Origin of the sequence: Pseudomonas mendocina (genome assembly GCF_003008615.1) — a bacterium.
Lineage (GTDB): Bacteria > Pseudomonadota > Gammaproteobacteria > Pseudomonadales > Pseudomonadaceae > Aquipseudomonas > Aquipseudomonas mendocina_C.
Genome location: NZ_CP027657.1, coordinates 905,701 through 1,016,492, shown reverse-complemented (window position 1 = coordinate 1,016,492; position 110,792 = coordinate 905,701). Strand labels below are relative to the sequence as shown.

The following is a 110,792-nucleotide window of genomic DNA, read 5'->3' as shown; positions in this document are numbered from 1 at the left end:
TGATGTTGATGCGCGCGGCCAGGTGCAACTGACCGAGATCCAGATGCTTGGCCGGAGCCACGTCCAGCGCGTCGGTCACCGCCACGCCTTCGCTGTGGTGCAGCAGGGCGATGGACAGGTAGTCGGTCATGCCCTGCTGGTAGTGCGCCAGCAGCACGTGGCCACCGGTGGACAGGTTGGATTCCTCCATCAGCTTCTGCAGGTGTTCGACGGCCTGGCGGCTGAAGGCGGTGAAATCCTGCTCGCCATCGAGATAGGCCTTGAGCCAGCCGCTGAACGGATAGGCGCCAGACTCTTCGTGGAACAGACCCCAGGCTTTTCCCTGCTTGGCGTTGTAGCTCTCGTTGAGATCGGCCAGCAGGTTTTCCATGGCCTGCGAGCTGCCCAGCTCGCTGTCGCGGGCGTGCAGTACGGCAGGGCTGCCATCGGGCTTCTTGTCGATCAGGTGGACGATGCAGTGGCGGATCGGCATGGCGTTCTCGTGGGCAAATTGAAACAGACGCGCAGTTTACCCGAAGCCGATGGTGGGCGAGTGTTCGGCTGCCATCGCTGCGTTGGAGGCGCTTCAGCGGCGACGATCGCGGCTGAAGCACCTCCCACGTGTTCTGGTCTAGCGTTGTTCCGGCTTCAGCTCCGGCTCCGGCGAACGGCGCTGCTGCAGCATGCGCAGGCGGTTGATCACATAGCGCAGGTGCATGTGCAGTTCGTACAGCTCGTGGGAGTAGGACAGCGGCACCTCCACTGAGGCCAGTTCGTCCTCCAGCTTCTCCAGGCGCTGGATCTCGCTGTCCAGCTCGTCAGGCAAGGAGCCTGCGTGCAGCTTGCGGTCGATCTCGCGCAGGTATTTATACCAGCGGTAGATGCGCGCACGGATGCGCCACTGGTAGATCGGCCCGACCGCCTTGAACAGCGGGATCATCACCACGATCAGCGGGATCAGCAGGATGATGTAGCGGTCGGCCAGCGAGGCGATACGAAACGGCAGGTAGCGCTGCAGGATCGGCAGACCATTGCTGTAGTAATGCTCGGCGTCCTTGTGTAACTCGAAGGTGCGCGGCTCGGCGCTGGGGTAGGCGCCGGCGGCATCGAGCAGATTGCCGTTCTTCATCACTTCGCGGGTGGCGGCGAGAAACAGCGGCACCAGGCCGGGGTTGAAGTCTTCGTTGGCCACCAGCGTGGCCACCGGCGAGAGTGTGACGATATCGCGATCCGGCGCATTTCTGGCCAGGTCGAGCAGGCCTTCGCCAACCCTTACCTGGGTGAAGAAAGGCAGGCGTGCCTCGTAGGCGGCTGCGCGGCGAAAATGCGCCAGGGCGATTTGCGGGTGGGTCGCCAGTTGCTGCACCAGGCTGTTTTCGGCCGGGCCGACGAAGAAACCGGCGTCCAGCTCACCAGCCATCAGGGCCCGTGCGGCTTTGCCACCGCCGATGCTCTGCCAGGTCTCTGGATACTGTTCAGGGGTGATGCCATTGGCACCGAGTACGGCATCGCTGGCGGCGCGGGTGCCGCTGCCTTCGCCGCCAAGTGCCAGACGCAAGGGTTGTAGATCGGCGATGCGGTCGAGGCTGATATCACGCCGGTAGAACAGCCACAGAGGCTCCTGATAGATCGCGCCGAGGCTGTGCAGACGGTCGCGTTCGGCTTCGCTCAGCTGGCGTTCGAGGCCGCTCTGCACCAGGGCGATCTGCACTTCGGGATCATCGGCCAGAAGTTGCTGCAGGTTGTCACGCGAGCCGGAGGTGGGCACCAGCTTCAGGTTGAAACCTTCCTTGGCCAGCTCTTCCCTGAGCTGCTCGGCGAACTGCTGGTAAGCGCCGCCCTGGCTGCCGGTGGCCATGCTGGCACTCATCGTCGGAGGTGGTGGGACGAACTGGAACAAGGCCCAGACCAATCCAGCCACCACGGGGACGATCCACAGGTTGGCCAGGATCATGATTTTCAGGTCGTTCAGTACGCGGCGCATTGGGCATCCTTTCTGCGGTGTCGATTCAAGGATAGAACCCCTGAGCGACGATGGTCACCCCTTGGCTGCGATGCCGCTTGGGTTACGCCGTTTTCGACCGTTACTTACCGGGAAGGTGCAGGCTGCGTCATACCAATGACTGCTGGTTGCACTAGTGGATCGCCCATGTAGGGAGTACTCGGCTTGGACATCCTGAGTCGCTCTACCTCCTGCATCCGTGCAGTCGTCGCGAAGCAGTACGCCGCCACCATCCCATAGCCGGCATCAATGACGGGCTGTTCGCTAGGTCAGCGCCTTGTGCATCACGCGCAAGCGGTCGAGCAACAGCAACGCCCCGAGCAGCGCCACGGCATACAGCGCGTCGCTGCCGAGCATCACCAGCACCAGTGTGCAGAGCACCGCGCTGAGCCCGGCGAGCAAGCGCCAGATACCGCGCAGCAGCACCCAGCCGGCGGCCATGCTGAGCAGATAGATGAGCACGAAGTTGCCGTTGGCGTAGCGGATCAGGTCGTCCACCGACAGGTTCAGCGCGGCCGATAGCACGGCGCACAACGCGCAGATGGCGACCACCAGTATCAGGGCGCGGCCCGGTACGCCGTGGCCGTTGCGCACGGCCAGCGAGGCCGGCAGGCGGCCCTCGTCGGCCAGGCTCCAGATCAGCCGGGCGAAACCCTGCACGTAAACGTTCATCGAGGCGAAGCAGGCCAGGTAGCCGAGCACCGCGACCAGCACGCGCGCTTTCTCGCCCAGTAGCAGCTCGAACAGACGAGGCAGGGCGGTGGTGTCGCTGTGCACGTCGCCATAGGTGGCGAAGCTCAGCACCGCCACCGAGCAGGCCCAGTACACCAGGCCGGCCAGCAGCACGCCGAGCAGCAATGCCAGCGGAAAGTCGCGCTGCGGATTCTTGAATTCCTCGCCCAGGTGGGTGAAGGCCTCGATGCCGACGAAGCACCAGAACATCACGCCCAGCGCGGCCGGCAGCAGGTGCCATTGCTCGCCGAGCGGTGGCAGCAGGGGTTGTGTGCTGTGGGGCAGATCGCCGACCCACCAGATCAGCGCCACGCTGGCGACGATGGCTACTGCGATCAGCCCCTGGAGCACACCCGAGGCCTTGGCCGGTCGTTGGCCGAGCAGCAGCATGGCGACGAGCGTGAGCAGCTGGATCGCCAGCAGCTCGCTGCCATCGAGGTCGAACAGCGCCAACCAGAAGCCGCTGGCGATATGCAGCGCGGCCGGCAGGCCCACCGGCAGCACGGCAAGAAACAGCAGCGCGCTGATGCCCTCCATGCGCAGGCCGAAGGCGCGGCCGATCAGGTGCGGTGCACCGCCCGCATGAGGGAAACGCTTGCCCAACTGGGCGAACGTGAAGGCCACCGGTAGCACCAGGGCGATCAGGATCAGCCAGGCCCAGAGCGACACCTCGCCAGCTGCGGTGGCGGCCAAGGCCGGCACCACGAAGATGCCGGTGCCGAGCAGCGAGGTGCTGAGCAGGGCGATGCCTTGCAGCAGGCCCAGCTCCTTGTTCAAACGACTCATGGGGTATGCTCGTGCTTTTCCAGATGCCGCCATGGTAAGCCGTCGTCCTTGAGCAAGGCGTCGGCTTTCACCGACGAAATGACGGTTTCTCCGTCAACCTGATTGCCACCCCGAGAGCCCCCGTGGACAAGTTCGATCGCCAGATCCTCGCCTTGCTGCGCAGTGATGCGCGCACCTCCGTCAGCCACATCGCCCGTGAGATCAATCTGTCACGTTCCGCCGTCAGCGAGCGCATTCGTCATCTGGAGGAAAGTGGAGTGATCCGCGGGTATCACGCCCAGGTCGCGGAACTCGGTGAGAGTGGCGTGAGGGCGTTTCTGGAGTTGTTCTATCAGGGGCGGCGCTGTGAGGATTATGTCGAGCGCATGCGCGCCTTCCCCGAGGTGCGCCACTGCAACGGCATCAGTGGCGAGACCGACATGCTGGTGCTGATCGAGGCGCCGAGCATGACGCGCCTGAGCGAAGTGCGTGGCGCCATCGAACTGTTCCCCGGCATGCAGAAGGTCAAGACCCACGTGGTGGTCAAGGACTGGACGATGTAGCGTGCTGCCTCACTCGGCTCTGCCGGCCTGTTCGGCGGCTTGCGGGCGCTGCAGTAACAGCAGCGGCAGGCCTGCACCGAGCACCAGCAAGCCGAGCAGCGCGCCGCCGCCGGCGTAGAGCGTGCTGGAATAGAACAGACCCAGGCAGCTCAGGGCGAACAGGATCGGCGTCAGCGGATACAGCGGCACGCTGAATGGCCGCTGCACCCCGGGGTGGAGGCGGCGCAGGCGGATTAGCGACAGCGCGGTGAGGAACATGAACAGCCAGAACACCGGGGCGGTATAGGCCACCATGGTTTCCACGCCGCTCTGGCTCAGCGCGCCGAACAGGATCAGCGGCAGAGTGATCGTGCATTGCAGCAACAGCGCGCGCACCGGCGTTGCCCCTCGCTCGTTCCAGCGTCCGAGAAAGGCCAGTTGCGGTACGTCGCGGCCCAGCGCGTAGTACACCCGCGAGCCGGTGAAGATGGTGGCGTTCAGCGTGCTCAACGCGGTCAGGCAGACGAACAGGGCGAGCAGGGCCTCGGCTTTCGGCCCGGCGACGATGCTCATCAGATCCGCCGCCACGGCATCGGACTGACGCAGCCCTTCCAGGCCGAAGATATCCAGGAATACCAGATTGGCCAGCAGGTAGATGCCGGTCACCAGCGCCGTGCCGAACAGCAGCACGCGGCTCATGTTACGCGCCGGGTTGCGCAGCTCGCCGGACAGATATGCCGCCTCGTTCCAGCCGCCGTAGGTGAGCAGCACGAAGACCATGCCCATGCCGAGCATCGCCGCCAGGTTGCCACTCGCTGGCGCGGCGGGCGTGATTTCCGGCTGCGGTTCAGCCAGCGCCAGCCCGGCTAGGATCACCAGCAGCAGCGCTGCCACTGTCACCACGGTAAAGAACACCTGAGCGCGTCGCGACTCGCGGGTGCCGAGTACGTTGAGCAGCGTCAGTGCCATCACCACCAAGGCTGCATGCCAGGCGCTGCCGTACGGCCCCAGTGGTAGCAGGCGTTGGGCATAATCGCCGTAGATGAAGGCGACCACGGCGATGGCGCCAGTCTGGATCACCGTGCCACGTGCCCAGGCAAACAACAGGCCGACCTGGGCGCCCCACGCCAGGCGCAGGTAATGGTACTCACCGCCCTGATCCGGATGTGCAGCGCCCAACTCGCCGTAGCACAGTGCGCCAATCAGCATCACCAATCCGCCAGCCAGCCACAGTGCCAGGTACAGTTCGGCGCTGCTGGCATGCTGCGCGACCAGGGGCGGCAGGCCGAAGATACCTACACCCACCACGACGCCGACCAGCATGGCCACTCCATCGGTGATCGACAGTCCAACTCGTTGAGAGGACGCCAGCATCGTCATGCTTCAGCTCCTGCGGGCGACCCAGCCCGGTACCGCGCCTTCCGCCGAGATCGCTTCGATGCGGTCGCCGTCGACCTCGCCGATGTACCTCTTGTCACCCAGCGTGAAATGCAGCTCGCTGCCTTTCAGTTGGCCGCTCAGCCCGCCGGCCTGGCCGTCGACACTACCGACCACCTGTTGGAAGCGTTGCTCCAGCTCGACCTGATAGGCCTTGCCGTCGGCTTCGATTGTCCACTGACCTGCGACCTTGGCCGGTACGATCCACAGATACACCGAGGCACCGTTGATGACATCGGCCTGATCCGGCTCCCAATCGCCTAGGTCGAAGGCGTGCGACACCACGCGGGTGCCGGGTTTGAGCGTGTCGAGAATGACCGGGCGCAGGCGCATGTTCACCGTGGAAAGCAGGTACATGGTCAGCACGTCCGCTTCGGAGATGTCCTTCTCGAACAGATCACCCTGCTCGAAGGTAACCCTGTCCGCCACCCCGGCCTGTTCGGCGTTCTCCTGCGCCTCGCTGACGCGCACCGGATTCAGATCGATGCCATAAGCGGCCTTGGCGCCACGCGCCTCCACCGCGGCAATGGCGATACGACCATCACCCGACCCCAGATCGATGAGGTAGTCGTCCGGCCCCACATTGGCGACCTCCAGCATGTGCGCCACGACCGCTTCCGGCGTGGGGACGTAGGGCACATCGAGGTGGAGCGTCTGCGCCTGGGCTGGGTTGATCAGCAGCCCGGCCAGGAAGCCGATAGGCAGCGTGAGTGACGAGAGTGGTCGAACGAATGAAGTGCTCATCGGTGGAGTCTCCTCGCAGGTGGCGATTTTTCTCCGACTGACGAGGTTTGGCGAGGTTCGAAGCGGAACGCAGCAGGATCGGGCAAGAACGCCCCTCAGGCCTTTAATCACCACGCCTGTGGCTGTGTAACCGGATGTGATGCGCGGTGCCTGCGCAGTGGCATTGCCTCCTTGGCGGCGCGCAGGCACTGTAGGCGGGTTTTCCGTCTGGGTAGTCTTTCAATGCGTATCCTGCACACCTCCGACTGGCATCTGGGCCAGCACTTCATGGGCAAAACCCGCCAGGTCGAGCACCAGGCCTTTTGCGCCTGGTTGCTGCAGCAGGTTCATGAGCAGGCGGTGGATGTGCTGCTGATCGCTGGTGATGTCTTCGATACCGGATCGCCACCCAGTTATGCCCGTGAGCAGTACTACCGATTGGTGGTGGAGCTACGCGACGCTGGTTGCGCCCTGGTCGTGCTCGGTGGTAACCACGACTCGCCGGCGATGCTCGGTGAAAGCCGCAGCCTGCTGGCGCAATTGGGCACTCAGGTGGTGCCTGGCGTGGGTGTCGACCTGGCCGAGCAGGTGCTGGTGCTGAATGATCGCGCTGGACTGCCGGGCGCCATCCTCTGTGCCATTCCCTTCATTCGTCCGCGCGATGTCATGGCCAGCCAGCCCGGACAGAGTGCGCAGGACAAGCAGCAGTCGCTGCAGCAGGCCATCGCCGAGCATTACCGAGCGCTATATGACCTGGCGTTGAGCAAGCGTACCGAGTTGGATCAGGCGCTGCCGATCATCGCCACCGGCCACCTCACCACCGTCGGTGCCAGTGCCAGCGAATCGGTGCGCGAGATCTACGTCGGTAGCCTGGAGGCCTTTCCCACCAGCGCCTTCCCGCCTGCCGACTACATCGCCCTGGGCCATATCCACCGCCCGCAGAAGGTCGGCGGCCTGGAGCATATCCGCTACAGCGGCTCGCCCGTCGCGCTGTCCTTCGACGAGGCGCGTCAGCAGAAGGAAGTGTTGCTGCTGGAGTTCGGCGATGCCGCGCTGCAAGCGATCACGCCACTGCCCGTGCCGGTATTCCAGTCCATGGCCAGCCTGCGCGGCTCGCTCAAGGAACTGGCAGTCGCCATCGCCGACATAGCGGCTCAAGGCACGCCCGAGCGCCCTGTGTGGTTGGAGGTGCAAGTCAGCTCCGACGACTACCTGAGCGACCTGCAGAGCCGTATCAACGCCCTGTGCGAAGGGCTCCCCGTGGAGGTGCTGCGTATCCGCCGCGAACGCGGCAACGCGGCGGCGAGCCTGGCCAGCGAAGCACGGGAGACGTTGGACGAGCTGAGCGTGGAGGACGTATTCGCCCGCCGCCTGCAACAGGAGGTCTTGGAAGAAGAGGATGCCCAGCGTTTGCAGGGGTTGTATCGGCAGGTGTTGGAGGCGGTGCAGGGGCAATAGCGACGCGGACGATCCATCGATAGGAGCGCTTATGGCCAAAGTGACACTGAAGGGGTACATCCTGGTACCGGAAAAGGACTTGCAAGAGGTTCGTCGCGAACTGATCAACCATCGGCGCCTGACGCTGGACGAGCCCGGTTGCATAAGCTTCATCGTTACCGAGAATGCCGAGAACCCACTACGCTTCGACGTTTTTGAAGAGTTTGTCGACCGTCAGGCCTTCGCCTTACATCAGGCGCGAGTGCGTGCTTCTCGCTGGGGACAAGTGACCGTCGACGTGACGCGGCATTATGAGATTTTCGAGTAGGTCGAGTGCATAGCCACCGTAGCCCGGATGCAATCCGGGGGATGTCCGTCACAGATACTCTCTGTAAGCCCAGTGGGCTGACTACAACAGCAAAGCCTTGGCCAAGCACGTGTGTAGATCTGCGTCGTAGAAAAAGGAACAGATTTATTTATTGGCACCCTCAACAACTGAAAAATAAATCTGTCCTCTTTTTGTCCCAAAATCGGTAGGCATCAAGCGAGCCCGTCAAATGAAACGACTATTTTCAAACGTCAAACTTCTTGTTGTAGTCAGTTTTCTTTTTGTCCTAGCGTCTGTAACTGCTAGTTTTTGGTCACATCAATGGCATTGGTTTGGACGCTCAGGCGCGATCCTTACTATTGCTGGACTATTGCTCACATTCCGACCTTTAGTACGTATGGGCCTTACCAATTGGCTTAGAAGTCAGTCAACCATTGATGGAGGCAGTTTGGTACCGACAGCAGAAGAACTAGAAGCGGATCATCAAATAGAAATTGACGGTAGTGCATCTAGGCTCGGTGTCAGCATGGCGATAATAGGGACACTTATATGGGCATACGGAGACCTTATTGGAATCTTTCTAGGGTGACGCCTAACAGGTGGTTCAAGTCGCTCGCTCGGGAACGGCTAAAGCCCGCCCCTACCCAACGGCCGCTATCGATCCCTAAATGACTCTTCTCCTCTCATCCTGGGCTCACGCCTGGTCAGATCTTGGCTTACAGCCTCCCTCCGGCCTGTTCGACCAACTCGTCCGTGCCTACGAGGAGCCCCAGCGGCACTATCACTCGTTGCAGCACCTATCCGAATGCCTGGCGCATTTCGAACAGGCGCGGCACCTGGCGCAGCAGCCGGGTGAGGTGGTCATCGCGCTCTGGTTCCATGACGCCATCTACGATGTGCGCGGCAAGGATAACGAGCGCCAGAGCGCGGATTGGGCTATCCGGGTACTTGCGAGTTGCCAGGCCAGTCAGGCGACACTGGATCGTGTCGAGCGACTGATCATGGCCACCCGGCATGACGCGACGCCAAGCGAGGCGGATGAGCAACTGTTGGTGGATATCGACCTGGCCATCCTCGGCGTCACGCCAGAGCGCTTCGCCGAGTATGACGCTCAGGTGCGCGCCGAGTACGCCTGGGTGCCGGGTTTCGTCTACCGTATGAAGCGGCGTAGCGTGCTCAAGGCATTTCTGGCGCGCCCCCGTCTATACGGCACCGATCATTTCAGGGCGCGCTATGAGGCGCAGGCGCGGCATAACTTGGCCGCTGTCCTCTGAAATTGCTGCGGGTATGGCAACGGCCTATGGATGAACTGCGCCCCGAGTTGACGAGTCGAATCTCGCACCCCAACTCATATCGGAGACGTCTGCATGGCAACTATCCGTTTGACCTCGTCCCTGGCTCTTGGCGCACTGCTGCTCAGCGGGTGCGCCAGCAACTCCGGTGGTGATGCCTCCGTCACCGAGCAATGGCTCGGCCGCTGGAATGGGCCGGAGGGCACCTACCTGGAGATCACCGGCACGCCCGCCGATTACCGTCTGACCATCGCCAACCTCGACGGCCCGCGGCGTTTCGTCGGGCGCGCGCAGGGCGAACGGATCGTCTTCGTGCGTGACGGCGTGGTGGAGAGCATCAGCGCCACCGATGGTGAAGCCACCGGCATGAAATGGCTGCTGGACAAGCACAACTGCCTGACCGTGCGCAGCGGTGAGGGCTATTGCCGCAACTGAATCGTTACCTGGATATGCCAGAATGACCGCCTTCAACGGCTTACGACCTGTGCATGAAAATCCTCAGCCTGCGCCTCAAGAACCTCAATTCCCTCAAGGGTGAATGGAAGATCGACTTCGCTGCCGAGCCTTTCGCCGGTAGCGGCCTGTTCGCCATCACCGGGCCGACCGGTGCGGGCAAGACCACCTTGCTCGATGCCATCTGCCTGGCCCTGTATCACCGTACGCCGCGTATGAACACGCTGTCGGCCAACAGCAACGAGCTGATGACCCGGCATACCGCCGACTGTCTGGCCGAGGTCGAGTTCGAGGTGAAGGGGCAGGGCTACCGTGCCTTCTGGAGCCAGCGCCGCGCGCGCGACAAAGTTGATGGTGCACTACAGGCGCCCAAGGTGGAGCTGGCGCGTATCGTGGATGGCGAGATCCTCACCGACAAGATCCGCGAGAAGGAAAGTCTGACAGCCGAGTTGACCGGCCTGGATTTCGAGCGTTTCACCAAGTCCATGCTGCTCGCCCAGGGCGGCTTCGCCGCGTTTCTCGAGGCCAATGCCAACCAGCGTGCCGAGTTGTTGGAGGAGCTGACCGGCACCGAGGTGTACGGGCAGATTTCCCAACAGGTCTATGAGCGCACCAAGGCCGCCGAACAATCTCTCAACCTGCTGAAAAGCCGTGCCCAGGGCATGGAGTTGCTGGACGAGGCGCAGCGCACCGAGCTACAGGCAGAAGCCGAGCGTCTGGCCCTCGACCAGGCACCGCTACACAGTGAGCAACAAGCGTTGCTGGCCGGGCAGCGCTGGCGTGAGGCCTTGCAGCGTGCCGAGCAACAGGCGGCTGCAGCGGCGCAGGGGCTGGAACAGGTGCAGCAGCGTCAGGGCGCAGCGGTCGATGATCTGCAGCGCCTGGCTGCCAGTGAGCCTGCTGCACGGTTGCAGCCATTGCACCTGGCCTGGCAACAGGCGCAGCAGGAGTCTCGGCAGGCTGAGCAAGGGCTGCTCGCACTGCGGCAGAACATGCAGACGTGCGCCGAGCGTGAGCGGCAGGCGCTGTGGCAGGCCAGCCGTCATGCGTCGCACTGGCGTGATGAGCGGCAGGTTGCGCTCGCGCAGTTGCTGCACCAGCACGCAGACGTGCAGGCGCTGCTGACTGAGCGCAGCCAGCATTCGCGCCTGGGCGAGTTGCTCGGGGGCTGGGGCGCGCGGTTCGTGCAGCGGGCACAGGGCGAGCAGGCGCTACAGGCCGCTCAGGCGCGCTTGAGCGAGTCGAGCACGCAGCTTGCAGCGCTGCAGCGCCAGCGTGAGGAACAAGGCGTGCGCCTGGCAGCCATGCAACAGCAGGTGCAGCAGGCACGTGACGCCGAATCTCGGCAGCAGGAAGCCGTGCAAGCGCTGCTGGGCGAAGTAGGGGAAGCTGGCCTGCGCCAGGACTGGCAACGCCTGCAAGCACGCAGCCGAGTGTTCGACCGCTTGCAGCAACTGCTGCAAAGCCGTGAAGCGCTGAGTACGCAACTCGCCGAGTTGCCGCCGCGCCTGGCCGAGTTGCAGCGCAGGCAGGCGGACAAGAATGCAGAGATCAGCACCTTGCGCGAACGCTACAAGGCGCTCAAGCAACAGGTCGCCGACAAGGAAAAATTGCTGGAGCAGGAAAAGCGCATCCAGGATCTGGAAGCCCATCGCGCTCGTTTGCAGCCTGGTGAGGCTTGCCCGCTGTGCGGCTCGCACGAGCATCCGGCGATCACTCAGTACCAGGCGTTAAATGTCTCGGCGACCGAGCAGGCACTGGTGCAGTGTCGCAGCGAGTTGAGCGAGCTGGAGAGTCTGGGCGCCAACCTGCGCGATGAACTGACTCGCCTGGCTGCGCAGATCGAGCAGGTGCAAGCGCAACAGAGCCAGGCCCAGGCGCAATTGCAGCCGCTGGATCAGCAGTGGCAGCAGCAACTGGCCGAGCATGATATCCGCCTGCAGGAAGCCAATGAGCTGGGGCGCTTGCAACAGCAGCACGAGCACGAGCTGGCAGCGCTACAAGCGCGTCTGGAGGCGCTGCAAACCCAGCAAGCCGAATGGCAGCGCCTGCGCGAGCTGCGCGAAAAAGCCGAGCGTGAACAGGCCGAGGCCGAACGGCAGCAGGCGCTGCTGAGCCGTGATCTCGACAACACCCACGCGCGTTTGGCCGAGCAACAGGCTCACTGCAGCCAGCTGCAGGTCGAGCAGACGCAACAGGCCCAGGAGCTGCTGGCCAGCCTGGAGGGATTCGCCAGTGAGCTGCCTGTCGATGGGGAGCGTTGGTTGGCGCAGCAGAAGGCGGCTTGGCAGGGCTGGCAGGAGGCGCAAGCACGCGAGCAGCAACTGCACGAGCGCCTACGCGAGGCGCAGCGGCAACTGGACGAGGCCCAGGTGCAAGCCGAGCAATGGCAGCAGCGCTGGCAGGAAACCGGCGCGCAGAATTTGGCCGAGCTGGCACCCGCAGTGAATCCACAGCAGGCCTTGCACGAGGCGGTCGAACGGCTGGCCGCTACGCAGCGCGAACGCGATGGCCTGGCTGGCAGCGAACAGGCCCAGGTCGCGTTGCAGGCACGCCTGCAGGCGCTCCAGGCTGAATGTCTCCAGGCCTGGCAGCAGGCGCTGGCGAGCAGTCCTTTTACCGATCAGGCGGCATTCGAGGCTGCTGTGCTGGCCGACGACGAACGTCAGCGGCTGATGCAGCTCAAGGCCGACCTCGAGCGTGCTCACACCCAGGCCACCACCTTGCTGGCCGCGGCTCAGGCCGAGGTGCAGCGCTTGCAGGCCGAGCCGCAGACCGCCTTGAGCCTGGAGGCGTTGGCTGAACAGATTCAGGCCGTGCAGGAGCGTCTGCGCACGCTGAGCGAGCGTCAGGGTGAGCTGCGCGCGCAGTTGCAGGCCGACGAGGCGCGGCGTAGCAGCCAGCAGGCGTTGTTCCTCGAGATCGCCACGCAAGAGGGCGAGCAGCGCTTGTGGCAGCAGCTCAACGGCCTGATCGGCTCGGCCGACGGCGCCAAGTTCCGCAAGTTCGCCCAGGGCCTGACCCTCGATCACCTTATCCACCTGGCCAACCGCCAACTGACGCGCCTGCATGGGCGCTATCAACTGGCGCGCAAGAGCAGCGGTGAACTGGAACTGGAGGTGCGCGACACCTGGCAGGCCGATGTGGCGCGCGACTGCCGCACGCTGTCTGGCGGTGAGAGTTTTCTGGTCAGCCTGGCGCTGGCTCTGGCGCTGTCCGACCTGGTCAGCCACAAGACCAGTATCGACTCGCTGTTCCTCGACGAGGGCTTCGGCACTCTGGACGGCGAAACCCTGGAAGTGGCGCTGGATGCGCTGGACAACCTCAATGCCAGCGGCAAGACCATCGGTGTGATCAGTCACGTCGAGGCGATGAAGGAACGAATTCCCGTGCAACTGCGGGTGCACAAGGGCGTCGGCCTGGGTTACAGCCGGCTCGACGCGCGTTTTGCGGTGAAGGAAGGAGCATGACCATGCTGATGCAAGCGAAGGACTCCACCCTGCTGGTGATCGATCTGCAGGAGCGGCTGTTGCCAGCCATTGATGGCGGTGCAGCAGTGGTCGAACAGGCCACCTGGCTGGTACGCCTGGCGCAGCGGCTCGATGTGCCGGTGATCGCCACTGAGCAATACCCCAAGGGGCTGGGCGTTACCGGCGCCGAGCTGCGTGAGTTGCTGCCGGCCGAGGGGCTGCGCGAAAAGATTCACTTCTCGGCGACCGCTGGCGCCGGGTTGTTCGATCTGCCGGGTGGTGAACGCCGGCAGTTCATCGTCTGCGGCACGGAAACCCATGTCTGCGTACTGCAAACCGTACTGGGGTTACTGGCGGCCGGGCGCGAGGTGTTCGTGGTGGACGAGGCCGTAGGCTCGCGCCGGCCGCGCGACAAGGCACTGGGTCTGGCCCGCATGGAGCGCGCTGGGGCGGTGATCGTCTCGCGTGAGATGGTCGCTTTCGAGTGGCTGGAGCAGGCCGGCACGGATGTATTTCGCGAGGTCAGTCGCAATTTCATCCGCTGAAACTATGGGGTGGCTGGCTGCGGTTCGAGTCGGTAGTGGCCGGCCTGCAGATCGTCGAAGTATTGCTGGTAGCGACCATCCTCGCGAAACCGTTGCAGGCGGGCGTTGAAGCGTTCACGCAGTGCTTCGCTCTGTTCCAGGCGCTTGGGTAGCATCAGGTAGCTGAGGTTGATCAGCAGCGGCGTGGGGTGATGAGTGATGCGTTCGACATCTTCTTTGGCGAACTCGCTGCGCAGGGCTGCGTAACCGACGTTGCGTTCCTGAGGGTAGAGCACCACACGTTCCTTGAGCAGCTTTTCGAAGTTCTGTCGGTCGCTGGAGACGCGTTCGATGCGCACCTTGCCTTCGGCGAGAAAAGCATCGAAGGCCGGCCCGTAGCTGTATTCCAGGCCGCCGCCGAGGGTCATGCCGCTGAGGTCATCGAAGCGCTGCCAGTCGAACGGCTGGCTCTTGAGGTGAAAGAACACGAACTGCTCGTCGAGCAGCGGTTCGCTGAAGACAAATTCCGCCTCACGTTCGTTCTTGTGCATCCAGACTGCGGTAGCGTCATAGCGACCTGCAGCCGCTTCGGCGTAGGCACGTGGCCAGGGTAGAAAACTGAATTCGACGCGGTAGCCTTCCTCGGCCAACAGGTCACGGATCAGATGCGCCACCGGCCCCTGATGCTCGAGCTTTGCGGACAGGTATGGCGGCCATTCACCTGCGCTGACTCGCAGTAAAGGCTTCTCCGTGGCGCTCAATGCAGCGCTAACGAGCAGGCCCATGAACAGAATCGGCAAGCCATGGCGCATCAGTGATCCTCGACAGCAGGGCAGCAGGATGATGGCAATTTAGACGCTTTGCCCGGTCGCTCCCAGTCATCGCCCCGGTTGGTTCGTTGCAAAAGGTTGTTGCAAGCCTAGCGGCTGGCGCTGTGTTGTGGATGCGACGCACATCGCAAGCAAAATCAGGGGAAGATCTTTCCATGGAGCCTGGCTGACCAGCGCTCTTGAATCTGCCTATGCTTAGTCACAGGAATACGGTTGGTAACCTAGGGAGCATGCGGGTCAGTCTGTGCTCTGGCGAGGGAGTTTCGTTTTTTGCACAAAGCGCTGCATTACTGCCTGATCTGGTTGTTCAGCGCTGCCTGTTACGGCGCACAGCCCTCGTTGACCTTCTGTCATGAGGATCAGGACTCCTTTCCCTGGGTGATGACCGACGGCTCAGGGCTCAACAGGGCGATGCTGGGCCTGGTGGAGCAGTCGCTCGGGCTGCAGGTCATCTACGTTTCGGTGCCCTGGAAGCGTTGCCTGGCAGGGTTGGAGCAAGGCCTTTACGACGGCGCCTTCGCGGCCAGTTTCAAGACCGAGCGCCTGCGCATGGGGCATTACCCAACGGATGCCGAGGGCCGGCCAGACGTGCTCAGGCGTCTGCATACCTCGCGCTACACCCTGTATCGCCGAGTGGGGAGCGCCGTGTCCTGGGATGGTCAGCGCTTCGACCAACTCAATGGGCGCGTCGGCTCGCTCAGTGGTTTTTCCATTCGTGATCTGCTGCTGGCGCAAGGTGCGCAGGTCGATGAGTCCAGTCGTGATCCGCTGGCACTGTTGCAGATGCTCATTCATGGCCGTGTCGAGGCGGTGGCACTACAGACTCAACGCGGTGATTTCGTGTTGCAGGGCCATCCGCAGTTGGCACGCCAGATAGAAAAATTGCCGCAATTGCTGGAAGAAAAGCCCTATTACCTGATGCTGTCCGATGCGCTGCTGGTGCGCGATCCGGCATTGGCCGAGAGCATCTGGGCCGAGGTGGCAATTCAGCGAGAGTCGTCGGTCTACCAGGCGCTTGTGGCGGCTTATCTGGCGCGACCCTGAGTGACGATAAAAATATGCAGCGCGCTATTCCCGTCATGCATTCGCATCGCTAGAGTCCGCTGCTTCTTTCGTACATCCGTTCGGGTGGATACCGCATGACCTTCGCTGCCTGGTTGACCATTGGTTTATTCGTCCTGACCTATGTGGGCATGGCGGCCGGTGGCATTCGCGGGCTGCGCATCGACCGCAGCTGGATCGCCTGCTTCGCGGCTGTCGTGCTGCTGGTCAGCGGCGCGCTGAGCATGAATGACGCGGCGCATCATCTCGACCCAGGGGCGTTGTTGCTGCTGCTGGCGTTGATGCTGGTTTCCGCGCAGTTCGACTTCTCTGGTGTATACGCCTGGCTCAATCGCTACCTGACCGAGCACGCCGAGCGGCCCGCGGTGCTGTTGGCGGGTGTGGTGATGCTGGGCGGTTTTCTCTCGGCCATTCTGGTCAACGATATCGTCGCCTTCGCCCTGACCCCGCTGCTCTGCCGCAGCCTACATCTGCGTGGGCTGGAGCCGCGGCCGTTCCTGCTGGCGCTGGCGCTGTCGTGTAATGCCGGCTCCGCTGCCAGCCTGATCGGCAACCCGCAGAACATTCTCATCGGTCAGGCCGGGGGCCTGGATTTCTGGGGCTATGTCGCCGTGGCCGGGCCGCCCGCGCTGGTGGCCATGGCCATCGTCTATGCGGTGATCTGGCTGCAATGGCACCGCCACTGGGGCGAGGCCAGGCCATTGGCCGTGGAGGACACCCCAGTCGAGCACATCTACGGCGCACACAGCTACCTCAAACCATTGTTGGCCAGCCTGGCCTTGCTGGCATTGTTCGCCACGGCCTTGCCGCGCGAGTTGTCGGCATTGCTGGTGGCGGTGCTGGTGATGGTGTCGCGCCGGGTGGACAGTCGCGACTACGTGAACAAGGTGGATTGGAACCTGCTGCTGTTGTTCGTCGGCCTGTTCCTGGTCAGCGGTGCGGCGCTGCAATTGCCGCAGCTGGCGCAAGGCGCCGCCTGGCTGGCCGAGCATGGTTTGCTGCCGCAGGGCGTGTGGTCGCTGGCGGCCTCGTCGCTGGTGGCGGGCAACCTGATCGGCAACGTACCGTTCGTGGTGTTGCTGCTGGGGCTAATGCCGGAGCTGTCCCACTCGGTACTGATCGGCCTGGCGGTGATGTCGACCCTGGCCGGCAACCTGCTGCTGATCGGCAGCGTGGTCAACCTGATCGTTGCCGAAGGCGCGAAGCGCCAGGGTGTCAGCCTTGGTTTCGTCGACTATGCGCGCAGCGGTGTGCCGGTAACGTTGTTGAGTATGACGGTGGCGGGGCTTTGGCTTGGTCTGGGCGGCTGGTTGCCCTGGTAACGGCTGAGGGCGGACTCAGAGCGTAGGGTGGACTCAGGAGCGCCAGCGAACAGTCCGCCGTTGCTACCGGTTACGAGATCGTTGCGGACTGCCTCAGCGCCAACGGTTGTCGCGCCAGGCACTACGCTGCTGCGCATCCTTGAACGTCCAGGCCACCAGGCGGCTCTGCTTCTGTCCCTGAGACATGCCGAGAATCCTCACCTCGACAGCACCGGCCTTGGCCAGCCAGCCTTGCAGCAGTTGCACATTGCTGCTCTTGGACACCAGGCTGCTGAACCACAACACCTGATCAGCCACCTGCGCGCTTTCGCTGGCCATGCGCTTGAGAAATTCTGCCTCACCCCCCGGGCACCAGAGTTCGGCCGCCTGGCCGCCAAAGTTGAGTACCGGTAGCTTGCGCTTGGGGTCGAGCTTGCCGGGGTTGCGCCATTTGCGCGTGCTGCCGCTGCTGGCCTCGGCGGCAGAGGTGTGAAAGGGCGGATTGCACAGGCTCAGGTCGAAGCGCTCATCACTTTGCAGCAGGCCGAGGAAGATGTGCTCGGCATTGGCCTGTTGGCGCAGCTCGATCGCGCCCGCCAACTGCGCGTTGTTCTGCACGATGGCGCGGGCCGAGGCCAGTGCCTCGGCGGCGATGTCCGCACCGACGAAATGCCAGCCGTATTCGCAGCAACCAATCAGCGGATAGATGCAGTTGGCGCCGACGCCGATATCCAGCGCGCGCAGGTTCTCGCCACGGGGAGTCTGCCCGTCATTATCGGTCGCCAGCAGGTCGGCGAGGTTGTGCAGGTAATCGGCACGGCCGGGGATTGGCGGGCACAGATAGCCTTCAGGAATATCCCAGTGCTCGATACCGTAGTACTGACGCAGCAGCGCGCGATTGAACACCTTGACCGCGGCCGGGTTGGCGAAGTCGATGCTGGGTTTGCCGTACGGGTTGGTGATGACGAAGTGTCCCAGCTCGGGGCTGACCTTGATCAGCGCGGGGAAGTCGTAGCGCCCCTGATGACGATTACGCGGATGCAGCTCGCCTTTGTTCGGTGCTGTTTTTACGGCAGCAGGCGCTGGCTTGCGTGGACGTTTTGGCGGCTGGGGCATGGTGGGGATCTGCGGAGTCGGACGCGGGATTTTCCCACGCTTTGCTTGCAGACCGTAACCCACACCAACGCGGGAACGATCTGTGTGGCGCTTAGCGAAACCTGGCCAGTGGCCATAAATCAGGGGGCCTTGTGTTGATCCAGGTCAATGGGGTTCGCTCGCCTGTGCTCGTAGACTGCGCGCCCCATCGATCAGCAGCAAGGAGGCATCATGGCATACCTGGACTGGAGCGACGACCTCGATACCGGCATCAGGGTCATCGATGATCAGCACAAGCGCATCGTCGCGATGATCAATCAGCTGGATGCCGCTCAGCGTGCTGCCAGCCAGGAGCAGGCTGGGGAGGTGATCGACGAACTGATCGACTACACCGTCTCGCACTTCGCCTTCGAGGAGGCGATGATCGAAGAGGCAGGTTACATCTTCACCAAGGCGCACAAGCGGGTGCACGCGTTGTTCATCAAGCGTGTGGAGGATTACCGCGAGCGCTTCAATCGTGGTGAGGACATTGCCGATGAGCTCAAGGGCATGCTGGGACGCTGGTTGTTCAGCCATATCCGCAGCGACGACCGCAATTACGTCGAGGCGGTCAATCAGAACCTGCGCCGGCTGAGCGCCGACGTTTCCGAGGGCGGCTGGTTGCGCCGCGCCGGGCGCCGCTTCTTTCGCGGCGCAGCCTGAGCCTGTTCAGAGTGGGAAAATCAGCGGCACCAGCAGCACGCTGACGATCATCACCAGAATGGTGAAGGGCACGCCAACTCGCACGAAATCGCCAAAGTGGTACTGGCCTGGCCCCAGCACCAGGGTGTTCACCGGTGAGGAAATCGGCGTCATGAACGCTGCCGAGGCCGCCAGTGCAACCGTCAAGGCAAAGGGGTAGGGCGACACGCCCAGCGTCTGCGCCGTGGCGATGGCTACCGGCCCCATCAGCACGGCAGTCGCCGTATTGGAAATGAACAGGCCGATCAGCGCGGTGGCGGCGAACAGGCTGGCGAGAATGGCGTAAGGGCCGGCATCGCCGAGCAGGGCGACCAGGCCATGCACGGCCAGATCGATGCCGCCAGTCTGCTGCAGAGCCTGGGCGAAGGGCAGCATGCCGACGATGAGAATCAGCGTTGGCCAATGGATCGAGCGGTAGGCACTGTCCAGGTCGATGCAACGGAAGGCGCCCATCAGCAGGCAAGCGATCAGCGCGGCGAGCACGTTGGAGACCAGGCCACTGACCATCAGCACGATCATCACGGCCAGACTGAGCAGGGCATAAGGCGCCTTGCGCGCGGCCGGTGCCACTTCATCCACTTCGGCTGGCAGGCTGAGCACCAGGAAATCGCGGCTCAGCCCCTGCAAGCGGCGAATGGCTTTCCACTCACCGGCCACCAACAGGGTATCGGAGGCTTTCAGGCGTTCGTCCACCAGCACGCCTTCCAGCGCCTGGCCGTGGCGACGCAGGCCAACCACGTTGAGCTTGTGCTGGCTGCGAAAGCCCAGTTCCTGAATGGTCTTGCCGATCAGTTGCGACTCCGGCGGCATCGCTACTTCGGCAAGGCCCAGCTCATGGGCGTGCACGCTGTAATAGGAATGCGGCAGCGGCATGGGCTCCAGACCCAGGGTCTGGTAGATGCCCAGCAGGGCGATGGACGGGCTGATCAGATCCACCAGCAGCACGTCGCCGGGCTGCAGTTGGGTATTGCCGGTGGCCATCAGTAGCAGGGTGCGGAACTTGCCCTGGCGCTCCACGGCGATCACGTTGATACCGTACTGACGGCGCAGCTCCAGCTCGTTCAGCGGCTGGTTGGCCAATGGCGAACCACTTTGCAGGCGCAGGCGCCGCTCGCGTTCTTCGAGGTTGTAGGCCTGGGCCAGATCGGTGAGGGTCAGGCGCGGCGCGGCGGCATTGCCCTGCGCATCGCCATGCTGCAGCCAGCGGCGGGTGAGCAGCATGTAGCCGATACCCAGCACGAGGATCGCCAGCCCGACCGGCGTCATGCTGAAGAAGCCGAAGCCCTCCAGGCCGGCGCGACGCAACTCGGCATGAATCACCAGGTTGGGCGCGGTGGCTACCAGGGTGAGCATGCCGCTGATCAACCCGGCGAAGGCCAGCGGCATCATCAGCCGTGCGGGAGAAATGCGCAGGCGCGCAGCGACGCCGAGCACCACGGGAATGAAGATCGCCACGACGCCGGTGGAACTCATCACCGAGCCGAGGCCGGCGGCAGCCAGCATCAGCAGGATCAGCAGCCGGGTTTCGCTGCTGCCAGCCTTCTTCACCAACCAGTCGCCGAGTCGGTAGGCGATGCCGGTGCGTACCAGCGCGGTGCCGATGACGAACAACGCCGCGATCAGTATCACGTTGGGGTCGCTGAAACCGGACAGCGACTGCTGCACGGTAAGCACGCCACTCAACGGCAGGGCGACCAGCACCAGCAGGGCCACCACATCCATGCGTGGTTTGCCGATGATGAAGAGGGTGACGGCGCCGGCGAGTAGCGCCAGCGTCCAGAGCAGATCGGGGTTCATGCGGGCTCCTTGAAAGACCGGGCCAAGGATCTCAGGGATAGCCGAGCGTCGTCTTGATCTGCTGCAGGTTGGCGGCAATCCACTGCCTGTCGATCGGGCCCCAGTCGCGAATCAGGTAGTGCCCAGCATTGTTGCGCTCGCCATCGGCCTGCTGGAACGGGCAATCGATGTCCAGATCGGCCAGCGCTGTGAGCGTGTCCTGAGCGGTACGCCGCGGCATACCGGTCGCCTCCATCAGTGCCGGTACGTTGGTGGCCTGGCCGCTGTCGATCAGCCAGGCAACGTAGAGACGGCGGTAGAAGCTGGTCTTGGTCTTGCTCACATCCATTTGGGCGGTATCCGGCTGTGCAGAAGAATCCGGAGAATACCGTCTGCAAACCGGTTGTGCCATGAGCCGGGCTTGTCGGATGACAAGCCCGTCAGGTTCTCAGGCCAGTTCGCGTAGCGCCAGGTAGCGCTCAGGGGCGCGCCCCTTCAGAAGCAGGGCCGAGATGCTGCCAAGTGCAAAAGCGCAGGCGACACCCAGGCCCATGAGCTTGGCGATATCGTCGGCATCGTCGCCACCGATCAGCATGGGCAGGTTGGCGATAGCAATGGCCAGACAGGCGAGGATGCCGATCAGGCCGCCCAGCGGGGCGATGCGTGTATGCCACAGGCGGGTATCGCTGCCACTGCGCTTGAAGTAGACCAGAACGGCCAGGCTGGTCAGGGCGAGAATCACCATGTAACCGATGGTACCGGCGGTGGCGCCCCAGGCGTAGATCTGCGTGACCGGATCGAGGCCGGCCAGGGTCAGCAGCAGGATGCCGACCAAGGCAAAGGCGCTCTGCAGCAGCGAGGCGATGTAGGGCGAGCCGTGTTGTTCGTGGATGCGTGAGCAGCGCGCCGGAAGTACCGAGTACTTGCCAAGAATGTACTGGTAGCGAACGACGATGTTGTGCAGCGACAGCATGCAGGCGAACAGGCTGGTGATCAGCAGCACCTGGATTACATCGCTGAAGGCTTTGCCGAGGTGCTGTTCGGCCAGGAGCAGGTACATGTCGCCGGGGTGTTCGTTGGCGAAGGCGACGATCTGTTCGACACCGATACCGGCGACTGCGCACCACATCGACAGAACATAGAAGATGCCGACACTGAACACGGCGGTGTAGGTGGCGATGGGAATGGTGCGCTCCGGGTTTCGTGCCTCCTCGCGGTAGATCACCGTGGATTCGAAACCGATGAACGAATAGATCGCGAACAGAATCCCCAGCCCCGGCGAGCCGGAGAGAATGTGTTCGGGCTGGAAGGACTCCAGCGGTAGGCCGGCTATGCCCTTGTCGGCCACGACCAGTAGGTCGATCACCAGTACCACGGCGATTTCCAGGATCAGGGCGACACCGAGAAACTTCGAGCTCATTTCGATACGCCGATAGCCCAGTACACCGATCACGACGATCGCAGCCAGGGTCAGTTGCCACCAGGGAGGCGCAATGCCGAACAGGCTGTCGAGCAGTTCGCTCGAGGCGTAGCCGACGTAGGTGCCGATGGCGAGCATGAACAGCGAGTAGGAAATCATCGCCAGGGTCGCCGCACCGAGGCCGACCACGCGGCCCAGGCCTTTCTGGATGCAGGCATAGAAGGCCCCGGCATTGCCGATATGGCGTGACAGGGCGACGAAGCCGACGGCGAACATGAACATGATCAGCATCGCGGCGAGGGCGTCGAAAGGTGCGGCGGCACCGTTTCCCAGGCCGATCATCAGCGGTGTGTTGGCCACCATCACGGTCAGTGGGGCGGCGGTGGCAACGACCATCATGACGATGGGCACGATGCCCAGGTTGCCACTGAGGGCATGGGGTTTCGCTGCGCTCTGCGCAACGGTCGAGTCATTCATGCTTGCTAGTCCCGTTGTCTGTTCTGTTGTCCCCGCGGCAGGGCGCGCGTGGGCGGGAGAGGTTCGCGCCAGTGGCGCGGCACGCAAGGGGTCACGGCTCAAGGCGTGGCCATGGCGATTGCGGTGACCTCGAGCTGTTGGGCGGGGTGGATCATTCCCTGAATTTCCAGGGTCGTGCTGCTGGGGCGATGCGCACCGACCCAGGGCCCGAGACGGGCGGGGATGACCGCCGAGAGCGCCTGGATATCGGTGGTGTAGAACGTCCAGGTCACCAGATGGCGGCGTTCCAGGCCTTCTGCCTGCAGGCAGCGGTCGAGAATGTCCAGCACGAAGTCCAGTTGCGCGCCGATGTCGCCTTCACCTACCAGTTCCAGGCTTTCTAGGTTGCCACGCAGGGGGGCGATGCCGGACAGGTAGAGCGTATCGCCGGCCCGTACCGACTGGTGGAAGGCAAAGGCCTCGAAGACGTCCTGGCCCAGGTAGCCGATCTCGGGTGTGTTACGCGTGATCATGGCGTGCTCTCCTCAGGCGCTTTCGCTTTGCAGGTTATGGCGGAAGCTGCCGCCGTTGTCCGCGCGCTGCGCATCGACCAGTTCGATGCTCATGGCCACGGGAGCGACGTCGTCACGCAGGGCGGTCAGCGGATCCTCGAAGTCGCGGGTGTAGCCAAGGGCGAAGCAGCCGTACTGGTAGCCCATGACCTTGAGCAGGTCATCGGGCAGGGTCTGGGCGATTTCGCGCGGACAGGACAGGTACTGGTTTTCCTCCTGACGTACCCAGCCCACGGCATAGGTGATGTTGATGGCCTGGCGGATGGCGTCGGAGCGGTTGCTGCCAGCGCCGTGATAGATCTTGCCGGTGTAGAACAGGGCCGAGCCGCGTTTCATCACGGCCGCAATGCTCTGCTCCTCAGTGTATTTCTGCTTGCGTCCGACGAACTGGCTGCCGGGGACGATGCGAGTGGCACCGTTTTCCTCGGTGTAGTCGGTCATGGCCCAGAGCAGGTTGCATTGCACCTGATAGTCGTCAGGGAAGGGGAAGAAGTCCCAGGCCAGTTCGTCCTGGTGCAGCATTTGCGCGGGCGATCCGGGGAAGACGCTGATGATCTGCGTCAGGTGCAGCTGGAAGGTCGAGGCATGTGCCAGGAACAGTTCGGTGGCGCCCAGCACGGAAGGGTGCATGACCAGCTCGCGGGCCGCCGGTGAACGAGCGATGAGCGAGCCGGTGCGCTTGGTCTGATGGCCGATGAAGTTGTCCTTGCCGTAAGCAGTGTCCTGGATATAGGGCGCCATTTCGGCGGCAATGCGATCCATCTGCTCGGCGCTGGCCAGCTCGTCGACGATCACGTAGCCGTGCTCGCGCAGTGACTGGCTGATCTGCTCGGCGGTGGCGGTAGTGGGCAGGCGGTTGAGTGTCATCAGGGTTACCTCGACGGTCGTGGCTAACAGGTCGAGGCGAGAGTAGGCAGCCCGTGAAAACGCAACAATCCATCCGAAGATGGACAAAATTTCGCGATTTCGGTGTTTTTCACGCTCTTGGTGCAATTGCCGTGGCGAAGCTCTGTTGTGGTGCTTGCAGGCTGCTTCACAGGCTTCTGGAGCACCTTTCGGACGCGGCATGTCGATTGCTTGCAGAGGCATGGCATCCACGCCTGTGTTCAACAATCCCGAGAGTGCCTGTCATGAGTACGATGCAAACGGCCAAGGGTGATCTACTGGTCAGGGAGGCCATGCACTTCAGTCGCGATTTTCTTGGCGTCAGTGGCGCCCTGTTCTATTGGGTGGATCGCCGGCGCCAGGAGATGCAGGTGCTCGAGACGCTGGATGTGCCTCCCGGATTTCTCGAACAGTACCGTCGTGGCATGCAGCCGTTCGACCCGATGTGCGTCAGCCGCATGCTGGCGCGACACGACAGCGTTGGCGTACTGAGCATTGCTCGCGAATCGCAGAACCGCGCCGAGATGCGTCACTATCAGGGCTATCTCGATACCTATGGCGTGCTCGATACCGTCGACCTGATGTTCTGGGGTGAACATGCGGCTTTTGGCGGCATCGGTTTTCTGCGAACGCTGGGCGACCCCCCGATCAAGGTCGATACGACAGGCCTGGTGGCATTGCAGCGTCTGCTGCAGGCCAGCTTCAGCGCCCATCCACATGTTCGTCAGCTGCAACTGGAGCAGCGTCTGGATGCCTGCGGCCTGAGCGTGCGTGAAAGGCAGGTCGCCGCGTTGATCGGGGCTGGAGCCTCCAATCGCGAGATCGCCGAGGCGATGAACATCACCCTGGCGACGGCCAAGACCTATGTGGTGCGTATCTTCGAGAAGCTCAACATCGACAGCCGTACCGCGCTGGTGGCGTTCATGGGGCAGCTCAACTGAGCGTTCAGTGAGCCTGGCGTGCCGCGCGGCGACGCAGGGTGCGATGGCGGCTGCCGAAGAAGAGTTGCAGAAAGGGCTCTACCAGCACGGCCGGCAGGATCGGATCGATGGTCAGGTCGTCGACCACCCGAGTGCCGCCATCGACGACTTCGATACGCCGGGCGTGGCGCCAGCGGCGCATGCCGGTCATGGGGGATTGCTCGACGAAGCCGGTGCCGGGCGTCAGCGATTGCAGGGTCAGGTGCGAGGTGCCAATGGGCAGGATGCCGAACAGCCACAGCCAACTGGTGAACAGCGGCTTGCCCGGTTCGAAAGACAGATCCTCGATGTTGCGTATGCCCTTGGGCAGGCTCATCCACAGCCAGGGATGCATCTCGGCACGCAGGCTGCGCACGTCAGTGATCCAGCGCCAGACGCATTCCGGCTCGGCGGGCAGGGTAGAGGTGAAACTCAGGTGCAGGGTCATGGGCGCAGTGAGCGCTGGTGGCTCCGGTTACACCGCCTGCGGGCGGCTGGCAGGGGGTAATCCTGCCAGCCTATGCATCCGAGGTGAAGAGGCGATTGTTCGGAAGGCTTTTGCAGTCGCTTCCCGGCGCCTAACGCAATGGGCATTGAGGGCCAGGACCGTCATGCGTAGGGTGCGCCGTGCGCACCGTGAAAGTGCTGTGCACGTTTCGGTGCGCGCGGCGCACCCTACAAGGGGTTAGCTCAGCAGCAGGGCGTCGTCGGCCAGCTTCTCGCCACGCACCTTCTCGAACATCTGCAGCAGATCCGGCACATCCAGGCCCTTGCGCTGCTCGCCGGATACGTCCAGCACCACCTGGCCCTGGTGCAGCATTACCGTACGGTCACCAACATCCAGCGCCTGGCGCATGCTGTGGGTGACCATCATGGTGGTCAGTTGCTTCTCGGCAACGATGCGTGCGGTCAGTTGCAGGACGAAATCGGCGGTGCGCGGGTCGAGCGCCGCGGTGTGTTCGTCCAGCAGCAGGATGCGCGACGGTTGCAGCGCTGCCATCAGCAGGCTGACCGCCTGGCGCTGGCCGCCGGAAAGCAGGCCGATGCGGTCGCTCAGGCGGTTTTCCAGGCCCAGGCCGAGGGTCGCCAGGCTTTCGCGGAAGCCCTCGCGCATGGAGGCACGCACCGCTCGGCCGAGGCCGCGACGCTGGCCGCGTTGCTGTGCCAGGGCCATGTTCTCTTCGATGGTGAGGTCTTCGCAGGTGCCTGCCATTGGGTCCTGGAACACGCGGGCGACACGCTGGGCGCGGCTCCAGACTGGCAGGCGGGTGACGTCCTGCTCGTCGATCATGATCGTGCCGCTGTCCACCGGCAGATCGCCGGAAACGGCGTTGAGGAAGGTGGACTTGCCAGCGCCGTTGGTGCCGATCACGGTGACGAACTGGCCGCTCGGGATGTCCAGCGACAGGCCCTGCAGTGCGCGGGTTTCAATCGGCGTGCCGGGGTTGAAGGTGATCTTGAGGTTCTGTGCACTGAGCATCAGATGTGCCTCCTGCGAGCCAGGCGTTTCTTCGCCAACGGGATGACCAGAGCGATGACTACCAGCACGGCGGTGACCAGGTTCAGATCCTGCGCCTGCAGACCAATGAAGTCGCTGTTCAGCGCCAGGGCAATGAAGAAGCGATAGACGATGGCGCCGAGGATCACCGCCAGGGTGAGGTAGAACAGGCGGCGTGCCGGCAGGATGCTTTCGCCGACGATCACGGCGGCCAGGCCGATGACGATGGTGCCGATACCCATGGAGATGTCCGCGCCGCCTTGAGTCTGCGCAAACAGCGAGCCGGCCAGCGCCACCAGGGCGTTGGAGATGGCCATGCCGAGGATGACCATGGCGCCGGTGTTGACGCCTTGCGAGCGCGCCATGCGCGGGTTGGAACCGGTGGCGCGGATGGCCAGGCCTTGCTGCGTGGCGAAGTAGCTATCCAGTGCCAGCTTGGCGCCGATCACCACTACCAGCAGGATCAGCGGACGGGCGATGTAGTCGATCAGCCACTCAGGTTGCAGCACGGTGAAGATGGTTGGCTCCATGATCAGCGGGATGTTCGGCCGACCCATGATGCGCAGGTTGATCGAATACAGGGCGATCATCATCAGGATGCTGGCCAGCAGATCCATGATCTTCAGGTGCACGTTGAGCACCGCAGTGACCACGCCTGCCAGCGCGCCGGCGGCGGTGGCGATCAGCGTGGCCAGGAACGGGTCGGTGCCATTGGCGATGAGTACGGCGCAGACCGCGCCGCCCAGAGGAAAACTGCCGTCCACGGTAAGGTCGGGAAAGCGCAGCAAACGGAAGGAAATGAATACGCCAAGCGCCACCAGACTGAAGATCAGGCCGATCTCGAGGGCGCCGAACAGGGAAAACAGGGACATAGGTTTGACCTGGTGGGTGGGTGGAAACTGAGCGGCCGCGACATTGACTGTGCCCACTGACTGTTGCGGTGGGTGGCCTGTCGCGGCGCGTTCAGTTACACCAGTACAGCTTATTCGATGATTTCAGCCGCCGAGTCCAGCAGTTCCTGGCTCAGGGTGACGCCCTGACGCTCTGCAGCCGCCGGGTTGAGGAACAGGCTGAGGTTCTCGCTGGTTTCCGGCTTGATGTCGCCTGGTTTCTCGCCGTTCAGCACGCGCAGCACCATGCGGCCGGTCTGCTTGCCATGCTCGAAGTAGTCCAGACCCAGCGCCGCGATGGCGCCGCGCTTGACGCTGTCGGTGTCGGAGGCGATCAACGGGGTGCGGGTGTCGTTACCGACCTTGACCAGCGACTCATAGGCCGAGACCACGTTGTTGTCGGTGTTGGTGTAGATCACGTCGACCTTGCCGACCAGGCTGCGGGCCGCGGAACCGACGTCGACCGAACGTGGTGCGGCGGCTTCGACCAGGGTCATGCCCATGCTCGGCAGCAGTTCCTTGAGACGGCGAACCACGACAGCCGAGTTGGCTTCGCCGGGGTTGTAGACCATGCCGACGCGCTTGGCGTCCGGCAGTACGCGCTTGATCAACTCCATCTGCTTGTCCAGTTCGAGCAGATCGGAGACGCCGCTGACATTGCTGCCGGAGGCTTCCCAGTTACGTACCAGCTGCGCTTCGACCGGATCGGTGACGGCGCTGAACAGGATCGGCGTGCTCTTGGTCGAGGCGACCAGTGCCTGGGCCGACGGCGTGGCAATGCCGACGATCACGTCTGGACGGTCACCGATGAACTTGCGGGCGATCTGCGCAGCGGTGCCAGTGTTGCCCTGGGCACTCTGGTACTGCCACTTGAGGTTCTCGCCTTCGCGGTAGCCGCCTTCTTCGAGGGCGGCCTTGATGCCGTCGCGCACCGAGTCCAGCGCCGGATGTTCGACGATGGCGGTGACGGCCACAGATTTCGGGTCGGCAGCCTGTGCGGTGGTGCCCAGCGCCAGGGCCAGGGCAGCGACGGACAGCAGTTTGTGCAGTTGCAGCATTCAGAGTTCTCCTGCCGGGCCGGTAGGCCCGGTCATCTGCTCGGCGCCTGCTCTGTGGAGCACTGGCGCCTGGTGCTAACCCCCTTGCCGTTTACGGGTGCGGGAGCCTGTTTGCTTGGCGCGATCAGAGGTTGGCGATCTTCTCGCGTTGTTCCACCAATTTGCCCAGCGCCTGCTCGGCCTCGGCCAACTTGGCGCGTTCCTTTTCCAGCACTTCGGCTGGGGCCTTGGCGACGAAGCCTTCGTTGGCCAGCTTGCCGCCAACGCGCTGCACTTCGCCCTGCAGGCGGGTGATTTCCTTGTCCAGGCGCGCCAGTTCGGCATCCTTGTCGATCAGCCCGGCCATCGGTACCAGCACTTCCATCTCGCCGACCAGGGCCGTGGCGGACATCGGCGCTTCCTCGCCGGCAGCCAGCACACGAACCGATACCAGTTTGGCCAGCTTGCTCAGCAGCGGCTCGAAGTCGGCCAGGCGGCGCAGATCCGCGTCGTTGGCGTTGGCGACGATGATGTCGATGCGCTTGGCCATGGAGATTTTCATCTCGCCACGGATCTGGCGTACGCCGAGCATCAGTTGCTTGACCCACTCGATGTCGCCTTCGGCGGCCGGATCGATGCGGCTTTCATTGGCCACCGGCCAGGCCTGCAACATGATGGTATCGCCGCTGACGCCAGCCTGGCCCTTGATGCGCTGCCAGATTTCTTCGGTGATGAAGGGCATGAACGGGTGCGCCAGACGTAGGATTACTTCCAGCACGCGCACCAGGGTGCGGCGGGTGCCGCGCTGGCGCTCGAGCGGGGCGTTCTCGTCCCACAGTACCGGCTTGACCAGCTCCAGGTACCAGGCGCAGTACTCGTCCCAGATGAACTCGTACAGGGCTTGCGCGGCCAGGTCGAAGCGGAAGGCATCGAGGTGGCGGGTCACGTCCTGCTCGCAGCGCTGCAGGGCGGAGATGATCCAGCGATCGACCGGTGACAGGTCGACGGCTTCGCCATGGATGCCGGTGTCCTGGCCATCGGTGTTCTCGATGACGAAGTTGGCGGCGTTCCACAGCTTATTGCAGAAGTTGCGGTAGCCCTCGACGCGGCCCATGTCGAACTTGATGTCGCGGCCGGTGGAGGCCAGCGCCAGGTTGGTGAAGCGCAGTGCGTCGGTGCCGTAGGCGGCGATGCCTTCGGGGAACTCGGCGCGGGTCTGCTTGGCGATCTTCTCGGCCAGCTTGGGCTGCATCATGCCGCTGGTGCGCTTGGCGACCAGCGATTCGAGGTCGATGCCGTCAACGATGTCCAGCGGGTCGAGCACATTGCCCTTGGACTTGGACATCTTCTGGCCCTGGCCGTCGCGCACCAAGCCGTGCACGTAGACGGTCTTGAACGGAATCTGCCCGGTCAGGTGAGTCGACAGCATGATCATCCGGGCGACCCAGAAGAAGATGATGTCGAAGCCGGTGACCAGCACGTCGGTGGGGTGGAAGGTCTTGAGGAAGTCGGTCTGCTGCGGCCAGCCGAGGGTGGAGAACGTCCACAGGCCGGAGCTGAACCAGGTGTCCAGCACGTCTTCGTCCTGGCGCAGGTTGGCATCGCCGAGGTTGTGCTTGGCGCGAACCTCGGCCTCGTCGCGACCGACGTAGACGTTGCCGGCATCGTCGTACCAGGCCGGAATGCGGTGGCCCCACCACAGCTGACGGCTGATGCACCAGTCCTGGATGTCGCGCATCCAGCTGAAGTACATGTTCTCGTACTGCTTGGGTACGAACTGGATCTCGCCGCTCTCGACAACCGCGATGGCTTTTTCGGCCAGCGGTTTGGTGGAGACGTACCACTGGTCGGTCAGCCACGGCTCGATAACGGTGCCGGAGCGGTCGCCTTTCGGCACTTTCAGGGCGTGGTCGTCGATGCTCCCCAGCAGGCCGGCGGCCTCGAAGGCGGCGACAATCTGCTTGCGCGCGACGAAGCGGTCGAGGCCGGCGTACTCGGCCGGCAGGCTGCCGTCGATCTCACTGTTGACGCTACCGTCGATGTTGAACACCTGAGCTTGAGCCAGCACGGCGGCGTTCTTGTCGAAGATGTTGATCAGCGGCAGGTTGTGGCGTTTGCCGACTTCGTAGTCGTTGAAGTCATGCGCCGGGGTGATCTTCACGCAGCCGGTGCCGAACTCGGGGTCGCAATAGTCGTCGGCGATGATCGGGATGCGGCGGCCCAGCAGCGGCAGTTCGACGAAGGTGCCGATCAGCGCCTTGTAGCGTTCGTCTTCCGGGTGTACGGCCACGGCGCTATCGCCGAGCATGGTTTCCGGACGGGTGGTGGCGACGATCAGGTAGTCCTTGCCGTCAGCGGTCTTGTTACCGTCGGCCAGTGGGTAGCGCAGGTTCCACAGGCTGCCTTTCTCGTCGTGGTTTTCCACTTCGAGGTCGGAAATGGCGGTGTGGAACTTGGTGTCCCAGTTGACCAGGCGCTTGCCGCGGTAGATCAGACCGTCTTCGTGCAGGCGCACGAACGCTTCCTTGACCGCCTCGGACAGACCTTCGTCCATGGTGAAGCGCTCGCGCGACCAGTCAACCGAACTGCCCAGGCGGCGAATCTGGCGGGTGATGGTGCCACCGGATTGTTCTTTCCATTCCCAGACTTTCTCCAGGAATTTCTCGCGGCCCAGGTCGTGGCGACCGATGCCTTCGGCGGCCAGCTGGCGTTCGACCACCATCTGCGTGGCGATGCCCGCGTGGTCAGTGCCCGGCTGCCACAGGGTGTTGCGACCCTGCATGCGGCGGAAGCGGATCAGCGCATCCATGATCGAGTTGTTGAAACCGTGGCCCATGTGCAGGCTGCCGGTGACGTTCGGCGGCGGGATCATGATGGTGTAGGGCTCGCCCGAGCCCTGCGGGGCGAAGTAACCCTTGGCTTCCCAGTTCTGGTACAGGGCAGTTTCAATGGCGTGCGGCTGGTAGGTCTTGTCCATGCGCGGCGGGACCCTTTGACGGCTGATCGGAAAAGCCGGCAAGTATAGCGGGGATAGGGCTGGCGGCGTAAGGGTGAGGGCGCGGCATTCGTAGGGTGCGCCGCGCGCATCAGCGGTTCGGTTGCTTTGGTGCGCCGTACCCTGCGGTCAGGATTTGCGTGGAGGCAGCAGGCGCGGCAGGCGAGCTTCCAAGCGGCGCTTGAGTTCGGCTTCGATCTGCGGCACGAAATCGTCGATCACATCCTGCAATATCAATTGCGCCGCAGCACGCAGTTCTCCATCGAGTTGTTGCAGCTCGCGGGTACTGTCCTGCAGGCGTGGCTGCAGGGTGGCGCGCACGGGGCTCGGCGTCGGCTGGCTGATTGGCGCTGGAGCCGAGACGGGGCTCGGGGGCACGTTGAACGGTGGAGGCGGGCCGGGTGGTGCACTGACGATATCGGACAGCACGGGGATGCTGTCTGGGTCGAGCGAGTCGATCAGCAGCGGCGGCTCGTGGCTGTCCTCGCCCAGCAATTCGCGGATCGACTCCAGGTCGTGCAGCAGCTGAGCAGGTTTTTGCGGAGGTTTGGGGGTGTCCATGGCGGTCGGCACAGCGAGAAGAAGGGCAGGGGTGGCCTGTGTTGTGAGCATCAGCAGGCGCTAAAGTTCGACGCGCTTGGGATCATACCCGCGCTGGCGATAGCTGCGGAAATTCTCGCGACAGGCGTTCAGCAGTTCAGGCTGCTGGTTGACGATTTCGATGACGCGGGCAAACCGCTCGACGTTGGGCGACAGGCTACTGCCCAGATTGATCAAGACACCCTGTTCGGTGCTGGGCACTTCATCGATGCCCACGACCACGGGCGACAGCGGGGCGTCACGGTGCAGGTCATGGGGCACGAAACGCTCAGCCTTGAATTGCCAGAGCATCTCGTCGAGTTCGTCACACTGCGCCTCATCACTGCCACGAACGAACACCGGCATGCCGGCATTCCAGGCCTTCAGGGCCAACTGGCAGGCTGCGCGCAGGCGACCTAGGGCATCGCTGGAGGAGAGGACGTAGAACTCGATTCTGGGCATTGCGATTCCGCGTATGAAAAAGCGCAGCCCGGATGCAATCCGGGACGGTGGCGTCCCAGGATTGCATCCGGGCTGAGGAGTGGTCAGGCCTTGGCGCGATCCAACAGGTACTGGGTCAGCATCGGTACCGGTCGGCCGGTGCCGCCCTTGTCCTTGCCGCCGCTGATCCAGGCGGTGCCGGCGATATCCAGATGCGCCCAGTGGAAGTTCTTGGCGAAGCGCGACAGGAAGCAGCCAGCGGTGATGGTGCCGGCCTTTGGCCCGCCGATATTGGCGATGTCGGCGAATGGGCTGTCCAGTTGTTCCTGGTATTCGTCGTACAGCGGCAGTTGCCAGGCGCGGTCGTCGGCGCTTTCGCCAGCCTTGAGGATCTGCTTGATCAGCGCGTCGTTGTTGCCCATCAGGCCAGAGACATTGCTGCCCAGCGCGACGATGCAGGCGCCGGTGAGGGTGGCAATGTCGATCACCGCCTGCGGCTTGAAGCGTTCGGCGTAGGTCAGGGTGTCGCACAGCACCAGACGGCCTTCGGCGTCGGTGTTGAGGATTTCCACAGTCTGCCCGCTCATGGTGGTGACGATGTCGCCAGGACGGGTCGCACGGCCACTGGGCATGTTCTCGGCGCAGGCCAGCAGGCATACCAGGTTGATCGGCAGTTGCAGCTCCAGCACGGCCTTGAGGGTGCCAAATACGCTGGCAGCGCCGCACATGTCGTACTTCATCTCGTCCATACCGGCTGCCGGCTTGATGCTGATGCCGCCGGTGTCGAAGGTGATGCCTTTGCCGACCAGGGCGAAGGGCTTGTCGTCCTTCTTGCCGCCCTGGTAGTGCATGACGATCATGCGTGGCGGCTGCTCGCTGCCCTGGGCCACGGCGAGGAAGGCGCCGGCGCCGAGCTCCTTGAGTTTCTTCTCGTCGAGGATCTCGATCTTGAGATTCTTGTGCGCCTTGCCCAGGGCCTTGGCCTCTTCGGCCAGGTAGCTGGGGTGGCAGAGGTTCGGTGGCAGGTTGCCCAGGTCTTTGGTGAAGGCCACGCCGCTGGCAATGGCGAGGGCATGCTGCAGGCCGCGCTCGGCATCGGCCTGCTCGGCTTTGTCGATGGCCAGGGTGATTTTCTTCAGGGCGCGCGGATCAGCTTTCTTGCTCTTGAATTGCTCGAACAGGTAGGTGCCATCGGCCAGGGTTTCTACAATCAGGCGGGTCTTGCCGTAGGCGTCGCGACCCTTGACCTTGAGTTCACCCAGGGCCAAGAGTGCGTCACTGCCGCCCAGCCCCTTGAGCACGCCGTGTACGCCTGCAACCAATTTGCGCAGTTGGCGGTCGGATAGGTCGCCTTTGCCGCTACCTACCAACAGTACACGCTCGGCCTTGAGGCCTGGCAGGTTGTGCAGGAGCAGTGTTTGGCCCGCTTTGCCGGCGATATCACCGCGCTTGAGAACGGCCGACAAGGCTCCGCCGCTGGCAGCGTCCACGGCTTTGGCCGCCTCGCCCAGCTTGCGGCCTTCGCCGATGGCGACGACCAGGGTGGCGGTCTTCAGGGTTTCCGGGCGGGTCGTTTTGACGAGGAATTCCATATGAGCTGTCCCCAAGACAAAGAGTCGGGTTTGACGGATAATGGCCGCCATTTTTCGAGGGTCCACCTTAGGGTGGGCCGGCAAGTAGGTGCGGCTAGTTTGAGCGCTCGTGCCTGAGCCTGACAACCCTGGAGCGTCCGGTTTGATCGTCTTCCGTTATCTTTCCCGTGAAGTGCTGGTAACCCTCAGTGCGGTAAGCGCCGTGCTGTTGGTGATTATCATGAGCGGCCGTTTCATCAAGTACCTGGCTCAGGCTGCGCAGGGCGCACTCGATCCGGGCGTACTGTTTTTGATCATGGGCTACCGGATTCCGGGCTTTCTGCAACTGATTCTGCCGCTGGGACTGTTCCTCGGTTTCCTCCTGGCATACGGCCGGCTGTACCTAGATAGCGAAATGACCGTGCTGTCGGCCACTGGCGTCAGCCAGCAGCGGCTGACCGTATACAGCATGGCGCCCGCGTTGATCGTTGCGCTGCTGGTCGGTTGGCTCAGCCTGGGGCTGGCACCGCAAGGCGTGGCCAGCGTGGCGCGCATTCTCAATGAGCAGGATGCCCTGACTGAGCTTGATACCCTGGTGCCAGGGCGCTTCCAGTCGATGAAAGATGGTTCGCGAGTCACCTATTCACAGGAGTTGTCGGCAGATCGCAGTGAGCTGCGCGGCGTGTTCATGTCCGAGAAACGCCTTGCCGCCAGCAGTGGCGCCGAGCGCGGTATCACCGTGCTGGTGGCCGAAAGCGGGCGCCAGGAAATCCAGGCCGATGGCAGTCGCTATCTGATTCTCGAGAACGGCTACCGCTATGACGGCGAGCCGGGCGAGGCTGACTACCGCGCCATTCGTTACGACACCTATGGGGTTCTGTTGCCCAAGCCTGAAGTGGCCATCGAAGCCAGCGAGCGTGAGGCAATGCCGACTCGCGAACTGTTCGGTAGCGACGACCCGCGCATGCAGGCTGAGTTGCAATGGCGTCTGTCGATTCCGTTGCTGGTGTTCGTGGTCACCCTGCTTGCTGTACCGCTGTCCAGGGTCAACCCGCGGCAGGGGCGTTTCCTCAAGCTGTTGCCGGCAATCTTCCTCTATATGACCTACCTGGGTCTGCTGATTGCGGCTCGTGGTGCGCTCGACAAGGGGCGGTTACCCCCAGCACTTGGACTGTGGTGGGTGCATGGCATCTTCCTGGCGATAGGCTTGCTGCTGTTGTACTGGGAGCGCCTGAGCCTGTGGTGGGCCAGCCGTCGTGCGTCGGAGGTGGCCCATGGCTAAGCTGGATCGCTACATCGGCACCCAGGTGTTCTTTGCCATTCTTGCGGTGCTGGGCATCATCCTCGGCCTGGCGCTGCTGTTTGCCTTCATCGACGAACTGGGTGATCTGAACAAGGGCGATTACGGTCTGGGTCAGGCGCTTTGGTACATCCTGCTGACTGCACCGCGCCGCGCCTACGAGATGCTGCCGATGGCAGCGCTGATCGGCTGTCTGATCGGCCTCGGCAGCTTGGCCAGCAACAGCGAGCTGACCATCATGCGTGCTGCGGGCGTCTCCATCGGGCGCATCGTCTGGGCGGTGATGAAGCCCATGCTGGTGCTGATGCTGGTTGGCATCCTGATCGGCGAATACGTCGCGCCCCTCACCGAGAATCAGGCCCAGGCCGACCGCGCTCTGGCACAAGGTGGTGGTGCCGCGCAGAGTTCCAAGCGTGGTATGTGGCATCGTCAGGGGCAGGAATACGTGCATATCAACGCCGTGCAGCCTAATGGCGTTCTGCTCGGGGTGACGCGTTATCGTTTCGATGATGAACGCCGCCTGCAGGTTGCCAGCTTTGCGCGTCGGGCCGAATTCCGTGAAGGGCAGTGGATGCTGCGTAACGTGCAGACCACCTTCCTGCATGAAGACCACTCCGAAGTGGTCAAGCAGCCTGAAGAGCGCTGGGATATCGAACTCAATCCAGAACTGCTCGGCACCGTGGTGATGGAGCCCGAGGCGCTCTCGGTTACCGGGTTGTGGCAGTACATCCATTACCTGAGCGAGCAGGGATTGAACAATGCGCGCTATTGGCTGGCCTTCTGGACCAAGCTGCTGCAGCCGTTGGTGACGGGCGCGCTGGTGTTGATGGCGATTTCCTTCATCTTTGGCCCGTTGCGCTCGGTTACCTTGGGACAGCGAGTGTTCACTGGCGTGCTGGTGGGCTTCGTGTTCCGCATCGCCCAGGATCTGCTCGGGCCTTCCAGCCTGGTATTCGGTTTCTCGCCGTTGCTTGCGGTGCTGGTGCCGGCAGGCATCTGTGCGCTGGCCGGGTTCTGGTTACTGCGTCGAGCGGGCTGATATCGAAGCAATGAAAAAGCCGGCTTTCAGCCGGCTTTTTGTTGTCCGCGATTCTGATTGTGAGCGTCGGGGCTCACTTCTTGTGGATGTTCTTCGGCAACTGCACCACTCGGCTATCGGAGTAGATGTCGTGCCAGGTGCGGTGCTGTTTGTCCCAGAGCATCCAGATGAAACCCAGTCCGGCGAACAGCCATGAGCCGATGGATACGACGAAGCGGAGCAGGGCCTGCCATAGATCGATGGCACTGCCGTCGGCATTCTGGATGCGTAGCCCCCACGCCTGCATGCCCAGCGTCTGGCCGTTGTGCGTCCAGAACTTGGCGAAGAACCCGAAGAGACTCAGCAGAACCAGGCTGGCCAATACCGGATCATTGTCCAGTGCGCCGGCCTCGGCCATTGCCCGTAGCGTATCGCCGCCATGGATCAGGCGCAGAATGCCTTGCTGGTAGATCAGGGTGACCACCATGATCAAGGCTACGCCGAGCAGAAAATCATAAAAGATTGCCGCTAGGCGACGGATCAGCCCTGCCGTGGGAAAGTCTCCCTGCGGGCGTAGCGTGTGTCTTGGCATGACGGGCTCGCTGTGACGATAGAGCGGGCCATTCTAACCGCGACTTTTCTGCATGCATAAAAAAACCCCTGATAGTGATCAGGGGTTCTTCAAAGCAGCGGCGATTAGCCCAGGACTTGAACCTGGTCAGCCTGCATGCCTTTTTGACCTTGCACAGCTACGAAGCTGACTTTCTGGCCTTCTTTCAGGCTCTTGAAGCCGTTGCCTTCGATCGCGCGGAAGTGCACGAACAGATCCGGACCGCTCTCGGGAGTGATAAAACCAAAACCTTTCTCGTCGTTAAACCACTTGACGGTACCGTTCTGACGATTCGACATGTCTTTTTCCTTGAAACTAGAGTTGATGACAGCCTCTATCGCTTATTGTTAGAGGGCTGAGACTGGTTGCAAAGAGTAATAGAAGTCGAGCGGGATGTAGCGGATCTAAATGATCTGCCGCACCTGAGTCACGATTCACAGCGACCCATGCAAACAGTTGGATAACTCTACGCTAACTTTTACGCAATTGCCAACCCCTGCCCGCACCGTCGCCGGCCAGGTATTACGGGGCTTACCGAGGCAACGAGAACCCGCCGCGGCCATAAAGTTGCAACAATCGATCAGGTGGTTCTCGCCGATACGAAAAAAGCCCGCAAGACCAATGTCTTGCGGGCTTTTAATTGTGGTGCCCCGGGGGAGACTCGAACTCCCACTCCTTTCGAAAACGGATTTTGAATCCGCCGCGTCTACCGATTCCGCCACCGGGGCACAATGGCGGCGCAGTATAGGGATCGACCCAGCGTCGGTCAATCGGCGTTGTCTGTTAATGCATCCCTATACCAAACGCCAATGGCACGGCTGGCCGCATCCCGCTTTTATTGCCTCGGTGTTCGGGTGGTTGGCGCTAGAATCGCATCTGTCCTCAGAAATGCCGAGTCCGGTGTTTATATCGGTGGTGTCAGAGTCGTCATGGAGTGGGAGGGGGTGTGCTCAACGTCTTTTGCCGGGCGATCATCGCTATTTTGCTGCTGGCCCCTGCCGCCAAAGCCGGCACCCTGACCTATGCCGTTACTGACGAGAGCTGGGCACCCTACTGGATAGTCGAGGATGGGCGAGTCAGCGGTATTCTGCATGAGTTCATGCTTGCTCTGGACGAGCGATTGCCGGAGGTGTTGCAGGCCAGTCACCCGTTGCCACCGCTGCGTACCCAGAAACTGTTTCGTGAAGGCGTGCTGCAGGTTGAGTGTTGCGTGAGCAAGAGCTGGCGCAGTTCCGCCCCGCAGGTCGAAAGTTCGCTGTGGACGGTGCCCGTGCTGGAAGCGGAAGAGATGCTGATTTTTGCACCCGGTAAGCGCTTTCCGTATCGACGCCTCGAGGATTTGCGTGGTCGTTCCATCGCCACGGTACGGGGTTATGGGTATGCCGGTAGTGAGTATTTTCAGCGTAAAGATGGTGCCGATGTTCGTGCCTTGATCTACCGGGTTGCTCAGGGGCATAGCGAGGCAGGCATTCTGGATCGCTTGGAATGGCGCTACCTGCAGCATGAGAACGCGCAATTACAGGCGCTACCTTGGAATGTGGAGGAGGGGCCGGTAATCAATCGCTCGCAGCTGCGGTTGCGCTTACACCCGGCATTGGCTGGGCGGTTACAAGCGTTCAATACCGCCATAATGGCCTTGCAGCGCGATGGCACCCTGGCGCGTATCGTTGCCCGGTACGCGCCGCAGGCTCACGTGGCCGGGGCAGGGGAAATCCGGTAAGCTTTGCCACCCTGCAGAAATACCCCTCCGAATCATGCGTGTTGCCGATTTTCACTTCGATCTTCCCGAACAGTTGATCGCCCGCCATCCCCTGGCCGAGCGCCGTGCCAGTCGCCTGTTGCAATTGGATGGGCCGAGCGGCGAGCTTCGCCATGGCCAGTTCACCGATCTGCTCGGACAATTGCGTGCCGGCGACCTGATGGTGTTCAACAATACGCGGGTGATTCCGGCGCGCTTGTTCGGGCAAAAGCCGTCGGGCGGCAAGCTGGAAATACTGGTCGAGCGCGTGCTCGATCAATATCGCGTGTTGGCCCACGTGCGTTCCAGCAAATCGCCCAAGCCTGGTTCGCAGATTCTCATCGATGGTGGTGGCGAGGCCGAGATGGTCGCGCGCCACGATGCGCTATTCGAGCTGCGCTTTGCCGAGCCGGTATTGGCGTTGCTCGAACGTGTCGGCCATATGCCTCTGCCTCCTTATATAGATCGCCCCGACGACGAGGCGGATCGTGAGCGCTATCAGACCGTCTATGCCGAGAAAGCCGGTGCGGTGGCCGCTCCTACTGCCGGGCTGCACTTCGATGATGAATTGCTGGCAGCGATTCGTGCCAAGGGCGTGGACACCGCATTCGTGACTCTGCATGTCGGTGCCGGTACCTTCCAGCCTGTACGTGTCGAGCGTATCGAAGATCACCACATGCACAGCGAGTGGCTGGAGGTCGGCCAGGACGTCGTCGATGCCGTGACAGCCTGCCGGGCGCGTGGTGGACGGGTGGTGGCGGTGGGAACCACCAGTGTGCGTTCGCTGGAAACGGCTGCACGCGATGGCGAGTTGAAACCGTTCAGTGGTGATACCGACATCTTCATCTATCCGGGGCGGCCGTTTCATGTGGTCGATGCCCTGGTGACCAACTTTCACCTGCCCGAGTCGACCTTGCTGATGCTGGTGTCGGCCTTTGCCGGTTATTCCGAGACCATGGCGGCCTACCGCGAGGCGGTGGCGCAGGGTTATCGCTTCTTCAGTTACGGTGATGCCATGTTCATCACCCGCAATCCCGCCGCGCGCGGGCCCGAGGTTTGAGCATGTCGCGCACCTGTCGTATGTCCTTCGAATTGCTCGCCACTGACGGCAAGGCCCGCCGTGGCCGTCTGACCTTCCCGCGTGGCGTGGTGGAAACACCGGCCTTCATGCCGGTGGGCACCTATGGCACGGTCAAGGGCATGTTGCCGCGTGATATCGAGGCCATTGGCGCGCAGATCATTCTCGGCAACACTTTCCACCTGTGGCTGCGCCCGGGCATGGAAGTGATCAAGAAACATGGCGACCTGCACGATTTCATGCAGTGGCAGGGACCCATCCTCACCGACTCCGGTGGTTTCCAGGTGTTCAGCCTCGGCGCCATGCGCAAGATCAAGGAGGAGGGCGTGTACTTCGCCTCGCCGGTCGACGGCGCCAAGGTGTTCATGGGGCCGGAGGAGTCGATGCAGGTGCAGCGCGACCTGGGCTCGGACATCGTGATGATCTTCGACGAGTGCACGCCCTATCCGGCCGAGTTCGATGTGGCCAAACGTTCGATGGAGTTGTCGCTGCGCTGGGCCAAACGTTCCAAGGCTGCTCATGGCGAAAGCACGGCAGCGTTGTTCGGCATCGTCCAGGGCGGCATGCATGAAGAGCTGCGTATGCGCTCGCTGGAAGGGCTCTGCGAGATCGGTTTCGACGGCCTGGCCATTGGCGGTCTGTCGGTGGGCGAGCCGAAGGAAGAGATGATCCGCGTGCTGGACTTCCTGCCGCCGCACATGCCTGCCGACAAGCCGCGCTACCTGATGGGCGTGGGCAAACCCGAGGATCTGGTCGAGGGTGTGCGCCGTGGCGTGGACATGTTCGACTGCGTGATGCCGACGCGCAATGCGCGTAACGGCCACCTGTTCGTCGATACCGGTGTGGTCAAGATCCGCAACGCCGTACACAAGCACGACGATTCACCGCTGGATCCGACCTGCGACTGTTACACCTGCAAACACTTCTCCAGGGCTTATCTGCATCACTTGGACAAGTGCGGGGAAATGCTCGGCAGTATGCTCAATACCATCCATAACTTGCGCCATTATCAGCGGGTCATGGCTGGTTTGCGCGAGGCTATCGGACAGGGTAAATTGGCCGACTTCGTCGAATCCTTCTACGCCAAACGCGGTCTTCCCGTGCCGCCGCTGGACTGAATAACTGTCTCTAATTCGAGATTACAACAGGAGTGTTACATGAGCTTTTTCATCCCAGCTGCCTACGCTGACACCGCAGCTGCCGGCCCTGCCGGTAGTGGTTTCGAGTGGATTTTCCTGATCGGCTTTCTGGTCATCTTCTATTTGATGATCTGGCGTCCCCAGGCCAAGCGTGCCAAAGAGCACAAAGGCCTGATCAGCGGCCTGCAGAAGGGCGACGAAGTGGTGACCAGCGGCGGTATCGCCGGCAAAGTGACCAAAGTGACCGATGATTTCATCGTCGTCGAAGTTTCCGACAACGTGGAACTGAAATTCCAGAAGCAGGCTGTTGCAGCCGCCCTGCCCAAGGGCACGCTGAAAGCCATCTGATCTGGCTCTTGGTTTTCTATCGGCGGGGCGCATTTAGCGCCCCGCGTCATAAGCGGGTGGCTTGATTCATGCTCAACAAATACCCCCTGTGGAAATACCTGCTGATTCTGGCCGTTCTGGCCATTGGCCTGGTTTATTCCATTCCCAACCTCTACCCGGACGATCCGGCTGTGCAGATCAGTGGCGCGAGTTCCGCCCTGAGCATCGAGCAGGCCGACCTGGATCGCGCTGCCAAGGCGCTGCAGGACGCGGATATCCAGGTCAAGGAAGCCAGTGTCGACGAGCGTGGTCGTGGTGGCCTGATTCGTCTGACCCGTCAGGATGACCAATTGCCGGCCAAGGACATCGTCCGCCGTGCGTTGGGTGATGACTACGTGGTGGCACTGAACCTCGCGCAAACCACGCCACAATGGTTGCGCAACCTCGGAGCCAGCCCGATGAAGCTGGGCCTCGACCTTTCTGGCGGTGTGCATTTCCTGCTGGAAGTGGATATGGACAAGGCGCTGGATGTGCGCCGCAAGGTTTACGAAGGCGAAATCAAGACGCTGCTGCGCAAGGAACGTGTGCGCTACCGCAGCATGCCGGAGCAGGGTGGTCGCATCCAGCTGGGCTTCGCCGATACCGAGAGTCTGGAGAAGGCGCAGAGCCTGATTCGCAAGGACTTCACCGATTTCGAGCTGAGCACCGTGACGCGCGGTGGTCAGCAGGTACTGCAGTTGGCACTGACCCAGGCGAAGATCAGCGAGATTCGCGAATACTCGATCCGTCAGAACCTGACCACTGTCCGTAACCGTGTCAACGAACTGGGCGTAGCCGAGCCGCTGGTGCAGCGCCAGGGCGCCAACCGCATCGTGGTCGAGCTGCCAGGCGTGCAGGACACCGCCGAAGCCAAGCGCATTCTCGGCAAGACCGCCAACCTCGAATTCCGCCTGCAGGCCGATTTCGATGCCCCGCGTGGCGCTACCGAGAGCTTCGGCTTCCGCGAGGAAGGCCGCCCGCCGGTTCAGCTCGAGCGTGAACTGATCATCACCGGTGACCAAGTCACCGACGCTCAGGCCAGCTTCGACGAGAACGGCCGTCCACAGGTGAACATCCGTCTCGACGGTCACGGTGGCGAGCTGATGAATCGCGCTACGCGCAATAACGTCGGCCGCAGCATGGCGGTTATCTTCATCGAGCAGAAGCCGATCACGCGCTACGAGCGTCAGACCGTCGACGGTGTCGAGCAGGATGTGGCGATTTCTTCCTTCGTCGAAGAGAAGAAGATCATCAGCCTGGCGACTATCCAGTCGGCACTGGGCAGTCAGTTCCGCATCACCGGCCTCAATGGCCAGGGCGAGTCGTCCGAACTGGCGCTGCTGCTTCGCGCTGGTGGTCTGGCTGCGCCGATGTACTTCGCCGAAGAACGCACCATCGGCCCGAGCCTGGGTGCGGAAAACATCACCAAGGGTATCGAGTCGACCGAGTGGGCGATGATCTTCGTGGCCATCTTCATGGTTCTGATCTATCGCTTCTTCGGTGTGCTGGCGACCGTGGCGCTGGCGTTCAACCTGGTGCTGCTGGTGGGGTTGATGTCGGCCATCGGTGCCACGCTGACCTTGCCAGGTATCGCCGGTATCGTGCTGACCCTGGGTATGGCGGTGGACGCCAACGTACTCATCTACTCACGGATACGTGAGGAGCTGGGCAACGGCCTGTCGGTGCAGCGTGCCATTCACGAGGGCTTCGACCGTGCCTACACGGCGATTCTCGACAGTAACCTGACCACATTGCTGGTCGGCGGCATCCTGTTCGCCATGGGCTCCGGGCCGGTCAAGGGCTTCGCGGTGACCATGTCCCTCGGGATCATCACCTCGATGTTCACAGCCATCATGTTTACCCGCGGCATGGTCAACCTGATCTTTGGTGGCCGTGACTTCAAGAAGCTGTGGATCTGAGGCAAGCCATGATCAAGTCAACTATTCGTTTCATGGCGATCCGCAACTTTGCGTTCGCCATCACCGTGCTGCTGACCCTCATCGGTCTCGGTGCGTTGTTTTCCAAGGGGTTGAACTACGGCCTCGATTTCACCGGTGGTACGCTCATCGAGCTGCAGTACGAGCAACCGGCGGATCTCGAGGGAATCAAGCGCGAGTTGGGGCAGGCCGGTTATAACGACGCCATCGTGCAGAGTTTCGGTGCCACCACCGATGTGCTGATCCGTTTGTCCGGTGATGACCCGCAGCTGGGCTCGCAGGTCGCCGATGCGCTGCGCAAGATCGATGTGGATACCCGCTTCGAGCTCAAGCGTGTGGAGTTCGTTGGTCCGCAAGTGGGTGAAGAGCTGCGCGATCAGGGTGGCCTGGCCATGTTGCTGGCGCTCGGCGGCATCCTGCTGTACCTGGCCTTCCGCTTCCAGTGGAAGTTCGGTGTCGGTGCCGTCGCCTCGCTGGCGCATGACGTGGTGATCACGCTGGGTGTGCTGGCATTCTTCCAGGTGCCTTTCGACCTGACCGTGCTGGCTGCGGTGCTGGCGATGATTGGTTACTCGCTCAACGACACCATCATCATCTATGACCGTATTCGCGAAAACTTCCGCATGCTGCGCAAGACCGGCCTGGAGGAGAACATCGATATCTCCGTGACCCAGACGTTGTTGCGTACCATTGCCACCTCGCTTTCCACCTCCTTGGCGCTGGTCGCGCTGCTGGTGTTCGGTGGCGACGTGTTGGCGGCTTTCGCCCTGACCCTGCTGGTCGGTGTTGTGGTTGGTACCTATTCTTCGGTCTACATCGGCGCTACCGTGCTGATCTGGCTGAAGCTGGGCGTGGAGGATCTGATCCCTCCGGCAGTCGAAGCTGAGGCAGACGACGGCCGTCCATAGGGTGTGACGCGCTTCATGAAAGAACGCAAAAGCCGCGGCGAGTCGAACTTGCCGCGGCTTTTTGCTGTCCTAGGCAGGGAGAAGGGCGCGAGTCGCCGAGCCTAGGAGACACAAAAATGAATAAATCACTGTTGGTAGGTGCCGTACTGGGTGCTGTTGGTGTGACCGCTGGTGGTGCTGTCGCCACCTATAGCCTGGTCGATCGCGGCCCGGACTATGCTGAGGTGCTGGCCGTCACTCCGATCAATGAAACCGTGAAAACCCCGCGGGAAGTCTGCAAGGACGTGGCCGTAACCCGTCAGCGTCCGGTGCAGGATCAGCATCAGATCGCGGGTACCGCCATCGGCGCCATCGCTGGTGGTCTGCTGGGTAACCAGGTCGGTGGTGGCACTGGCAAGAAGATCGCCACGGTAGCGGGTGCGGTCGGCGGTGGTTATGCCGGTAACAAGATTCAGGAAGGCATGCAGCAGCGCGACACTTACACCACTACCGAAACCCGCTGCAACACCGTGACCGATACCAGTGAGAAGCTGGTTGGGTACGACGTGAAGTATCAGCTGGGCGAGAAGATCGGCAATGTGCGCATGGATCGCGATCCGGGCAGCCGTATTCCGGTCAACAAGCAAGGTGAACTGGTGCTGGTGCAGCAGGCACAGTAAGAAATACAGAGCAATAAAAAACGCCCCTCGGGGCGTTTTTTATTGGCTGCGATTCGTGCTCAGCGCTTCATCGAGGGAGCCAGGTGTGGCTGGATTGCAGTCAGTACGGCCTTGAAGCATTTGGTGTTGCCGGCAACGATCTGGCCCTTCTCAAGGAATTCGTGGCCGCCAGTGAAGTCGCTGACCAGGCCGCCTGCTTCCTGAATCAGCAGGGCGCCTGCGGCCATGTCCCATTCGGACAGACCGAATTCCCAGAAAGCGTCATAACGGCCGGCTGCGACGTAGGCCAGATCCAGGCTGGCGGCACCGGCGCGGCGTACGCCGGCGGTCTGGCCAACCAGGCTGCGGAACATGCCCAGGTAGTTCTCGAGGTTGTCCAGTTGTTCATTGCGGAACGGGAAGCCGGTGCCCAGCAGTGCGCCGTCCAGGCTCTTGCGGTTGCTGACGCGCAGACGACGACCGTTGAGGGCGGCGCCACGGCCCCGGCTGGCGGTGAATTCTTCCTGGCGAACCGGGTCGAGGACGATGGCGTGCTCGAGGCGGCCGCGGTATTTGCAAGCGATGCTAATGGCGAAATGCGGAACGCCGCGAATGAAGTTGGTGGTGCCGTCCAGCGGATCAATGATCCACTGATAGTCAGCGCCTTCGCCGCTGCCTTCCAGTACGCCGCCTTCCTCGCCGAGGAAGCTGTGGGTCGGGTAAGCCTTGCGGATGGCCTGGACGATCATCAGTTCGGCGGCCTTGTCGACCTCGGTGACGTAGTCCTTGGCATCCTTCTCGTCGACCGAGATGACATCCAGGCGCTCAATGGAGCGAAAGATCATTTCACCGGCGCTGCGGGCGGCGCGCAGGGCGATATTCAGCATGGGCTGCATGGGTGGTTCACCTGGGGCGTTAAAGAAAGCCGGCCATGTTAGCAGAAAACCGTTGCCGATGAAGCGCCGTCTGTACCCCGCATGGCAATCACGCAAGGGCTTGGGTAAGATCGTTGCCCCCTAATCGTTTCTGAGAGTGTCTGCATTGCTGGACAATATTCGCGTCGTTCTGGTGGGCACCAGTCATCCGGGCAATATCGGCGGTGCTGCGCGGGCGATGAAAAACATGGGCTTGTCGCGCTTGGTGCTGGTCGAGCCGGAAGATTTTCCCAGTAGCGATGCAGTTGCTCGCGCATCCGGTGCGACCGATGTGCTGGATGCTGCTCAGGTGGTTGGATCGCTCGAAGAGGCGCTGGTCGGCTGCAATCTGGTGATTGGCACCAGTGCCCGTGATCGGCGTATTCCCTGGCCCTTGCTCGATCCGCGTGAGTGCGGTGTAACCAGTTGCGAGCAGGCGGCTGCGGGTGGTGAGGTGGCGCTGGTTTTCGGTCGTGAATACGCCGGCCTGACCAATGAAGAGCTGCAGCGATGTCAATACCACGTGCATATCCCGTCCAATCCGGATTTCAGTTCGCTGAATCTGGCGGCTGCAGTGCAGGTGCTGGCCTATGAAGTGCGCATGGCCTGGTTGGCTGCTTCGAGCCTGCCAACCAAGGTGGAAAAGCTGGAAGCCACGGCGATGCTCAATTCCCAGGCGGCGACGGCGGATGAGCTGGAATCTTTCTACGGTCATCTGCGGCGCGTGCTGGTGATGATCGGTTTTCTCGATCCACAGAAGCCACGACACCTGATGACTCGCCTGCGTCGTTTGTATGGGCGCAGTGCGGTGAGCAAGTTGGAAATGAATATCCTGCGCGGCATTCTCACCGAGACCGAGAAAGCCGTGCGCGGAGAGCCTCACAAGCAGGGGAAGTCTGATGTTTGAACGCATGCGAGAAGATATCCAGAGCGTATTTCACCGTGACCCGGCGGCGCGCAACGCCTTCGAGGTGGTGACCTGCTATCCGGGTCTGCACGCCATCTGGTTGCATCGTGTGGCGCACGCTCTATGGCGTTCGGGTTGGAAGTGGCTGGCGCGGGTGGTGTCCAATTTCGGTCGCTGGCTGACCGGTATCGAGATTCATCCGGGGGCCAAGATCGGGCGGCGATTCTTCATCGATCACGGTATGGGTATCGTCATCGGTGAGACGGCCGAGATCGGTAACGATGTGACGCTGTACCAGGGCGTGACTCTTGGCGGAACCAGTTGGAACAAGGGCAAACGCCACCCGACGCTGGAGGATGGCGTGGTGGTCGGGGCCGGGGCCAAGGTGCTGGGGCCGTTCACCGTCGGTGCGGGGGCCAAGATCGGCTCCAACGCAGTGGTGACCAAGGCGGTGCCGGCTGGTGCAACGGCGGTGGGTATTCCTGGCAAGATCATCGTCAAGTCAGATGACGAGCAGGAGGCCAAGCGTCAGGCCATGGCCGAGAAGATCGGCTTCGATGCCTATGGTGTCGGGCAGGACATGCCGGATCCGGTTGCGCGCGCCATTGGTCAACTGCTCGACCACCTGCAGGCGGTGGATGGGCGTCTGGAGGATGTGAGCAAGGCGCTGGCGTCGATGGATTGCGACTATCGTGCCAGGGCTCTGCCGGCCTTGCGTGATGAGGACTTCGCCGAGGTCTGCAAGGGTCAGGGCGATAAGCCGGCAGCCTGATGCGTGGCGGGGTGGTCTCTGCTATCATCCCGCCTCCCTTCGCGGTCAATCCTGAGTAAATCAATAGGTCTTATAGTTGACTTAAATACTCGGAAATTGCATACTTCGCCGCAATTCAGTGATTCGTGGTAGAGCCATGCGACTGACCACCAAAGGCCGTTACGCCGTTACCGCCATGCTTGATCTGGCGCTGCACGCGCAGCATGGGCCTGTCTCCCTAGCCGACATTTCAGAGCGACAAGGCATCTCCTTGTCCTATCTGGAGCAGCTGTTCGCCAAGTTGCGCCGTGGCAACCTGGTTTCCAGTGTGCGTGGCCCGGGTGGCGGCTATCAGCTGTCGCGCGATATGGGTGGTATCCAGGTGGCTCAAGTGATCGATGCGGTCAATGAGTCTGTGGATGCCACGCGTTGCCAGGGGCAGGGTGATTGCCACTCTGGCGACACCTGCCTGACTCATCACCTGTGGTGCGATCTCAGTCAGCAAATTCATGAATTCCTCAGTGGCATCAGCCTGGCCGATCTGGTCGCGCGTCGTGAGGTTCAAGAGGTCGCGTTGCGCCAGGATCAGCGCCGCTGCAATGGCAGGACGCCGCGCCTGGATAAGATTGAAGCGTCTGCCATCGAATGAGCAGGGCGTTTGCCTGATAGGAGAAACCCAATGAAATTGCCGATTTATCTCGATTACTCCGCAACCACGCCGGTAGATCCGCGCGTTGCGCAGAAAATGAGCGAGTGCCTGCTGGTCGACGGTAATTTTGGCAACCCGGCGTCGCGCTCCCATGTGTTTGGCTGGAAGGCCGAAGAAGCGGTGGAAAATGCCCGTCGCCAGGTCGCCGAGTTGGTCAATGCCGATCCGCGCGAGATTGTCTGGACCAGTGGTGCCACCGAGTCTGACAACCTTGCTATCAAGGGGGTTGCGCACTTCTACAGCAGCAAAGGCAAGCACATCATCACTTCCAAGATCGAGCACAAGGCGGTGTTGGATACCACCCGCCAGCTTGAGCGCGAAGGCTTCGAAGTAACTTATCTGGAGCCGGGCGAAGACGGTCTGATCACGCCGGCAATGGTTGAGGCTGCGTTGCGCGAGGACACCGTTCTGGTGTCGCTCATGCACGTCAACAACGAAATCGGCACCATCAATGACATCACTGCCATTGGCGAGCTGACCCGTTCGCGCGGCGTGTTGCTGCATGTCGATGCGGCGCAGTCCACCGGCAAGGTGGAAATCGATCTGGAAAAGATGAAGGTCGATCTGATGTCCTTCTCTGCTCACAAGACCTACGGCCCGAAAGGCGTCGGCGCCCTGTACGTACGTCGCAAGCCGCGCGTGCGCCTGGAGGCGCAGACCCATGGTGGTGGTCATGAGCGTGGCATGCGTTCGGGCACCCTGGCGACTCACCAATGCGTCGGCATGGGCGAGGCCTTCCGTATCGCCAAGGAAGAGATGGTCGCGGAAAACCAGCGCATCGCTGCTCTGCGTGATCGTTTCTACCGTCAGCTGGAAGACATGGAAGAGCTGTACGTCAACGGCAGCCTGACTGCTCGTGTGCCGCACAACCTCAACCTGAGTTTCAACTATGTCGAGGGTGAGTCGCTGATCATGGCGCTCAAGGACCTCGCCGTATCGTCCGGCTCGGCCTGCACCTCGGCTTCCCTGGAGCCGTCCTATGTGCTGCGCGCCCTGGGTCGCAACGACGAACTGGCGCACAGCTCGATTCGCTTCACCTTCGGCCGCTTCACCACTGAAGAAGAGGTCGACTACGCCGCTGCCAAGGTTCGTGAGGCCGTGGACAAGCTGCGCGAGTTGTCGCCCCTGTGGGATATGTTCAAAGAAGGTGTCGACCTTTCCACCGTGGAATGGGCAGCACACTAAAAGCTGCCGAGGCGGATCGCTCGGTTTCCAGCGATCCGCCGGAGAGCGGCACCTGATGAGAGAGGAAGTACACCATGGCATACAGTGACAAGGTCATCGACCACTACGAGAATCCGCGCAACGTCGGCAAGATGGATGCCGAGGATCCGGACGTCGGCACCGGCATGGTCGGCGCGCCGGCCTGCGGCGACGTGATGCGCTTGCAGATCAAGGTCAGCGAGAGCGGCGTGATCGAAGACGCCAAGTTCAAGACCTACGGCTGCGGTTCCGCCATCGCTTCCAGCTCCCTCGCTACCGAGTGGATGAAGGGTAAGACCCTGGATGAAGCTGAAAGCATCAAGAACACCCAGCTTGCCGAAGAGCTGGCGTTGCCGCCAGTGAAGATCCACTGCTCTGTGCTCGCCGAGGACGCCATCAAGGCGGCCGTGCGTGACTACAAGCAGAAGAAAGGCTTGCTCTGAAACGAGGTTTGTAATGGCCATCACCATGTCTGAAGCTGCTGCCCGTCACGTGCAACGCTCCCTCGATGGGCGTGGCAAAGGTGCAGGTATTCGTCTTGGCGTGCGTACCACGGGTTGTTCCGGTCTGGCCTACGTGCTCGAGTTCGTTGATGAGCTGGCGGCCGAGGATCAGGTTTTCGAGAGCCATGGCGTCAAGGTGATCATCGATCCCAAGAGCCTGGTGTATCTCGATGGCACTGAGCTGGACTTCGTCAAGGAAGGCCTCAATGAGGGCTTCAAGTTCAACAACCCCAACGTGCGTGGCGAATGCGGCTGCGGTGAGAGCTTCAACGTCTGATGGGTAATCCCTGCCATTTCGCGCTGTTCGACCTGCAGCCAAGTTTTCGCCTCGACCTCGATCAGTTAGCTGCGCGTTACCGCGAGCTGGCGCGCCAGGTGCACCCGGACCGCTTCGCTGACGCCGGTGAACGTGAGCAGCGCGTGGCGCTGGAGCGATCGGCCTGTCTCAACGAGGCCTATCAGGTGTTGAAGGTGCCTTCACAGCGCGCGCGATACTTGCTCGCCCTGCGCGGTCCCGAGCTGCCGTTGGAAGTGACGGTGCAGGATCCGGACTTCCTGCTGCAGCAGATGGAGCTGCGCGAGGAGCTGGAAGAACTGCACGACGATGCCGATCTGGCGGGTGTTGCTGCATTCAAGCGCCGCCTCAAATCTGCGCAGGAGCAGCTCAACGAAAGCTTCGCTGTTTGCTGGGACGATGATGCCCGGCGCGAGGAGGCCGAGCGCCTGATGCGCCGCATGCAGTTCCTCGACAAGCTTTCCCATGAAGTGCGCCAGTTAGAAGAGCGCCTCGACGATTAACCTGTGGGTTGCTCCGGCAGCCCGCCTGATGATTTCAAGACGACCATGGCCTTATTGCAGATCGCCGAGCCAGGACAGAGCCCACAACCTCACCAGCGTCGGCTGGCGGTGGGTATCGACCTGGGTACCACCAATTCTCTGGTCGCTGCAGTGCGTAGCGGGCTGGCTGAGCCGCTCCCTGATGCGGCGGGCAAGGTCATTCTGCCATCGGCAGTTCGCTATCACCCCGATCGTGTTGAGGTGGGCGAGTCCGCCAAGCTGGCGGCTGCCAGCGACCCGTTCAACACAGTGCTGTCGGTCAAGCGTCTGATGGGGCGTGGTATCGCCGATGTGCATCAGCTTGGCGAGCAATTGCCTTATCGCTTCGTCGTTGGCGAGTCGCACATGCCCTTCATCGAGACGGTGCAGGGGGCGAAGAGCCCGGTCGAGGTGTCGGCAGATATTCTCAAGGCGCTGCGTCAGCGCGCCGAGCAGGTTCTGGGTGGCGAACTGGTTGGTGCGGTGATCACCGTGCCGGCGTATTTCGACGATGCCCAGCGTCAGGCCACCAAAGACGCGGCGCGACTTGCCGGCCTGAATGTCCTGCGTTTGCTCAATGAGCCCACGGCAGCAGCTGTCGCCTATGGCCTGGATCAGAAGGCCGAGGGCGTGGTCGCCATCTATGACCTGGGTGGCGGCACATTCGATATTTCCATCCTGCGCCTGACCGGTGGTGTGTTCGAAGTGCTGGCGACCGGTGGCGATAGCGCACTGGGTGGCGATGACTTCGATCATGCCGTGGCGGACTGGATCATCCAGCAGGCCGGTATCTCCAGCGATCTTGATCCGGCTGCTCAGCGTAGCCTGCTGCAGGCCGCCTGTGCCGCCAAGGAGGCACTGACGGCCGCTGATGAGGTCGAGCTGAGCTATGGCGACTGGCGTGGCAGGCTGTCGCGCGAGCAGTTCGAAGCACTGATCGAACCGATGGTCGCGCGCAGCCTCAAGGCTTGCCGGCGCGCCGTACGTGACTCGGGCGTCGAGCTGGACGAAGTGAGCGCGGTGGTCATGGTGGGCGGCTCTACACGTGTGCCGCGCGTGCGTGAGGCCGTGGGTGAATTGTTCGGACGTGCGCCGCTGACCAATATCGATCCGGATCAGGTGGTGGCGATTGGCGCCTCGATTCAGGCCGATACGCTGGCCGGCAATCAGCGTGGCGATGGCGAAGAGTTGCTGCTGCTGGATGTGATACCCCTGTCGCTCGGCCTGGAGACCATGGGCGGGCTGATGGAGAAGGTGATTCCTCGCAACACCACTATCCCGGTGGCGCGCGCGCAGGAGTTCACGACCTACAAGGATGGCCAGACGGCCATGATGATTCACGTGCTGCAGGGCGAGCGCGAGCTGATCGCCGACTGTCGTTCCCTGGCGCGTTTCGAGCTACGCGGCATCCCGCCGATGGTGGCTGGGGCAGCGAAGATTCGCGTGACCTTCCAGGTGGACGCCGATGGCCTGCTTAGTGTGGCGGCCCGTGAACTCGGTTCCGGTGTGGAGGCGAACATTCAGGTCAAGCCGTCCTATGGGCTGACCGATGGCGAAATCGCCCGCATGCTGCAGGATTCCTTCCAGAATGCTGGAGACGATAAGGTTGCGCGGGTTCTGCGTGAGCAGCAGGTCGATGCTCAGCGTCTGATCGAGGCTGTCGAGGCTGCATTGCAGGTCGATGGCGAGCGTTTGCTGGATGCCGAGGAGCGCGAGGTCATCGAGCTGCAAGTGCAGGAGCTGCGTGATTTGCTCGCTGGTAACGATGGACTTGCCATCGAGCGGCAGACCAAGCGCCTGTCGCAGGTCACCGATGCCTTTGCTGCTCGTCGTCTGGACTCCACCGTGAAAGCCGCGCTGGCCGGGCGCAATCTGAATGAGATCGAGGAATAACTGATGCCGCAGGTGATTTTTCTGCCCCACGAGAGATTTTGCCCGGAAGGCCTGGTAGTCGAGGCAGAGCCGGGTATCTCGATTCTTGAGTTGGCGCACGAGCACCATATCGAGATGGAAAGTGCCTGCGGTGGTGTGTGTGCCTGCACCACGTGCCACTGCATCGTCCGTGAAGGTTTCGATTCGTTGAACGAGGCGGATGAGTTGGAAGAGGACTACCTGGACAAGGCGTGGGGCCTCGAAGCTCAATCGCGCCTGGCTTGTCAGGCCATCGTTGGTGAAGAAGACATCACCGTCGAGATTCCGAAATATTCGCTTAACCATGCAGCTGAAGCGCCGCACTGATCAGGAAGTATCATCATGAGCCTGAAATGGGTCGATGTATTGGAAATCGCCATCCAGTTGAGTGAGCAGAAGCCGGATGTCGATCCGCGCTATGTGAATTTCGTCGATCTGCGTAGCTGGGTGCTGGCTCTGCCGGAGTTTTCCGACGACCCGCAGCGTGGTGGTGAGAAGGTGCTCGAGGCGATCCAGGCGGCGTGGATCGAAGAAAACGATTGAGCTCAGGCGCCTCAGGGCGCACGCCCTACGCTTTTGACCGGAACCCGCGTATAATTCGCGGGTTTAATTTTTCGCTTTAACCCATAGTTTCTGGAGCTTCACATGGCCGTTCAACGTACTTTCTCCATCATCAAGCCTGACGCCGTTGCCAAGAACGTCATCGGTGAGATCACCTCCCGTTTCGAAAAGGCCGGCCTGCGTGTCGTAGCTTCGAAGATGGTTCAACTGTCCGAGCGCGAAGCAGCTGGCTTCTACGCCGAGCACAGCGAGCGTGGCTTCTTCAAGGATCTGGTTGCTTTCATGACTTCCGGCCCGGTCATCGTTCAGGTTCTGGAAGGTGAGAACGCCGTTGCCAAGAACCGTGAGCTGATGGGCGCCACCAACCCGAAAGAAGCTGCTGCTGGCACCATTCGCGCCGATTTCGCCGTTTCCATCGACGAGAATGCCGTACACGGGTCGGATTCCGAAGCCTCCGCTGCTCGCGAGATCGCTTACTTCTTCTCCGCTACCGAGCAGTGCGCGCGCATTCGCTAATTACAGCGAATGATGCGAGGGTGAAACCATGACCAATACCACCGGCAAGATCAACCTGCTGGGCCTGACCCAGCCGGAAATGGAAAAGTTCTTCGAGTCCATTGGCGAGAAGCGCTTCCGTGCCGGCCAGGTAATGAAGTGGATTCACCACTTTGGCGTCGATGATTTCGCCGCCATGAGCAACGTTGGCAAGGCCTTGCGCGAGAAGCTCGAGGCCTCTGCCGAGATTCGCGGCCCGGAAGTGGTCAGCGAAAATATTTCCGCCGATGGCACGCGCAAGTGGGTGGTGCGGGTGGCGTCCGGCAGCTGTGTTGAAACCGTATACATCCCGCAGAACGGCCGCGGCACTCTGTGTGTGTCGTCGCAGGCCGGCTGTGCACTGGATTGCAGCTTCTGCTCCACCGGCAAGCAGGGTTTCAACAGCGACCTGACCAGTGCCGAGATCATCGGCCAGGTATGGATCGCCAACAAATCCTTCGGCAGCGTGCCGGCGAAGATCGACCGTGCCATCACCAACGTGGTGATGATGGGCATGGGTGAGCCGTTGCTGAACTTCGACAACGTCGTCTCTGCCATGCAGATCATGATGGACGATCTCGGTTATGGCATTTCCAAGCGCAAGGTGACTTTGTCCACCTCCGGCGTGGTGCCGATGATCGACAAGCTGGCCGATGTGATCGACGTGTCCCTGGCGCTGTCACTGCACGCGCCCAACGACGAACTGCGCAACCAGTTGGTGCCGATCAACAAGAAGTACCCGCTGGAAGTGCTCCTGGCGGCGTGCAAGCGCTACATCTCCAAACTCGGTGAAAAGCGTGTGCTGACCATCGAGTACACCTTGCTCAAGGGCGTCAATGATCAACTCGAGCACGCTGAGCAGATGATCGCACTTCTCGCCGATGTGCCTTGCAAGATCAACCTGATTCCGTTTAATCCATTCCCCTTCTCGGGATACGAGCGGCCGAGCAATAACGCTATTCGCCGCTTCCAGGATCTGTTGCACAAGGCTGGCCATAACGTCACGGTGCGCACGACGCGTGGTGACGATATCGATGCTGCCTGCGGTCAGTTGGTTGGCCAGGTCATGGATCGTACCCGCCGCAGCGAGCGTTATATCGCCGTGCGCCAGCTGGGTAGCGAGGCGCAAGAGCCTGCTGCCGCTGTCAACCGAAATTGAAGAGAGGATGCCTATGACTTTGCGCCCCGCGCTGCTATTGCTCGTCGTCAGTCTGCTCGGTGGTTGCGTGACCACTGGCGATGTCGACCCCATGCGTACGGCGGAAGGGCGTGAAAAGGCGCGTGACTCTTATGTGCAACTGGGGGTCGCGTATATCCAGCAGGGCGACACCCAGCGTGCCAAGGTGCCGCTGAAGAATGCGCTCGATCTGGATCCGTCCAATGCTGACGCCCATGCCGCACTGGCCATGGCCTTCCAGCTGGAAATGGAACCGAAACTGGCCGATGAACATTTTCGCAAGGCACTGTCCCAGCGTCCGAAAGATGCGCGCCTGCTGAACAACTACGGTGGCTTTCTGTTCGAGCAGAAGCGTTATCAGGACGCCATGAATACCTACCTCAAGGCTGCCGAGGACACTCTCTATCCGGAGCGCTCCCGGGTTTTCGAGAACTTGGGGCTGACGGCGTTGCAGTTGAAGCAGCGTGAGCAGGCCAAGGAGTATTTCCAGCGTGCGTTGCGTCTGAGCAGTCGCCAGCCACGTGCATTGCTGGAAATGGCTGTGTTGTCCTACGAGGACAAAGAATACGTGCCGGCTCGCAGTTACTACGACGGTTACAGCGAGATGGCGCCGCAGAATGCTCGCAGCCTGCTGCTTGGCGCGCGCCTGGCCGAGGTCTTCGAAGATCGTGATCGGGCGGCTAGTCTCGGGCTGCAATTGCGACGCCTGTACCCGGCTTCTCAGGAATATCAGCAATACGTTTCGGGGCAAAAATGAAAACGGCACATAGCGAAGTGACACAGCCAATGCCGAACAATCCAGGCGAAAGCCTGCGTCAGGCCCGCGAGATCAAAGGGTGGAGCGTTGCCGAGGTGGCAGTGCAACTCAACCTGACGCCACAGCGTCTAGCCCAAATCGAGGCAGGTGCCTTCGACAAGCTGCCGGGTACGACTTTCGCTCGCGGTTATATCCGTGCTTACGCCAAGTTGCTGGAGCTGGATCAGAATCGCCTGGTGGTGGAGTTCGATCAGTTCACCGGTACCGATTCGGCCGGCAGTAGCGTGCACAGCCTGGGCCGTATCGAAGAGCCGGTACGCTACTCGCAGAGCATTCTGCGCCTGGTGAGCTTCCTGCTGCTGCTGGCGTTGGTCGGCGCCGGTTTTCTCTGGTGGCAGGATCAGGGGCGCCCTGTTGCCAGCCTGGCCGATCTGGGCTTGGAGCATGTGGAAGTGGATGGCGCTGATGGCACTACCCAGGTTCACTCGTTGGCCGAGCCGGAAGATCAGGCCGTGGTCGCTGCCCAGGGTAACGAGCAGAGCAGCCCTCTGTTGCTGTCGATAGAACCGGGCGAGGCGCCGGAAGTTTCCAGTGATGGCCAACAGTCTGCTAGTGAGCCGACTACTGCTGATTCCACTGCTGCTGCCGTGCCAGAAAGCCAGGCAGCACCTGCGCCGACTACTCCTGCTGCAGAACAGGCGCCGGCAACCTCTGCTGTTCAGCCGGCAGCACCTGTTGCGGTCGCTGCTGGACAGGGCGCGCTGAACATCCAATTCACCGCCGATTGCTGGACGCAGGTCACCGATGCCGATGGCAAGGTGCTGCTGAGTGCGCTCAAGCGTAGCGGTGAGCGTATCGAGCTGAGCGGCAAGGCTCCGCTGGAGCTGCGCCTGGGCTTCGCCCGGGGCGCTCAGGTCAGCTACAACGGCGAGAACGTCAACGTTGCACCGCATATGACTGGCGAAACCGCGCGCCTGAAACTGGGGTTGTAAATCATGCATTGCGAATCGCCGATCAAGCGCCGACTGTCGCGCAAGATCTGGGTTGGCTCGGTACCGGTGGGCGGCGATGCGCCGATCGCGGTGCAGAGCATGACCAACACCGACACCAATGATGTCGCCGCTACCGTGGCGCAGATTCGTCGTCTGGAAGATGCTGGCGCCGACATCGTGCGCGTTTCCGTACCGGACATGGATGCTGCCGAAGCTTTCGGGCGGATCAAGCAGCAGGTGCGTGTACCGCTGGTGGCGGATATCCACTTCGATTACCAGATCGCCCTGCGGGTGGCTGAACTGGGCGTCGACTGTCTGCGCATCAACCCCGGCAACATCGGTCGTGAGGATCGCGTCAGGGCGGTGGTCGAGGCCGCGCGCGACAAAGGCATCCCGATCCGCATCGGCGTTAACGCCGGTTCGCTGGAAAAGGATCTGCAGAAGAAATACGGCGAGCCGACTCCCGCGGCACTGGTCGAGTCAGCTCTGCGCCATGTCGAACACCTGGATCGCCTGAATTTTCCCGACTTCAAGGTCAGCGTGAAGGCTTCCGACGTGTTCATGGCGGTGGAGGCCTATCGACTGCTGGCCAAGCAGATCGAGCAACCGCTGCATTTGGGCATCACCGAAGCTGGCGGTTTGCGTTCGGGCACGGTGAAGTCCGCCGTGGGGCTGGGCATGCTGCTGGCCGACGGAATTGGCGATACCATCCGCATCTCGCTGGCCGCTGACCCGGTGGAGGAGATCAAGGTCGGTTTCGACATCCTCAAATCCCTGCGTCTGCGTTCGCGTGGCATCAACTTCATCGCCTGCCCGAGCTGCTCGCGGCAGAACTTCGATGTGGTCAAGACCATGAACGAGCTGGAAAGCCGCGTAGAGGATCTGCTGGTGCCGCTGGACGTTGCCGTGATCGGCTGCGTGGTCAACGGCCCTGGTGAAGCCAAGGAGGCGCATATCGGTCTCACTGGCGGTAGCCCGAACAACCTGGTCTACATCGACGGCAAGCCGGCATCGAAGCTGACCAACGAAAATCTGGTGGATGAGCTGGAGAAGCTCATCCGCGACAAGGCAGCCGAAAAAGCTGCCGCCGATGCCGCTGTGATCGTGCGCGGCTGAATTGCTGCGTTTTAAGGATTCTTTGTGAGCAAGTCTTTGCAAGCCATTCGTGGCATGAACGATATTCTGCCGGAGCAGACTCCTGCCTGGCGCTACCTGGAAAGTACTCTGGTCAGCCTGCTCGATGGCTATGGCTACAAGGAAATCCGTCTGCCCATCGTCGAGTACACCGAGCTGTTCGCCCGCGGTATTGGCGAAGGCACCGACGTGGTCGACAAGGAGATGTACACCTTCCGCGACCGTAACGAAGAATCGCTGACCCTGCGTCCCGAAGGAACCGCCGGCTGCGTGCGTGCCGTGCTCGAGCATGGTTTGTCCGGTGGTGGCCAGGTGCAGAAGCTATGGTACGCCGGTCCGATGTTCCGCTACGAGAAACCGCAGAAGGGGCGTTATCGCCAGTTCCATCAGGTGGGCGTGGAAGCCTTCAACTTGCCGGGGCCTGACGTCGATGCGGAGTTGATCGTGCTCACCTGGCGTCTGTGGAAGCAGCTCGGCCTGTCCGACGCAGTGACCTTGCAGCTCAACAGCCTGGGCTCCAGCGAGGCGCGTGCCGCCTATCGTGACGCTCTGGTGGCCTACCTGCAGGAGCGTTTCGATCAGCTCGACGAAGACAGCCAGCGTCGCCTGACCACCAATCCGCTGCGCATCCTCGATAGCAAGAGCGAGAGCACTCAGGCCGTTCTGGTCGGTGCGCCGGTTCTGGGTGACTATCTGGACGAGGAGTCGCTGCAACACTTCGAAGGGGTCAAGGCGCGCCTGGATGCCGCTGGCATTCGTTACCAGATCAACCAGAAGCTGGTACGTGGCCTGGATTACTACAATCGCACCGTATTCGAGTGGGTCACCGACAAGCTGGGATCGCAAGGTACCGTCTGCGCCGGTGGCCGTTATGACGGCCTGGTCGGGCAGCTCGGTGGCAAGCCGACACCTGGCGTAGGTTTCGCCATGGGGGTGGAGCGTCTGGTACTGCTGCTGGAGACTCTCGAGCTGCTGCCGGCCGAGTTGAACCGCGCCGCCGACATCTACATCTGCGCATTCGGTGAGCCGGCCGAGCTGGCGGCACTGTCGCTGGCCGAGCGGATTCGCGATGCCATTCCCGGCATTCGTCTGCTGGTCAACGCCGGTGCCGGTAGTTTCAAGAGCCAGTTCAAGAAGGCCGACAAGAGTGGCGCACGCTATGCGCTGATTCTGGGGGACGACGAATTGGCAGGGCGCGTGGTAGGTTTCAAACCGCTGCGCGACGACAGTGAACAACAAAGCGTTGCCTGGGATGCTCTGGCCGAGCATCTTGCAGCCTGCCTGGCGCAGGCTTGAGCATCCGAATAGCTTAGGAACAGGGTTAAACATGCAGACCGAAGACGAACAGATCGCGCAACTGAAGGACTGGTGGGAACGCAACGGCAAGCCTTTGCTGGCCGGTGGCGTATTGGCGCTGGTAGCGGTATTCGGCTGGCACGCCTGGCAGAAACATCAGGTCAACCAGTCGCAGGGCGCTTCGATGCTCTATCAGCAGTTGCTGGAAACCGCCCTGGATCCGGCAGGCAAGCCTGATGCGGCCAAGGTTGCGGATCTGGCCGGCAAGCTCAACAGCGAATATGGCGGCAGCCATTACGCTCAGTACGGCAATCTGTTCGTTGCCAAGGTCGCTGTCGAAGCCGAGCGCCTCGATGATGCTGCCGTTGCGTTGCAGGCCGTAGTCGACAAACCGGCCGACGCGACGCTGGGCGAGATGGCCCGTCAGCGTCTGGCTCGCGTACTGGCTGCCCAGGACAAGGCTGACGCCGCGCTGAAACTGCTCGACGGCAAGGTCGAGGACGCTTTCCTCGCCAGCCGTGAAGAACTCAAGGGCGATCTGCTGGTACAGCTGGGTCGCAGCGATGATGCGCATGCCGCCTATCAGAAGGCCAAGGATGCGCTGGCAGACGACGCCGCTGTGGGCGGCCTGCAGATGAAGCTGGACGACCTGGCAAAAGGGGATGCGTGACGTGATGCGTTGGAAGAATGCCGCACTGCTGGCCCTGGCCGTTCTGGCCGTGGGTTGCAGCAGCAATAGCAAGAAGGAACTGCCGCCCGCCGAACTGACCAAGTTCGACGCCGAAGTCGAACTGCGCACCGAGTGGAGCCGCTCCGTCGGTGACGGCCAGGGCGACACCTTCAACATGCTGGTTCCGGCCATTGATGGCGAGGTCATCTATGCCGCCGATGTCGAAGGGCTGGTCATGGCCATGGATCGCACCAGCGGCAAGGTGATCTGGCGCAAGAAGCTCGATATTCCGGTTTCTGGCGCCATTGGCGTTGGTTACGGCCAGGTATTGCTGGGCACGCTCAAGGGTGAAGTGATCGCCTTGGACTCCAGCGATGGCGAAGAACAGTGGCGCTCGCGCGTGACCAGCGAAGTACTGGCCGCGCCTGCCAGCAATGGCGACATCGTCGTGGTGCAAACCCAGGACGACCGTCTGATCGCTTTCGATGCCAGCACTGGTAGCCAGCGCTGGATCGTCGAGAATACTCCGGCCGTGCTGACCCTGCGTGGTACTGGCGCTCCGCTGGTGACCAACCGCCTGGTTGTCGCTGGCCTGTCGAGCGGCAAGGTGGTCGCAGTCGATGCGCAGCGTGGTCTGCCAGTCTGGGAGCAGCGTATCGCCATTCCGCAGGGCCGCTCCGAACTGGAGCGCGTTGTCGACATCGACGGCGGTCTGCTGTTGTCCGGCGGCACCGTCTACGCGGTGAGCTACCAGGGCCGTGTTGCGGCGATGGATCTGGAGTCCGGTCGCGTGCTCTGGCAGCGCGAGGCATCCAGCTCGGTCGGCGTTGCTCAAGGCTTCGGCAACGTCTACGTCAGCATGGCCAGCGGTACCGTCGAAGGTATCGACGAGCGCAGCGCTTCGGCCCTGTGGAGCAACGACTCGATGGCGCGTCGCCAACTGTCGGGCCCGGCGGTGTTCTCCAGCTATGTCGCCGTGGGTGACTTCGAGGGCTATCTGCACCTGCTGAGCCAGGTCGATGGTCGCTTCGTCGGCCGTACCCGCATCGACAGCGACGGACTGCGCGCCCAGCCTCTGGTGGTGGGTGACTGGCTGTACGTCTACGGCAATAGCGGCAAGTTGGTGGCACTGACCATCAAATGAACCGACTATGCTGCATCCAGACCTGAAGTTTGGGTGAAGCATGCGCAACAGATTCCGGCCGCTGCCCCTGCAGCGGCCTTTGCATTTTCTGAATTAACCGAGTGGAGAGCCTGATGGTTCCCGTAATTGCCCTGGTGGGCCGGCCGAATGTCGGCAAGTCCACACTCTTCAATCGCCTGACCCGCAGCCGCGACGCCATCGTCGGCGACCTGTCCGGTCTGACCCGCGACCGCCAGTACGGCGAGGCGAAGTGGCAGGGGCGCACCTATATCGTGATCGACACCGGTGGTATTTCCGGTGACGAGGAAGGCATCGACGCGAAGATGGCCGAGCAGTCGCTGCAGGCCATCGAAGAGGCTGATGCCGTGCTGTTCCTGGTGGACGCGCGCGCAGGCATGACCGCTTCCGACCAGATGATTGGCGAACACCTGCGCCGTCGTAACAAGCAAAGCTTCCTGGTGGTGAACAAGGTCGACAACCTTGACGTCGACTTGGCCCGCGCCGAGTTCAGCCCAATGGGCATGGGCGAGCCACTGGCGATTGCCGGCGCGCATGGCCGTGGTATCACCCAGATGCTCGAGTCCGTACTCGGTACCTTCCCCAAGGATGCCAGCGAGCCGGAGGAGGGCGCTGACGAGGAGGACGTGCAGGAAGGCCAGGAAGCCAAGCGCATTCCAGGGCCGAGCGAGAAGGATGGCATCAAGCTGGCCATCATCGGTCGCCCCAACGTCGGCAAGTCGACCCTGGTCAACCGCATGCTCGGCGAAGAGCGGGTGATCGTCTATGACCAGGCGGGCACCACCCGCGACAGCATCTACATCCCTTTCGAGCGTGACGACGAGAAGTACACCCTGATCGATACCGCCGGCGTGCGCCGCCGCGGCAAGATCTTCGAGGCGGTGGAAAAGTTCTCGGTGGTCAAGACGCTGCAGGCCATTCAGGACTCCAACGTCGTGGTGTTCGTCATGGATGCCCGCGAAGGTGTGGTCGATCATGACCTGAACCTGCTCGGCTTCGTGCTGGAAAGCGGCCGCGCGCTGGTCATCGCCCTGAACAAGTGGGACGGCATGGATCAGGGCCAGAAGGACTATGTGAAGACCGAGTTGGAGCGCCGGCTGTTCTTCGTCGACTTCGCCGATATCCACTTCATCTCGGCACTGCATGGCACCGGCGTGGGCCATCTGTACAAGTCGGTGCAGGCCTCGTTCAAGTCGGCTATCACCCGTTGGCCGACCAGCCGCCTGACGCAGATTCTCGAAGATGCCGTCAGCGATCACGCACCGCCCTTGGTCAATGGCCGTCGCATCAAGCTGCGCTATGCCCACCTCGGTGGTGCCAACCCGCCGTTGATCGTGATCCACGGTAACCAGGTCGATGCCGTACCGCGTGCCTACACCCGCTACCTGGAAAATACCTACCGACGCGTGCTCAAGCTGGTTGGTACGCCGATTCGCATCGAGTACAAGGGCGGCGAGAACCCCTACGAGGGCAACAAGAACACCCTTACGGATCGCCAGGTGAACAAGAAACGCCGCCTGATGAGCCACCACAAGAAGGCCGAGAAAAAGCGCAAGGACAAGCGCAAGTAATATCGGCCTCGCCCTGCCCGGTGGAGTTGCGCTGGGCAGTGCATAAGCTTCTTCCGCCTTTTCATAAGCCGCGCGGGTGCCGCGCGCGCCGTGCTTCGGCTATCCTCGCGGCTTGATTTATCCCCGCAGGAAGTCGCGATGCTCGCCAGCAAACTGCCTAACGTCGGCACCACCATCTTCACCCGCATGTCCCAGCTCGCTGCCGATGTTGGCGCGATCAACCTGTCTCAGGGTTTTCCCGATTTCGACGGCCCGCAGGCGTTGCGCGAGGCGGTAGCGCGTCATGTGCTGGAAGGTCGCAATCAGTATTCGCCGATGACCGGTCTGCCCAGCCTGCGTCAGCAGGTGGCGGCCAAACTGGCGCGCAGTTACGGCGTGCAACGTGACGCCGACAGCGAGATCACCATCACCCCCGGCGCCACCGAGGCGATCTTCTGCGCTGTGCAGGCGTTGATCCGTGCCGGTGATGAAGCCATCGTTCTCGATCCCTGCTACGACAGCTACGAACCTTCGGTGGAGCTTGCAGGCGGGCGTTGCGTGCATGTGCCGCTGGCCTTGCCGGCGTTCGTCATCGACTGGCAGCGTCTGGCCGATGCGATCACGCCGCGCACCCGGCTGATCTTCCTCAATTCGCCACACAACCCGAGTGGGGCACTGATCTCGCGGGCTGACCTGGATCGTCTGGCCGAGCTGATTCGCGGGCGCGATATTCACCTGATCAGCGACGAGGTCTACGAGCACCTGATCTATGACGGTGCCCATCACGCCAGCGTGCTGGCCCATGAGGAGCTGTATCAGCGTGCCTTCGTGGTCAGCTCCTTTGGCAAGACCTACCACGTCACTGGGTGGAAGACCGGTTACGTGGTCGCGCCGCCAGCGCTGACTGCCGAGCTGCGCAAGATTCACCAGTATGTCAATTTCTGTGGTGTTACTCCGTTGCAGCATGGCCTGGCTGATTTCATGGCTGCGCACCCCGAACATGTCGAAGAGCTGCCTGCGTTCTATCAGGTCAAGCGCGACCTGTTCTGTGACCTGCTGGCCGGCTCGCGATTCACCTTCACTCGTGCGCCGGGCACCTATTTCCAACTGGCTGACTATTCGGCTATCCGCCCCGATCTGGACGACGTGGCCATGGCCGAGTGGCTTACCCGTGAGCATGGCGTAGCAGCCATTCCTGTGTCGGTGTTCTATCAGTCGGCGCCACAGGATTTGCGCCTGGTGCGTTTCTGCTTCGCCAAGCGTGAGGAGACCCTGCGCCAGGCCGCCGAAAAACTGTGCATGGTGTGATGGGTAGGGCGGGTGCAACCCGCCTCTGAGGTGTTGGCGGGTTTCACCCGCCCTACGGTGAGCGAGGCCCCAATGAACAACAAATCCGATCTCGAACTGGCACTGATCCAGACCACGCTGGTCTGGCACGATCCGGCCGCCAACCGCGAGCACTTCCAGGCCTTGCTGGAGCAGGCGCGGGGCGCCGATCTGGTGATCCTGCCGGAGATGTTCTCCACCGGTTTTTCCATGGAGTCGGCAGCACTGGCCGAGTCCGAGGATGGCCCCACCAGCAGTTGGCTACGCGAACAGGCGCAGCGCATCGATGCAGTCGTCTGCGGCAGCCTGATCATCCAGGCTGCTGATGGCAGCTACCGCAATCGCCTGCTCTGGGCACGCCCCGACGGTACGTTGGCGCATTACGACAAGCGTCATCTGTTCCGGATGGCCGGTGAGCACAAGCATTACAGCGCTGGCGATGTGCAGGTCGTGCTGGAACTCAAGGGCTGGCGTGTGCGTCCGCTGATCTGCTACGACCTGCGCTTTCCCGTGTGGAGCCGTGATGCTGGCGGTACTGATCTTTTGCTGTATACCGCCAACTGGCCGGGCGCGCGCCGCCTGCACTGGAACCGCCTGCTACCGGCGCGGGCCATCGAGAACCTGTGCTATGTCGCGGCTGTGAACCGTGTCGGTCAGGACGGCAAGGGCCATGGGTATACTGGCGATTCCCAGGTGTTGGATTTCCAGGGTGAGGCGCTGCTGACGGCAGGCGATGGCGATGGCGTGTTCCGTGCCCGGTTGTCCAGCGAGGCGCTGGCGGCTTATCGCGAGCGCTTCCCGGCGTACCTGGATGCCGATGTTTTCACCATGAACTGATCAGGAGCTACATGACATGGACGTACAACAGAGCAATCCCTTCCAGACGCCGCAGGCGGATCTGCAACAGACCACTACCAATCAGGCGCCGCTGTACAGCATCGCTGGCGTCGGCCTGGCGACATTCATCGGTACGCCGCTGGCTGGTGCCTGGCTGCTGGCGCACAACCTGCAGCTGCTCGGCAAGGCGGATCGGGTGGCGATGGTCTGGGGCGTATCCATTGCGCTGCTGCTGGTCACCTTGGTGCTGGCCTTCGTGCTGCCGGAAGAAGTGCCTGCACTGCCTTTCGCCATCGCGCAGCTCATGGCGATGATCATGCTGGCGAAGAACCTGATGGAGGCCGAACTCAAGCAGCACACCGAGGCTGGAGGCATGTACCTCTCGAACTGGCGTGCAGCGGGTATCGGCCTGTTGTTCACTTTGGCCGTGGCCGCATTGATGTTCGCGGTGCTGATGATCTTCGATATCTGAACGCCGTATTCCCGGATGCTGGCTTGAGTCCGGTGGCGATGCTCCGTGTGCACCTGTGTCGATGATCTCGGATCTTCGGTGCGCACGGCGCACCCTATGCAGCTTGCAGCATACGAAAACGCCGGGCATTGCCCGGCGTTTTCATGTGTGGCGCAAGCGAATCAGGCCGCTTGCGACTCGGTCTGGCTCAGCGCACGGTTCAAGGCGCTGAACAGGGCGCGGAAGCTCGCGGTGGTCAGGTTCTCGTCGATGCCGATACCGTGCAGGGCGCGGCCACCGTTGACGCGCAGCTCGATGTAGGCCGCGGCCTTGGCGTTGGCGCCGGCACCAATGGCATGCTCGCTGTAGTCCATGACTTCAACGGCGACCGGCAGGGCAGCGGCCAGGGCTTCCAGCGGGCCCTTGCCAATGCCGCGCCAGTGGTGGCTCTCGCCGGCTTCGACGACTTCCACGTCTACCGCGCTGGTGCCGTTCTCTTCCTGCAGGCGGTGACCTTTCAGGGCATAGGGGCTGCGTGCTTGCAGGTACTCGGTTTCGAGCAGTTGATGGATCTGCGCGGCTGTCATCTCAAGGCCGAGGCGGTCGGTTTCACGCTGTACCACCTGGCTGAACTCGATCTGCATGCGGCGCGGCAGGCTGATGCCATATTCCTGCTCGAGCAGGAAGGTGATGCCGCCCTTGCCGGACTGGCTGTTCACCCGAATCACTGCCTCGTAGTCGCGGCCGATGTCGGCCGGGTCGATCGGCAGGTATGGCACTTCCCACAGGGCGTCTTTCTTCTGCTGGGCGAAGCCCTTGCGGATGGCGTCCTGGTGCGAGCCCGAGAAGGCGGTGTGAACCAGGTCGCCGACGTACGGATGGCGCGGGTGTACCGGAATCTGGTTGCAGTCCTCGACCACTTTGCGCACGGCGTCGATGTCGGAGAAGTCCAGCTCCGGGTCGACGCCCTGGGTGTAGAGGTTCAGTGCCAGGGTTACCAGGCAGACGTTACCGGTGCGCTCGCCGTTGCCGAACAGGCAGCCTTCGACGCGATCGGCGCCGGCCATCACCGCCAGTTCCGAGGCCGCGACGCCAGTGCCACGGTCATTGTGGGTGTGCACGCTGATCAGCACGCTGTCGCGGCGGTCGACGTGGCGGCCGAACCACTCGATCTGGTCGGCGTAGTTGTTCGGCGTGGCGCACTCGATGGTGGCCGGCAGGTTGAGGATCAGCTTGTTCGCCGGGGTCGGCTGGAACACGTCGATCACCGCGTTGCACACCTCGACGGCAAAGTCGATCTCGGTGCTGCTGAACACTTCCGGCGAGTACTCGAAGCCCCACTGGGTTTCCGGCGCGGCGTCGGCCAGGCGCTTGATGGTGGTGCCAGCAGCTACGGCGATGGCTTTGACGCCGGCCTTGTCCTGATTGAAGACGATCTTGCGGAAGCTCGGCGCGCAGGCGTTGTAGTAGTGGACGATGGCCTTCTTGGCGCCTTTGAGCGACTCGAAGGTGCGCTCGATGAGGTCGTCACGGGCCTGGGTCAGTACCTGGATGGTCACGTCGTCCGGGATGTGGCCGCCTTCGATCAACTCGCGGACGAAGTCGAAATCGGTCTGCGAGGCAGACGGGAAGCCCACTTCTATTTCCTTCAGGCCCACGGCGACCAGGCACTTGAAGAAGCGCATCTTCTTCTCGGCATCCATCGGCTCGATCAGCGACTGGTTGCCGTCGCGCAGGTCGGTGGACAACCAGATCGGTGCCTTGTCGATGATCTTGTCCGGCCAGGTGCGATCCGGGATCTGGATCTGGGTGAAGGGGCGGTACTTCTTCGACGGGTCTTTGAGCATGGTCATGAGTCAATCCTGAAAGCGAGGGCCTCTATGGGCCGTGCTGAAAAATAAAAACAGAGAAAAGGTGGGGAATTCGGGGTCGGCAGACCCTAGCGCAGTCGTTGAGAGACCAGGCACAGGTTGGCGTGTTGCCTGAGGATGATGAGGGTCTGCGAGATATTCATGGAGCCAACCCTAACCATTGAGGAAAAAGCTGGCAAGCATGTTGGAAAAATTGGTGAAAAAAAGCGGATTGGATGGTCTGGCGATTTTTTGTTGCTGCCTTTTTCGCTTATTCAACTTTTCATTGCGTAGTGCTGGCGTGCTTGTGAAGGCGGTTGTAAGCCAGCCTGTTGGCGGTGTTCATCGCAACAAGCTGGCTCCTGAAAAGCGGGAATCTGGTTCCCGTTGGCGTCAAGGGGCTGGCTGCAGCGTCGGACGCAGCTCGCGCATGTCCGCACCGCTCGGGTGTTGGAACACGCGCAGGCCGAACTCGGGGAGGATGGCCAGCAGGTGGTCGAAGATATCCGACTGGATGCCTTCATAGGCATTCCAGGCGATGGTGTTGGTGAAGCAGTAGATTTCCAGCGGCAGGCCGTCGGCGGTCGGGCTGAGCTGACGCACCAGCAGGGTCATGTTCTGGTGAATGTTCGGATTGTGCCGCAGGTAGTGTTCGACGTAGGCGCGGAAACTGCCGATGTTGGTGATGCGGCGGGTGTTGACCGCTTCCTTGCCGTGTTCGGCCAGCTTGGTGTTCCAGTCCTGCAGTTCCTGGTCCTTACGGTCGAGGTACTCGTCGAGCAGCATGAAGCGGCGCAGGCGGGCGATTTCCTCGTCGCTGAGGAAATGCACGCTGGTTTGATCCAGATACAGCGCACGCTTGATCCGGCGTCCGCCGGATTCCTGCATGCCGCGCCAGTTCTTGAACGGGTCGGTGATGAAGCGCTTGGTCGGGATGGTGGTGATGGTCTTGTCCCAGTTCTGCACTTTCACCGTGTGCAGGGCGATGTCGATCACATCGCCGTCGGCATTGAGCTGGGGCATTTCCACCCAATCGCCGACACGCACGATATCGCTGGAGGAAATCTGTACGCTGGCCACCAGCGACAGCAGGGTGTCCTGGAAGATCAACATCAGCACCGCAGCCATGGCACCGAGGCCGGACAGCAGGATCAACGGCGAGCGGTCGATCAACGTCGCCACCATGAGGATGGTGGCGATGGCGAAGATGGCGATCTTGATCACCTGCAGGTAGCCTTTGATCGGCTTCAGGTGCGCGTTGGGGCGACGCTGGTAAAGGGTGTTGAGGATGTCCAGCAGGGCGCCGATGGCCAGTGCGATGGTCAGCACGATGAAGGCGCCACAGACGTTCTGCGTCACCGTTACCACGGCTTCCGGCATGCCTGGCACTACGGCCACGCCGGAGGAGAGCACCAGCGCCGGCACGATGTTGGACAGGCGCTTGATGATGCCGCTTTCCTTGATCTGGCCGTGGCGGCCCAGGGCGGTCGCGCCGACCACGCGGTAGATGGCGCGTACCAGAATACGTTTGACGATCCAGTTCGACAGCCAGGCGGCAACGATCAGGGCGAGGGTGGCGGTGAGGGTGAGCAGTTCAGGCTGTTCGTTCAGCCAACCCATCCAGGTGTTGAGCTCATTCGGCATTTCCGACTCCGAAGCAGGCAGTGAGGAAAGGCCGACGCTACAGGGCCGGCCATCTGAGCCGCCGTACCCTAGCAAAAATATGCCGTTAACCCAAACGGCAGGTGTTGCGCGCTACGTCGGTTCAGGGCTTGAACGCGCCGATAAAGATCGCCGGATCGACTCGCGCATCGTTGAGGCTGACGTTCCAGTGCAGGTGAGGGCCGGTGGCGCGACCGGTCGCGCCGACCTTGCCGACATGGCCGCCTCGGGCGATTTCGTCACCCAGCTTCACGTCGATTTCCGATAGGTGGCAGAACATGCTGATCAGCCCCTGGCCGTGGTCGAGGAACACCGTTTTGCCGTTGAAGAAGTAATCGCCGATGAGGATTACCTTGCCGGCCGCCGGCGCCTTGATCGGTGTGCCGCGGTTGGCGGCGAAGTCCAGGCCCGAGTGCGGGTTGCGTTCCTCGCCGTTGAAGAAGCGACGCAAGCCGAATGGGCTGGACAGCGGGCCGTTGACCGGCCTGTCGAACATCAGGTTGCTTGGTTGGCGCGCACTGAACTGCTGGTAGGCGCGGGTCTGCTCTGCCAGTTCGCGTTCGATGCGTTTCAGGTTGGCGGCGTTGGGCGTGACCTGTTGCTGGTTCTTGATGGTGATGCGCTGCTCGGTGTAGTGCTTGGCGCCGACCTGGAAGCTTAGTTTCTGGCCGCCTTCGACCTCTACCTGCTGGCTGCCCGGTTTGACGTTGAGCGGAATACCGACGACGGCGATCCAACGCTGGCCGTCCTCGTGCACGGTGAGCACCGGTTTGCCCTGGTAGCGCACCTTCGGTGCCTGTGCCGGGTTGCCCAGATCGACCACCGCAACACCACCCGGCACCGGTTTGTTCAGCAGGCGGGTGATGAAGCCTTCGGCGTGAGCGGGGATGGCAAGGCATAGGGCCAGCAGGCCGGCGAACAATTGCGTGCGGGTAAGGCTGGACATCGGTTCTCAATCCAGGAGCGACAGCGTCGCCGGTTGTATGTGGTTGTCTTCGACGCGCACGTCCAGCTCGCCTTCGCTCAGGCGCGCCTTGAGGCGTTGGCCCGGCTGGGTCTGCGCGGCGCTGCGCACCGCATGGCCGCGTTCGTCGAGGAGGATGCTGTAGCCACGGCCCAGGGTGGCCAGTGGGCTGACGATCTGCAGTTGCGCGGCCAGTGCACCCAGTTGTTGGCGCTGGCTGCGTAGCTGGCCGTGCATGGCACGTGGCAGGCGCGCGGCCAGGCCGTCGAGGCGCTGGCGCAGCAGCGCCAGGTTGTGCCCCGGATGCTGGGCGGCGAGACGAGCGTCGAGGCGGGCCAGGCGTTCTCGCTGATTGGCGAGTTGCTGGTTGAAGGCGCGGCGCAGGCGCATGTCCAGGTCGTCAAGGCGCTGCGCCTGCTGGCGCAGGCGTTCTCCAGGGTGACGCAGGCGCTTGCTCACGCCGTCCAGGCGCAGGCGTTCGCGGGCCAGACGGCCTTGCATCTGCAGCACCAGGCGCCGCTGCAGGTTGTGCAGGCGTTGCACCAGTTCGCTGCTGTCCGGCGCCAGTAATTCGGCGGCGGCCGAAGGGGTTGGCGCGCGCACGTCAGCGACGAAGTCGGCGATGGACACATCCGTCTCATGACCTACGGCACTGACGATGGGGGTCACACAGGCCGCCACGGCGCGGGCCACGGCTTCCTCGTTGAAGCACCAGAGGTCTTCCAGCGAGCCGCCGCCACGGGCCAGGATCAGCGCGTCGAAACCTTGCGCATCGGCGTGTTGCAGGGCTCGGACGATCTGCGCGGTGGCCTCGCGCCCTTGTACGGCAGTGGGGATCAGGTTCAGCTCCACCTGCGGTGCGCGACGGCGGAAAACGCTGATGATGTCGCGGATCACCGCGCCGGTGGGCGAGGTGACAATACCGATACGTTTCGGATGGGCGGGCAGGGCGATCTTGCGCTCGGTGGCGAACAGCCCCTCGGCGCCGAGCTTCTCCTTCAGTGCCTCGAAGGCCAGGCGCAGTGCGCCGTCACCGGCAGGCTCCACCGCATCGAGAATCAGCTGATAGTCGCCGCGCCCCTCGAACAGCGAGACCTTGCCGCGAACCTTAACCGCCAATCCGTCGCGCAGCGCCTGGCGTACGCGCGCAGCGTTCTGCCGGAACAACGCGCAGCGCACCTGGGCCTGGCTGTCTTTCAGGGTGAAGTAGATGTGGCCGGAGGCCGGGCGGGCGAGGTTGGAGATTTCCCCCTCGACCCAGATGCCGGAGAACACGTCCTCCAGCAGCAGGCGGGCGCGGTTGTTGAGCTGGCTGACGCTGAGCACCTCGCGGTCGAGGTTCAAGCGAGCAAAGGGATCATTGATCATGGGCCGGCATGATAAGCCGAGAGGTGCACGGGCGCGACCCTGCTCAGCTGTCTTCGAGCAGGCGATCAAGCAGCCAGGCCGCCACTGGGCCGAGTTCGCGTTGCCGCGACCAGATGGCGTCCACTGTCACCCGTCGTGGCCAGCCACTGCAGGGTAGTTCATGCAGGCTGCCGAAACTGTAGGTGTCGACCAGTTGCCGTGGCAGCTCGGCCCAACCGAAGCCCAGACGCGCCATTTCCAGCAGCATCAGATAATCCGGCGCGGCCCAGCAGCGTCCGCCGCTGCCGGGCAGATCGTCGGTGTTCGCATCGTCATGGGCGACGCTGCTCAGGCGTAACAGGCGCCAATGCGACAAGTCTTCCTGGCGCACCTGAGCCAGCTGGCTCAGCGGATGATCCTTGGCGACGAACAGGCCGAACTCGCTGCTCATTTCCAGGCGGGCGTGGGCGATATGCGGCGGGTAGGTCGGTTGTGCACCGAGCAGGCCCAGTTGTGCGCGGCCCTGGGTGACCAGATCGAGCACGTCGGCCTGTTCGGCGATCAGGCTTTCGAACTGCAGATCGGGGAAGCGCTGATCCAGCTCCTGCAGGCGTACTTCGTATTGTTTCGGCTGGTAGGCGTCGGACAGCGCCAGGGTCACGCGCGCTTCCTGGCCTCTGGCCAAACCGGCCGCATGTCGCGCCAGGCGGTCACTGGCACACAGGACTTCTTCTGCGTGGGCGAGCAGGCTGGCACCGGCTTCGGTCAGTTGCAGATGGCGGGGGCCGCGTTCGAACAGGGCCACGCCCAGGTCGATTTCTAGGCACGCCACGGCTTCGCTGATGGTCGACTGGCTTTTGCCCAGGCGCCTGGCGGCAGCGCTGAGCGAGCCACAACTGGCCGCTTGGGCGAAAGCTTGAAGCGATTCGGGGGAAATATTCATATCGGTTTTGCCGATGGCTGCTGCTTTTTGGTTGGCTGGTTTTCCGATGATCATAGCCCTCGTCGTCATTTATCACGAGGTTCGTTTCATGACTCAGCCCCTGCCGCGCTCCCTGCGTGAGCGCATTGGTCACTCCCTGGCCTTCGAAGCCATTGCTGTGCTCATCTGCGCGCCGACCATGGCCTGGTTCATGGATAAGCCTTTGCTGCAGCTCGGCGCCTTGACCCTGATGTTCTCCACCGTCGCCATGCTGTGGAACATGCTGTTCAACTACCTGTTCGATCGCGCACAGAGTCGATTGGGCTTCGAACGCGGCCTGTGGGCACGGGTCTGCCATGCGCTGCTGTTCGAGGGTGGCCTGGTCGTCATGCTGGTGCCGTTGGCGGCCTGGTGGCTGTCGATCAGCCTGCTTGAGGCGTTGCTGCTGGATATCGGGCTGATCCTGTTCTTCCTGCCCTACACCATGGCATTCAACTGGATTTACGACGTGCTGCGTGCCCGCTTATTGGCGCGACGTGAGGCCCAGACCAATGCTGCGATCTGTCGCGGGGCTTGATTTGCCGGCGGCAGCGCCTAAGCTGCCGCCCTTTCCTTGCCAGCCGTTCGAGCACCATGACCACGCAACTGATCCTAGTCCCGCAGATTTCCACGCTTCCCGCCCACGAGGAAAAGGCACGGGCCATGCTGCGCTGGTTGGTCAAGCGCGAGATCGTCGAGGCGCTGCCGACCACCTGTGGCCAGGGCGGCAACGGCATGGCCTATGCCATCGGGCCCGGCGCTCGGCGCATCGCCAAGCAACCCGAGTTGCTGCCCTATGGGCAGTCGCACAATGGCCTGGAAATCATTACCCATCGCTGTATCTATATGCCAACGCGTGGTTTTCTCGAGGAGGCGGGCTGCGCCGAATGTCGCAAGGAAGTCGGCGTGCCGTTGTTCGATAGCCTGGAAGTGTGGTGGCCAGGGGAAACCGACAACTTCACCTGCCCGGAATGCGGGCATGAAGATGACATCAATGGCTTCCTGTTCCTGCAGCCGTGCGGTTTTTCCAACCTGGGTTTCATCTTCAACGGTTGGATGGATGCCGGCCTGCGCCCGGCGTTCGTCGAGGAGTTCGGCGAACGCCTGGGCTTTGCAGTGAGGCAGGTGCGGGTCGACGATCCGGCCTGAGTCAGAACTCGACGCTGGCGGAAAGGCGTACCTCGCGCGGCTCGCCGACTGCGACACGCAGATTGCCGCCGCTGGACGGGTAGTAACGCTCGTCGAACAGGTTGCGTACGTTCAGTTGCAGGCGAGTCTTCTCGCCGAGCAATTGGCTGTCCCAACTGATGAAAGCATCGGCCACCGTGTAGCTGTCCAGCCAGAAGTTGTTGCCATTGTCGCCGGCGCGCTCGCCGACATAACGCGCGCCGCCCCCCAGCCGCCACTGACCGAATTGCTGTGGCAGGTTCAGGTGATGGGTGAGGTAGAGGCTGGCGATGTTACGCGCAGCGTTGACCAGCTCGTTGCCTTTGTTGGCCGGGTCATCGAGGATTTCCGTATCGGTGTAGGCGTAGCTGCCGAGCACTTCCCAACGCTCGCTGAGGCGGCCGGTAATATCCAGCTCCACACCACGCGAGCCGACCTTGCCTGCCGCTTCCGAAACGTTGTTGTTACTTACCACCACGTTCTCTTTCTCGATATCGAACAGCGCCAGGCTGGCGCCGATACCTTGCGGCAGGTCGAGTTTTACGCCCAGCTCGTAGCTGCGACCCTCTTCGGGGTCGAAGGCCTGGCCGGTAGTGGCGTCCGAGGCATTGGGTACGAAGGAGCGGCTGTAGTTGCCGTAGAAGGCCACGTGGTCGTTCAGTTGGAAGACCAGGCCGCCGAAGGGCAGGAAGGTGGTGTCGTGGCGGTCGGTTGGGCGGACGTAGGTGGCTCCTCGTCCTTGCTCGACGAGCTGCTCGAAGCGCTGATAACGGCCACCGAGAACCAGAATCCACTGGTCGTTCAGGTGCCAGTTGTCCTTCGCGTAGATCGAGCGTGAATGCAGCTCGTCGCTGCGATCACTTTGCGCCGGATTGAGCAGCGAAGGTGCGGCGAGGTTGCCGTATACCGGGTTGTAGATATTGAAGCTTCCCACTGCCGGGCCGCGCCAGGTGTCGCCACGGAAGTTGTCGACTCGCTCGGTGTCGGCACCGATCAGCAGGTCATGACGCTGGCCGAAAAGGTCGGAATTGCCGATCCAGTCCCAGGCCAGGTATTGGGTCTGGTTGTCATGTTCGCTGCCATCGGAGCGGCGGCTCATTGCTCCCGTGCTGGCATTGAGCACGTTCGGCCGCGCTTCGGCATAGTCGTAACGCTCGTTGTTCCAGCCGTAGGTGAGGCGCGTCGACCAGTCGTCGCTGAGCTGATACTCCGCGGTGGCGGTGAGCAGTTCGTCGATGCCTTCTGCCTTCGACCAGCTCTCGCCGAAGCGGTCGTTGTAGGACACCTTGGCGGGCTTGTCATTGATGATCACCGTGCCGCGATCCACCGGGGTGCTGTATTCCTTGTATTCGTAGGCGATGTTGAGGCGCAGGCGTTCGCCTTCCCAGCTCAGCGAGGGTGCAATCAGGCTGTTTTCCTTGGTGCCGAAGTTACGCCAGTAATCTTCGTGTTGACGCTCGGCAATCAGGCGAAAGGCCAGGCCACTGTCGGCAATCGGGCCGGTGACGTCGACCGCCAGGTTACCGCCGCCAAAGCTTGAGCTGCCTGCGTCGAGGCGCGCGCCCCATTGGTACTGCGGCTTCTTGCTGATGACGTTGATCAGGCCGCCCGGTTCCAACGCGCCATACAGCAGTGAGGCCGGCCCCTTGAGCACCTCCACGCGTTCGCTGGTGGCGCTGAAGTTGCGCGAAAGGCTGGAGCGGATGCCGTCACGGAGGATCGATCCATCGGCGTTGCTACCAAAACCGCGCTTCACGAAACCGTCCTGGGTGCCACCTAGCGTATTGCTCTGGCCGACGCCACTGACGAACTTCATCGCATCATCCAGCGAGCGCACCCGATAATCTTCAATGGTCTTTGGCGTAACCACCTGAACCGACTGAGCCTCATCCCTGAGTGCAACGGAGGATTTGCTTGCCGTGCTGGCACGCTTGGCCTGGTAGCCATCGTCTTCGAGAGCCGGGGCGGCGACGATTTCCTGGCTGGGTAGCTCCAGCTCCTGAGCCAGCAGGTGACTGGCTGGAAGCAGGCAAAGGGTAAGCAGAGCGGCACGCTGGCTGCTCAGGGAAGGGAGGCTTGGTTTCATTTGGCACTCAAGTGCAAGTGTTTTTGAGAATCATTATTTTATGTGTTTCTAGGTATGGCTGCCTAGAGTCACACTTTGCATTGAGTGAAATGAGGTCGCTGGGTATAATGCCGCGCTTCTTATTTTCCCGCTCGGGAGCCCGCCATGCTGCGCATCAGCCAAGAAGCACTCACTTTCGACGACGTCCTGCTTATCCCCGGTTACTCCGAGGTATTGCCCAAGGACGTCAGCCTCAAGACCCGCCTGACTCGCGGCATCGAACTGAACATCCCGCTGCTGTCAGCCGCCATGGATACGGTCACCGAGGCTCGCCTGGCTATCGCCATGGCGCAGGAAGGCGGCATTGGTATCATCCACAAGAACATGACTATCGAGCAGCAAGCTGCCGAAGTGCGCAAGGTCAAGAAGTTCGAGTCCGGTGTGGTCAAGGATCCGATCACCATCGAGGCTGATGCGACCGTTGGCGATCTGTTCGAACTGACCCGCCTGAACAACATTTCCGGTGTGCCAGTGCTGTACAACGGCGATCTGGTGGGCATCGTCACTTCTCGCGACATACGCTTCGAAAACCGCCTGGACGCCAAGGTGCGTGAGGTGATGACGCCCAAAGAGCGCCTGGTCACCGTCAAGGAAGGCGAAGATAAGGCCACCGTGCGCAAACTGTTGCACAAACACCGCATCGAGCGCGTGCTGATCGTCGATGATCAGTACCGCCTCAAAGGCATGATGACCGTCAACGACATCGAGAAAGCCAAGGCCTACCCGCTGGCCAGCAAGGATGACCAAGGTCGTCTGCGCGTTGGCGCCGCTGTCGGTACCGGTGCCGATACGGGTGATCGGGTTGCTGCGCTGGTCAATGCCGGTGTGGACGTGATCATCGTCGACACCGCTCACGGTCACTCCAAAGGCGTGATCGACCGCGTGCGTTGGGTCAAGCAGAACTTCCCGGACGTCCAGGTAATCGGTGGCAACATCGCTACTGGTGCTGCGGCCAAGGCGCTGGTCGAAGCCGGCGCCGACGGTGTCAAGGTCGGCATCGGCCCCGGCTCGATCTGCACCACCCGCATCGTCGCCGGTGTCGGTGTTCCGCAGATCAGTGCCGTGGCCAATGTCGCCGCTGCGCTGGCGGGTACCGGCGTACCGCTGATCGCCGATGGCGGCATCCGTTTCTCCGGCGATCTGTCCAAGGCTATCGTCGCAGGCGCCTCAGCCGTGATGATCGGCTCCATGCTGGCCGGTACCGAAGAAGCTCCGGGCGAAGTCGAACTGTTCCAGGGCCGCTCCTACAAGGCCTACCGCGGCATGGGCTCTCTGGGTGCCATGGCGCAGGCGCAAGGTTCGAGCGACCGTTACTTCCAAGACTCCTCGGCTGGTGCCGAGAAGCTGGTGCCGGAAGGTATCGAAGGCCGTGTGCCGTATAAGGGCGCGATGGCGGCCATCGTTCACCAACTGATGGGCGGCCTGCGTGCATCCATGGGCTACACCGGCTGCGCCACCATCGAAGAGATGCGCACCAAGCCGGAGTTCGTGCGTATCACTGGCGCCGGTATGGCTGAGTCGCATGTGCACGACGTGCAGATCACCAAAGAGGCCCCCAACTACCGGGTTGGCTAAAAAATCGATTTGACGCTGCTGCGCTTGCGCATGCGGCGTTGGAGAAAAACTCGACACTGGCTCGCCAGTGAACGTCCGAAAGGACGGCCCGGAGGGCGAACGAAGTGAGTAAATGCGTGCTTCAGCAAACTCCGCTTTCTCGTTTCTCTCCGCCTTGCCTGCTCGTCGCTCGCGACGCGGCAAATCGATTTTGCAATGTATGAATAACGGGGCTGTTCGATCAGCCCCGTGTCATTTGTGAATACTTACGAGAGACGGCCATGGCCCACGACATTCACGCCCACCGCATCCTCATTCTGGACTTCGGTTCCCAGTACACCCAGCTGATCGCCCGTCGTGTGCGCGAGATCGGCGTCTATTGCGAACTGCACCCCTGGGACATGAGCGACGAGGACATTCGTGCCTTCGCGCCGCGCGGCATCATCCTCGCCGGTGGCCCGGAGTCGGTGCACGAAGCCAACAGCCCGCGCGCGCCGCAGGCCGTGTTCGACCTGAATGTACCGGTGCTGGGCATCTGCTACGGCATGCAGACCATGGCCGAACAGCTCGGCGGCAAGGTAGAAGGCTCCGACCTGCGTGAGTTCGGTTATGCCCGCGTCGACGTGGTCGGCAAGAGCAAGCTGCTGGCCGGCATCGAAGACCATGTCGATGCTGACGGCGTACTCGGCCTCGACGTGTGGATGAGCCACGGCGACAAGGTCACCCGTCTGCCGGAAGGTTTCCACATCCTCGCCAGCACCCCGAGCTGCCCGATCGCTGCCATGTGCGACGACACTCGCCACTACTATGGTGTGCAGTTCCACCCTGAAGTGACCCACACCAAGCAGGGCGGCCGCATCCTCTCGCGCTTCGTGCTGGAAATCGCCGGCTGTGAGCCGCTGTGGACGCCGGCCAATATTGTCGAAGATGCCATCCGCCAGGTGCGCGAGCAGGTTGGCGATGCCAATGTGCTGCTGGGCCTGTCCGGTGGCGTTGACTCCTCGGTGGTCGCGGCGCTGCTGCACAAGGCTATCGGTGACCAACTGACCTGCGTATTCGTCGACAACGGCCTGCTGCGTCTGCACGAAGGCGACCAGGTGATGGCCATGTTCGCCGAGAACATGGGCGTCAAGGTCATCCGCGCCAACGCCGAAGAGCAGTTCCTCGGCAATCTGGCCGGCGAAGCCGACCCGGAGAAGAAGCGCAAGATCATCGGCCGCACCTTCATCGACGTGTTCGATGCCGAGGCCAGCAAGCTGGACAACATCCAGTTCCTCGCCCAGGGCACCATCTACCCGGACGTGATCGAGTCGGCTGGCGCCAAGAGCGGCAAGGCCCACGTGATCAAGAGCCACCACAACGTTGGTGGCCTGCCGGAGGAAATGAACCTCAAGCTGGTCGAGCCGCTGCGTGAACTGTTCAAGGACGAAGTACGCAAGATCGGCCTGGAGCTGGGGCTGCCCTACGACATGGTCTACCGCCACCCGTTCCCGGGCCCGGGGCTGGGCGTGCGCATCCTCGGTGAAGTGAAGAAGGAATACGCCGACATCCTGCGTCGCGCCGACCACATCTTCATCGAGGAACTGCGCAAGGCTGACTGGTACCACAAGACCAGCCAGGCGTTCGTCGTGTTCCAGCCGGTGAAATCGGTTGGTGTGGTCGGTGACGGCCGTCGTTACGCCTGGGTCGTCGCCCTGCGCGCCGTGGAAACCGTCGACTTCATGACCGCACGCTGGGCGCACCTGCCTTACGAGCTGCTGGAGACTGTCAGCGGCCGCATCATCAACGAGATCGAAGGCATCTCCCGCGTCACCTACGACGTGTCGAGCAAGCCGCCAGCGACCATCGAGTGGGAGTGATCCCGCTGCGCTGAATGAAAAACCGGCTTAGGCCGGTTTTTTCATGGGCGTTTGAAGAACCATCATCCTCAGTGATGTTGATGCTGCCATTGGCTTGTAGGCATCAATTGATATTCTTGGTCGCTGCGACGGTCAGGCTTGGTGTGCCTGCTTGCAGTTTTTCGGCGGAGCACTTATTAAAGTGCTTTGCTCATGAATGATGTAAGTGATGTAAGTGATGTAAGTGATGTAAGTGATGTGAGTTGTTCGAGCTGTCGAACCTCATGTTGGGGTGGCATCAGCAGAGTTGCTTGGTTTTAACATGCTTGGGCTTTGGGTATAGAAGGAGATGTAATGATTCTCGAGCCTCTCGATAAGCGAATGATAAGTTGGGATTTTTCTCGTTTTGAGAGTAGGGGCTGCCCTTTCTGTGATGCGATAAGCGCTAAGCTGTATTGCATTCGTCCTGATAAGTGTTCTGTGTTAAGTTGCTCGATGTGTGGTTGTTATTATGTTTCTCCGGCACCCTCCGAAAATTTGCTCAATGACTTTTATAGTTCCTACCACATTGAGCATTTTGGTGGGCTTATAAGTTATGGTGCTGAGAATATAAAGTCCGAGTTGGATGTTTTGGATCCGCAATCCGATCCAAGGTTGAGTTTTCTTATAAAGGATATGCCTTTCAGGTCAAATGCAGGGTACAGGGTGCTTGATTTTGGCTGCGGAACAGGAGAGTTTCTATATCAAGCAAAACGACTGGGTGCCTCTGTTGTTGGCGTTGAATTTGATCATGCCGCGGTTTCGATCTGTCACCAGCTCGGCCTTGAATCTGTTCTCTTGGGTGGCATCGATGTTTTGAAAAACATCAATGAAAAATTTGATCTTGTTGTTTTGAACGATGTGATTGAGCACGTGTTGAACCCTAATCAGCTCATTTCTGCTTTGTGCGATTTGCTTGACAAGGGCGGCAAGATTTTAATATGGACCCCGAATGGGGACGCTATCGCGAATGATAATCGCAAGATTGCTCTGCGTGTCGATTTGGAACATATGCAGTATCTGACAAATGGTGCTGTGTCAGAACTGTGCCGTAAAAATAGTCTTTCGGTTTGCCATTACCAGCAACTTGGTTTTCCATCGGATAGCAATTTTATTGATAATCTCAGTGAGCGGTCTTGGCGGGCGCAGATCAAGAGTAGACTGCTTGTCTGCCTTGGGGGTATAGGCTTAATGGGGTTTGTAAGGCGCACGTTGTTGCGTCTCGGTTATAAGCGCAGTATTTACCTGTCGAATGGCAGTTATAATTTGTTTTGCGTATTGGTTAAGCGATAGTGGGTGTAGGGAAAGGCTCAGTAGAAAATCTGTTCTTTTCGGTATGCTCACGATAATGCTGGCCGTGGCGTTCGCCGCTGAGCTCTAGGCAGATCATTGGCCGGACATCTTCGGTGTCGTCTTCCTTCGGATCCGGAGTCCGAATCTCATAAGCTGCAACCTGGGTCGTACCGGGTCGCCGAAAAGCCTGGCGTATGCCTTTCAGTATGAGGCGTCCGGACAGGTAATAGCCTTCCCAGTCCGATGGCGATCAGCCCGATCCATAGCAGCCCTCCGAAGGCCAGCAAGAAGGTGACGAAAATAATATCCATCGTCATTTCAGAAACAGCAGGAAGGGGGCCGTCATCCAGGAGCCATAGGCCATCGCGGCAATCAGAAAGATCCCGTAGACGAGCTGGCTTGGGTGGTATTCCGCTCGGGCATGTGCTGGCTGATCGTGGGGAACGTACAGCTTGAAGGTGCCCGCATCTCCATCGAGCATCACCTGTGGCTCGTTACGCACCAGGTACTCGATTTCATGAGTGGCGTCAGCGAACTCGTAGCGCAGTCGGTAGACGGTTCGCGTGCCGATCCAGCTGATATGGTTGCCGTGAATGCGCGTGTCGATCTGACGTTGATCGATGATCCTCGCCGCGACCAGGCTATGGGGCGGCCGAGGTTGCGTACGCCCTCGTATAACCATTGGCCGATGCCGCCCATCAGCACCACTCAGAAGAGCAGCAACAGCGGGGTGAGTATTGCCAGGGCAATGCTCATCGCCGTGTCGAACAGATCCATGTCGCATCAATATTCCGGTGGGCCTGGTGTGATTCTACCGACGCTTTGACCCAGAGTGAGAGTTGAGCGCTTCCTCCTGTGATGTGCAGAGCGCTCATGTGCGGCAATAAGCCCCTCATGCGGGCTCGTTTCTCTCTGCATGAAAATGAGAAGATAGTGCGATTGGGCATGACCCTGTGAAGTTCGAGGATGAAGATGTCGTTTACCCGCAGACAAGTGCTCGCTGGCCTGGCTGGTCTCGGTATCGCCGGGCTTGGCGCTGGCGGTGTGCGTTACTGGCTGGGGCGTCCGGAGAATGTGGCGACCCACGACTACGAGCTGATCGCCGCGCCACTGGATCTGGAGCTGGTACCGGGGCATGTGACGCCAGCCTGGGCCTATGGTGGTCAGGCGCCTGGATTCGAGTTGCGCTGCAGGCAGGGCGAGCGTCTGCGGGTGCGCTTCATCAATAAACTGGACGTGCAAAGCACTATCCATTGGCATGGTATCCGTCTGCCGCTGGAGATGGATGGCGTGCCCTATGTCTCCCAGGCGCCGGTGCTGCCAGGGGAATACTTCGACTACGACTTCATCTGCCATGATGCCGGCAGCTTCTGGTACCACCCGCACACGGCCAGTGCCGAGCAGTTGGGGCGTGGCCTGGTCGGGCCATTGATCGTCGAGGAGCGCGAGCCGACCGGCTTTCGTCACGAACGCACGCTGAGCCTGAAGACCTGGCATATCGATGAGCAGGGCGCTTTCACCGAGTTCCTGGTACCGCGCCAGGCGGCACGCGAGGGTACGCGAGGTCGACTGAGCACCATCAATGGTGAGCCCAATCCTGACCTGGAACTGCCGGCAGGGCAGGTGGTGCGCCTGCGCCTGATCAATGTCGACAACACCATCACCTATCGCCTCAACCTGCCAGGTGGTGAGGCGCGTATCTATGCATTGGACGGCAATCCGGTGCAGCCGCGTCCGCTGGGCAAGGAATATTGGCTGGGCCCTGGCATGCGCATCGATCTGGCGCTGAAGGTGCCGGCGGCTGGGCAGGAATTGTCCCTGCGTAATGGACCGTTGCGTCTGGCGACCATAAAGAGTGTTGCCAGTAGCGAGCCGTCAGCGGATTGGCCGCCAGCCTTGCCGGCCAATCCCATTGCCGAGCCGGAGCTGGCTCGCGCCGAGACCTTGCGCTTCAATTTCGAGTGGGCGGCGATGCTGTCCGGTAACGTGGAGCAGGGCGGCAGCTACAAGTACTGGCAGATCAACGGCCAGGCCTGGGACATCAACGACAAGACCTGTGCGGATCGTCCGATTGCGACCCTGAAAAAGGATGGTCACTACATCTTCGTACTGCGCAACATGGCGCAGTATCAGCACCCCATTCACCTGCATGGTATGACTTTCAAGGTGTTGAGTTCTGATCGGCGCCAGATCATTCCGTACTTCACCGATACCTACCTGCTGGGCAAGAACGAGACGGCGCGCATCGCTTTCGTCGCCGATAATCCCGGTGTCTGGATGTTCCATTGTCATGTGATCGATCATATGGAAACCGGGCTGATGGCCGCCATCGAAGTGGTGTAGGGTAGGCGCCGTTTTTCGGCCTGCCTTCGTCGGCGGTCAGTCCTGGGATTGATGCAATGAAAAGACCGCAGATCATCGACCGCTCGCGTGACGAGTACTTCATGCGTCTGGCGCTGGAGCAGGCGCGACTGGGCGCCGAGCAAGGCGAGGTGCCAGTGGGGGCGGTGCTGGTGCAGGGCGACGAAGTGGTCGGCCAGGGCTTCAATTGTCCGATCCTGCGCCACGACCCCAGTGCTCATGCCGAGATAGTGGCGATCCGTGCGGCGGCGCAAAGCGTGCAGAACTATCGGCTGCCTGGCAGCACCTTGTACGTCACGCTGGAGCCCTGCAGCATGTGCGCCGGCCTGATCGTCCATGCGCGCATCGCGCGCGTGGTGTTCGCCGCCAGCGAGCCACGTGCGGGCGTGGCGATCAGCCAGGGGCAATTCTTCGAGCAGGGCTTTCTCAACCACCGTGTGCTGGTGGAGGGAGGGTTGCTGGCCGAGGAGAGCGGGGCGATGCTGCGAGAGTTCTTCAAGGCTCGGCGAGGCTGAGCACTGCTACAGGGAAAGATTATGAGTAAACGGATGTTGGCCCTGCTGATGCTGTCGACCGCGCCTGCGTTCGCTGCCGAGCAGGAGGTGTATCTGCTGGCCAGCGTGCAGTTGGGTGGCTCCAACCTGGCGCAGAGCATCTTTCTGCATGAGCCGCAGATCACTACGCTCGAAGAGTGCCAGGAGGCTGTGCGTGTTGGTCAGCGTGATCGTGACTGGCTGCGCTACCACCATATCTTCCTGCGCGACCGCTTTCAGGGGTTCACTGGCCAGCTGGATTATCGCTGCGTTTTTAGCGATCAGCGTTTCAGCCACTGGGATGATCGGGCGCGCTACAACCATCCCTACCTGATCAGCATCGATGAGCAGGCCGTTTTGCGGGTCGAGCGAGTCGAGAGCCAGGCGCAGTGTTCGAGTCGTCTCAAGGGGCTGCCTGAGGCGCGGCGAGTAATCAGTCGTTGTGCTGTAGGGAATCAGCGTTTGCTCTGAAGGCTCAGAGCGGCGGGGTTTCTTCTTCGGGCTTGCGTTTGTCGATGCCTGGCAGGTGGATACCGCTTTCGGCCACTTGCGTGCCTTCCAGCTGTGGCTGGGTCACCCAGGTGAGGATGTCGTAGTAGCGGCGGATGTTACGCACGAAGTGCACGGGCTCACCGCCGCGCGCATAGCCGTAGCGCGTCTTGCTGTACCACTGCTTCTGCGCTAGGCGAGGCAGGATCTTCTGTACATCGGCCCACTTGTTCGGATCCAGCCCTTCGGCCTCGGTCAGCTTGCGTGCATCTTCCAGATGGCCGCCGCCGACGTTGTAGGCTGCCAGGGCGAACCAGGTGCGATCCGGCTCGGCAATGCTTTCCGGCAGTTGCTGGTGAACCTGAATGAAGTAGCGTGCACCGCCTTCGATGCTTTGCCTGGGGTCGAGTCGGTTGGAGACGCCGACCGATTGCGCAGTGCGCTGGGTCAGCATCATCAGGCCGCGTACGCCAGTCTTGGAGGTGGCATTGGGTTGCCACAGCGATTCCTGATAGCCCATGGCAGCGAGCAATCGCCAATCCACCTGATGGCTGTGGCCGGCCTGGCGGAACATCTTCTCGTAGCGCGGCAGGCGTTGTTGCAGGTGCTGGGCGAAGGTGTAGGCGCCGACGTAGCCGAGTACGTCGACATGGCCGTAGTAGCGCTCTTTCAGGCGTTGCAGCGTGCCGTTGGCCTCCGAGCGTTCGAGGAATGCGTCGATTTCCCGCAGCAGGCTGTCATCCTCGCCAGCGGCCACCGCCCAGCGCATGTGATTGGTCTCGCCAAGGTCGAAGCCGACCCGTACGTTGGGGAAATACACCTGGTTCATCGCCAGTTCGTTGGAGTCCACCAGCGTCAGGTCGATCTGCCCCTCGTCGACCATGCGCAGCAGGTCGACTACTTCCACAGCGTCGGAGACTTCGAACTGTAGTTCCGGTAGCTCCAGCTTGAGAGCCGCCAGTTGTTCGGCATGGCTGCTGCCAGCCAGTACCAGGATACGTTTGCCGACCAGGTCTTCGGCCTTGCTCGGGCGCGGCTGGCCCTGGCGATAGATGATTTGTGGCGTGACTTCCAGGTACGGAATGGAGAAACGCGCCTGGCGCTGGCGCTGCGGCGTATCAACCAGGCCGGCAGCGGCCATTACCGGGCCGTTGGCGCGATCCAGGCTGGCGAACAGGCTGTCGAGGTTGTCAGCGGTTTCGATCTTCAGTTCCAGGCCGAGGTCGGTGGCGAAGCGTTTGGCCAGTTCGTATTCGAAACCGGTCGCGCCGTTGCGATCCTGGAAGTAGGTGGCGGGGCTGTTGCGAGTAACCACGCGCAGCTCACCCTCCGCCTTTACCTGCTCGAGTACGCTGGGCTTGGGGTCTTCGCCGCAGCCAGCGAGCATCAGGAGGGTTCCAATCGCCAACAGCCCTGTGGCGCAACGCATGCGTATCGCAGGTCGTGCAAACATCGGCGCAGTATACGCAAAGCCGCTGCGGCGCCATATCTCGACAGCGCTTCGCTTCTCTGTTAATGCGCGTTCGTCCTTAAAGCGCCAGGCCACGGGTGCCGCAGGCGGCGGCTTTAGGGTAGAATGCCCGGCCTCCAGCACACCCCTTCCCAGAGGCTGTTCCGACGATGTTGATTCTGCGCGGCGCTCCCGCCCTTTCCGCTTTCCGCCATGGCAAATTGCTCGAGCAACTGACCAGCAAAGTGCCGGCCGTGACCGGGCTGTACGCCGAGTTCGCGCATTTCGCCGATGTCACAGGCGTTCTCAGCGCCGACGAGGAACAGGTACTGGCGCGTCTGCTCAAGTACGGCCCGAGCGTGCCGGTGCAGGAGCCCAGCGGCAAGCTGTTTCTGACGATTCCGCGCTTCGGCACCATCTCGCCGTGGTCGAGCAAGGCCAGCGATATTGCCCGCAACTGTGGTCTGGCCAAGATCCAGCGCCTGGAGCGTGGCATCGCCTATTACGTCACTGGCGAGCTGTCGGCGGATGATCAGGCCGCTGTTGCTGCTGCCCTGCACGACCGCATGACCCAGCTCGTGTTGAGCAGCCTGGAAGAGGCCTCTGCACTGTTCAGCCATGCTCAGCCCAAACCGCTGACCGCGGTGGACGTACTCGGCGGTGGCCGCGCGGCGCTGGAGCGGGCCAACCAGGATCTGGGCCTGGCCCTGGCCGAAGACGAAATCGATTACCTGGTGAAGAGCTTCAACGACCTGGGGCGCAACCCGCACGACATCGAGCTGATGATGTTCGCCCAGGCCAACTCCGAGCACTGCCGCCACAAGATCTTCAATGCCAGCTGGGACATCGATGGCGAGAGCCAGGAAAAGTCGCTGTTCGGCATGATCAAGAACACCTACCAGATGCACAACGAAGGTGTGCTGTCCGCTTACAAGGACAATGCCTCGGTCATCGTCGGCCACACCGCCGGGCGTTTCTTCCCCAATCCTGAAACCCGCCAGTACGGCGCGGTGCAGGAGCCGGTGCACATCCTGATGAAGGTGGAAACCCACAACCACCCGACCGCCATCGCGCCGTTCCCCGGTGCCTCCACTGGTTCCGGTGGTGAGATCCGCGACGAAGGCGCCACTGGTCGTGGTGCCAAGCCCAAGGCCGGTCTGACTGGCTTCTCGGTTTCCAACCTGAATATCCCCGGCTTCGTGCAGCCCTGGGAAAAGCCCTACGGCAAGCCCGAGCGCATTGTCAGCGCGCTGGATATCATGATCGAAGGCCCGCTGGGCGGCGCCGCGTTCAACAACGAATTCGGTCGCCCGGCGCTCAATGGCTACTTCCGTACCTTCGAGCAGGCGGTCGACAGCCCGCGCGGTGAAGAAGTGCGCGGCTATCACAAGCCGATCATGCTCGCTGGCGGTCTCGGCAACATCCGTGAGAACCATGTGCAGAAGGGCGAGATCTCGGTCGGCGCCAAGCTGATCGTGCTCGGCGGCCCGGCCATGCTCATCGGCCTTGGCGGCGGTGCTGCATCCTCCATGGCCACCGGTGCCAGCTCGGCTGACCTGGACTTCGCCTCGGTACAGCGCGAGAACCCGGAGATGGAGCGCCGCTGCCAGGAGGTCATCGACCGCTGCTGGCAGCTGGGTGAAGCCAACCCGATCAAATTCATCCACGACGTCGGCGCTGGTGGTATCTCCAACGCCTTGCCGGAGCTGATCAACGACGGCGGCCGTGGTGGCCGTTTTGAACTGCGCAACGTGCCCAACGATGAGCCGGGCATGGCCCCGCACGAAATCTGGTGCAACGAGTCGCAGGAACGCTATGTGATGAGCGTGGACGCTGCCGACTTCGAGCGTTTCAAGGCCATCTGCGAGCGCGAGCGCTGCCCCTTCGCCGTGGTCGGCGAGGCCACAGCCGAGCCGCATCTGACCGTTACCGACAGTCATTTCGGCAACACCCCGGTGGACATGCCGCTGGAGGTGCTGCTGGGCAAGCCGCCGCGTATGCATCGCAGCGTCGCGCGCGAAGCCGAGCAGGGCGATGACTTCGCCGCCAGCGAAGTGGCCATCGACGAAGCGCTGGAGCGCGTATTGCGCCATCCGGCCGTGGCCAGCAAGAGCTTCCTGATCACCATCGGCGACCGCACCATCACCGGTCTGGTGGCACGTGACCAGATGGTCGGCCCGTGGCAGGTGCCGGTGGCCGACTGCGCCGTCACCGCCACCAGCTTCGACGTCTACACCGGTGAAGCCATGGCCATGGGCGAGCGCACCCCGCTGGCGCTGCTGGATGCTCCGGCTTCCGGGCGTATGGCCGTCGGCGAAACCGTTACCAACCTGGCCGCCGCGCGCATCGAAAAACTCTCCGACATCAAACTGTCGGCCAACTGGATGGCCGCTGCCGGTCATCCGGGTGAAGACGCCCGCCTGTACGACACCGTTAAGGCCGTCGGCATGGAGCTGTGCCCGGCGCTGGGCATCACCATTCCGGTGGGCAAGGACTCCATGTCCATGAAAACCCGCTGGCAGGAAGAGGGCGTCGACAAGAGCGTGACCTCGCCGCTGTCGCTGGTGATCACCGGCTTCGCGCCGGTACAGGACATTCGCCAGACCCTGACCCCACAACTGCGCATGGACAAGGGTGTCACCGACCTGATCCTGATCGACCTGGGTCGTGGCCAGAACCGTATGGGCGGCTCGATCCTCGCTCAGGTCTACGCGAAGATCGGTCAGCAGGTGCCGGATGTCGATGATGCCGAAGACCTCAAGGCCTTCTTCGCCGTGATCCAGGGCCTCAATGCCGATGGTCACCTCTTGGCCTACCACGACCGTTCCGACGGCGGTCTGCTGACCACCGTGCTGGAAATGGCCTTCGCCGGCCATTGCGGCCTGAGCCTGAGCCTCGATGCTCTGGCGGATGAGGCCAGCGAGCTGCCAGCCGTTCTGTTCAACGAAGAACTGGGCGCCGTCATTCAGGTGCATCAGGACGCCACTGCCGAAGTACTGGCGCAGTTCAGTGCAGCTGGCCTTGGCGATTGCGTGGCCGTGATCGGCCAGGCCGTGAACAACAGCGAAGTCAGCATCAGCTTCAACGGCGAGCCAGTGTTCTCCGGCGAGCGTCGCCTGCTGCAGCGTCAGTGGGCCGAGACCAGCTACCAGATCCAGCGCCTGCGTGATAACGCCGAGTGTGCTGATCAGGAGTTCGATGCGCTGCTGGAAGAAGACAACCCTGGCCTGAGCGTCAAGCTGGGCTTCGACGTTAATCAGGATGTTGCCGCGCCCTACATCAAGAAGGGCGTGCGTCCGCAAATTGCGATCCTGCGTGAGCAGGGCGTTAACGGCCAGGTGGAAATGGCGGCAGCCTTCGACCGCGCCGGATTTAGTGCGATAGATGTGCATATGAGCGACATCCTGGCTGGCCGCGTCAGCCTGGAAGCGTTCAAGGGTCTGGTGGCCTGCGGTGGTTTCTCCTACGGCGACGTGCTGGGTGCCGGTGAAGGCTGGGCCAAGTCGGTGCTGTTCAACGCCCGTGCCCGTGATGCTTTCCAGGGCTTCTTCGAGCGCAAGGACAGTTTCACCCTTGGCGTGTGCAACGGTTGCCAGATGATGAGCAACCTGCACGAACTGATTCCGGGTACCGAGTTCTGGCCGCACTTCGTGCGCAACCGCTCCGAGCAGTTCGAGGCGCGCGTAGCCATGGTGCAGATTCAGGAGTCGGCGTCGATCTTCCTGCAGGGCATGGCCGGTTCGCGTATGCCGATCGCCATTGCTCACGGCGAAGGCCATGCCGAGTTCGAGAGCGAGGAGGCGCTGCTGGAGGCCGATCTCTCCGGCACCGTGGCCATGCGTTTCGTCGACAACCACGGCAAGGTCACCGAGACCTACCCGGCTAACCCCAACGGTTCGCCGCGCGGGATTACCGGCCTGACCAGCCGCGACGGTCGCGTCACCATCATGATGCCGCACCCGGAGCGCGTGTTCCGCGCCGTGCAGAACTCCTGGCGTCCGGACGAGTGGCAGGAAGACGGCGGCTGGATGCGCATGTTCCGCAATGCACGGGTATGGGTGGATTAACAGCGGCCGCGTAGCGGCCTTCTGCTGACCCTCTCCCATTCATGGGAGACGACTGCATGGATGCAGGAGGTAGGGCGACGCAGGATGCCAAAGCCGAGGGTGTCCGAAGGGCGGGAGAGGGCAAAAGCGGCCGCGCTCCGATCCAGCTTGAGCTGGCGCCGGTGTAGATCGAACGCCGAGCCCTCTCCTGCAAGCGGGAGAGGGGAGCACGGCCGTGTAGCCCGGATGCAATCCGGGAAAACCTGTGGCATACCTTCCCCGGATTTCATCCGAGCTACGCAGGCCCATCCATGGCCGATGATTCTCCCCTCATCCTTCCTGAAGTGCGCCTGGTCAAATCTGGCGAAGTCCACCGTCTGTGCCGCTGCGGACATTCGGCGTCCCTGCCGGACTGCGACGACCACTGCGATTGCTCCCTGATCCTGCGCCCTGAGCGTGAACAGCGTTTGTTGCTGTGCCGCTGCGGGCGCTCGGCCGGGTTGCCCTACTGCGATGGCAGTCATAGCCCATCGGCTCCAGGTCTGGCCGACAAATGGCGGCGCTTTTTCAGGGGCAATTGAGAACGTCACCCCAGCAGGTTGAGTCGAAAACAGCGGAACCTGTCACGCCTCAAGTGGATTTGTGCAGGCGCCCTCAAGACAATTCAATGTCAAAGTGACATCATATTGGCGTCATGGATTGTCTGTTGTTCGGTTGCCCATCTGCGGAGAACTTGATGTACAAGCTGTGTTTCTATGTGCCGGAAACCCATCTGGAACCGGTGAAAAAAGCGGTATTCGCGGCAGGTGGTGGGCGTATCGGCCTCTACGACAGTTGCTGCTGGCAAGTGCTGGGGCAGGGTCAGTTCCGTGCGTTGGAAGGTAGTCAGCCATTTCTTGGCCAGGTTGGCGGCATCGAGCAGGTCGCGGAGTGGAAGGTTGAAATGGTCGTCGCTGACGAACTGATCCACGATGCAGTGAAAGCTCTGAAGAAGACGCATCCCTACGAAACGCCGGCTTTCGACGTCTGGCGGCTATCCGACCTGCAGTTCTGATTCGATATGAAAAAGGCGCCATTGGCGCCTTTTTCATTGCAATGGCTCAGGGCCTGATTTCGATCAGCGTCCCATCTTTGACCAGGCTCCATACCTCGCGCATATCGTCGTTCTTCATGGCGATGCAGCCTTCGGTCCAGTCCAGGGTGTGGAAGAACCACTCCGGGTATTCCTCGTCCAGCGGCGTGCCGTGAATCATGATCATGCTGCCTGGCGGTACGCCGGCATCCTTGGCCTTGGCCAGGTCGCGGGCATTAGGGTAGGAGATATGCAGCGACAGCTGGTACTTGTCGCTGGGCTTGCGCCAGTCGATCCAGTAGAAGCCTTCGGGCGTGCGCAGGTCGCCCTCGCGCAGCTTTGCGCCGTCGGGTTGTTTACCGAGGGAGATGCGGTAGGACTTTATGGTTTCACCGCGCTGCTGCAGATGCAATTTGCGCTCGGATTTGAGTACCAGCACCTTGTCCACTGTGCGGCTGCTGGCCACGGGTGTGGTGCTGGCCATGGCATTGAGGCTGAGGGTGAGGCAAAGCAGGGGCAACAACCAGCGCATCGGGTGATATCCGCAAAGGTCAACGGGGCGTGTAATGAGCGCGCAGCGCCGCGAGCGGCTCGTTGCGTACCGGGAAGAGGTTCTGCCGACGGTCGGCAAAGAAGCATTCTAAGGTACGCCCTATGGTCGGGAAAGCCAGCTCAGACCAGGGGATCTGCGATTCTTCGAACAGGCGCACTTCCAGGCTCTCTTCGCCCACGGCGAAATCCAGGTCGACCAGCTCGGCGCGAAACATCATGTACACCTGGCTGATGTGGGGCAGGTCGAAAAGGGTGTAGAGGTTCAGGTCACGCACGCGAGCGCAGGCTTCCTCGAGGGTTTCGCGGGCGGCAGCCTGTTCGGTGGTTTCGCCGTTCTCCATGAAACCGGCGGGCAGTGTCCAATAACCGCGGCGCGGTTCGATGGCGCGGCGACACAGCAGCACCTGGTCACCCCAAACGGCTAGGCAGCCGGCAACGATGCGCGGGTTTTCGTAGTGAACGGTGGCGCAGTGGCCGCATACGTGACGCATGCGGTTGTCGCCAGCGGGAATCATGCGGGTAACGGCGTTGCCGCACTGGCTGCAGAATTTCATGCCCTGTCCTCGGTTGCTGGCGCTATCTTGGCTGCCTGCGTTGTGGCCGGCAAGCCCGCCATTGAAGCCATTCAAGCCTATCGTCGGGGTTGGGCGAGCGAGCGCTTTCATGCCATGATGCCGGGCAAAACAAGATTCCGAGTATGCCCATGCTGGACGAGTTGCTCCATCGCGTGCGCGGTTATTCACCGCGCCCTCTGGAGACCGAGCGCAGCTTCCCCGAGGCGGCGGTGCTGGTCCCCATCACCCGCAGTGACGAACCTGAGCTGGTGCTGACCCTGCGCGCCACCAGTCTGTCGACCCATGGCGGTGAGGTGGCGTTTCCCGGTGGCCGGCGCGATCCGGAGGATCGTGATCTGGTGGATACCGCGCTACGTGAGGCCGAGGAGGAAATCGGCCTGCCGCCAGGCTTGGTCGAGGTCATCGGGCCGCTCAGCAGCCTGGTGTCGCGCCACGGCATTCAGGTTACGCCCTATGTCGGCCTGGTGCCGGACTACGTGGAGTACAAGGCCAACGATGCCGAGATCGCCTCGGTGTTTTCGGTGCCGCTGGAGTTCTTTCGCAGCGACCCGCGCGAGATGACCCATCGTATCGATTACCTCGGGCGCAGCTGGTACGTGCCGTCCTACACCTATGGCGAGTACCGCATCTGGGGCCTGACGGCGATCATGGTGGTGGAGCTGGTCAATCTGGTTTATGACGCCGGCATCGCTCTGAACCAGCCCCTCGAACACTTCATCCATCTGCGCTGAGGACTGACGAGCATGAAATACCGCCTGGGAAGCTCCCGTGTCGAGGCCCATCCCGACAGCTGGGTTGCGCCGAGCGCCGACCTGATCGGCAAAGTCCGTCTGGAGGCCGGTGCCAGCGTCTGGTTTGGTGCCGTGCTGCGTGGCGACAACGAACTGATCCACATCGGCGAGAACAGTAACGTCCAGGACGGCAGCGTCATGCATACCGACATGGGATTTCCGCTGACCCTGGGCAAGGGCGTGACCGTCGGCCACAACGTGATGATGCATGGCTGCAGCGTCGACGATTACAGCCTGATCGGCATCAACTCGGTGATCCTCAACGGCGCGAAGATCGGCAAGTACTGCATCATCGGCGCCAATAGCCTGATTCCCGAGGGCAAGGTCATTCCCGACGGCAGCCTGGTGATGGGCAGCCCCGGCAAGGTGGTGCGCGAGCTCACCGAGCCGCAGAAGAAGATGCTCGAAGCCAGTGCCGCTCATTACGTCCATAATGCGCAGCGCTACGCCCGCGAGCTGGTGCCTGACGATGAGTGAAGCGGAAAAGCCCGTGCGCTCGCCTTGCGTGCATGTCTGCGCGCTGGACGAGCAGGATGTCTGCATCGGTTGCCAGCGCACGGCTGCCGAAATCACCCGCTGGGGCCGCATGGAGAACACCGAGCGCCGTGCGGTGCTGCAACTATGCCTGGAGCGCGCCCGCGCTTCGGGACTTCTACTGACGTCTTCCTGATTCACTGTCCCGTTTTCGAGGAATATTCATGCCCCGTATAGGAACCCCTCTGTCGCCGAGCGCGACCCGTGTACTGCTGTGTGGTTGTGGTGAGCTCGGCAAGGAAGTGGTGATCGAACTGCAGCGCCTAGGCTGCGAAGTCATCGGCGTGGATCGCTATGCCAATGCCCCGGCCATGCAGGTGGCGCATCGCAGTCACGTGATCGACATGCTCGACGGCGCTGCCCTGCGCGCGGTGATCGAGAAGGAGCAGCCGCACTACATCGTTCCCGAGATCGAGGCCATCGCCACCGCGACCCTGGTCGAGCTGGAGAGCGAAGGCTTCAACGTGGTGCCCACCGCACGCGCCGCACAGCTGACCATGAACCGCGAAGGCATCCGTCGTCTGGCCGCCGAAGAACTGGGCCTGCCGACTTCGCCGTACCACTTCTCGGACAACTTCGAAGACTACGTCGCCTCGGTGAAGTCCGTTGGCTATCCCTGTGTCGCCAAGCCGATCATGAGCTCTTCCGGCAAGGGGCAGAGCGTGCTGCGCAGCGATGCTGACCTGCAGAAGTCCTGGGATTACGCTCAGGAAGGCGGTCGTGCCGGCAAGGGCCGGGTGATCGTCGAAGGTTTCATCGACTTCGATTACGAAATCACCCTGCTGACCGTGCGTCATGCCAGTGGTACCAGTTTCTGCGCGCCGATCGGCCACCGCCAGGAGAACGGCGATTACCAGGAATCCTGGCAGCCGCAGGCGATGAGTCCGAAAGCGTTGGCAGAGTCCGAGCGCGTTGCGCTGGCGGTCACCGAGGCGCTGGGCGGTCGTGGTCTGTTTGGTGTCGAGCTGTTCGTCAAGGGCGATCAGGTGTGGTTCAGCGAGGTCTCGCCGCGTCCGCACGATACCGGTCTGGTGACTCTGATTTCTCAGGATCTGTCCGAATTCGCCCTGCATGCGCGCGCCATTCTCGGTTTGCCGATTCCGGCCATTCGCCAGCTGGGCCCGTCGGCTTCGGCGGTGATCCTGGTCGAGGGCAACTCGCAGCAGGCCAGCTTCTCCAATCTCGGTGCTGCGCTGAGCGAGCCGGATACCGCACTGCGCCTGTTCGGCAAGCCGGAGGTCAAGGGCCAGCGTCGCATGGGTGTGGCACTGGCGCGTGACGAGTCGATCGATGAGGCTCGTGCCAAGGCACTGCGCAGCGCCAAGGCTGTTCGCGTCCAGCTGTGAGACATGCCCTCTGGTGGCTGGCGACGCTTGCGCTAGCGCCGCTCGCAGTGCCGCTGGCATTGCGTACGCGGCGCACGGCGTTGCGTTTGCCGCCGGCAGAGGGGGAGGTTCGTGGCCTGGCTGGCGCCGCATTGCCTGGCGAGCCGTTTCGCCTGCTGCTGGTCGGTGAGTCGACGGTCGCCGGAGTCGGTGTAAAGCACCTTGATGAGGCGCTGGTCGCCTGCCTGGCTGAAGCGCTTGCCGAACGCATGCAGCGGCCGGTGCGCTGGCATGCCTGTGGCGAAAACGGCATCACTGCCGAGCAGGCGTGTCAGCGTCTGTTGCCTGAAGTCCTGAACGAGCCGGCCGATCTGGCCTTGCTGGTTTTCGGCGTCAACGACACCACTCATCTCACTACCTGCAAACGCTGGCAGGCGGCCTTGCGCGGCATGGCCGTGGCGTTGCGTGAGCGGGGGATGGTGGTGGCGTTCAGCGCCGTACCGCCCTTGCAGCACTTTCGGGCCTTGCCCTGGCTGCTGCGGCAACTGCTTGGCTGGCGGGCGAGTTTGCTGGATCGCGAGCTGCGTGCGGTGGCACGGGAGCAGCAAGCGCAATATTGCGAGTTGAGCCTGGCCTTCGAGGCGCGCTACCTGGCGGAGGATGGCTACCATCCATCCGCGCTGGGTTACAGGGTTTGGGCGCAAGGCCTGGCTGAGCGCCTGGCGAGGGCTTGTTGAGCTTCAGCTAGGTGCCGCTGAATCCGTAGCCCGGATGCAATCCGGGAAGATCCGTAAGTAGGGCGGGTGTAAGCCGCCATTGGTGTCGGTGGCGGGTTGCACCCGTCCTACAGTCAAACGTGCAGGATGAATTCGCGAACCAGCTTGCTGCCGAAGTAGGCCAGCATCAGCAGGCAGAAGCCGGCCAGCGTCCAGCGAATGGCCTTGTGCCCGCGCCAGCCCATCTGATGGCGTCCCCACAGCAGCACGGCGAATACCACCCAGGCGAAGCAGGAGAGGATGGTCTTGTGCGCCAGGTGCTGGGCGAACAGGTCGTCGAGGAACAACGCACCTGACAGCAGTGACAACGACAGGGCGATCCAGCCAGCCAGCAGGAAGCCGAACAGCAGGCTTTCCATGGTTTGCAGAGGAGGAAAGTTCTTGATCAGTCCGGACGGGTGCTTGTGCTTGAGCTGGTAGTCCTGCAGCAACAGCAGGATCGACTGGAACACGGCGATGGTCAGCAGGCCATAGGCCAGGATCGACAGCAGGATATGTGCAAGGATGCCGGGGTGTGCCTGCACCGGGCTGATGGTGCCAGAGGGCATGAACTCGGCGAGCAGCACGGTCATCGCGCCCAGCGGGAACAGAAAAAGCAGCAGGTTTTGCACCGGTATGCGCAGGCAGGCCAGCAGGATCAGTGCGATCACCGCGCAGGCAATCAGGCTGGCTGCATTGAAGAAGTCCAGGTTGAGGGCGCCGCCGTGGTTCAGCTGGAAGAACAGGCTGACGCCGTGCAGCAGCAAGGCGAGTGCGCCGAACACTACGAGCAGGCGCTTGTCGGGTGTGCTGCGCTTTTTCAGGTGCAGACCTTGGTAGGCGGCAGCGCCGGCATATAGGAAGGCAGCGGCTAGGCTGGGCAGCAGAGGGTGCATAAGTCCGTGTAAGGCGAGCCCGAAAGGCGCTGAGTGTGGCACAGAAGGCCGGTGACACGAAAGACCGCAGGCGGTGTCGGTGGCGCGGTGACTCCGCTATAATCCGCCGCCTGTTGCATGCCTGGCCCAGTCTGGGCGCTCTTCAAAGGAACGCGCATGTTCGAAAATCTTACCGATCGCCTTTCCCTGACGCTGCGTAGCGTCACCGGCAAGGCCAAGCTCACCGAAGACAATATCAAGGACACGCTGCGCGAAGTGCGTATGGCGTTGCTTGAGGCCGACGTCGCTCTGCCGGTGGTCAAGGACTTCGTCAACCGGGTCAAGGAGCGTGCGGTCGGCACCGAGGTGTCGAAGAGCCTGACTCCAGGTCAGGCCTTCGTGAAGATCGTTCGTGCCGAGCTCGAAGAGCTGATGGGCGCGGCCAACGAAGATCTGGCGCTGAACGCTGCACCGCCTGCCGTGGTGCTGATGGCTGGCCTGCAAGGTGCGGGTAAGACCACCACCGCCGGCAAGCTGGCCAAGTTCCTCAAGGAGCGTAAGAAGAAGTCGGTACTGCTGGTTTCCGCTGACGTCTATCGCCCTGCGGCGATCAAGCAGCTGGAAACCCTGGCCAGCGACCTGGACATCGCCTTCTTCCCTTCCGATGTCAGCCAGAAGCCGGTGGACATCGCCAATGCGGCGATCCGTGAGGCCAAGCTCAAGTTCATCGACGTGGTCATCCTCGATACCGCCGGTCGTCTGGCCATCGACGCCGAGATGATGGCCGAGATCCAGGCGCTCCACGCCGCGGTCAAGCCGGTCGAGACCCTGTTCGTGGTCGACGCCATGACTGGTCAGGACGCCGCCAATACCGCCAAGGCTTTTGCCGATGCCCTGCCGCTGACCGGCGTGGTGCTGACCAAGGTCGATGGCGATGCCCGTGGCGGTGCCGCGCTGTCGGTGCGCCACATCACCGGCAAACCGATCAAATTCATCGGTATGGGTGAGAAGAGCGACGCGCTGGAGCCGTTCCATCCGGATCGTATCGCCTCCCGCATCCTCGGTATGGGTGATGTGCTCAGTCTGATCGAGCAGGCCGAGCAGACCCTTGACCGCGAGAAAGCCGAGAAGCTCACCAAGAAGCTGAAGAAGGGCAAGGGCTTCGATCTCGAAGACTTCCGTGACCAGTTGCAGCAGATGAAGAACATGGGCGGTCTCGGCGGCCTGATGGACAAGCTGCCGTCCATCGGCGGCGTCAACCTGTCGCAGATGGGTAACGCCCAGGGCGCTGCCGAAAAGCAGTTCAAGCAGATGGAGGCGATCATCAACTCCATGACCCCCGCCGAGCGCCGTGACCCGGACATCATCAGTGGTTCGCGCAAGCGTCGCATCGCGCTGGGTTCCGGCACTCAGGTGCAGGACATCGGTCGGCTGATCAAGCAGCACAAGCAGATGCAGAAGATGATGAAGAAATTCACTGCCAAGGGCGGTATGGCCAAGATGATGCGCGGCATGGGGGGGATGTTCCCCGGCGGCGGCATGCCGAAATTCTGATGCTTGTGCCCAGCTCGACGGCTGGTCGGAAAAAGAGATTTGCAAACAGCCGCATAATCCTTAGAATATGCGGCCTTTCGGGCCTAGGCCCATTTTTGATGTGTGCCTCAAGTTAGCACCGACTACAGGAACGATGTTCTCATGGTAACTATTCGTCTCGCTCGTGGCGGCTCCAAAAAGCGCCCCTTCTACCACCTGACCGTGACCAACAGCCGCAATGCGCGCGACGGTCGCTTCGTAGAGCGTATCGGTTTCTTCAACCCGATCGCCTCGGGTGCTGAAGTCAAGCTGTCCGTCAATCAAGAGCGTGCTACCTACTGGCTGAGCCAGGGTGCACAGCCGTCTGAGCGCGTTGCTCAGCTGCTCAAGGAAGCTGCCAAGGCTGCTGCCTAAGCATCTTTATGAGTACGACGCCGGCCGTAGCCGAAGATCTGGTTGTTCTCGGCAAGATTGTTTCGGTGCACGGCGTCAGGGGTGAGGTAAAGGTTTATTCCTTCACTGACCCCATCGATAACGTGCTCGATTACCAGCGCTGGACGCTCAGGCGTGATGGCGAGGTAAAGCAGGTAGAACTGGCCAGCGGCCGCCTTCAGGGCAAGGTGCTGGTTGCCAAGTTGAAAGGTCTGGATGATCGCGAAATCGCGCGTACCTACGCCGGCTTCGAGATCTGCGTGCCGCGCAGCGAGCTGCCGGATCTGGATGATGGCGAGTTCTACTGGTACCAGTTACACGGATTGAAGGTCATCGATCAGGCGGGGCAATTGCTCGGTGTGGTCGACCATCTGTTCGAGACCGGTGCAAATGATGTGATGGTGGTCAAGCCCGTGGCGGGCAGTCTGGATGATCGCGAGCGCCTGTTGCCCTATACGGAGCAATGCGTGCTGACGGTTGATCTGGCTGCTGGCGAGATGCGGGTGGACTGGGATGCGGATTTCTAAGGCTCATGCGCGTAGAAGTCATCACGCTGTTCCCTGAGATGTTCGCCGCCATCGGCGAGTACGGCATCACCAGTCGTGCGGTGAAGCAGGAGCTGCTGCAGCTCAACTGCTGGAACCCGCGGGACTACACGACCGATCGACATCATACGGTGGATGATCGCCCCTTCGGTGGCGGCCCCGGCATGGTGATGAAGATCAAGCCTCTCGAGGATGCTCTGGTTAGCGCCAGGCAAGCCGCGGGAGAGGGTGCGAAGGTGATCTACCTTTCGCCCCAGGGCCGTCAGCTGAATCAGGCTGCGGTTCGCGAGTTGGCGCAGGAGCAGGCACTGATCCTGATCGCCGGTCGTTATGAAGGTATCGACGAGCGCTTCATCGAGGCGCATGTCGACGAGGAATGGTCGATTGGCGACTACGTCCTGTCCGGCGGTGAGCTGCCGGCCATGGTGCTGATCGATGCGGTGACGCGCCTTTTGCCTGGAGCATTGGGTCATGCCGATTCGGCCGAGGAGGACTCCTTTACGGATGGCCTGCTCGACTGCCCGCACTACACTCGCCCGGAGGTGTATGCGGATAAACGTGTTCCTGAGGTGTTGCTTAGCGGCAACCACGAACACATCCGGCGCTGGCGTTTGCAGCAGTCCCTTGGGCGGACCTGGGAACGTCGCGCTGATCTTCTGGATAGCCGCTCGCTTTCTGGAGAAGAGAAGAAGCTGCTGGAGGAATACATCCGCCAGCGGAACGATAGTTAACGTATCGATGGCAGGCCGGGAGGCTTGTCTTAGGAGCGCAGCATGACCAACAAGATTATCCAGATGCTCGAAGCCGAGCAGATGAACAAAGAAATCCCGACTTTCGCCCCAGGTGACACCGTCATCGTTCAGGTAAAAGTTAAGGAAGGCGACCGTCAGCGTCTGCAGGCTTTCGAAGGCGTCGTTATCGCCAAGCGTAACCGCGGTCTGAACAGCGCCTTCACCGTTCGCAAAATCTCCAGCGGTGTTGGCGTCGAGCGTACCTTCCAGACCTACTCCCCGCTGGTCGACAGCCTGAGCGTCAAGCGTCGCGGTGACGTGCGCAAAGCTAAGCTGTACTACCTGCGCGACCTGTCCGGCAAAGCCGCGCGCATCAAGGAAAAGCTGTCCTAAGTTCGGACGCTTCTCTGAAAAAAGCAGCCTACGGGCTGCTTTTTTCGTTATGGGGCATCACAACCTGGTATGAGCTCAGGGGCGCAGGCTGATTTTCAGGCTGGCCTGGGACAGGTCGATGTTGTGCAGGCTGAGGTTGCCGAAGCTCTGCCCGGCGGGGGCGTCCTTGACGCGGATGTTGTCGAAGCGCAGTTCGCCAATGGAGCTGGGCAGGTTGACGTTGAACGAGCCGTCGTTGTTCGGCGTCGAGCGCAGCTTGCCGGTGTCATAGCGCACATCGCGCAGGCTGGTTTCTGCGTCGAGATTATCGAGTACCGGCATCACCAGCTTGGCCAGTTGCTTGACCGTGCCCAGCCCATCGCCACTTTCCGCGCGCAGCAGCAAACCCTGCAGTGCGTCGTCCAGGCCTTGTGCGCTCACCGAACTCATTTCGCTGTCGCTCAGTGACTGCATGCCGCGCGGCGTTTCCTCCTGAGTGATGCTGCTGGGTGGCTGCAGGCGCTGGATGTCGGCGCTGGCCATCTGGAAGGGCGTCATCAGGGCTGCCACCAGGGTGGCGGCCAGGCGCAGGTTGTTCTGCTTCTTAAGTGCTTTGCTCAGTTGTTTCTGAGTCAGCAATCCCTGCTCTATGAGCACTTCACCGAGCCGCTTCTGGCTGGTGAGTTGTGCCTTGATCGCGGCGTCCAGCTGCGTGCTGCTAATCAATCCTTTGTTGATGAGTATCTGGCCGAGTCGCGAGTGGGCGTGTTGGGACATGGAGGAGCTACCGGTGGGTGATGGCAGGTTGAAATCATCGTCCCAACCATGCTGGCTGTCACCCAACCAAGGATAGGCTTGTCTGATGGAGATTCGTCTGGCTGGTAGCGTCCGGTTACCCGGCTGTTTCGATTGGTTGCAGCTGCGTGTCTTTGTGGCTGGAGGCTTGATCGGGGCTGTGAAACACTAGGTATCCGCCGTTACCGAAGTCTTTGCATGTCCACTCTGTCGCATCCGTTGATCGAGCAGTTTCTTGAGTCCCTCTGGCTGGAGAAGGGGCTGTCCGACCATACCCGTGCTGCTTATCGCAGTGATCTGGAACACTTCAACGCCTGGCTCGATGAGCGCGGTCTGGAGCTGCAGTCAATTGGCCGCGATGGGATTCTCGATCACCTGGCCTGGCGTCTGGAGCAGCGCTATCAGGCGCGCTCCACGGCGCGCTTTCTCTCCGGTCTGCGCGGTTTCTACCGCTTTCTGCTGCGTGAGGCGTTGATCAGCGAAGACCCGACCTTGCAGATCGAGTTGCCGCAGATCGGCAGGCCGCTGCCCAAGTCGCTGTCCGAGGCGGATGTCGAAGCCCTGCTGCAGGCGCCCGATCTGGATGACCCGATTGGTTTGCGTGATCGCGCCATGCTCGAGGTGCTGTATGCCTGTGGCCTGCGGGTCAGCGAGCTGGTGGGGCTGACGCTGGAGCAGGTGAACCTGCGTCAGGGTGTGCTGCGGGTGTTCGGCAAGGGTGGCAAGGAGCGTCTGGTGCCGCTGGGCGAGGAGGCTATCGCCTGGATCGAGCGCTACAGCCGCGAAGCGCGCCCGCTATTGCTTGGTGGCAAGCCCAGTGATGTGCTGTTCCCTAGCCTGCGTGGTGAGCAGATGACTCGGCAGACCTTCTGGCACCGTATCAAGCACCAGGCGCGGGTCGCCGGGATCGCCAAGTCGCTGTCGCCGCACACGCTGCGTCACGCCTTCGCCACCCATCTGCTCAATCATGGTGCCGATCTGCGGGTCGTACAGATGCTGCTGGGGCATAGCGATCTGTCTACCACGCAGATCTACACTCATATCGCACGTGCCCGTCTGCAGGAGTTGCATGCCAAGCACCACCCGCGCGGTTGAGTGCGCCGTCTGGTCGCTGAAGCGCTGTCCGTCAGGTCATCTGTGGTAGGCTGTGCCGATATTTGCTCGTCCGTCATTCGACAGGAGTATCCATGTCCCTGAGCCGTATTTCCCTTGCGCTGGCACTCGTGCTGGGCAGTAGCGTAACCCTGGCCGATGATCCCGATCAGGCGATTCGTCAGAGCCTGAAATCGCTGGATGCCAGCCTGCCGATCGAGGCTATCGCCGAGAGCCCGATGACGGGTATCTATCAGGTTCAACTGCAGGGTGGTCGTCAGCTCTATACCAGTGCCGATGGTCAGTTCCTAATTCAGGGCTACCTGTTCCAGGTCAAGGATGGCAAGGCCGTCAACCTGACCGAGATCGAAGAAAGCCGCGCGGTGGCCCAGCAGATCAATGCCATTCCGGCCAAGGAAATGGTGGTCTTCGCGCCCAAGGCACCGAAGACCCATATCACCGTCTTCACCGATACCGACTGCGGCTATTGCCAGAAGCTGCACAGCGAAGTGCCGGAACTCAATCGTCTGGGCGTCGAAGTGCGTTATGTCGCCTTCCCGCGTCAGGGTATGAACAGCCCGGCGGCCAAGGAACTGGTCAGCGTCTGGTGCGCCAAGGATCAGCAGGAGGCGATGAATCGCGCCAAGACTCGCCAGAGCGTAGCCGACGCTACTTGCGACAATCCGGTGGCCAAGCAGTACCAGCTCGGTCAGATGATTGGGGTCAATGGCACGCCGGCCATCGTTCTGGCCAACGGCAAGATGATTCCGGGCTACCAGCCTGCGCCGCAGTTGGCCAAGATTGCCCTGGAGTCGAACTAAGAACCTATCCACGACCTGCTGTGCGTCGGCTCTGCTGCGTTTAAAACAGGCTCGGAGAGCCGCTTGCGGCTAACGCGCTTTAGCGCGGCCCGAAGGGCGAACGAAGTGAGTACTGCTCATTTACAGCTCGTAAAGTCGAGCGCGGCTCCGAGCGTTCCTCGCCTGTTTGACTCGCTGGCGCTCGCCCTTCGGGCCAGCCTTCGGCTGTTACTCCCGCTGGTCGTTGCGCCTTGCATTGCTCTAGCTCGCGAGCTCGTGAATAGGTTCTTTGAGTCGTGGATTGACTAACAAACAGCCGCTTCGTAAGGTGCGGCTCTTTATCTGCGGCCGGGGCATGCTCCGGCCGTTTCGTGCAGTGCTGATGGGGAATTGAGTGTGAAGCCGGTCAAAGTGGGCATCTGTGGGTTGGGCACCGTCGGTGGCGGTACTTTGAATGTACTCAAGCGCAATGCCGAGGAGATTACTCGGCGCGCCGGTCGCGGCATCGAGATTGCCCAGATCGCCATTCGTTCGCCCAAGCCGCAGTACGACACTACCGGCATTGCCATGACCAGCGATGTCTTCGAGTTGGTCAACAATCCCGAGATCGACATCGTCATTGAGCTGATCGGCGGCTACACCCTGGCCAAGGAGCTGGTGCTCAAGGCCATCGAAAATGGCAAGCACGTGGTCACCGCCAATAAGGCGCTGATCGCTGTGCACGGCAACGAGATCTTCGCCAAGGCTCGTGAGAAGGGCGTTATCGTCGCCTTCGAGGCCGCCGTGGCTGGTGGCATCCCGGTGATCAAGGCGATCCGCGAAGGCCTGTCGGCCAACCGCATCAACTGGCTGGCCGGCATCATCAACGGCACCGGCAACTTCATTCTCACCGAAATGCGCGAGAAAGGCCGTGCCTTCGAAGACGTGCTCAAGGAAGCGCAGGCGCTGGGCTACGCCGAGGCCGACCCGACCTTCGACGTCGAAGGCATCGACGCTGCGCACAAGCTGACCATTCTGGCCTCCATCGCCTTTGGCATTCCGCTGCAGTTCGACAAGGCCTATACCGAAGGCATCACCAAGCTGACCACGGCCGACGTGAACTATGCCGAGGCGCTGGGTTATCGCATCAAGCACCTGGGCGTCGCTCGTCGTACCGAGGCGGGCATCGAGCTGCGTGTACACCCGACGCTGATCCCGGCCGACCGCCTGATCGCCAACGTCAATGGCGTGATGAACGCGGTGATGGTCAATGGCGATGCGGTGGGCAGCACTCTGTATTACGGAGCTGGTGCCGGCATGGAGCCGACTGCGTCGGCAGTGGTGGCCGACCTGGTGGACGTAGTGCGTGCACTGACCACCGATCCGACCAATCGCGTGCCGCACCTGGCCTTCCAGCCGGACTCGCTTTCCGACCACCCGATCCTGCCCATCGCCGAGTGCGAGAGCGCCTATTACCTGCGTATCCAGGCCAAGGATCACCCCGGTGTGCTGGCGCAGGTGGCGAGCATCCTCTCCGAGCGTGGCATCAACATCGAGTCGATCATGCAGAAGGAAGCCGAGGAGCAGGATGGCCTGGTGCCGATGATCCTCGTGACCCATCGCGTGGTCGAGGCGCGTATCATCGAAGCCATTGCCGCCATGGAAGCGCTCGATGGCGTGACCTCGCCGGTCATGCGTCTGCGCGTCGAACAGCTCAACTAATCCCGTGTCCACCCGTAGGCCCAGGCCTGCGGGTGCAGCCGAACGAAGGTTTATCCCATGCGCTATATCAGTACCCGCGGCCAGGCGCCGGCCCTGAATTTCGAAGACGTGCTGCTGGCTGGCCTGGCCAGCGATGGCGGCCTATACGTGCCGGAGAATCTGCCGCGCTTCACCGTCGAGGAAATCGCTTCCTGGGCTGGGCTGCCCTATCACGAGCTGGCCTTCCGGGTGATGCGCCCGTTCGTTGCCGGCAGCATTTCCGATGCTGATTTCAAGAAGATCCTCGAAGAAACCTACGGTGTGTTTGCCCACAACGCGGTCGCGCCGCTGCGCCAGCTGAACGGTAACGAGTGGGTGCTGGAGCTGTTCCATGGCCCGACCCTGGCGTTCAAGGACTTCGCCCTGCAGTTGCTCGGTCGCCTGCTCGATCATGTGCTGGCCAAGCGCGGTGAGCGCGTGGTGATCATGGGCGCCACCAGTGGCGACACCGGCTCGGCGGCCATCGAGGGCTGCAAGGCCTGCGACAACGTCGATATCTTCATCATGCACCCGCACAACCGTGTGTCCGAAGTGCAGCGCCGGCAGATGACCACCATTTTGGGTGAGAACATCCACAACATCGCCATCGAAGGCAACTTCGACGACTGCCAGGAGATGGTCAAGGCCAGCTTCGCTGACCAGGGCTTCCTCAAGGGCACGCGCCTGGTGGCGGTCAACTCGATCAACTGGGCGCGAATCATGGCTCAGATCGTCTACTACTTCCACGCTGCTCTGCAGCTCGGCGGCCCGGCGCGCTCCATCGCCTTTTCGGTGCCGACCGGCAACTTCGGCGACATCTTTGCTGGCTACCTGGCGCGCAACATGGGCCTGCCGGTCAGCCAGCTGATCGTCGCCACCAACCGCAACGACATCCTGCATCGCTTCATGAGCGGCAATCAGTACGTCAAGGAAACCCTGCACCCGACCCTGTCGCCGTCGATGGACATCATGGTTTCGTCCAACTTCGAGCGTCTGCTGTTCGATCTGCATGGTCGCAACGGTGCTGCCATCGCCAGCCTGATGGACAGCTTCAAGCAGGGAGGCGGTTTCAGTGTCGAGGAGGATCGCTGGGTCGAGGCGCGCAAGCTGTTCGATTCGCTGGCAGTGAATGACGAGCAGACCTGCGAGACCATCACCGAGGTGTACAAGGAGTGCGGCGAGCTGCTCGATCCGCACACTGCCATCGGTGTGCGCGCCGCGCGTGAGTGCCGCCGCAGCCTGGCGACGCCGATGGTGGTGTTGGGTACCGCGCATCCGGTCAAGTTCCCCGAGGCGGTGGAAAAGGCTGGCATCGACGCCGTTCCGGCGTTGCCGGCTCACCTGACCGATCTGTTCCAGCGCGAGGAGCGTTGCACGGTGCTGGCCAATGATCTGAAGGCCGTACAGCAATTCGTCGCGGCTCACGGCAACCGTGGCAAGCCGCTCTGATGCGTTGATGTGAAAAGCCCCCGGCGAGTGATCGTCGGGGGCTTTTTATTTCAGAGATCGTGCTTAGCTGGCTGCGAAGTCGAAATTCCATAGGCCGTTCGGGCGGCTGAGCGTAACGTCCACTTCAGTGGCCGCGATGGGGGCGATGTACTGGGTCATATCCGAGAAGTTCTGCACGATATAGGTCTGCCCAGCCATTGGTGGCGTGGTCACCATGAAGTAGAAACCTGGCCCGTACTCGAAGCTTACGGTCATGCGCGAGTCGACCTTGGGCATGGTCACTACCGGGCGGCCATTAACGTACCAGTTGCTGTCGAACTGAATGTACGGGTTGGTTTTATTGATGACGCCGCACTGTTGTGGGGTCAGCTTTTCCAATGCCAGAGAGGTAGGTGCTCGTTCCAGGATTGGTGACATGCCGTTCGGGTTGACCGCCTGTAGCAGCTGCCCTGGGGTGATTTCTCGGCGTTCGGAGATGATCATGTTGCCTTCCATGTCGCCCAAGGTGGTGACGTCGGTTTCGATCACCGCTTCGTAGCTGAAGGATTCGGTGGTACCGGTAGAGCCTGTGAGAACCTGCCAGGCGTGAATGCGGTAGTCGCGTTGCGGGTTCTGCGGCTTGAGGAAAACCAGTACGGTCTTGCCTTCCATGTCGTCGACGGCGAAGTTCACATTGAAAACGGTCATGGTGCATCTCCTTGCTTTCGGTGTTTAGGCCACAGCGAAGTGCTGTAGCTTGCCTACCCTGACGGTTCTGCTGCGGATCTGTGAATTAGATAATGGCACTTTGAATCGTTCTTCACGAGTCGAGCCATGCTGCGCGTTGGAGACTGGGCAATGCCTGTCCATCATGAAAAGGAGTTTCTCGTGTCCCGTTATTCGCATCTCTGGAAACTGGCGTGAACCGGATGAAAACCAGGAATGGAATCCTAGAGCGCGCCGTCTGCGCGCAGCGCGGCAATTTGTTCGGTGCTGTAGCCGAGCCCGCCCAGCACTTCTTCGTTGTGCTCGCCCAGTTCCGGTCCGACCCAGTCGACGCTGCCTGGCGTCTCCGATAGCTTGGGTACGATGCCCGGCATCTTGAACGCCTTACCATCCGGCAGTTTGGCTGAGAGGAACATCTCTCGGGCGAGATACTGCGGATCGCTGAGCATGTCCTCGGCCGAGTAGATGCGGCTGGCGGGAACCTCTGCCTGTCGCAGCAGGGTTTCCACTTCGCTCAGCGGCAGGCTTGCCGCCCAGCGATCGATCACTTCGTACAGTTCGCCACGGCGTGCATCGCGGCCGTCATTGCTGCTCAAGGTCGGGTCGTTGGCCAGGTCTTCGCGGCCTATCGCCTGCATGAAGCGCTTGAAGATAGCGTCGCCGTTGGCGCCGATCTGGATGTGCTTGTTGTCGGACGTGGTGTGGATGGAGGAGGGCGTGATGCCGGGCATGATGTTGCCGCTGCGCTCACGGATGAAGCCCATGACGTCGAACTCCGGCACCATCGACTCCATCATGGCGAACACCGCCTCGTACAGGGCTACGTCCACGACTTGGCCACTGCCGCCGTTGACCTCGCGTTGGCGCAATGCCATCAGTGCGCCGATCACGCCCCAGAGGGCAGCGATGGAGTCGCCGATACTGATGCCGGTGCGCACTGGTGGGCGATCCTCGAAGCCGGTGATGTAGCGCAGCCCGCCCATGGATTCGCCGACTGCGCCGAAGCCGGGTTGTTCCTTCATCGGGCCGCTCTGGCCGAAGCCGGAGAGGCGCACCATCACCAGTTTGGGATTGAGTGCGTGCAGGGTCTGCCAGTCGAAGCCGAGTTTTTCCAGTACGCCGGGGCGGAAGTTCTCGATCAGGATGTCCGCCTCTTTCAGCAATTTGCGCAGTACCTCGCGGCCGGCTTCATGCTTGAGATTGAGGGTGATCGAGCGCTTGTTGCGCGCCTGCACGAACCACCACAGCGAGGTGCCTTCGTAGAGCTTGCGCCATTTGCGCAGTGGATCGCCGCCGTCGGGAGACTCCACCTTGATCACCTCGGCGCCGAACTCGGCGCAGATGCGTGAGGCGAACGGGCCGGCGATCAGGCTGCCGAGTTCGACCACTTTCAGGCCGGACAGGGGTTTGCTGGGTGTGCTCATGATGACTCCTGTAGCTGCGGACGGCAGCAAGCCTATTGCATTGATGAGGGCCTGACCACGTTTGCTCGTGCAGTGGCAAACGACCCAAGTGCGAAGAGGTTGGCGCTTTTCGGCGTGCATCGGCAGGCGTGCTGCGGTTTAATTCGCCCAGGCGAATGGATGCGCTTGGTCAGATCGCATGGATGGCTTTCCCTTCTTGTCCTTTCCTTCAAAGCCCTTCTGTCTCGCCGGCCGCTTCGTGGTCGTGGATGAGTCCTGTCCGATATTTCGACGAATGGTATGAAATTCATCACATGTGATGTGTTGCGTTATTACATGTGAGGATCTAGGCTGCTCTTCATGGACAATAAATCATCAGCCCATTACCAGCGTCTTTATCGTCAGCGCCTGCGGGAGCAGGGGTTGGTGAAGAAGGAAGTCTGGATCTTGCCCGAGCACGCGCCGCTGTTGCTCGCGTTCGAGCGCAAACTGCGCCAGCCTCAGTTGTCGCTGGCTTCGATGGAAAAGGAGGAAGGTATGAGCATGCCGCAGGTTTGGACCGCCCAGGCGCTGAGTGAAGCGTTGGCGGCAGCGGAACTGTTCCAAAGCGGGCAGGCCGGCATCGAATTGCTTCAGGGTGCCGATGCCAGTTTGCATGTCACCATGCGCGAGTACGGCGAGCTGCCGTTGTTCATCGCCGTATTCGGTGAGCAGATCGTCGTCGAGGCGCTGCTCTGGCCGGCTGCCGATGTCACGGATATCGCCGCGTTCAACGAAGAAGTGCTGCGTACCCACAAGCTGTTTCCGCTGTCGTCCATCGGCCTGGAACGCTCGGCCGACGGTAGCGATAGCTACATCATGTTCGGCGCGCTTAGCTCGTCGTCGACACTGTCCGACGTGGTGTTCGAGATCGAACTGCTGGCGGACAACGTGATCAAGGCCACCGAAGCCTATGAAGGCTTCCTCAAGACCAGCGCCTGAGAGGAGATAAGACGATGAATGTCTGGAGCAAATTGCTGACGGCGCTGCGTGGCGGTGCCAACGAAGTGGGTGAGGCAGTGGTCGATAGCCAGGCCCTGCGTATCCTCGATCAGGAAATCCGCGACGCCGATGTCGAGCTGCGCAAGTCTAAGGAAGCCCTGGCCGAGATCATGGCCAAGCAGAAGCTGGCCAGCGACAAGGCCAACAAGAGCGCGGCGAGCATCGCCGAGTACGAACAGTACGCGCTCAAGGCGCTGGATGCGGGCAACGAAACCTTGGCCAAGGAAGTCGCCGAGAAGATCGCCAACCTGGAAGTCGAGCAGGCCAGCGAGCGTGAACAGGCCGAGGGTTTCGCCGCCAGCGTGGCGCAACTGCGCAAGGCCGTGACCCAGGCCGAGGGCAACATCAAGCGCCTCAAGCAGCAGGTGGATACGGTCAAGGCCACCGAAAGCGTGCAGAAGGCGCAGATGGCCGTAGCACAGCGCTATGGTGGCTCGCAGGCCAAGTTGCAGACGGCGGTCGAGTCGCTCGAGCGGATCAAGCAGAAGCAGGCCGAGCGAGCGGCGAAGATGGAGGCTTCGGCCGAACTGGCTGCCACCAGCGCGCCGGATGATTCGCTGGAAGCCAAGCTGCGTGCTGCTGGCATCAAGGCCGACAACGCCAGTGCCGACAGTGTGCTGGCGCGCTTGAAGGACAAGTCCAAGGCCTGATCAGGGCCGGGCAAGGCGCAAGGGGCGAGTGATCGCTCCTTGCGCATGGATCTAGGAAAAGGAACGCCATGGAACTCTTCCTGCAAGTAGCCTTGTCATTTCCCACCGTGCTTTTCAGCATCATGTTCTGCCTCGTGCTCATCTATTGGCTCGCGGTGGCTTTGGGCGGCGTTGAAGTCGACCTGCTCGATGTCAGCATGGATTCGAGTCTCGATGGTGCAGGCCAGGTAGAAGGCGTCGCCGGCCTGTTATCCAAGCTCAAGCTCAATGATGTGCCGGTCACTGTGGTGGTCACGCTGTTGACGCTGATCGGCTGGCTGATCAGCTACCTCGTCGAGGTCTGGTTACTGCAGTACCTGCCTCTGGGTGTGCTGCGGTTTCCCCTGGGACTGATCGTGACGCTAGGTGCGCTGGTTCTGGCGGTTCCTGTCTGTGCCACCATTTGCCGGCCGCTTCGTCCGCTTTTCAGAAAGGCGGAAGCGACCAGCAGCAAGACAGTGCTGGGGCAGGTAGCGCTGGTGCGCAGTGGCAAGGTTACCCTGCAGCATGGTGAAGCCGTGCTGGAGGATGGTGGTGCGGGGCTCATCCTCCGAGTGAGGGCTGATGAGGCTCAAGGATTCAAACGGGGCGATCGTGTGGTGTTGCTGGAGTATCTGGCCACCGAGCATGCCTATCGCGTCATTTCTGAGAATGAGTTCCGGGGCGTCTGAACCTGGCTCGCAAAGCAAGTAAGGGAGATCGAAGAGAATGGGACTTACGTTAATGGGGCTGCTCACAGTTGTCGCCGCTATAGCAATTCTGGTGACAGGGCTGATCTTCCTGTTCAAGGCCTTCTACATCAAGGTTCCGCAAGGCACCGCGCTGATCGTCAACGACATGAGCTCGACGCCCAAGGTGCATTTCACCGGCTCCCTGGTGTACCCGGTGATCCACCTCAAGGAGTTCATGAAGATCTCCCTGATCACCCTGGAAGTCGACCGCCGCGCCAAGGACGGTCTGATCTGCCGCGACAACATGCGTGCCGATATCACCGTGGCCTTCTATCTGCGCGTCAACGAGACCCAGGAAGACGTGCTCAAGGTGGCCAAGGCCATCGGCGTGGAGCGCGCCTCGGATCGTGGTGCGGTCAACGAACTGTTCAACGCCAAGTTCTCCGAGGCGCTGAAGACCGTCGGCAAGCAGTTCGACTTCGTCGAGCTGTTCGAGAATCGCCAGGACTTCCGTGATCGCATCGTCGAAGTGATCGGCAATGACCTCAATGGTTACGTGCTGGAAGACGTGGCCATCGATTACCTGGAGCAGACCTCCAAGGCTTCCCTGGATCCGAGCAACATCCTCGATGCCGAAGGTATCCGCAAGATCACCGAGCTGACCGCCGCACAGAACGTCATCACCAACGAACTGGAGCGCAACGAAGAGCTGGCGATCAAGAAGAAGAACGTCGAAACCCGCGAGGCGACCCTGTCGCTGGAGCGTCAGCAGGCTGATGCCGAGGCGCGCCAGAAGCGTGAGATCGAGACCATCCGCGCCCGTGAGGAAGCGGAAACCCTGAAGGTGCGTGAGGAAGAACGCCTCAAGGCCGAGCAGGCACGTATCCAGACCCAGCAGGAACTGGACATCCGCGCCGAGAACCACCAGCGCGAAGTGGAAGTGGCGCAGCAGAACCGTCAGCGCGCCGTGGTCATCGAAGTGGAGAAAGTCACCCGCGCCAAGGATCTGGAAGTGGTCTCCCGCGAGCGCGAGGTCGAACTGCAGCGCATCGAGAAGGAAAAGGCGCTGGAAGAAGAGCGCAAGAACATCGCCGCTGTGGTGCGCGAGCGTGTTGCGGTCGAGAAGACCGTGGCCCAGGAAGAGGAGCGCATCAAGGAAGTGCGTGAAGTGTCCGAAGCCGAGCGCCTGAAGCAGGTCACCGTGCTCAACGCCCAGGCCGAAGCCGAGCAGGAGTTGGTACGCCAGGTCAAACAGGCCGAAGCCGACGAAACCCGTTCCAAGCACAAAGCGGTTGAAATCAACAACCTGGCACAGGCCGAGCTGGAAGCCGCGGCCAAGAGTGCCGAGGCCAAGAAGAAACTGGCCGAGGGGATCGAAGCCGAGCGTGCCGCGCCTGGTCTGGCCGATGCGCGGGTGCGTGAAGTCACCGCCGCGGCGAAAGAGAAGGAAGGTCTGGCCGAGGCTCGTGTGCAGGCCGAGCGCCTGATCGCCGAAGCCAAGGGCGAGCAGGAAAAAGGTCTGGCCCAGGCGCGTGTCATCGAAGCGCAGGCAGCCGCCAAGGAAAAAGACGGCCTGGCCGACGCCAAGGTGTTGGAAGAAAAACTCGGCGCCCAGGCACGCGGCGAAGAGCAGCTCGGTACCGCCAAGGCCAAGGCTACCCAGGATCTGGGTATGGCCGAAGCGCAGGTGCTGCTGGAGCGTCTGAACGCCGAAGCCGAAGGTCTGGGCAAGAAGTTCGGTGCTCTCGACGCGCTCAGCGACAACGCCCGACAGCACGAAGAGTTCCGCATGCAGCTGGAGAAGAGCTTCGAGGAGGCCATGGCCGCCATCGCCGCGAACAAGGAAATCGCCAAGGATCAGGCCGAGGTGCTGGCCACCGCGCTGGCTAAGGCGAAGATCGAGATCGTCGGCGGCGAAGGCGACTTCTTCAACTCCTTCGCCAAGTCGCTATCGGTTGGCAAGGCCATCGAA

108 protein-coding genes and 1 tRNA gene (2 of these 109 only partly in view) are annotated in these 110,792 nt (G+C 61.8%); 71 read left to right on the top strand and 38 right to left on the bottom strand.

What is annotated here, in order from left to right:
* The 3 genes from yejK to yjeH all read right to left on the bottom strand — a co-directional run.
* Window positions 1-472 carry the 5' portion of a nucleoid-associated protein YejK gene (gene yejK / locus C7A17_RS04760; RefSeq protein WP_106736940.1) on the bottom strand. 536 nt of this gene lie to the left of the window's left edge, so the window shows 472 of its 1,008 coding nt (coding positions 1-472); the start codon lies at window positions 470-472; its stop codon lies beyond the left edge, outside the window.
* A 138-nt stretch (window positions 473-610) separates the two neighbouring features.
* Window positions 611-1,963, bottom strand: coding sequence for a TAXI family TRAP transporter solute-binding subunit (locus tag C7A17_RS04755; protein WP_106736939.1), 1,353 nt, complete (start codon window positions 1,961-1,963; stop codon window positions 611-613).
* Window positions 1,964-2,245: 282 nt separating this feature from the next.
* Window positions 2,246-3,499 carry an L-methionine/branched-chain amino acid transporter gene (yjeH, locus tag C7A17_RS04750; RefSeq protein ID WP_106736938.1) on the bottom strand — a complete coding sequence of 418 codons (1,254 nt, stop codon included), beginning with the start codon at window positions 3,497-3,499 and terminating at the stop codon, window positions 2,246-2,248.
* Between the two features lie 122 nt (window positions 3,500-3,621).
* On the opposite strand from yjeH, the gene C7A17_RS04745 reads away from it, so the two are divergent.
* Window positions 3,622-4,041 (top strand): Lrp/AsnC family transcriptional regulator, encoded by a 420-nt coding sequence (locus C7A17_RS04745; RefSeq protein ID WP_106736937.1) that lies wholly within the window; start codon window positions 3,622-3,624, stop codon window positions 4,039-4,041.
* A 9-nt stretch (window positions 4,042-4,050) separates the two neighbouring features.
* On the opposite strand, the gene C7A17_RS04740 is transcribed toward C7A17_RS04745, so the two are convergent.
* Window positions 4,051-5,400: an APC family permease gene (locus C7A17_RS04740; RefSeq protein ID WP_106736936.1), complete on the bottom strand. Its 1,350-nt coding sequence runs from the start codon at window positions 5,398-5,400 to the stop codon at window positions 4,051-4,053.
* A 3-nt stretch (window positions 5,401-5,403) separates the two neighbouring features.
* A complete protein-coding gene (locus C7A17_RS04735) occupies window positions 5,404-6,201 on the bottom strand; it encodes a 50S ribosomal protein L11 methyltransferase (RefSeq protein ID WP_106736935.1) in 798 nt (265 codons plus the stop codon).
* 222 nt (window positions 6,202-6,423) lie between these two features.
* On the opposite strand from C7A17_RS04735, the gene sbcD reads away from it, so the two are divergent.
* The 6 genes from sbcD (at window position 6,424) to C7A17_RS04705 (ending at window position 13,705) form a co-directional block, all read left to right on the top strand.
* On the top strand, window positions 6,424-7,638 hold the full coding sequence (gene sbcD, locus C7A17_RS04730; protein ID WP_106736934.1) for an exonuclease subunit SbcD: 1,215 nt from the start codon (window positions 6,424-6,426) through the stop codon (window positions 7,636-7,638).
* Between the two features lie 31 nt (window positions 7,639-7,669).
* Window positions 7,670-7,945: a putative quinol monooxygenase gene (locus C7A17_RS04725; RefSeq protein ID WP_106736933.1), complete on the top strand. Its 276-nt coding sequence runs from the start codon at window positions 7,670-7,672 to the stop codon at window positions 7,943-7,945.
* Window positions 7,946-8,613: 668 nt separating this feature from the next.
* A complete protein-coding gene (locus tag C7A17_RS04720; RefSeq protein WP_106736932.1) occupies window positions 8,614-9,219 on the top strand; it encodes an HD domain-containing protein in 606 nt (201 codons plus the stop codon).
* Window positions 9,220-9,312: 93 nt separating this feature from the next.
* Window positions 9,313-9,672, top strand: coding sequence for a hypothetical protein (locus C7A17_RS04715; protein WP_106736931.1), 360 nt, complete (start codon window positions 9,313-9,315; stop codon window positions 9,670-9,672).
* 53 nt (window positions 9,673-9,725) lie between these two features.
* Complete coding sequence (locus tag C7A17_RS04710) at window positions 9,726-13,160, top strand: AAA family ATPase (RefSeq protein ID WP_106736930.1); 3,435 nt, start codon at window positions 9,726-9,728, stop codon at window positions 13,158-13,160.
* A gap of 2 nt (window positions 13,161-13,162) precedes the next feature.
* Entirely contained in the window at window positions 13,163-13,705 is a 543-nt protein-coding gene (locus C7A17_RS04705) for a hydrolase (protein WP_106736929.1), read from the top strand.
* 2 nt (window positions 13,706-13,707) lie between these two features.
* Here the strand turns inward: C7A17_RS04705 and C7A17_RS04700 are convergent, their stop codons facing one another.
* Entirely contained in the window at window positions 13,708-14,496 is a 789-nt protein-coding gene (locus tag C7A17_RS04700) for a substrate-binding periplasmic protein (protein ID WP_106736928.1), read from the bottom strand.
* A 288-nt stretch (window positions 14,497-14,784) separates the two neighbouring features.
* Between C7A17_RS04700 and C7A17_RS04695 the strand changes: the two genes are divergently transcribed.
* Together C7A17_RS04695 and C7A17_RS04690 are read left to right on the top strand one after the other, a co-directional pair.
* A complete protein-coding gene (locus C7A17_RS04695; RefSeq protein WP_106736927.1) occupies window positions 14,785-15,558 on the top strand; it encodes a substrate-binding periplasmic protein in 774 nt (257 codons plus the stop codon).
* 95 nt (window positions 15,559-15,653) lie between these two features.
* On the top strand, window positions 15,654-16,898 hold the full coding sequence (locus C7A17_RS04690) for an SLC13 family permease (protein ID WP_106736926.1): 1,245 nt from the start codon (window positions 15,654-15,656) through the stop codon (window positions 16,896-16,898).
* Between the two features lie 93 nt (window positions 16,899-16,991).
* Here C7A17_RS04690 and rlmF read toward each other — a convergent pair whose 3' ends face one another.
* The gene (rlmF, locus tag C7A17_RS04685; protein WP_106736925.1) at window positions 16,992-17,993 is read right to left on the bottom strand and encodes a 23S rRNA (adenine(1618)-N(6))-methyltransferase RlmF; all 1,002 of its coding nucleotides are present in this window, start codon (window positions 17,991-17,993) and stop codon (window positions 16,992-16,994) included.
* A 210-nt stretch (window positions 17,994-18,203) separates the two neighbouring features.
* Here rlmF and C7A17_RS04680 point away from each other — a divergent pair, with 210 nt between their 5' ends.
* Window positions 18,204-18,674 (top strand): bacteriohemerythrin, encoded by a 471-nt coding sequence (locus C7A17_RS04680; RefSeq protein WP_106736924.1) that lies wholly within the window; start codon window positions 18,204-18,206, stop codon window positions 18,672-18,674.
* A gap of 6 nt (window positions 18,675-18,680) precedes the next feature.
* Here the strand turns inward: C7A17_RS04680 and C7A17_RS04675 are convergent, their stop codons facing one another.
* The 5 genes from C7A17_RS04675 to C7A17_RS04655 form a co-directional block, all read right to left on the bottom strand.
* Window positions 18,681-20,510 carry an SLC13 family permease gene (locus C7A17_RS04675; protein ID WP_106736923.1) on the bottom strand — a complete coding sequence of 610 codons (1,830 nt, stop codon included), beginning with the start codon at window positions 20,508-20,510 and terminating at the stop codon, window positions 18,681-18,683.
* A 31-nt stretch (window positions 20,511-20,541) separates the two neighbouring features.
* On the bottom strand, window positions 20,542-20,838 hold the full coding sequence (locus C7A17_RS04670; protein ID WP_106736922.1) for a winged helix-turn-helix domain-containing protein: 297 nt from the start codon (window positions 20,836-20,838) through the stop codon (window positions 20,542-20,544).
* Window positions 20,839-20,937: 99 nt separating this feature from the next.
* Complete coding sequence (locus tag C7A17_RS04665) at window positions 20,938-22,386, bottom strand: APC family permease (protein ID WP_106736921.1); 1,449 nt, start codon at window positions 22,384-22,386, stop codon at window positions 20,938-20,940.
* A 98-nt stretch (window positions 22,387-22,484) separates the two neighbouring features.
* Window positions 22,485-22,898, bottom strand: a complete 414-nt coding sequence (locus C7A17_RS04660) for a RidA family protein (protein WP_043094305.1) — start codon at window positions 22,896-22,898, stop codon at window positions 22,485-22,487.
* 12 nt (window positions 22,899-22,910) lie between these two features.
* Complete coding sequence (locus C7A17_RS04655; RefSeq protein ID WP_106736920.1) at window positions 22,911-23,804, bottom strand: phytanoyl-CoA dioxygenase family protein; 894 nt, start codon at window positions 23,802-23,804, stop codon at window positions 22,911-22,913.
* A 263-nt stretch (window positions 23,805-24,067) separates the two neighbouring features.
* On the opposite strand from C7A17_RS04655, the gene C7A17_RS04650 reads away from it, so the two are divergent.
* Window positions 24,068-24,763 carry a helix-turn-helix transcriptional regulator gene (locus tag C7A17_RS04650; RefSeq protein WP_106736919.1) on the top strand — a complete coding sequence of 232 codons (696 nt, stop codon included), beginning with the start codon at window positions 24,068-24,070 and terminating at the stop codon, window positions 24,761-24,763.
* A 4-nt stretch (window positions 24,764-24,767) separates the two neighbouring features.
* Here the strand turns inward: C7A17_RS04650 and C7A17_RS04645 are convergent, their stop codons facing one another.
* The 8 genes from C7A17_RS04645 to C7A17_RS04610 form a co-directional block, all read right to left on the bottom strand.
* Window positions 24,768-25,229, bottom strand: coding sequence for a hypothetical protein (locus tag C7A17_RS04645; protein WP_106736918.1), 462 nt, complete (start codon window positions 25,227-25,229; stop codon window positions 24,768-24,770).
* Between the two features lie 237 nt (window positions 25,230-25,466).
* A complete protein-coding gene (locus C7A17_RS04640) occupies window positions 25,467-26,261 on the bottom strand; it encodes an ABC transporter ATP-binding protein (RefSeq protein WP_106736917.1) in 795 nt (264 codons plus the stop codon).
* Entirely contained in the window at window positions 26,261-27,151 is an 891-nt protein-coding gene (locus C7A17_RS04635; RefSeq protein ID WP_106736916.1) for an ABC transporter permease, read from the bottom strand. The genes C7A17_RS04640 and C7A17_RS04635 overlap by 1 nt, the downstream gene beginning before the upstream one ends.
* Window positions 27,152-27,261: 110 nt before the next feature.
* Window positions 27,262-28,227 carry an ABC transporter substrate-binding protein gene (locus C7A17_RS04630; protein WP_106736915.1) on the bottom strand — a complete coding sequence of 322 codons (966 nt, stop codon included), beginning with the start codon at window positions 28,225-28,227 and terminating at the stop codon, window positions 27,262-27,264.
* Window positions 28,228-28,351: 124 nt separating this feature from the next.
* Window positions 28,352-31,183, bottom strand: coding sequence for a valine--tRNA ligase (locus C7A17_RS04625; RefSeq protein WP_106736914.1), 2,832 nt, complete (start codon window positions 31,181-31,183; stop codon window positions 28,352-28,354).
* Between the two features lie 147 nt (window positions 31,184-31,330).
* The gene (locus tag C7A17_RS04620) at window positions 31,331-31,762 is read right to left on the bottom strand and encodes a DNA polymerase III subunit chi (RefSeq protein ID WP_106736913.1); all 432 of its coding nucleotides are present in this window, start codon (window positions 31,760-31,762) and stop codon (window positions 31,331-31,333) included.
* Window positions 31,763-31,822: 60 nt separating this feature from the next.
* Complete coding sequence (locus tag C7A17_RS04615; protein ID WP_106736912.1) at window positions 31,823-32,242, bottom strand: DNA polymerase III subunit chi; 420 nt, start codon at window positions 32,240-32,242, stop codon at window positions 31,823-31,825.
* 83 nt (window positions 32,243-32,325) lie between these two features.
* Entirely contained in the window at window positions 32,326-33,813 is a 1,488-nt protein-coding gene (locus C7A17_RS04610; protein WP_106736911.1) for a leucyl aminopeptidase, read from the bottom strand.
* A gap of 142 nt (window positions 33,814-33,955) precedes the next feature.
* Between C7A17_RS04610 and lptF the strand changes: the two genes are divergently transcribed.
* Window positions 33,956-35,074 (top strand): LPS export ABC transporter permease LptF, encoded by a 1,119-nt coding sequence (gene lptF, locus C7A17_RS04605; protein ID WP_106736910.1) that lies wholly within the window; start codon window positions 33,956-33,958, stop codon window positions 35,072-35,074.
* Window positions 35,067-36,131 (top strand): LPS export ABC transporter permease LptG, encoded by a 1,065-nt coding sequence (gene lptG, locus C7A17_RS04600; RefSeq protein WP_106736909.1) that lies wholly within the window; start codon window positions 35,067-35,069, stop codon window positions 36,129-36,131. The genes lptF and lptG overlap by 8 nt, the downstream gene beginning before the upstream one ends.
* Before the next feature lie 73 nt (window positions 36,132-36,204).
* Here the strand turns inward: lptG and C7A17_RS04595 are convergent, their stop codons facing one another.
* The 3 genes from C7A17_RS04595 to C7A17_RS04585 all read right to left on the bottom strand — a co-directional run bounded on the left by C7A17_RS04595 (window position 36,205) and on the right by C7A17_RS04585 (window position 37,448).
* Window positions 36,205-36,702 (bottom strand): RDD family protein, encoded by a 498-nt coding sequence (locus tag C7A17_RS04595; protein WP_106736908.1) that lies wholly within the window; start codon window positions 36,700-36,702, stop codon window positions 36,205-36,207.
* Window positions 36,703-36,806: 104 nt separating this feature from the next.
* The gene (locus tag C7A17_RS04590) at window positions 36,807-37,019 is read right to left on the bottom strand and encodes a cold-shock protein (protein WP_003459665.1); all 213 of its coding nucleotides are present in this window, start codon (window positions 37,017-37,019) and stop codon (window positions 36,807-36,809) included.
* 344 nt (window positions 37,020-37,363) lie between these two features.
* Window positions 37,364-37,448 (bottom strand) — tRNA-Leu (locus tag C7A17_RS04585).
* 218 nt (window positions 37,449-37,666) lie between these two features.
* Here C7A17_RS04585 and C7A17_RS04580 point away from each other — a divergent pair.
* The 7 genes from C7A17_RS04580 to C7A17_RS04550 all read left to right on the top strand — a co-directional run bounded on the left by C7A17_RS04580 (window position 37,667) and on the right by C7A17_RS04550 (window position 44,545).
* Window positions 37,667-38,440: a substrate-binding periplasmic protein gene (locus C7A17_RS04580; RefSeq protein ID WP_106736907.1), complete on the top strand. Its 774-nt coding sequence runs from the start codon at window positions 37,667-37,669 to the stop codon at window positions 38,438-38,440.
* Window positions 38,441-38,474: 34 nt separating this feature from the next.
* Complete coding sequence (gene queA / locus C7A17_RS04575; RefSeq protein WP_106736906.1) at window positions 38,475-39,518, top strand: tRNA preQ1(34) S-adenosylmethionine ribosyltransferase-isomerase QueA; 1,044 nt, start codon at window positions 38,475-38,477, stop codon at window positions 39,516-39,518.
* Window positions 39,519-39,538: 20 nt separating this feature from the next.
* Complete coding sequence (tgt, locus tag C7A17_RS04570) at window positions 39,539-40,654, top strand: tRNA guanosine(34) transglycosylase Tgt (protein WP_199796436.1); 1,116 nt, start codon at window positions 39,539-39,541, stop codon at window positions 40,652-40,654.
* A 39-nt stretch (window positions 40,655-40,693) separates the two neighbouring features.
* Entirely contained in the window at window positions 40,694-41,023 is a 330-nt protein-coding gene (gene yajC, locus C7A17_RS04565; protein WP_106736904.1) for a preprotein translocase subunit YajC, read from the top strand.
* Between the two features lie 68 nt (window positions 41,024-41,091).
* Complete coding sequence (secD, locus tag C7A17_RS04560) at window positions 41,092-42,960, top strand: protein translocase subunit SecD (protein ID WP_106736903.1); 1,869 nt, start codon at window positions 41,092-41,094, stop codon at window positions 42,958-42,960.
* Between the two features lie 8 nt (window positions 42,961-42,968).
* Complete coding sequence (secF, locus tag C7A17_RS04555; RefSeq protein ID WP_106736902.1) at window positions 42,969-43,886, top strand: protein translocase subunit SecF; 918 nt, start codon at window positions 42,969-42,971, stop codon at window positions 43,884-43,886.
* A 116-nt stretch (window positions 43,887-44,002) separates the two neighbouring features.
* Window positions 44,003-44,545: a glycine zipper 2TM domain-containing protein gene (locus C7A17_RS04550; protein WP_106736901.1), complete on the top strand. Its 543-nt coding sequence runs from the start codon at window positions 44,003-44,005 to the stop codon at window positions 44,543-44,545.
* A gap of 59 nt (window positions 44,546-44,604) precedes the next feature.
* Here the strand turns inward: C7A17_RS04550 and suhB are convergent, their stop codons facing one another.
* Window positions 44,605-45,420 (bottom strand): type III secretion system regulator SuhB, encoded by an 816-nt coding sequence (gene suhB, locus C7A17_RS04545; protein ID WP_106736900.1) that lies wholly within the window; start codon window positions 45,418-45,420, stop codon window positions 44,605-44,607.
* A 145-nt stretch (window positions 45,421-45,565) separates the two neighbouring features.
* Here suhB and trmJ point away from each other — a divergent pair, with 145 nt between their 5' ends.
* The 22 genes from trmJ (at window position 45,566) to C7A17_RS04435 (ending at window position 64,706) form a co-directional block, all read left to right on the top strand.
* Window positions 45,566-46,345, top strand: a complete 780-nt coding sequence (trmJ, locus tag C7A17_RS04540; protein WP_106736899.1) for a tRNA (cytosine(32)/uridine(32)-2'-O)-methyltransferase TrmJ — start codon at window positions 45,566-45,568, stop codon at window positions 46,343-46,345.
* On the top strand, window positions 46,338-47,117 hold the full coding sequence (cysE, locus tag C7A17_RS04535; protein ID WP_106736898.1) for a serine O-acetyltransferase: 780 nt from the start codon (window positions 46,338-46,340) through the stop codon (window positions 47,115-47,117). The genes trmJ and cysE overlap by 8 nt, the downstream gene beginning before the upstream one ends.
* Before the next feature lie 136 nt (window positions 47,118-47,253).
* Window positions 47,254-47,745, top strand: a complete 492-nt coding sequence (iscR, locus tag C7A17_RS04530) for a Fe-S cluster assembly transcriptional regulator IscR (RefSeq protein ID WP_106736897.1) — start codon at window positions 47,254-47,256, stop codon at window positions 47,743-47,745.
* A 30-nt stretch (window positions 47,746-47,775) separates the two neighbouring features.
* The gene (locus tag C7A17_RS04525; protein ID WP_106736896.1) at window positions 47,776-48,990 is read left to right on the top strand and encodes an IscS subfamily cysteine desulfurase; all 1,215 of its coding nucleotides are present in this window, start codon (window positions 47,776-47,778) and stop codon (window positions 48,988-48,990) included.
* Between the two features lie 74 nt (window positions 48,991-49,064).
* Window positions 49,065-49,451: a Fe-S cluster assembly scaffold IscU gene (gene iscU / locus C7A17_RS04520; RefSeq protein ID WP_106736895.1), complete on the top strand. Its 387-nt coding sequence runs from the start codon at window positions 49,065-49,067 to the stop codon at window positions 49,449-49,451.
* A 13-nt stretch (window positions 49,452-49,464) separates the two neighbouring features.
* Entirely contained in the window at window positions 49,465-49,788 is a 324-nt protein-coding gene (gene iscA, locus C7A17_RS04515) for an iron-sulfur cluster assembly protein IscA (protein WP_106736894.1), read from the top strand.
* Window positions 49,788-50,309 (top strand): co-chaperone HscB, encoded by a 522-nt coding sequence (gene hscB / locus C7A17_RS04510; RefSeq protein ID WP_106736893.1) that lies wholly within the window; start codon window positions 49,788-49,790, stop codon window positions 50,307-50,309. Before iscA ends, hscB begins: the two co-directional genes overlap by 1 nt.
* 45 nt (window positions 50,310-50,354) lie before the next feature.
* Window positions 50,355-52,220, top strand: a complete 1,866-nt coding sequence (gene hscA / locus C7A17_RS04505) for a Fe-S protein assembly chaperone HscA (protein ID WP_106742734.1) — start codon at window positions 50,355-50,357, stop codon at window positions 52,218-52,220.
* Window positions 52,221-52,223: 3 nt separating this feature from the next.
* The gene (fdx, locus tag C7A17_RS04500; RefSeq protein WP_106736892.1) at window positions 52,224-52,565 is read left to right on the top strand and encodes an ISC system 2Fe-2S type ferredoxin; all 342 of its coding nucleotides are present in this window, start codon (window positions 52,224-52,226) and stop codon (window positions 52,563-52,565) included.
* 15 nt (window positions 52,566-52,580) lie between these two features.
* Window positions 52,581-52,781: a Fe-S cluster assembly protein IscX gene (iscX, locus tag C7A17_RS04495; RefSeq protein ID WP_106736891.1), complete on the top strand. Its 201-nt coding sequence runs from the start codon at window positions 52,581-52,583 to the stop codon at window positions 52,779-52,781.
* A gap of 102 nt (window positions 52,782-52,883) precedes the next feature.
* Window positions 52,884-53,315 carry a nucleoside-diphosphate kinase gene (gene ndk, locus C7A17_RS04490; RefSeq protein ID WP_106736890.1) on the top strand — a complete coding sequence of 144 codons (432 nt, stop codon included), beginning with the start codon at window positions 52,884-52,886 and terminating at the stop codon, window positions 53,313-53,315.
* 28 nt (window positions 53,316-53,343) lie between these two features.
* Window positions 53,344-54,492, top strand: a complete 1,149-nt coding sequence (gene rlmN / locus C7A17_RS04485) for a dual-specificity RNA methyltransferase RlmN (protein WP_106736889.1) — start codon at window positions 53,344-53,346, stop codon at window positions 54,490-54,492.
* A gap of 13 nt (window positions 54,493-54,505) precedes the next feature.
* A complete protein-coding gene (pilW, locus tag C7A17_RS04480) occupies window positions 54,506-55,267 on the top strand; it encodes a type IV pilus biogenesis/stability protein PilW (RefSeq protein ID WP_106736888.1) in 762 nt (253 codons plus the stop codon).
* The gene (locus tag C7A17_RS04475) at window positions 55,264-56,259 is read left to right on the top strand and encodes a RodZ domain-containing protein (RefSeq protein ID WP_106736887.1); all 996 of its coding nucleotides are present in this window, start codon (window positions 55,264-55,266) and stop codon (window positions 56,257-56,259) included. Before pilW ends, C7A17_RS04475 begins: the two co-directional genes overlap by 4 nt.
* Window positions 56,260-56,262: 3 nt before the next feature.
* Window positions 56,263-57,375 (top strand): flavodoxin-dependent (E)-4-hydroxy-3-methylbut-2-enyl-diphosphate synthase, encoded by a 1,113-nt coding sequence (gene ispG / locus C7A17_RS04470; protein ID WP_106736886.1) that lies wholly within the window; start codon window positions 56,263-56,265, stop codon window positions 57,373-57,375.
* 24 nt (window positions 57,376-57,399) lie between these two features.
* The gene (hisS, locus tag C7A17_RS04465) at window positions 57,400-58,689 is read left to right on the top strand and encodes a histidine--tRNA ligase (protein ID WP_106736885.1); all 1,290 of its coding nucleotides are present in this window, start codon (window positions 57,400-57,402) and stop codon (window positions 58,687-58,689) included.
* Window positions 58,690-58,720: 31 nt separating this feature from the next.
* Window positions 58,721-59,359: a tetratricopeptide repeat protein gene (locus tag C7A17_RS04460; protein ID WP_106736884.1), complete on the top strand. Its 639-nt coding sequence runs from the start codon at window positions 58,721-58,723 to the stop codon at window positions 59,357-59,359.
* On the top strand, window positions 59,352-60,503 hold the full coding sequence (gene bamB / locus C7A17_RS04455; protein WP_106736883.1) for an outer membrane protein assembly factor BamB: 1,152 nt from the start codon (window positions 59,352-59,354) through the stop codon (window positions 60,501-60,503). The genes C7A17_RS04460 and bamB overlap by 8 nt, the downstream gene beginning before the upstream one ends.
* Window positions 60,504-60,616: 113 nt before the next feature.
* Window positions 60,617-62,092, top strand: a complete 1,476-nt coding sequence (der, locus tag C7A17_RS04450) for a ribosome biogenesis GTPase Der (protein ID WP_106736882.1) — start codon at window positions 60,617-60,619, stop codon at window positions 62,090-62,092.
* 138 nt (window positions 62,093-62,230) lie between these two features.
* The gene (locus C7A17_RS04445) at window positions 62,231-63,379 is read left to right on the top strand and encodes a pyridoxal phosphate-dependent aminotransferase (protein ID WP_106736881.1); all 1,149 of its coding nucleotides are present in this window, start codon (window positions 62,231-62,233) and stop codon (window positions 63,377-63,379) included.
* A 72-nt stretch (window positions 63,380-63,451) separates the two neighbouring features.
* Entirely contained in the window at window positions 63,452-64,234 is a 783-nt protein-coding gene (locus C7A17_RS04440) for an amidohydrolase (protein ID WP_106736880.1), read from the top strand.
* Between the two features lie 16 nt (window positions 64,235-64,250).
* Window positions 64,251-64,706 carry a hypothetical protein gene (locus C7A17_RS04435; protein ID WP_106736879.1) on the top strand — a complete coding sequence of 152 codons (456 nt, stop codon included), beginning with the start codon at window positions 64,251-64,253 and terminating at the stop codon, window positions 64,704-64,706.
* 161 nt (window positions 64,707-64,867) lie between these two features.
* On the opposite strand, the gene leuA is transcribed toward C7A17_RS04435, so the two are convergent.
* The 5 genes from leuA to C7A17_RS04410 form a co-directional block, all read right to left on the bottom strand.
* On the bottom strand, window positions 64,868-66,538 hold the full coding sequence (leuA, locus tag C7A17_RS04430) for a 2-isopropylmalate synthase (RefSeq protein WP_106736878.1): 1,671 nt from the start codon (window positions 66,536-66,538) through the stop codon (window positions 64,868-64,870).
* Between the two features lie 390 nt (window positions 66,539-66,928).
* Complete coding sequence (locus C7A17_RS04425) at window positions 66,929-68,179, bottom strand: mechanosensitive ion channel family protein (RefSeq protein ID WP_106736877.1); 1,251 nt, start codon at window positions 68,177-68,179, stop codon at window positions 66,929-66,931.
* A 121-nt stretch (window positions 68,180-68,300) separates the two neighbouring features.
* Window positions 68,301-69,143 (bottom strand): peptidoglycan DD-metalloendopeptidase family protein, encoded by an 843-nt coding sequence (locus C7A17_RS04420; protein WP_106736876.1) that lies wholly within the window; start codon window positions 69,141-69,143, stop codon window positions 68,301-68,303.
* A gap of 6 nt (window positions 69,144-69,149) precedes the next feature.
* Window positions 69,150-70,529, bottom strand: a complete 1,380-nt coding sequence (gene xseA / locus C7A17_RS04415) for an exodeoxyribonuclease VII large subunit (RefSeq protein ID WP_106736875.1) — start codon at window positions 70,527-70,529, stop codon at window positions 69,150-69,152.
* 43 nt (window positions 70,530-70,572) lie between these two features.
* Window positions 70,573-71,505, bottom strand: coding sequence for a LysR family transcriptional regulator (locus tag C7A17_RS04410; protein WP_106736874.1), 933 nt, complete (start codon window positions 71,503-71,505; stop codon window positions 70,573-70,575).
* A gap of 34 nt (window positions 71,506-71,539) precedes the next feature.
* Here C7A17_RS04410 and C7A17_RS04405 point away from each other — a divergent pair, with 34 nt between their 5' ends.
* On the top strand, window positions 71,540-72,007 hold the full coding sequence (locus C7A17_RS04405) for a multidrug/biocide efflux PACE transporter (protein ID WP_106736873.1): 468 nt from the start codon (window positions 71,540-71,542) through the stop codon (window positions 72,005-72,007).
* A gap of 56 nt (window positions 72,008-72,063) precedes the next feature.
* A complete protein-coding gene (locus C7A17_RS04400; RefSeq protein ID WP_106736872.1) occupies window positions 72,064-72,618 on the top strand; it encodes a sugar ABC transporter ATPase in 555 nt (184 codons plus the stop codon).
* 1 nt (window position 72,619) lies between these two features.
* On the opposite strand, the gene C7A17_RS04395 is transcribed toward C7A17_RS04400, so the two are convergent.
* Window positions 72,620-74,722, bottom strand: coding sequence for a TonB-dependent siderophore receptor (locus tag C7A17_RS04395; RefSeq protein ID WP_106736871.1), 2,103 nt, complete (start codon window positions 74,720-74,722; stop codon window positions 72,620-72,622).
* A 144-nt stretch (window positions 74,723-74,866) separates the two neighbouring features.
* Here C7A17_RS04395 and guaB point away from each other — a divergent pair, with 144 nt between their 5' ends.
* The 3 genes from guaB to C7A17_RS04380 all read left to right on the top strand — a co-directional run bounded on the left by guaB (window position 74,867) and on the right by C7A17_RS04380 (window position 79,485).
* Window positions 74,867-76,336, top strand: a complete 1,470-nt coding sequence (gene guaB, locus C7A17_RS04390; protein WP_106736870.1) for an IMP dehydrogenase — start codon at window positions 74,867-74,869, stop codon at window positions 76,334-76,336.
* Between the two features lie 260 nt (window positions 76,337-76,596).
* Window positions 76,597-78,174, top strand: a complete 1,578-nt coding sequence (gene guaA / locus C7A17_RS04385; RefSeq protein WP_106736869.1) for a glutamine-hydrolyzing GMP synthase — start codon at window positions 76,597-76,599, stop codon at window positions 78,172-78,174.
* Between the two features lie 333 nt (window positions 78,175-78,507).
* Window positions 78,508-79,485: a class I SAM-dependent methyltransferase gene (locus C7A17_RS04380; protein WP_106736868.1), complete on the top strand. Its 978-nt coding sequence runs from the start codon at window positions 78,508-78,510 to the stop codon at window positions 79,483-79,485.
* A gap of 313 nt (window positions 79,486-79,798) precedes the next feature.
* On the opposite strand, the gene C7A17_RS04375 is transcribed toward C7A17_RS04380, so the two are convergent.
* Window positions 79,799-80,167, bottom strand: coding sequence for a hypothetical protein (locus C7A17_RS04375; protein ID WP_106736867.1), 369 nt, complete (start codon window positions 80,165-80,167; stop codon window positions 79,799-79,801).
* 290 nt (window positions 80,168-80,457) lie between these two features.
* On the opposite strand from C7A17_RS04375, the gene C7A17_RS04370 reads away from it, so the two are divergent.
* From C7A17_RS04370 to C7A17_RS04360, 3 genes are read left to right on the top strand one after another with little or no spacing between them, the layout of a single operon-like run.
* The gene (locus C7A17_RS04370) at window positions 80,458-81,828 is read left to right on the top strand and encodes a multicopper oxidase family protein (protein WP_106742732.1); all 1,371 of its coding nucleotides are present in this window, start codon (window positions 80,458-80,460) and stop codon (window positions 81,826-81,828) included.
* A 56-nt stretch (window positions 81,829-81,884) separates the two neighbouring features.
* On the top strand, window positions 81,885-82,361 hold the full coding sequence (gene tadA / locus C7A17_RS04365) for a tRNA adenosine(34) deaminase TadA (RefSeq protein WP_106736866.1): 477 nt from the start codon (window positions 81,885-81,887) through the stop codon (window positions 82,359-82,361).
* 33 nt (window positions 82,362-82,394) lie between these two features.
* Window positions 82,395-82,850 (top strand): hypothetical protein, encoded by a 456-nt coding sequence (locus C7A17_RS04360; RefSeq protein ID WP_106736865.1) that lies wholly within the window; start codon window positions 82,395-82,397, stop codon window positions 82,848-82,850.
* Between the two features lie 4 nt (window positions 82,851-82,854).
* On the opposite strand, the gene mltF is transcribed toward C7A17_RS04360, so the two are convergent.
* Window positions 82,855-84,321 (bottom strand): membrane-bound lytic murein transglycosylase MltF, encoded by a 1,467-nt coding sequence (gene mltF / locus C7A17_RS04355; RefSeq protein WP_199796390.1) that lies wholly within the window; start codon window positions 84,319-84,321, stop codon window positions 82,855-82,857.
* A 167-nt stretch (window positions 84,322-84,488) separates the two neighbouring features.
* On the opposite strand from mltF, the gene purL reads away from it, so the two are divergent.
* The 3 genes from purL to C7A17_RS04340 all read left to right on the top strand — a co-directional run bounded on the left by purL (window position 84,489) and on the right by C7A17_RS04340 (window position 89,418).
* On the top strand, window positions 84,489-88,385 hold the full coding sequence (purL, locus tag C7A17_RS04350) for a phosphoribosylformylglycinamidine synthase (RefSeq protein ID WP_106736863.1): 3,897 nt from the start codon (window positions 84,489-84,491) through the stop codon (window positions 88,383-88,385).
* Window positions 88,386-88,675: 290 nt separating this feature from the next.
* Window positions 88,676-88,945, top strand: coding sequence for a CDGSH iron-sulfur domain-containing protein (locus tag C7A17_RS27310; protein WP_106736862.1), 270 nt, complete (start codon window positions 88,676-88,678; stop codon window positions 88,943-88,945).
* A gap of 155 nt (window positions 88,946-89,100) precedes the next feature.
* Window positions 89,101-89,418, top strand: coding sequence for a YqfO family protein (locus tag C7A17_RS04340; protein WP_106736861.1), 318 nt, complete (start codon window positions 89,101-89,103; stop codon window positions 89,416-89,418).
* 46 nt (window positions 89,419-89,464) lie between these two features.
* Here the strand turns inward: C7A17_RS04340 and C7A17_RS04335 are convergent, their stop codons facing one another.
* Both C7A17_RS04335 and C7A17_RS04330 read right to left on the bottom strand, forming a co-directional pair.
* Window positions 89,465-89,968, bottom strand: a complete 504-nt coding sequence (locus C7A17_RS04335) for a L,D-transpeptidase family protein (RefSeq protein WP_106736860.1) — start codon at window positions 89,966-89,968, stop codon at window positions 89,465-89,467.
* A 19-nt stretch (window positions 89,969-89,987) separates the two neighbouring features.
* A complete protein-coding gene (locus C7A17_RS04330; RefSeq protein WP_106736859.1) occupies window positions 89,988-90,542 on the bottom strand; it encodes an NUDIX hydrolase in 555 nt (184 codons plus the stop codon).
* Window positions 90,543-90,691: 149 nt separating this feature from the next.
* Between C7A17_RS04330 and C7A17_RS04325 the strand changes: the two genes are divergently transcribed.
* The 5 genes from C7A17_RS04325 to C7A17_RS04305 are packed head-to-tail and all read left to right on the top strand — an operon-like array spanning window position 90,692 to window position 93,950.
* The gene (locus C7A17_RS04325) at window positions 90,692-91,294 is read left to right on the top strand and encodes a CoA pyrophosphatase (protein ID WP_106742729.1); all 603 of its coding nucleotides are present in this window, start codon (window positions 90,692-90,694) and stop codon (window positions 91,292-91,294) included.
* A gap of 12 nt (window positions 91,295-91,306) precedes the next feature.
* On the top strand, window positions 91,307-91,831 hold the full coding sequence (locus C7A17_RS04320; protein WP_106736858.1) for a gamma carbonic anhydrase family protein: 525 nt from the start codon (window positions 91,307-91,309) through the stop codon (window positions 91,829-91,831).
* Window positions 91,824-92,024 carry a DUF1289 domain-containing protein gene (locus tag C7A17_RS04315; protein WP_106736857.1) on the top strand — a complete coding sequence of 67 codons (201 nt, stop codon included), beginning with the start codon at window positions 91,824-91,826 and terminating at the stop codon, window positions 92,022-92,024. The genes C7A17_RS04320 and C7A17_RS04315 overlap by 8 nt, the downstream gene beginning before the upstream one ends.
* A gap of 28 nt (window positions 92,025-92,052) precedes the next feature.
* Window positions 92,053-93,234, top strand: coding sequence for a formate-dependent phosphoribosylglycinamide formyltransferase (gene purT, locus C7A17_RS04310; protein ID WP_106736856.1), 1,182 nt, complete (start codon window positions 92,053-92,055; stop codon window positions 93,232-93,234).
* Window positions 93,231-93,950: an SGNH/GDSL hydrolase family protein gene (locus C7A17_RS04305; RefSeq protein ID WP_106736855.1), complete on the top strand. Its 720-nt coding sequence runs from the start codon at window positions 93,231-93,233 to the stop codon at window positions 93,948-93,950. The genes purT and C7A17_RS04305 overlap by 4 nt, the downstream gene beginning before the upstream one ends.
* Before the next feature lie 113 nt (window positions 93,951-94,063).
* Here the strand turns inward: C7A17_RS04305 and C7A17_RS04300 are convergent, their stop codons facing one another.
* Complete coding sequence (locus tag C7A17_RS04300; RefSeq protein ID WP_106736854.1) at window positions 94,064-94,864, bottom strand: cytochrome C assembly family protein; 801 nt, start codon at window positions 94,862-94,864, stop codon at window positions 94,064-94,066.
* A gap of 156 nt (window positions 94,865-95,020) precedes the next feature.
* On the opposite strand from C7A17_RS04300, the gene ffh reads away from it, so the two are divergent.
* The 5 genes from ffh to rplS all read left to right on the top strand — a co-directional run bounded on the left by ffh (window position 95,021) and on the right by rplS (window position 98,477).
* Window positions 95,021-96,397 carry a signal recognition particle protein gene (gene ffh / locus C7A17_RS04295; protein ID WP_106736853.1) on the top strand — a complete coding sequence of 459 codons (1,377 nt, stop codon included), beginning with the start codon at window positions 95,021-95,023 and terminating at the stop codon, window positions 96,395-96,397.
* 141 nt (window positions 96,398-96,538) lie between these two features.
* Window positions 96,539-96,790, top strand: coding sequence for a 30S ribosomal protein S16 (rpsP, locus tag C7A17_RS04290; RefSeq protein WP_009403592.1), 252 nt, complete (start codon window positions 96,539-96,541; stop codon window positions 96,788-96,790).
* 8 nt (window positions 96,791-96,798) lie between these two features.
* Complete coding sequence (gene rimM / locus C7A17_RS04285; protein ID WP_106736852.1) at window positions 96,799-97,335, top strand: ribosome maturation factor RimM; 537 nt, start codon at window positions 96,799-96,801, stop codon at window positions 97,333-97,335.
* A 5-nt stretch (window positions 97,336-97,340) separates the two neighbouring features.
* Window positions 97,341-98,084, top strand: a complete 744-nt coding sequence (gene trmD / locus C7A17_RS04280) for a tRNA (guanosine(37)-N1)-methyltransferase TrmD (RefSeq protein ID WP_106736851.1) — start codon at window positions 97,341-97,343, stop codon at window positions 98,082-98,084.
* 42 nt (window positions 98,085-98,126) lie between these two features.
* Window positions 98,127-98,477: a 50S ribosomal protein L19 gene (rplS, locus tag C7A17_RS04275; RefSeq protein WP_106736850.1), complete on the top strand. Its 351-nt coding sequence runs from the start codon at window positions 98,127-98,129 to the stop codon at window positions 98,475-98,477.
* A 75-nt stretch (window positions 98,478-98,552) separates the two neighbouring features.
* Here the strand turns inward: rplS and C7A17_RS04270 are convergent, their stop codons facing one another.
* Window positions 98,553-99,233 (bottom strand): hypothetical protein, encoded by a 681-nt coding sequence (locus tag C7A17_RS04270; protein ID WP_106742727.1) that lies wholly within the window; start codon window positions 99,231-99,233, stop codon window positions 98,553-98,555.
* Between the two features lie 216 nt (window positions 99,234-99,449).
* On the opposite strand from C7A17_RS04270, the gene xerD reads away from it, so the two are divergent.
* The 4 genes from xerD to thrC all read left to right on the top strand — a co-directional run bounded on the left by xerD (window position 99,450) and on the right by thrC (window position 104,311).
* Window positions 99,450-100,346, top strand: a complete 897-nt coding sequence (gene xerD, locus C7A17_RS04265; protein WP_106736849.1) for a site-specific tyrosine recombinase XerD — start codon at window positions 99,450-99,452, stop codon at window positions 100,344-100,346.
* Between the two features lie 92 nt (window positions 100,347-100,438).
* Window positions 100,439-101,164, top strand: a complete 726-nt coding sequence (gene dsbC, locus C7A17_RS04260) for a bifunctional protein-disulfide isomerase/oxidoreductase DsbC (protein ID WP_106736848.1) — start codon at window positions 100,439-100,441, stop codon at window positions 101,162-101,164.
* 375 nt (window positions 101,165-101,539) lie between these two features.
* Window positions 101,540-102,844, top strand: coding sequence for a homoserine dehydrogenase (locus C7A17_RS04255; RefSeq protein ID WP_106736847.1), 1,305 nt, complete (start codon window positions 101,540-101,542; stop codon window positions 102,842-102,844).
* A 57-nt stretch (window positions 102,845-102,901) separates the two neighbouring features.
* Window positions 102,902-104,311, top strand: a complete 1,410-nt coding sequence (gene thrC / locus C7A17_RS04250) for a threonine synthase (protein WP_106736846.1) — start codon at window positions 102,902-102,904, stop codon at window positions 104,309-104,311.
* Window positions 104,312-104,374: 63 nt separating this feature from the next.
* Here the strand turns inward: thrC and C7A17_RS04245 are convergent, their stop codons facing one another.
* Both C7A17_RS04245 and C7A17_RS04240 read right to left on the bottom strand, forming a co-directional pair.
* On the bottom strand, window positions 104,375-104,998 hold the full coding sequence (locus tag C7A17_RS04245; protein WP_106736845.1) for a hypothetical protein: 624 nt from the start codon (window positions 104,996-104,998) through the stop codon (window positions 104,375-104,377).
* A 242-nt stretch (window positions 104,999-105,240) separates the two neighbouring features.
* On the bottom strand, window positions 105,241-106,440 hold the full coding sequence (locus tag C7A17_RS04240) for a CaiB/BaiF CoA transferase family protein (RefSeq protein WP_106736844.1): 1,200 nt from the start codon (window positions 106,438-106,440) through the stop codon (window positions 105,241-105,243).
* Between the two features lie 339 nt (window positions 106,441-106,779).
* Here C7A17_RS04240 and bacA point away from each other — a divergent pair, with 339 nt between their 5' ends.
* The 4 genes from bacA to C7A17_RS04220 form a co-directional block, all read left to right on the top strand.
* A complete protein-coding gene (gene bacA / locus C7A17_RS04235) occupies window positions 106,780-107,400 on the top strand; it encodes a biofilm formation regulator BacA (protein WP_106736843.1) in 621 nt (206 codons plus the stop codon).
* A 14-nt stretch (window positions 107,401-107,414) separates the two neighbouring features.
* Window positions 107,415-108,110 carry a PspA/IM30 family protein gene (locus C7A17_RS04230; RefSeq protein ID WP_106736842.1) on the top strand — a complete coding sequence of 232 codons (696 nt, stop codon included), beginning with the start codon at window positions 107,415-107,417 and terminating at the stop codon, window positions 108,108-108,110.
* Window positions 108,111-108,178: 68 nt separating this feature from the next.
* The gene (locus C7A17_RS04225; protein WP_106736841.1) at window positions 108,179-108,820 is read left to right on the top strand and encodes a hypothetical protein; all 642 of its coding nucleotides are present in this window, start codon (window positions 108,179-108,181) and stop codon (window positions 108,818-108,820) included.
* Window positions 108,821-108,857: 37 nt separating this feature from the next.
* Window positions 108,858-110,792 carry the 5' portion of a flotillin family protein gene (locus C7A17_RS04220; RefSeq protein ID WP_199796389.1) on the top strand. Its footprint extends 114 nt past the window's final position, so 1,935 of the gene's 2,049 nt are visible here — the first part of the coding sequence; its start codon is at window positions 108,858-108,860; the stop codon falls past the right edge of the window.

Excerpts from the sequence above, each read along its gene's own strand:
- C7A17_RS04755 (WP_106736939.1), bottom strand. The coding sequence starts at position 1,963 with ATGCGCCGCGTACTGAACGACCTGAAAATCATGATCCTGGCCAACCTG.
- yjeH (WP_106736938.1), bottom strand. The coding sequence starts at position 3,499 with ATGAGTCGTTTGAACAAGGAGCTGGGCCTGCTGCAAGGCATCGCCCTG.
- C7A17_RS04740 (WP_106736936.1), bottom strand. The coding sequence starts at position 5,400 with ATGACGATGCTGGCGTCCTCTCAACGAGTTGGACTGTCGATCACCGAT.
- C7A17_RS04735 (WP_106736935.1), bottom strand. The coding sequence starts at position 6,201 with ATGAGCACTTCATTCGTTCGACCACTCTCGTCACTCACGCTGCCTATC.
- sbcD (WP_106736934.1), top strand. The coding sequence starts at position 6,424 with ATGCGTATCCTGCACACCTCCGACTGGCATCTGGGCCAGCACTTCATG.
- C7A17_RS04725 (WP_106736933.1), top strand. The coding sequence starts at position 7,670 with ATGGCCAAAGTGACACTGAAGGGGTACATCCTGGTACCGGAAAAGGAC.
- C7A17_RS04720 (WP_106736932.1), top strand. The coding sequence starts at position 8,614 with ATGACTCTTCTCCTCTCATCCTGGGCTCACGCCTGGTCAGATCTTGGC.
- C7A17_RS04715 (WP_106736931.1), top strand. The coding sequence starts at position 9,313 with ATGGCAACTATCCGTTTGACCTCGTCCCTGGCTCTTGGCGCACTGCTG.
- C7A17_RS04710 (WP_106736930.1), top strand. The coding sequence starts at position 9,726 with ATGAAAATCCTCAGCCTGCGCCTCAAGAACCTCAATTCCCTCAAGGGT.
- C7A17_RS04705 (WP_106736929.1), top strand. The coding sequence starts at position 13,163 with ATGCTGATGCAAGCGAAGGACTCCACCCTGCTGGTGATCGATCTGCAG.
- C7A17_RS04700 (WP_106736928.1), bottom strand. The coding sequence starts at position 14,496 with ATGCGCCATGGCTTGCCGATTCTGTTCATGGGCCTGCTCGTTAGCGCT.
- C7A17_RS04690 (WP_106736926.1), top strand. The coding sequence starts at position 15,654 with ATGACCTTCGCTGCCTGGTTGACCATTGGTTTATTCGTCCTGACCTAT.
- rlmF (WP_106736925.1), bottom strand. The coding sequence starts at position 17,993 with ATGCCCCAGCCGCCAAAACGTCCACGCAAGCCAGCGCCTGCTGCCGTA.
- C7A17_RS04680 (WP_106736924.1), top strand. The coding sequence starts at position 18,204 with ATGGCATACCTGGACTGGAGCGACGACCTCGATACCGGCATCAGGGTC.
- C7A17_RS04675 (WP_106736923.1), bottom strand. The coding sequence starts at position 20,510 with ATGAACCCCGATCTGCTCTGGACGCTGGCGCTACTCGCCGGCGCCGTC.
- C7A17_RS04670 (WP_106736922.1), bottom strand. The coding sequence starts at position 20,838 with ATGGATGTGAGCAAGACCAAGACCAGCTTCTACCGCCGTCTCTACGTT.
- C7A17_RS04665 (WP_106736921.1), bottom strand. The coding sequence starts at position 22,386 with ATGAATGACTCGACCGTTGCGCAGAGCGCAGCGAAACCCCATGCCCTC.
- C7A17_RS04660 (WP_043094305.1), bottom strand. The coding sequence starts at position 22,898 with ATGATCACGCGTAACACACCCGAGATCGGCTACCTGGGCCAGGACGTC.
- C7A17_RS04655 (WP_106736920.1), bottom strand. The coding sequence starts at position 23,804 with ATGACACTCAACCGCCTGCCCACTACCGCCACCGCCGAGCAGATCAGC.
- C7A17_RS04650 (WP_106736919.1), top strand. The coding sequence starts at position 24,068 with ATGAGTACGATGCAAACGGCCAAGGGTGATCTACTGGTCAGGGAGGCC.
- C7A17_RS04645 (WP_106736918.1), bottom strand. The coding sequence starts at position 25,229 with ATGACCCTGCACCTGAGTTTCACCTCTACCCTGCCCGCCGAGCCGGAA.
- C7A17_RS04640 (WP_106736917.1), bottom strand. The coding sequence starts at position 26,261 with ATGCTCAGTGCACAGAACCTCAAGATCACCTTCAACCCCGGCACGCCG.
- C7A17_RS04635 (WP_106736916.1), bottom strand. The coding sequence starts at position 27,151 with ATGTCCCTGTTTTCCCTGTTCGGCGCCCTCGAGATCGGCCTGATCTTC.
- C7A17_RS04630 (WP_106736915.1), bottom strand. The coding sequence starts at position 28,227 with ATGCTGCAACTGCACAAACTGCTGTCCGTCGCTGCCCTGGCCCTGGCG.
- C7A17_RS04625 (WP_106736914.1), bottom strand. The coding sequence starts at position 31,183 with ATGGACAAGACCTACCAGCCGCACGCCATTGAAACTGCCCTGTACCAG.
- C7A17_RS04620 (WP_106736913.1), bottom strand. The coding sequence starts at position 31,762 with ATGGACACCCCCAAACCTCCGCAAAAACCTGCTCAGCTGCTGCACGAC.
- C7A17_RS04615 (WP_106736912.1), bottom strand. The coding sequence starts at position 32,242 with ATGCCCAGAATCGAGTTCTACGTCCTCTCCTCCAGCGATGCCCTAGGT.
- C7A17_RS04610 (WP_106736911.1), bottom strand. The coding sequence starts at position 33,813 with ATGGAATTCCTCGTCAAAACGACCCGCCCGGAAACCCTGAAGACCGCC.
- lptG (WP_106736909.1), top strand. The coding sequence starts at position 35,067 with ATGGCTAAGCTGGATCGCTACATCGGCACCCAGGTGTTCTTTGCCATT.
- C7A17_RS04595 (WP_106736908.1), bottom strand. The coding sequence starts at position 36,702 with ATGCCAAGACACACGCTACGCCCGCAGGGAGACTTTCCCACGGCAGGG.
- C7A17_RS04590 (WP_003459665.1), bottom strand. The coding sequence starts at position 37,019 with ATGTCGAATCGTCAGAACGGTACCGTCAAGTGGTTTAACGACGAGAAA.
- queA (WP_106736906.1), top strand. The coding sequence starts at position 38,475 with ATGCGTGTTGCCGATTTTCACTTCGATCTTCCCGAACAGTTGATCGCC.
- tgt (WP_199796436.1), top strand. The coding sequence starts at position 39,539 with ATGTCCTTCGAATTGCTCGCCACTGACGGCAAGGCCCGCCGTGGCCGT.
- yajC (WP_106736904.1), top strand. The coding sequence starts at position 40,694 with ATGAGCTTTTTCATCCCAGCTGCCTACGCTGACACCGCAGCTGCCGGC.
- secD (WP_106736903.1), top strand. The coding sequence starts at position 41,092 with ATGCTCAACAAATACCCCCTGTGGAAATACCTGCTGATTCTGGCCGTT.
- secF (WP_106736902.1), top strand. The coding sequence starts at position 42,969 with ATGATCAAGTCAACTATTCGTTTCATGGCGATCCGCAACTTTGCGTTC.
- C7A17_RS04550 (WP_106736901.1), top strand. The coding sequence starts at position 44,003 with ATGAATAAATCACTGTTGGTAGGTGCCGTACTGGGTGCTGTTGGTGTG.
- suhB (WP_106736900.1), bottom strand. The coding sequence starts at position 45,420 with ATGCAGCCCATGCTGAATATCGCCCTGCGCGCCGCCCGCAGCGCCGGT.
- cysE (WP_106736898.1), top strand. The coding sequence starts at position 46,338 with ATGTTTGAACGCATGCGAGAAGATATCCAGAGCGTATTTCACCGTGAC.
- iscR (WP_106736897.1), top strand. The coding sequence starts at position 47,254 with ATGCGACTGACCACCAAAGGCCGTTACGCCGTTACCGCCATGCTTGAT.
- C7A17_RS04525 (WP_106736896.1), top strand. The coding sequence starts at position 47,776 with ATGAAATTGCCGATTTATCTCGATTACTCCGCAACCACGCCGGTAGAT.
- iscU (WP_106736895.1), top strand. The coding sequence starts at position 49,065 with ATGGCATACAGTGACAAGGTCATCGACCACTACGAGAATCCGCGCAAC.
- iscA (WP_106736894.1), top strand. The coding sequence starts at position 49,465 with ATGGCCATCACCATGTCTGAAGCTGCTGCCCGTCACGTGCAACGCTCC.
- hscB (WP_106736893.1), top strand. The coding sequence starts at position 49,788 with ATGGGTAATCCCTGCCATTTCGCGCTGTTCGACCTGCAGCCAAGTTTT.
- hscA (WP_106742734.1), top strand. The coding sequence starts at position 50,355 with ATGGCCTTATTGCAGATCGCCGAGCCAGGACAGAGCCCACAACCTCAC.
- fdx (WP_106736892.1), top strand. The coding sequence starts at position 52,224 with ATGCCGCAGGTGATTTTTCTGCCCCACGAGAGATTTTGCCCGGAAGGC.
- iscX (WP_106736891.1), top strand. The coding sequence starts at position 52,581 with ATGAGCCTGAAATGGGTCGATGTATTGGAAATCGCCATCCAGTTGAGT.
- ndk (WP_106736890.1), top strand. The coding sequence starts at position 52,884 with ATGGCCGTTCAACGTACTTTCTCCATCATCAAGCCTGACGCCGTTGCC.
- rlmN (WP_106736889.1), top strand. The coding sequence starts at position 53,344 with ATGACCAATACCACCGGCAAGATCAACCTGCTGGGCCTGACCCAGCCG.
- pilW (WP_106736888.1), top strand. The coding sequence starts at position 54,506 with ATGACTTTGCGCCCCGCGCTGCTATTGCTCGTCGTCAGTCTGCTCGGT.
- C7A17_RS04475 (WP_106736887.1), top strand. The coding sequence starts at position 55,264 with ATGAAAACGGCACATAGCGAAGTGACACAGCCAATGCCGAACAATCCA.
- ispG (WP_106736886.1), top strand. The coding sequence starts at position 56,263 with ATGCATTGCGAATCGCCGATCAAGCGCCGACTGTCGCGCAAGATCTGG.
- C7A17_RS04460 (WP_106736884.1), top strand. The coding sequence starts at position 58,721 with ATGCAGACCGAAGACGAACAGATCGCGCAACTGAAGGACTGGTGGGAA.
- bamB (WP_106736883.1), top strand. The coding sequence starts at position 59,352 with ATGCGTGACGTGATGCGTTGGAAGAATGCCGCACTGCTGGCCCTGGCC.
- der (WP_106736882.1), top strand. The coding sequence starts at position 60,617 with ATGGTTCCCGTAATTGCCCTGGTGGGCCGGCCGAATGTCGGCAAGTCC.
- C7A17_RS04445 (WP_106736881.1), top strand. The coding sequence starts at position 62,231 with ATGCTCGCCAGCAAACTGCCTAACGTCGGCACCACCATCTTCACCCGC.
- C7A17_RS04440 (WP_106736880.1), top strand. The coding sequence starts at position 63,452 with ATGAACAACAAATCCGATCTCGAACTGGCACTGATCCAGACCACGCTG.
- C7A17_RS04435 (WP_106736879.1), top strand. The coding sequence starts at position 64,251 with ATGGACGTACAACAGAGCAATCCCTTCCAGACGCCGCAGGCGGATCTG.
- leuA (WP_106736878.1), bottom strand. The coding sequence starts at position 66,538 with ATGACCATGCTCAAAGACCCGTCGAAGAAGTACCGCCCCTTCACCCAG.
- C7A17_RS04425 (WP_106736877.1), bottom strand. The coding sequence starts at position 68,179 with ATGCCGAATGAGCTCAACACCTGGATGGGTTGGCTGAACGAACAGCCT.
- C7A17_RS04420 (WP_106736876.1), bottom strand. The coding sequence starts at position 69,143 with ATGTCCAGCCTTACCCGCACGCAATTGTTCGCCGGCCTGCTGGCCCTA.
- xseA (WP_106736875.1), bottom strand. The coding sequence starts at position 70,529 with ATGATCAATGATCCCTTTGCTCGCTTGAACCTCGACCGCGAGGTGCTC.
- C7A17_RS04410 (WP_106736874.1), bottom strand. The coding sequence starts at position 71,505 with ATGATCATCGGAAAACCAGCCAACCAAAAAGCAGCAGCCATCGGCAAA.
- C7A17_RS04405 (WP_106736873.1), top strand. The coding sequence starts at position 71,540 with ATGACTCAGCCCCTGCCGCGCTCCCTGCGTGAGCGCATTGGTCACTCC.
- C7A17_RS04400 (WP_106736872.1), top strand. The coding sequence starts at position 72,064 with ATGACCACGCAACTGATCCTAGTCCCGCAGATTTCCACGCTTCCCGCC.
- C7A17_RS04395 (WP_106736871.1), bottom strand. The coding sequence starts at position 74,722 with ATGAAACCAAGCCTCCCTTCCCTGAGCAGCCAGCGTGCCGCTCTGCTT.
- guaB (WP_106736870.1), top strand. The coding sequence starts at position 74,867 with ATGCTGCGCATCAGCCAAGAAGCACTCACTTTCGACGACGTCCTGCTT.
- guaA (WP_106736869.1), top strand. The coding sequence starts at position 76,597 with ATGGCCCACGACATTCACGCCCACCGCATCCTCATTCTGGACTTCGGT.
- C7A17_RS04380 (WP_106736868.1), top strand. The coding sequence starts at position 78,508 with ATGATTCTCGAGCCTCTCGATAAGCGAATGATAAGTTGGGATTTTTCT.
- C7A17_RS04375 (WP_106736867.1), bottom strand. The coding sequence starts at position 80,167 with ATGGTTATACGAGGGCGTACGCAACCTCGGCCGCCCCATAGCCTGGTC.
- C7A17_RS04370 (WP_106742732.1), top strand. The coding sequence starts at position 80,458 with ATGTCGTTTACCCGCAGACAAGTGCTCGCTGGCCTGGCTGGTCTCGGT.
- tadA (WP_106736866.1), top strand. The coding sequence starts at position 81,885 with ATGAAAAGACCGCAGATCATCGACCGCTCGCGTGACGAGTACTTCATG.
- C7A17_RS04360 (WP_106736865.1), top strand. The coding sequence starts at position 82,395 with ATGTTGGCCCTGCTGATGCTGTCGACCGCGCCTGCGTTCGCTGCCGAG.
- mltF (WP_199796390.1), bottom strand. The coding sequence starts at position 84,321 with ATGTTTGCACGACCTGCGATACGCATGCGTTGCGCCACAGGGCTGTTG.
- purL (WP_106736863.1), top strand. The coding sequence starts at position 84,489 with ATGTTGATTCTGCGCGGCGCTCCCGCCCTTTCCGCTTTCCGCCATGGC.
- C7A17_RS27310 (WP_106736862.1), top strand. The coding sequence starts at position 88,676 with ATGGCCGATGATTCTCCCCTCATCCTTCCTGAAGTGCGCCTGGTCAAA.
- C7A17_RS04340 (WP_106736861.1), top strand. The coding sequence starts at position 89,101 with ATGTACAAGCTGTGTTTCTATGTGCCGGAAACCCATCTGGAACCGGTG.
- C7A17_RS04335 (WP_106736860.1), bottom strand. The coding sequence starts at position 89,968 with ATGCGCTGGTTGTTGCCCCTGCTTTGCCTCACCCTCAGCCTCAATGCC.
- C7A17_RS04330 (WP_106736859.1), bottom strand. The coding sequence starts at position 90,542 with ATGAAATTCTGCAGCCAGTGCGGCAACGCCGTTACCCGCATGATTCCC.
- C7A17_RS04325 (WP_106742729.1), top strand. The coding sequence starts at position 90,692 with ATGCTGGACGAGTTGCTCCATCGCGTGCGCGGTTATTCACCGCGCCCT.
- C7A17_RS04320 (WP_106736858.1), top strand. The coding sequence starts at position 91,307 with ATGAAATACCGCCTGGGAAGCTCCCGTGTCGAGGCCCATCCCGACAGC.
- C7A17_RS04315 (WP_106736857.1), top strand. The coding sequence starts at position 91,824 with ATGAGTGAAGCGGAAAAGCCCGTGCGCTCGCCTTGCGTGCATGTCTGC.
- purT (WP_106736856.1), top strand. The coding sequence starts at position 92,053 with ATGCCCCGTATAGGAACCCCTCTGTCGCCGAGCGCGACCCGTGTACTG.
- C7A17_RS04300 (WP_106736854.1), bottom strand. The coding sequence starts at position 94,864 with ATGCACCCTCTGCTGCCCAGCCTAGCCGCTGCCTTCCTATATGCCGGC.
- ffh (WP_106736853.1), top strand. The coding sequence starts at position 95,021 with ATGTTCGAAAATCTTACCGATCGCCTTTCCCTGACGCTGCGTAGCGTC.
- rpsP (WP_009403592.1), top strand. The coding sequence starts at position 96,539 with ATGGTAACTATTCGTCTCGCTCGTGGCGGCTCCAAAAAGCGCCCCTTC.
- rimM (WP_106736852.1), top strand. The coding sequence starts at position 96,799 with ATGAGTACGACGCCGGCCGTAGCCGAAGATCTGGTTGTTCTCGGCAAG.
- trmD (WP_106736851.1), top strand. The coding sequence starts at position 97,341 with ATGCGCGTAGAAGTCATCACGCTGTTCCCTGAGATGTTCGCCGCCATC.
- rplS (WP_106736850.1), top strand. The coding sequence starts at position 98,127 with ATGACCAACAAGATTATCCAGATGCTCGAAGCCGAGCAGATGAACAAA.
- C7A17_RS04270 (WP_106742727.1), bottom strand. The coding sequence starts at position 99,233 with ATGTCCCAACACGCCCACTCGCGACTCGGCCAGATACTCATCAACAAA.
- xerD (WP_106736849.1), top strand. The coding sequence starts at position 99,450 with ATGTCCACTCTGTCGCATCCGTTGATCGAGCAGTTTCTTGAGTCCCTC.
- dsbC (WP_106736848.1), top strand. The coding sequence starts at position 100,439 with ATGTCCCTGAGCCGTATTTCCCTTGCGCTGGCACTCGTGCTGGGCAGT.
- thrC (WP_106736846.1), top strand. The coding sequence starts at position 102,902 with ATGCGCTATATCAGTACCCGCGGCCAGGCGCCGGCCCTGAATTTCGAA.
- C7A17_RS04245 (WP_106736845.1), bottom strand. The coding sequence starts at position 104,998 with ATGACCGTTTTCAATGTGAACTTCGCCGTCGACGACATGGAAGGCAAG.
- C7A17_RS04240 (WP_106736844.1), bottom strand. The coding sequence starts at position 106,440 with ATGAGCACACCCAGCAAACCCCTGTCCGGCCTGAAAGTGGTCGAACTC.
- bacA (WP_106736843.1), top strand. The coding sequence starts at position 106,780 with ATGGACAATAAATCATCAGCCCATTACCAGCGTCTTTATCGTCAGCGC.
- C7A17_RS04230 (WP_106736842.1), top strand. The coding sequence starts at position 107,415 with ATGAATGTCTGGAGCAAATTGCTGACGGCGCTGCGTGGCGGTGCCAAC.
- C7A17_RS04225 (WP_106736841.1), top strand. The coding sequence starts at position 108,179 with ATGGAACTCTTCCTGCAAGTAGCCTTGTCATTTCCCACCGTGCTTTTC.